This window comes from Streptomyces sp. NPDC058092 (assembly GCF_042884935.1).
In the GTDB taxonomy this organism is placed as follows: domain Bacteria; phylum Actinomycetota; class Actinomycetes; order Streptomycetales; family Streptomycetaceae; genus Streptomyces.
Window position 1 is genome coordinate 56,348 of record NZ_JBHVSY010000008.1, and the last position, 89,984, is coordinate 146,331.

90 protein-coding genes, 1 tRNA gene and 9 pseudogenes (1 of these 100 cut by a window edge) are annotated in these 89,984 nt (G+C 69.9%); 42 read left to right on the plus strand and 58 right to left on the minus strand.

Annotated elements, in window-relative coordinates; translation table 11 throughout:
- Positions 1-1,707, plus strand: the 3' portion of a protein-coding gene (locus tag ACFVV1_RS15285) for a beta-glucosidase (RefSeq protein ID WP_389989693.1). It extends 780 nt beyond the left edge of the window; only the last 1,707 of its 2,487 coding nucleotides appear in the window; its start codon lies off the left edge, out of view; it ends in the stop codon at positions 1,705-1,707.
- Positions 1,708-1,788: 81 nt separating this feature from the next.
- Here the strand turns inward: ACFVV1_RS15285 and ACFVV1_RS15290 are convergent, their stop codons facing one another.
- Positions 1,789-2,787 (minus strand): aldose epimerase family protein, encoded by a 999-nt coding sequence (locus tag ACFVV1_RS15290; protein WP_389989694.1) that lies wholly within the window; start codon positions 2,785-2,787, stop codon positions 1,789-1,791.
- A gap of 11 nt (positions 2,788-2,798) precedes the next feature.
- The gene (locus ACFVV1_RS15295) at positions 2,799-3,716 is read right to left on the minus strand and encodes an SGNH/GDSL hydrolase family protein (protein WP_389989695.1); all 918 of its coding nucleotides are present in this window, start codon (positions 3,714-3,716) and stop codon (positions 2,799-2,801) included.
- 350 nt (positions 3,717-4,066) lie between these two features.
- On the opposite strand from ACFVV1_RS15295, the gene ACFVV1_RS15300 reads away from it, so the two are divergent.
- On the plus strand, positions 4,067-4,561 hold the full coding sequence (locus ACFVV1_RS15300; protein WP_389989696.1) for a DUF3145 domain-containing protein: 495 nt from the start codon (positions 4,067-4,069) through the stop codon (positions 4,559-4,561).
- Positions 4,562-4,693: 132 nt separating this feature from the next.
- On the opposite strand, the gene fabF is transcribed toward ACFVV1_RS15300, so the two are convergent.
- From fabF to ACFVV1_RS15325, 5 genes are all read right to left on the minus strand, one after another.
- A complete protein-coding gene (gene fabF, locus ACFVV1_RS15305; protein WP_389989697.1) occupies positions 4,694-5,956 on the minus strand; it encodes a beta-ketoacyl-ACP synthase II in 1,263 nt (420 codons plus the stop codon).
- A 77-nt stretch (positions 5,957-6,033) separates the two neighbouring features.
- The gene (locus tag ACFVV1_RS15310) at positions 6,034-6,282 is read right to left on the minus strand and encodes an acyl carrier protein (protein WP_014045780.1); all 249 of its coding nucleotides are present in this window, start codon (positions 6,280-6,282) and stop codon (positions 6,034-6,036) included.
- A 63-nt stretch (positions 6,283-6,345) separates the two neighbouring features.
- Positions 6,346-7,347, minus strand: a complete 1,002-nt coding sequence (locus ACFVV1_RS15315; protein WP_389989698.1) for a ketoacyl-ACP synthase III — start codon at positions 7,345-7,347, stop codon at positions 6,346-6,348.
- A 13-nt stretch (positions 7,348-7,360) separates the two neighbouring features.
- Positions 7,361-8,275 (minus strand): ACP S-malonyltransferase, encoded by a 915-nt coding sequence (locus ACFVV1_RS15320; RefSeq protein ID WP_389989910.1) that lies wholly within the window; start codon positions 8,273-8,275, stop codon positions 7,361-7,363.
- A gap of 89 nt (positions 8,276-8,364) precedes the next feature.
- The gene (locus tag ACFVV1_RS15325) at positions 8,365-9,564 is read right to left on the minus strand and encodes a PucR family transcriptional regulator (RefSeq protein WP_389989699.1); all 1,200 of its coding nucleotides are present in this window, start codon (positions 9,562-9,564) and stop codon (positions 8,365-8,367) included.
- Positions 9,565-9,689: 125 nt separating this feature from the next.
- Between ACFVV1_RS15325 and ACFVV1_RS15330 the strand changes: the two genes are divergently transcribed.
- Together ACFVV1_RS15330 and ACFVV1_RS15335 are read left to right on the plus strand one after the other, a co-directional pair.
- A complete protein-coding gene (locus tag ACFVV1_RS15330) occupies positions 9,690-10,355 on the plus strand; it encodes a pirin family protein (protein WP_389989700.1) in 666 nt (221 codons plus the stop codon).
- A 107-nt stretch (positions 10,356-10,462) separates the two neighbouring features.
- Positions 10,463-11,107: a dihydrofolate reductase family protein gene (locus ACFVV1_RS15335; RefSeq protein ID WP_389989701.1), complete on the plus strand. Its 645-nt coding sequence runs from the start codon at positions 10,463-10,465 to the stop codon at positions 11,105-11,107.
- A gap of 159 nt (positions 11,108-11,266) precedes the next feature.
- On the opposite strand, the gene ACFVV1_RS15340 is transcribed toward ACFVV1_RS15335, so the two are convergent.
- Complete coding sequence (locus ACFVV1_RS15340; protein WP_389989702.1) at positions 11,267-11,857, minus strand: GNAT family N-acetyltransferase; 591 nt, start codon at positions 11,855-11,857, stop codon at positions 11,267-11,269.
- 327 nt (positions 11,858-12,184) lie between these two features.
- Between ACFVV1_RS15340 and ACFVV1_RS15345 the strand changes: the two are divergent.
- Positions 12,185-12,466, plus strand: a pseudogene (locus tag ACFVV1_RS15345) (transposase family protein); the annotation flags it as partial.
- Positions 12,467-12,497: 31 nt separating this feature from the next.
- Here ACFVV1_RS15345 and ACFVV1_RS15350 read toward each other — a convergent pair.
- The 4 genes from ACFVV1_RS15350 to ACFVV1_RS15365 all read right to left on the minus strand — a co-directional run bounded on the left by ACFVV1_RS15350 (position 12,498) and on the right by ACFVV1_RS15365 (position 15,399).
- Positions 12,498-13,142, minus strand: coding sequence for a hypothetical protein (locus tag ACFVV1_RS15350; RefSeq protein ID WP_389989703.1), 645 nt, complete (start codon positions 13,140-13,142; stop codon positions 12,498-12,500).
- Positions 13,143-13,445: 303 nt separating this feature from the next.
- Positions 13,446-13,661, minus strand: a complete 216-nt coding sequence (locus ACFVV1_RS15355; RefSeq protein WP_389989704.1) for a DUF6243 family protein — start codon at positions 13,659-13,661, stop codon at positions 13,446-13,448.
- A gap of 663 nt (positions 13,662-14,324) precedes the next feature.
- Positions 14,325-14,591, minus strand: a complete 267-nt coding sequence (locus tag ACFVV1_RS15360; protein WP_389989705.1) for a DUF397 domain-containing protein — start codon at positions 14,589-14,591, stop codon at positions 14,325-14,327.
- Positions 14,575-15,399 (minus strand): helix-turn-helix domain-containing protein, encoded by an 825-nt coding sequence (locus ACFVV1_RS15365; protein ID WP_389989706.1) that lies wholly within the window; start codon positions 15,397-15,399, stop codon positions 14,575-14,577. Before ACFVV1_RS15365 ends, ACFVV1_RS15360 begins: the two co-directional genes overlap by 17 nt.
- 84 nt (positions 15,400-15,483) lie before the next feature.
- Between ACFVV1_RS15365 and ACFVV1_RS15370 the strand changes: the two are divergent.
- Positions 15,484-15,900, plus strand: a pseudogene (locus tag ACFVV1_RS15370) (ATP-binding protein); the annotation flags it as partial.
- Entirely contained in the window at positions 15,824-16,069 is a 246-nt protein-coding gene (locus ACFVV1_RS15375; RefSeq protein WP_389989911.1) for a hypothetical protein, read from the plus strand. The pseudogene ACFVV1_RS15370 and the gene ACFVV1_RS15375, both read left to right, overlap by 77 nt.
- A 160-nt stretch (positions 16,070-16,229) precedes the next feature.
- On the opposite strand, the gene ACFVV1_RS15380 is transcribed toward ACFVV1_RS15375, so the two are convergent.
- The 7 genes from ACFVV1_RS15380 to ACFVV1_RS15410 form a co-directional block, all read right to left on the minus strand.
- Entirely contained in the window at positions 16,230-16,805 is a 576-nt protein-coding gene (locus tag ACFVV1_RS15380) for a hypothetical protein (protein ID WP_389989707.1), read from the minus strand.
- The gene (locus tag ACFVV1_RS15385) at positions 16,802-18,055 is read right to left on the minus strand and encodes a hypothetical protein (RefSeq protein WP_389989708.1); all 1,254 of its coding nucleotides are present in this window, start codon (positions 18,053-18,055) and stop codon (positions 16,802-16,804) included. The genes ACFVV1_RS15380 and ACFVV1_RS15385 overlap by 4 nt, the downstream gene beginning before the upstream one ends.
- Positions 18,052-18,798: an ABC transporter ATP-binding protein gene (locus tag ACFVV1_RS15390; RefSeq protein WP_389989709.1), complete on the minus strand. Its 747-nt coding sequence runs from the start codon at positions 18,796-18,798 to the stop codon at positions 18,052-18,054. Before ACFVV1_RS15390 ends, ACFVV1_RS15385 begins: the two co-directional genes overlap by 4 nt.
- A gap of 83 nt (positions 18,799-18,881) precedes the next feature.
- Positions 18,882-19,313: a hypothetical protein gene (locus ACFVV1_RS15395; RefSeq protein ID WP_389989710.1), complete on the minus strand. Its 432-nt coding sequence runs from the start codon at positions 19,311-19,313 to the stop codon at positions 18,882-18,884.
- Positions 19,314-19,632: 319 nt separating this feature from the next.
- A complete protein-coding gene (locus ACFVV1_RS15400) occupies positions 19,633-21,021 on the minus strand; it encodes an IS1380 family transposase (protein ID WP_389989711.1) in 1,389 nt (462 codons plus the stop codon).
- 496 nt (positions 21,022-21,517) lie between these two features.
- Positions 21,518-21,781, minus strand: coding sequence for a DUF397 domain-containing protein (locus ACFVV1_RS15405; RefSeq protein WP_389989712.1), 264 nt, complete (start codon positions 21,779-21,781; stop codon positions 21,518-21,520).
- A complete protein-coding gene (locus ACFVV1_RS15410; protein ID WP_389989713.1) occupies positions 21,741-22,589 on the minus strand; it encodes a helix-turn-helix domain-containing protein in 849 nt (282 codons plus the stop codon). The genes ACFVV1_RS15405 and ACFVV1_RS15410 overlap by 41 nt, the downstream gene beginning before the upstream one ends.
- Positions 22,590-22,675: 86 nt before the next feature.
- Here ACFVV1_RS15410 and ACFVV1_RS15415 point away from each other — a divergent pair, with 86 nt between their 5' ends.
- Complete coding sequence (locus tag ACFVV1_RS15415) at positions 22,676-23,167, plus strand: ATP-binding protein (RefSeq protein ID WP_389989714.1); 492 nt, start codon at positions 22,676-22,678, stop codon at positions 23,165-23,167.
- On the opposite strand, the gene ACFVV1_RS15420 is transcribed toward ACFVV1_RS15415, so the two are convergent.
- Complete coding sequence (locus ACFVV1_RS15420; RefSeq protein ID WP_389989715.1) at positions 23,127-23,948, minus strand: serine hydrolase domain-containing protein; 822 nt, start codon at positions 23,946-23,948, stop codon at positions 23,127-23,129. The genes ACFVV1_RS15415 and ACFVV1_RS15420 overlap by 41 nt on opposite strands.
- A 137-nt stretch (positions 23,949-24,085) precedes the next feature.
- Here ACFVV1_RS15420 and ACFVV1_RS15425 point away from each other — a divergent pair, with 137 nt between their 5' ends.
- The 5 genes from ACFVV1_RS15425 to ACFVV1_RS15445 all read left to right on the plus strand — a co-directional run bounded on the left by ACFVV1_RS15425 (position 24,086) and on the right by ACFVV1_RS15445 (position 29,292).
- A complete protein-coding gene (locus ACFVV1_RS15425) occupies positions 24,086-25,252 on the plus strand; it encodes a helix-turn-helix domain-containing protein (RefSeq protein WP_389989716.1) in 1,167 nt (388 codons plus the stop codon).
- Positions 25,249-25,881, plus strand: coding sequence for a transcriptional regulator (locus ACFVV1_RS15430; protein WP_389989717.1), 633 nt, complete (start codon positions 25,249-25,251; stop codon positions 25,879-25,881). Before ACFVV1_RS15425 ends, ACFVV1_RS15430 begins: the two co-directional genes overlap by 4 nt.
- A 77-nt stretch (positions 25,882-25,958) precedes the next feature.
- Positions 25,959-27,605 carry a pyruvate, phosphate dikinase gene (locus ACFVV1_RS15435; protein ID WP_389989718.1) on the plus strand — a complete coding sequence of 549 codons (1,647 nt, stop codon included), beginning with the start codon at positions 25,959-25,961 and terminating at the stop codon, positions 27,603-27,605.
- Positions 27,606-27,802: 197 nt separating this feature from the next.
- Positions 27,803-28,276: a MerR family transcriptional regulator gene (locus ACFVV1_RS15440; RefSeq protein WP_389989912.1), complete on the plus strand. Its 474-nt coding sequence runs from the start codon at positions 27,803-27,805 to the stop codon at positions 28,274-28,276.
- The gene (locus ACFVV1_RS15445; protein WP_389989719.1) at positions 28,276-29,292 is read left to right on the plus strand and encodes an aldo/keto reductase; all 1,017 of its coding nucleotides are present in this window, start codon (positions 28,276-28,278) and stop codon (positions 29,290-29,292) included. The genes ACFVV1_RS15440 and ACFVV1_RS15445 overlap by 1 nt, the downstream gene beginning before the upstream one ends.
- Positions 29,293-29,646: 354 nt before the next feature.
- On the opposite strand, the gene ACFVV1_RS15450 is transcribed toward ACFVV1_RS15445, so the two are convergent.
- Together ACFVV1_RS15450 and ACFVV1_RS15455 are read right to left on the minus strand one after the other, a co-directional pair.
- Entirely contained in the window at positions 29,647-30,864 is a 1,218-nt protein-coding gene (locus tag ACFVV1_RS15450; RefSeq protein ID WP_389989720.1) for an acyltransferase, read from the minus strand.
- Positions 30,861-31,907, minus strand: a complete 1,047-nt coding sequence (locus ACFVV1_RS15455; RefSeq protein WP_389989721.1) for an alpha/beta hydrolase — start codon at positions 31,905-31,907, stop codon at positions 30,861-30,863. The genes ACFVV1_RS15450 and ACFVV1_RS15455 overlap by 4 nt, the downstream gene beginning before the upstream one ends.
- Positions 31,908-32,219: 312 nt before the next feature.
- Here ACFVV1_RS15455 and ACFVV1_RS15460 point away from each other — a divergent pair, with 312 nt between their 5' ends.
- Positions 32,220-33,719, plus strand: a complete 1,500-nt coding sequence (locus ACFVV1_RS15460; protein ID WP_389989722.1) for a helix-turn-helix domain-containing protein — start codon at positions 32,220-32,222, stop codon at positions 33,717-33,719.
- A gap of 212 nt (positions 33,720-33,931) precedes the next feature.
- Positions 33,932-34,423, plus strand: a complete 492-nt coding sequence (locus ACFVV1_RS15465) for a hypothetical protein (protein ID WP_389989723.1) — start codon at positions 33,932-33,934, stop codon at positions 34,421-34,423.
- Positions 34,424-34,523: 100 nt separating this feature from the next.
- Here ACFVV1_RS15465 and ACFVV1_RS15470 read toward each other — a convergent pair whose 3' ends face one another.
- The 5 genes from ACFVV1_RS15470 to ACFVV1_RS15490 all read right to left on the minus strand — a co-directional run bounded on the left by ACFVV1_RS15470 (position 34,524) and on the right by ACFVV1_RS15490 (position 40,031).
- A complete protein-coding gene (locus ACFVV1_RS15470; RefSeq protein ID WP_389989724.1) occupies positions 34,524-35,207 on the minus strand; it encodes a response regulator in 684 nt (227 codons plus the stop codon).
- A complete protein-coding gene (locus ACFVV1_RS15475; protein ID WP_389989725.1) occupies positions 35,204-36,583 on the minus strand; it encodes a sensor histidine kinase in 1,380 nt (459 codons plus the stop codon). The genes ACFVV1_RS15470 and ACFVV1_RS15475 overlap by 4 nt, the downstream gene beginning before the upstream one ends.
- Positions 36,584-36,756: 173 nt before the next feature.
- Positions 36,757-37,779: a DUF4429 domain-containing protein gene (locus tag ACFVV1_RS15480; protein WP_389989726.1), complete on the minus strand. Its 1,023-nt coding sequence runs from the start codon at positions 37,777-37,779 to the stop codon at positions 36,757-36,759.
- 84 nt (positions 37,780-37,863) lie between these two features.
- A complete protein-coding gene (locus tag ACFVV1_RS15485) occupies positions 37,864-39,084 on the minus strand; it encodes an alpha/beta hydrolase (RefSeq protein WP_389989727.1) in 1,221 nt (406 codons plus the stop codon).
- 311 nt (positions 39,085-39,395) lie between these two features.
- Positions 39,396-40,031, minus strand: a complete 636-nt coding sequence (locus tag ACFVV1_RS15490; RefSeq protein WP_389989913.1) for a TetR family transcriptional regulator — start codon at positions 40,029-40,031, stop codon at positions 39,396-39,398.
- A 195-nt stretch (positions 40,032-40,226) separates the two neighbouring features.
- Between ACFVV1_RS15490 and ACFVV1_RS15495 the strand changes: the two genes are divergently transcribed.
- Together ACFVV1_RS15495 and ACFVV1_RS15500 are read left to right on the plus strand one after the other, a co-directional pair.
- Positions 40,227-41,837, plus strand: coding sequence for an MFS transporter (locus ACFVV1_RS15495; RefSeq protein WP_389989728.1), 1,611 nt, complete (start codon positions 40,227-40,229; stop codon positions 41,835-41,837).
- A 175-nt stretch (positions 41,838-42,012) separates the two neighbouring features.
- Complete coding sequence (locus tag ACFVV1_RS15500; protein WP_389989729.1) at positions 42,013-42,432, plus strand: peptidase inhibitor family I36 protein; 420 nt, start codon at positions 42,013-42,015, stop codon at positions 42,430-42,432.
- 135 nt (positions 42,433-42,567) lie between these two features.
- Here ACFVV1_RS15500 and aceE read toward each other — a convergent pair whose 3' ends face one another.
- Positions 42,568-45,300, minus strand: a complete 2,733-nt coding sequence (gene aceE, locus ACFVV1_RS15505; protein ID WP_389989730.1) for a pyruvate dehydrogenase (acetyl-transferring), homodimeric type — start codon at positions 45,298-45,300, stop codon at positions 42,568-42,570.
- 467 nt (positions 45,301-45,767) lie between these two features.
- Here aceE and ACFVV1_RS15510 point away from each other — a divergent pair, with 467 nt between their 5' ends.
- The 6 genes from ACFVV1_RS15510 (at position 45,768) to ACFVV1_RS15535 (ending at position 50,535) form a co-directional block, all read left to right on the plus strand.
- Positions 45,768-46,205, plus strand: coding sequence for a DUF3052 domain-containing protein (locus ACFVV1_RS15510; RefSeq protein WP_093895494.1), 438 nt, complete (start codon positions 45,768-45,770; stop codon positions 46,203-46,205).
- A gap of 221 nt (positions 46,206-46,426) precedes the next feature.
- Positions 46,427-46,885, plus strand: coding sequence for a peroxiredoxin (locus ACFVV1_RS15515; protein ID WP_389989731.1), 459 nt, complete (start codon positions 46,427-46,429; stop codon positions 46,883-46,885).
- A 174-nt stretch (positions 46,886-47,059) separates the two neighbouring features.
- Complete coding sequence (locus ACFVV1_RS15520) at positions 47,060-47,635, plus strand: TerD family protein (RefSeq protein WP_072483704.1); 576 nt, start codon at positions 47,060-47,062, stop codon at positions 47,633-47,635.
- Positions 47,636-47,830: 195 nt separating this feature from the next.
- Positions 47,831-48,406: a TerD family protein gene (locus ACFVV1_RS15525; RefSeq protein WP_384460342.1), complete on the plus strand. Its 576-nt coding sequence runs from the start codon at positions 47,831-47,833 to the stop codon at positions 48,404-48,406.
- A 71-nt stretch (positions 48,407-48,477) separates the two neighbouring features.
- Complete coding sequence (locus ACFVV1_RS15530) at positions 48,478-49,623, plus strand: DUF475 domain-containing protein (RefSeq protein ID WP_389989732.1); 1,146 nt, start codon at positions 48,478-48,480, stop codon at positions 49,621-49,623.
- Between the two features lie 177 nt (positions 49,624-49,800).
- Positions 49,801-50,535: a Tellurium resistance gene (locus ACFVV1_RS15535; protein WP_389989733.1), complete on the plus strand. Its 735-nt coding sequence runs from the start codon at positions 49,801-49,803 to the stop codon at positions 50,533-50,535.
- Positions 50,536-50,599: 64 nt separating this feature from the next.
- Here the strand turns inward: ACFVV1_RS15535 and ACFVV1_RS15540 are convergent, their stop codons facing one another.
- A complete protein-coding gene (locus tag ACFVV1_RS15540) occupies positions 50,600-51,502 on the minus strand; it encodes a TerD family protein (RefSeq protein ID WP_389989734.1) in 903 nt (300 codons plus the stop codon).
- Between the two features lie 221 nt (positions 51,503-51,723).
- On the opposite strand from ACFVV1_RS15540, the gene ACFVV1_RS15545 reads away from it, so the two are divergent.
- The 4 genes from ACFVV1_RS15545 to ACFVV1_RS15560 all read left to right on the plus strand — a co-directional run bounded on the left by ACFVV1_RS15545 (position 51,724) and on the right by ACFVV1_RS15560 (position 57,314).
- Entirely contained in the window at positions 51,724-52,887 is a 1,164-nt protein-coding gene (locus tag ACFVV1_RS15545) for an HpcH/HpaI aldolase/citrate lyase family protein (RefSeq protein WP_389989735.1), read from the plus strand.
- 136 nt (positions 52,888-53,023) lie between these two features.
- Positions 53,024-55,609 (plus strand): phosphoribosyltransferase, encoded by a 2,586-nt coding sequence (locus ACFVV1_RS15550; RefSeq protein ID WP_389989736.1) that lies wholly within the window; start codon positions 53,024-53,026, stop codon positions 55,607-55,609.
- A 134-nt stretch (positions 55,610-55,743) separates the two neighbouring features.
- Positions 55,744-56,574 carry an HAD family hydrolase gene (locus tag ACFVV1_RS15555; RefSeq protein WP_389989914.1) on the plus strand — a complete coding sequence of 277 codons (831 nt, stop codon included), beginning with the start codon at positions 55,744-55,746 and terminating at the stop codon, positions 56,572-56,574.
- Between the two features lie 80 nt (positions 56,575-56,654).
- A complete protein-coding gene (locus ACFVV1_RS15560; RefSeq protein WP_389989737.1) occupies positions 56,655-57,314 on the plus strand; it encodes an O-methyltransferase in 660 nt (219 codons plus the stop codon).
- Positions 57,315-57,341: 27 nt separating this feature from the next.
- On the opposite strand, the gene ACFVV1_RS15565 is transcribed toward ACFVV1_RS15560, so the two are convergent.
- From ACFVV1_RS15565 to ACFVV1_RS15580, 4 genes are all read right to left on the minus strand, one after another.
- Positions 57,342-57,566 (minus strand): zinc ribbon domain-containing protein, encoded by a 225-nt coding sequence (locus tag ACFVV1_RS15565; RefSeq protein WP_093895504.1) that lies wholly within the window; start codon positions 57,564-57,566, stop codon positions 57,342-57,344.
- A gap of 99 nt (positions 57,567-57,665) precedes the next feature.
- Positions 57,666-58,265: a DUF4383 domain-containing protein gene (locus ACFVV1_RS15570; RefSeq protein ID WP_389989738.1), complete on the minus strand. Its 600-nt coding sequence runs from the start codon at positions 58,263-58,265 to the stop codon at positions 57,666-57,668.
- 117 nt (positions 58,266-58,382) lie between these two features.
- Entirely contained in the window at positions 58,383-59,822 is a 1,440-nt protein-coding gene (locus ACFVV1_RS15575) for a hypothetical protein (RefSeq protein WP_389989739.1), read from the minus strand.
- 71 nt (positions 59,823-59,893) lie between these two features.
- Positions 59,894-60,658 (minus strand): DUF4097 family beta strand repeat-containing protein, encoded by a 765-nt coding sequence (locus tag ACFVV1_RS15580; protein ID WP_389989740.1) that lies wholly within the window; start codon positions 60,656-60,658, stop codon positions 59,894-59,896.
- 243 nt (positions 60,659-60,901) lie between these two features.
- On the opposite strand from ACFVV1_RS15580, the gene ACFVV1_RS15585 reads away from it, so the two are divergent.
- Positions 60,902-60,976, plus strand: a tRNA-Val gene (locus tag ACFVV1_RS15585).
- Between the two features lie 86 nt (positions 60,977-61,062).
- Here the strand turns inward: ACFVV1_RS15585 and ACFVV1_RS15590 are convergent.
- Positions 61,063-61,143: pseudogene (locus ACFVV1_RS15590) on the minus strand (integrase); the annotation flags it as partial.
- 2 nt (positions 61,144-61,145) lie between these two features.
- The gene (locus tag ACFVV1_RS15595) at positions 61,146-61,442 is read right to left on the minus strand and encodes a GYD domain-containing protein (RefSeq protein WP_389989741.1); all 297 of its coding nucleotides are present in this window, start codon (positions 61,440-61,442) and stop codon (positions 61,146-61,148) included.
- Positions 61,443-61,633: 191 nt separating this feature from the next.
- Between ACFVV1_RS15595 and ACFVV1_RS15600 the strand changes: the two are divergent.
- Positions 61,634-61,967: pseudogene (locus tag ACFVV1_RS15600) on the plus strand (Tn3 family transposase); the annotation flags it as partial.
- On the opposite strand, the gene ACFVV1_RS15605 reads toward ACFVV1_RS15600, so the two are convergent.
- The gene (locus tag ACFVV1_RS15605) at positions 61,861-62,301 is read right to left on the minus strand and encodes a recombinase family protein (protein ID WP_389989742.1); all 441 of its coding nucleotides are present in this window, start codon (positions 62,299-62,301) and stop codon (positions 61,861-61,863) included. The pseudogene ACFVV1_RS15600 and the gene ACFVV1_RS15605 overlap by 107 nt on opposite strands.
- Before the next feature lie 406 nt (positions 62,302-62,707).
- On the opposite strand from ACFVV1_RS15605, the gene ACFVV1_RS15610 reads away from it, so the two are divergent.
- Entirely contained in the window at positions 62,708-63,256 is a 549-nt protein-coding gene (locus ACFVV1_RS15610; RefSeq protein ID WP_389989743.1) for a GNAT family N-acetyltransferase, read from the plus strand.
- A gap of 53 nt (positions 63,257-63,309) precedes the next feature.
- Here the strand turns inward: ACFVV1_RS15610 and ACFVV1_RS15615 are convergent.
- Positions 63,310-63,651, minus strand: a pseudogene (locus ACFVV1_RS15615) (Tn3 family transposase); the annotation flags it as partial.
- A 4-nt stretch (positions 63,652-63,655) separates the two neighbouring features.
- Here ACFVV1_RS15615 and ACFVV1_RS15620 point away from each other — a divergent pair.
- A pseudogene (locus ACFVV1_RS15620) lies at positions 63,656-63,977 on the plus strand (UTRA domain-containing protein); the annotation flags it as partial.
- A 9-nt stretch (positions 63,978-63,986) separates the two neighbouring features.
- Here ACFVV1_RS15620 and ACFVV1_RS15625 read toward each other — a convergent pair.
- From ACFVV1_RS15625 to ACFVV1_RS15640, 4 genes and pseudogenes are all read right to left on the minus strand, one after another.
- Entirely contained in the window at positions 63,987-64,454 is a 468-nt protein-coding gene (locus ACFVV1_RS15625; RefSeq protein ID WP_389989915.1) for a DUF4240 domain-containing protein, read from the minus strand.
- Positions 64,455-64,547: 93 nt separating this feature from the next.
- Positions 64,548-64,625: pseudogene (locus ACFVV1_RS15630) on the minus strand (integrase); the annotation flags it as partial.
- 45 nt (positions 64,626-64,670) lie between these two features.
- Positions 64,671-65,216: a GNAT family N-acetyltransferase gene (locus tag ACFVV1_RS15635; RefSeq protein WP_389989744.1), complete on the minus strand. Its 546-nt coding sequence runs from the start codon at positions 65,214-65,216 to the stop codon at positions 64,671-64,673.
- 41 nt (positions 65,217-65,257) lie between these two features.
- A complete protein-coding gene (locus ACFVV1_RS15640; protein ID WP_389989745.1) occupies positions 65,258-65,512 on the minus strand; it encodes a hypothetical protein in 255 nt (84 codons plus the stop codon).
- 28 nt (positions 65,513-65,540) lie between these two features.
- Here ACFVV1_RS15640 and ACFVV1_RS15645 point away from each other — a divergent pair, with 28 nt between their 5' ends.
- Positions 65,541-65,879, plus strand: coding sequence for a hypothetical protein (locus tag ACFVV1_RS15645; RefSeq protein ID WP_389989746.1), 339 nt, complete (start codon positions 65,541-65,543; stop codon positions 65,877-65,879).
- Between the two features lie 8 nt (positions 65,880-65,887).
- Here the strand turns inward: ACFVV1_RS15645 and ACFVV1_RS15650 are convergent, their stop codons facing one another.
- The 3 genes from ACFVV1_RS15650 to ACFVV1_RS15660 form a co-directional block, all read right to left on the minus strand.
- On the minus strand, positions 65,888-66,250 hold the full coding sequence (locus tag ACFVV1_RS15650) for a transcriptional regulator (RefSeq protein WP_389989747.1): 363 nt from the start codon (positions 66,248-66,250) through the stop codon (positions 65,888-65,890).
- Positions 66,247-67,077, minus strand: coding sequence for a hypothetical protein (locus ACFVV1_RS15655; protein ID WP_389989748.1), 831 nt, complete (start codon positions 67,075-67,077; stop codon positions 66,247-66,249). Before ACFVV1_RS15655 ends, ACFVV1_RS15650 begins: the two co-directional genes overlap by 4 nt.
- 320 nt (positions 67,078-67,397) lie before the next feature.
- Positions 67,398-67,538, minus strand: a complete 141-nt coding sequence (locus tag ACFVV1_RS15660) for a hypothetical protein (protein ID WP_389989749.1) — start codon at positions 67,536-67,538, stop codon at positions 67,398-67,400.
- Positions 67,539-67,929: 391 nt separating this feature from the next.
- On the opposite strand from ACFVV1_RS15660, the pseudogene ACFVV1_RS15665 reads away from it, so the two are divergent.
- Positions 67,930-68,073, plus strand: a pseudogene (locus tag ACFVV1_RS15665) (cold-shock protein); the annotation flags it as partial.
- A gap of 245 nt (positions 68,074-68,318) precedes the next feature.
- On the opposite strand, the gene ACFVV1_RS15670 reads toward ACFVV1_RS15665, so the two are convergent.
- Both ACFVV1_RS15670 and ACFVV1_RS15675 read right to left on the minus strand, forming a co-directional pair.
- Complete coding sequence (locus ACFVV1_RS15670; RefSeq protein WP_389989750.1) at positions 68,319-70,496, minus strand: FG-GAP repeat domain-containing protein; 2,178 nt, start codon at positions 70,494-70,496, stop codon at positions 68,319-68,321.
- Positions 70,497-70,616: 120 nt separating this feature from the next.
- A complete protein-coding gene (locus tag ACFVV1_RS15675; RefSeq protein ID WP_389989751.1) occupies positions 70,617-70,811 on the minus strand; it encodes a hypothetical protein in 195 nt (64 codons plus the stop codon).
- Between the two features lie 170 nt (positions 70,812-70,981).
- Between ACFVV1_RS15675 and ACFVV1_RS15680 the strand changes: the two genes are divergently transcribed.
- A complete protein-coding gene (locus ACFVV1_RS15680; protein ID WP_389989752.1) occupies positions 70,982-71,701 on the plus strand; it encodes a DinB family protein in 720 nt (239 codons plus the stop codon).
- A 236-nt stretch (positions 71,702-71,937) separates the two neighbouring features.
- Here the strand turns inward: ACFVV1_RS15680 and ACFVV1_RS15685 are convergent, their stop codons facing one another.
- From ACFVV1_RS15685 to ACFVV1_RS15695, 3 genes are all read right to left on the minus strand, one after another.
- Positions 71,938-72,213, minus strand: coding sequence for a hypothetical protein (locus ACFVV1_RS15685; RefSeq protein ID WP_389989753.1), 276 nt, complete (start codon positions 72,211-72,213; stop codon positions 71,938-71,940).
- Positions 72,214-72,468: 255 nt separating this feature from the next.
- Entirely contained in the window at positions 72,469-73,419 is a 951-nt protein-coding gene (locus ACFVV1_RS15690) for an N-acetylmuramoyl-L-alanine amidase (protein ID WP_389989754.1), read from the minus strand.
- A 946-nt stretch (positions 73,420-74,365) separates the two neighbouring features.
- Positions 74,366-74,677 (minus strand): hypothetical protein, encoded by a 312-nt coding sequence (locus ACFVV1_RS15695; RefSeq protein WP_389989925.1) that lies wholly within the window; start codon positions 74,675-74,677, stop codon positions 74,366-74,368.
- On the opposite strand from ACFVV1_RS15695, the pseudogene ACFVV1_RS15700 reads away from it, so the two are divergent.
- Positions 74,586-74,798, plus strand: a pseudogene (locus ACFVV1_RS15700) (phosphatase PAP2 family protein); the annotation flags it as partial. The gene ACFVV1_RS15695 and the pseudogene ACFVV1_RS15700 overlap by 92 nt on opposite strands.
- 93 nt (positions 74,799-74,891) lie before the next feature.
- Here ACFVV1_RS15700 and ACFVV1_RS15705 read toward each other — a convergent pair.
- Positions 74,892-75,740, minus strand: a complete 849-nt coding sequence (locus ACFVV1_RS15705; protein WP_389989755.1) for a response regulator — start codon at positions 75,738-75,740, stop codon at positions 74,892-74,894.
- Positions 75,741-75,862: 122 nt separating this feature from the next.
- Entirely contained in the window at positions 75,863-75,937 is a 75-nt protein-coding gene (locus ACFVV1_RS15710; protein WP_015034725.1) for a 50S ribosomal protein bL37, read from the minus strand.
- Positions 75,938-76,167: 230 nt separating this feature from the next.
- Between ACFVV1_RS15710 and ACFVV1_RS15715 the strand changes: the two genes are divergently transcribed.
- The 4 genes from ACFVV1_RS15715 (at position 76,168) to ACFVV1_RS15730 (ending at position 78,706) form a co-directional block, all read left to right on the plus strand.
- Entirely contained in the window at positions 76,168-76,404 is a 237-nt protein-coding gene (locus ACFVV1_RS15715) for a hypothetical protein (RefSeq protein ID WP_389989756.1), read from the plus strand.
- 118 nt (positions 76,405-76,522) lie between these two features.
- Positions 76,523-76,957 carry a hypothetical protein gene (locus tag ACFVV1_RS15720; RefSeq protein WP_389989757.1) on the plus strand — a complete coding sequence of 145 codons (435 nt, stop codon included), beginning with the start codon at positions 76,523-76,525 and terminating at the stop codon, positions 76,955-76,957.
- Positions 76,958-77,008: 51 nt separating this feature from the next.
- On the plus strand, positions 77,009-78,355 hold the full coding sequence (locus ACFVV1_RS15725; RefSeq protein WP_389989758.1) for a DUF1254 domain-containing protein: 1,347 nt from the start codon (positions 77,009-77,011) through the stop codon (positions 78,353-78,355).
- A gap of 126 nt (positions 78,356-78,481) precedes the next feature.
- The gene (locus ACFVV1_RS15730; protein ID WP_384446434.1) at positions 78,482-78,706 is read left to right on the plus strand and encodes a DUF2277 domain-containing protein; all 225 of its coding nucleotides are present in this window, start codon (positions 78,482-78,484) and stop codon (positions 78,704-78,706) included.
- On the opposite strand, the gene ACFVV1_RS15735 is transcribed toward ACFVV1_RS15730, so the two are convergent.
- From ACFVV1_RS15735 to ACFVV1_RS15745, 3 genes are all read right to left on the minus strand, one after another.
- Positions 78,693-79,376 (minus strand): DedA family protein, encoded by a 684-nt coding sequence (locus tag ACFVV1_RS15735; protein WP_389989759.1) that lies wholly within the window; start codon positions 79,374-79,376, stop codon positions 78,693-78,695. The two genes, ACFVV1_RS15730 and ACFVV1_RS15735, sit on opposite strands and share 14 nt — an antisense overlap.
- 233 nt (positions 79,377-79,609) lie before the next feature.
- Entirely contained in the window at positions 79,610-80,065 is a 456-nt protein-coding gene (locus ACFVV1_RS15740; protein WP_389989760.1) for a DoxX family protein, read from the minus strand.
- A 760-nt stretch (positions 80,066-80,825) separates the two neighbouring features.
- Complete coding sequence (locus ACFVV1_RS15745) at positions 80,826-81,470, minus strand: HNH endonuclease family protein (protein WP_389989761.1); 645 nt, start codon at positions 81,468-81,470, stop codon at positions 80,826-80,828.
- A gap of 267 nt (positions 81,471-81,737) precedes the next feature.
- Here ACFVV1_RS15745 and ACFVV1_RS15750 point away from each other — a divergent pair, with 267 nt between their 5' ends.
- Positions 81,738-82,472 carry an ABC transporter permease gene (locus ACFVV1_RS15750; protein WP_389989762.1) on the plus strand — a complete coding sequence of 245 codons (735 nt, stop codon included), beginning with the start codon at positions 81,738-81,740 and terminating at the stop codon, positions 82,470-82,472.
- 46 nt (positions 82,473-82,518) lie between these two features.
- Here the strand turns inward: ACFVV1_RS15750 and ACFVV1_RS15755 are convergent, their stop codons facing one another.
- On the minus strand, positions 82,519-83,181 hold the full coding sequence (locus ACFVV1_RS15755; RefSeq protein ID WP_389989763.1) for an HAD-IA family hydrolase: 663 nt from the start codon (positions 83,179-83,181) through the stop codon (positions 82,519-82,521).
- Between the two features lie 329 nt (positions 83,182-83,510).
- Between ACFVV1_RS15755 and ACFVV1_RS15760 the strand changes: the two genes are divergently transcribed.
- Positions 83,511-85,568: an MFS transporter gene (locus ACFVV1_RS15760; protein ID WP_389989764.1), complete on the plus strand. Its 2,058-nt coding sequence runs from the start codon at positions 83,511-83,513 to the stop codon at positions 85,566-85,568.
- An 88-nt stretch (positions 85,569-85,656) separates the two neighbouring features.
- On the opposite strand, the gene ACFVV1_RS15765 is transcribed toward ACFVV1_RS15760, so the two are convergent.
- Together ACFVV1_RS15765 and ACFVV1_RS15770 are read right to left on the minus strand one after the other, a co-directional pair.
- Positions 85,657-86,133, minus strand: a complete 477-nt coding sequence (locus tag ACFVV1_RS15765) for a GNAT family N-acetyltransferase (protein ID WP_389989765.1) — start codon at positions 86,131-86,133, stop codon at positions 85,657-85,659.
- Between the two features lie 53 nt (positions 86,134-86,186).
- Positions 86,187-86,444, minus strand: coding sequence for a hypothetical protein (locus tag ACFVV1_RS15770; RefSeq protein WP_389989766.1), 258 nt, complete (start codon positions 86,442-86,444; stop codon positions 86,187-86,189).
- A 203-nt stretch (positions 86,445-86,647) separates the two neighbouring features.
- Here ACFVV1_RS15770 and ACFVV1_RS15775 point away from each other — a divergent pair, with 203 nt between their 5' ends.
- Positions 86,648-88,654, plus strand: a complete 2,007-nt coding sequence (locus tag ACFVV1_RS15775; RefSeq protein WP_389989916.1) for a bifunctional glycosyltransferase 87/phosphatase PAP2 family protein — start codon at positions 86,648-86,650, stop codon at positions 88,652-88,654.
- 142 nt (positions 88,655-88,796) lie between these two features.
- On the opposite strand, the gene ACFVV1_RS15780 is transcribed toward ACFVV1_RS15775, so the two are convergent.
- Positions 88,797-89,813: an AEC family transporter gene (locus ACFVV1_RS15780; protein ID WP_389989767.1), complete on the minus strand. Its 1,017-nt coding sequence runs from the start codon at positions 89,811-89,813 to the stop codon at positions 88,797-88,799.
- Between the last annotated feature and the right edge of the window lie 171 nt (positions 89,814-89,984).

Genomic DNA, 89,984 nt, shown 5'->3' on the forward strand with positions numbered 1-89,984 from the left:
ACGGTGTACGGGAAGGCGCTCGCCGACGCCGTGCGCGCCGGTGACGTCGAGGAGTCCGTCGTCGACGGCGCCGTACGCAACGTGCTGCGGCTGGCCGCCCGCGTCGGCATCCTGGACGGCGCCCCGCCCGCCGTGGACGAGACCGCGTACCCCGAGACGATCGACGGCGACGCACTGGCCCGCGAGGTCGCCCGCCGCTCCTTCGTCCTCGTACGCAACGAACGCGCCGCGCTCCCCATCGACCCGGCTGCCGTCCGCAAGGTCGCGCTCAGCGGGGCGCTCGCCCGGGACGCCCGGGTCCTCGGCGGCGGCTCGGTCCAGGTCTTCCCGCACCACATCGTCTCGCCCCTGGACGGCCTCACCGCCGCCCTCCCCGAGGGCGCCGTCGACTACCGCGTCGGCGCCGACCCGAACGACGACCTCACCCCCGCCGAGCAGGGCTTCGAGCTCAGGGCGGTCTGTCGCGACGCCTCCGGCACCGTCATCGGCACGGCCCCGCTGCACAACGGCACCCTCCAGTGGATCGGCGACGACCTCCCCGAGGGCGTGACCCGCGAGACGCTGCACAGCGTCGAGATCACCGGCACCTTCGTCCCGCGCGACGGCGGCGAGCACGTCTTCGGCACCCGCGGCACCGGAGCGCTCACCCTCACCGTCGCCGGCGAGACCCTGTACGACGAGGTCCACCGGGTCACCGACTCCGCCGACCCCGGCGAGGCGTTCTTCGGCAACCCCCTGGAGCGCGGCCGGATCACCCTCACCGCGGGCGAACCCGTCGAGGTCTCGCTGCGGCAGATCCCCGACACCCTGGACGACGACGAGGCGATCCCCGGCGTCTCGTTCTCCTTCTGTCACCTCGGCCCGCGCCGCGACCCCCGGGAGCTGATCGACGAGGCCGTCGAGTCGGCCCGCGCCGCGGACACCGCGATCGTCGTCGTCGGCACCACCGAAAGCGTCGAGTCCGAGGGCTTCGACCGCACCGATCTGAAGCTCCCCGGCCACCAGGACGACCTCGTCAGGGCCGTCGCCGCCGCCAACCCGAACACCGTCGTGATCGTCAACTCCGGCTCCCCGGTGGAGCTCCCGTGGCGCGACGAGGCCGCCGCGGTCCTGCTCAGCTGGTTCCCCGGCCAGGAGGCCGGCCACGCCCTGGCCGACGTCCTGCTCGGCGCCGAGGAACCGGGCGGCCGCCTCCCCACCACCTGGCCGGTCGCGCTCGCCGACGTCCCGGTCTCGAACACCACCCCCACCGACGGCGAACTCTCCTACGACGAGGGCGTCTTCGTCGGCTACCGCGCCTGGGAGAAGTCGGGCACCGCGCCCGCCTACCCCTTCGGCCACGGACTCGGCTACACGACCTGGGAGTACGAGACCCTGACCGCCGACCCCGACAGCGCCACCGTCCGCGTCCGCAACACCGGCACCCGCCCCGGCGCCGAGACCGTCCAGCTCTACCTCGCGCCCCGGGACGACACCGCCGAACGCCCCGCACGTTGGCTGGCCGGCTTCGCACGGGTCGAGGCGGCGCCCGGCGAGAGCGCCGAGGCGGTGATCGCGCTGGAGCGGCGCGCGTACGAGATCTGGGACGAGGCGGCGTACGACTGGACCCTCGTCCCCGGCACGTACGAGGTGCAGGCGGCCCGCTCGCTCGGCGACGTACGCCTGACGACGGCCGTGGACATCAAGACCGTGGACACCACCGAGTAAGCGGCCCCTGCCCGCGCGAAAGAGCCCCGGAGCGGTACCTGCACCCCGCTCCAGGGCTCTCCCCATGCCGTGGCGACGGCGTCAGCGCACCGAGAATCCGTACACCGTCGACGAGACGTACTCCTCGCCCGGCCGCAGCACCGTGCTCGGGAACCCGGGCCGGTTCGGGGAGTCCGGGAAGTGCTGTGTCTCCAGCGCGATCCCGGCGCACGGCCCGAACGGCCGCCCGTCGAAGTGGTCCGCCGTGTACAGCTGCATCCCCGGCTCCGTCGTGGTGACGGTCAGGACGCGCCCCGACCCCGCGTCGTACAGCTCGGCCACCGGACCCGTCCCCGCCTCGTCCAGCACGAAGTTGTGGTCGTGGTCCGGGCCGACCGGCTGCGGCTCACGGAAGTCGAACCGGGTCCCGTCCACCGGCAGGAACTCGCCCGTCGGCAGCGACTCGTCGTCCGCCGGGGTGATCCGCCCGGCCGCGATCCGCAGCAGCTGCCCGAGGGCGCTGCCGCTGTCGGCGCCCGCGAGGTTCCAGTACGTGTGATTGGTCAGGTTGACCACCGTCGGGGCGTCCGTCGTCGCCCGGTACGCGATCCGCAGCGCCCCGCCCTCGTCCAGCGTGTACGTCGCCGACACCGTCAGACGCCCCGGGAAGCCCTCCTCGCCGTCCTCGGAGACCAGGGACAGCCGGACACCCTCCGCCACCTCCCGCGCCCGCCACACGCGCTTGTCGAAGCCCCGGGCCCCGCCGTGCACATGGTTGCGCCCCTCGTTCCGCGTCACCCGGTGCGTGCGCCCGTCCAGCTTGAAGCAGGCCCCGCCGATCCGGTTCGCGTACCGCCCGACGAGCGCGCCGAAATACGGGCCGGTGAACGTCTCGTACCCGGCGAGGTCCGGCAGCCCGAGCGCGACACCCGCCCGCGCTCCGTCCCGGCCGGGCACCTCGACCGACTGCACGATGCCGCCGTACGTCAGGACGCGCACCCGCGTACCGTCCCGCTCCAGCGTCCAGCGGTGCACGACGGTGCCGTCCGCGAGGGCGCCGAACTCTTCCGCACGTATCACCGCGCTCGAACCCGTGTCCATGATCACAAAGCCTATGCCGGGGGCCTGGCCGAAGTGACATTGCGGTACGCGATCTCCGCCAGCCTCGCCTGCCCGTTGCGCCCCGGGTGGAACCAGTCCCACTGGCTGAGCTGCTTGTCCGTGAACGCGTAGTCGAAGACCGCCCCGCCGTCGTAACGGCAGCGCCGGTCCTTCGCGCACACGTCCCGCAGCACCTCGTTGTACGCCACGACCCGCTCCTGCACCGAGGCGCGCCGGGCCACGGCGCTCGCCCCCATGTCGTCCGCGTCCCCCAGCATCGACCGACAGATCCCCAGCTTCCAGATCTGCTTGCCCAGCGCGTTGCCGCGCCCCGTCGACCAGAGCCGCTTGAGATCCGGCACGCTCGACACATACACCTGCGCCTTCGGTGCCCCGGCGCGCAACTGACGCATCGACACCTCGAACGACGCCCGGAAATCCGCCTCCGGCGTCATCAACCGCACCGAGTCCCGGCAGGCGTCGTTGGCGCCGATCATCACCGTCACCAGATCCGGCTTCTTCTTCGCGGCCAGCGCCATCTGCTCCGGCAACTGCGCGATCCTGGCCCCCGTCTCGGCGTGGTTCCAACTGCGCGCGGCGGCCCCCGACTCACCGAGCAGCCGCACGGCGAGGCTGCGCACCTCCCGGTCCGTGCCGGTCGCCCAGGACGCCTCCGGACAGTCCGCCAGCACCGAACAGGCGTCGAATCCGCGGGTGATGGAGTCACCGACGGCGGCCACCGACCCCGGACTGCGGTCCCAGGCCGGTCCCGGTCTGGCGGACGGCTTCCGCTGCTCGGCCGCCGCCCCCTTCGTCGTTCTGTTCCCATCGGCGTCGCAGCCGGTCAGAGTGGCGGCGCCGAGCAACGAGACCGCCGCCAGGACAGCGGCCGCGGCACGCGAACGGTGACGGGCGGAACGTTCCTGCATCTCTTGCTCCCCTCGGTTATGCCCCCGGCAACCCCCCGCGGCACCGGGCGGCACGCCCGGGTGCCCCGCAGGGTGAAAGCTGAGCGAATGATGTGCCCAGGACCGACCGTACGTCACACCTCGGCCGCCGCCGCGCGGTAGCTTTTCCTCGTCGAACCAGCGGCGCGTTGCCTCGCCCGACTCCACTCGGGTGGCTTTCTGTAAATCACATCACGTCACATACTGTCCCTTTTCAGGAGATTCACCCCGATGCTGTTTACTGACGACAACCTCGGGGGCCGGCTGAGAAGAGACGGTACGGGCGCGAGGCCGCTGGGGAAGGCGAACTTCGTCCCACACTGGAGGTCCCGGTGACGACACGTGGAGTTCTGTACGTTCACTCCGCACCGCGCGCGCTCTGCCCCCATGTCGAATGGGCGGTGGCGGGTGTCCTCGGTGTGCGGGTCCAGCTCGACTGGATCAGACAGCCGGCCTCGCCCGGCACCTGGCGCTCCGAGTTCTCCTGGCAGGCTCGCCCCGGCACGGCGTCGAAGCTGGCCTCCGCGCTGCGCGGCTGGGATCTGCTGCGCTTCGAGGTGACGGCGGAGCCGAGCCCCACGTCGGAGGGCGAGCGCTACAGCTCCACGCCCCGGCTGGGCATCTTCCACGCCGTCACCGGCATGCACGGCGACATCCTGGTGCCCGAGGACCGGCTGCGTGCGGCGCTGGCACGGTCGGTGCGGGGCGAGACCGACCTGGAGGCCGAGATCGCCAAGCTGCTCGGCAAGCCGTGGGACGACGAACTGGAGCCCTTCCGTCACGCGGGCGAGGGCGCACCGGTGCGGTGGCTGCACCAGGTGGTGTGAAAAACCGGCCTCGTCGGCGTTTGAGGCGCGGGGGTCCGGGGGCAGAGCCCCCGAAACACCCCGTGCAACGGACGAAACCCGTCCCCCCAGCTGGGGAGACGGGTTTCGGTGTACCGGCCCGCGGACCGCAGGTCAGACGCTGCGGAACGCCAGAACCACGTTGTGCCCGCCGAACCCGAACGAGTTGTTGATCGCGGCGATCGGACCCTCCGGCAGCGGCCGCGGCTCATCGCGCACGATGTCCGCCTCGACCGCCTCGTCGAGGTTGTCGATGTTGATGGTCGGCGGCGCCATCCGGTGGTGCAGCGCCAGGACCGTCGCGACGGTCTCGATGCCGCCCGCACCACCCAGCAGGTGACCGGTCATCGACTTCGTCGCGGAGATCGCGACGTGGTCGAGGTCGTCGCCCAGCACCTTGCGCAGCGCCTTCAGCTCCGCGACGTCGCCCTGTGGCGTCGACGTGGCATGCGCGTTGAGGTGGACGACCTCGGACGGCTTGAGGTCCGTCTGGTCCAGCAGGTTCTGCATCGCGGCGGCGATGCCGCGGCCGGTCGGTTCGGGCTGCGCGATGTGGTGGGCGTCCGCGGACAGCCCCTGCCCCAGCACCTCGCAGTAGACCTTGGCGCCGCGCGCGGCGGCATGCTCCGCGGACTCCAGGACGACGACTCCGGCGCCCTCGCCGAGTACGAAGCCGTCACGGCCGGTGTCGTACGGACGGGAGGCCTTCTCCGGCTCGTCGTTGCTCTTCGACATCGCCATCATGTTGGCGAACGCCGCGATCGGCAGCGGGTGGATCGCCGCCTCGGTGCCACCGGCGAGGACCACATCGGCACGGCCGGTGCGGATCATCTCGACGGCGTACCCGATCGCCTCGGCGCCCGAGGCGCAGGCGGAGACCGGAGTGTGCACACCGGCCTGGGCGTTGACCTCCAGGCCGACGTTGGCGGCCGGGCCGTTGGGCATGAGCATGGGCACGGTGTGCGGGGAGACGCGGCGTACGCCCTTCTCCTTGAGCACGTCGTACTGGTCGAGCAGGGTGATCACGCCGCCGATACCGGAGGCGATGACCGTACCGAGCCGCTCGGGCCGGATCGCCTCGTCCTCACCGGCCTTGCCGGTGAAACCGGCGTCCGCCCACGCCTCACGGGCCGCGATCAGCGCGAACTGCGCCGAGCGGTCCAGCTTGCGGGCGAGCGGGCGGCGCAGGACGTCGCCCGGGTCGACGGCCGCGAGTGCGGCGATCCGGACGGGCAGTTCGGCGAAACGTTCGCCCTCGAGAGGCTTGACGCCGGACCGGCCGGCCATCAGACCTTCCCAGGTCGACGCCGAGTCGCCACCCAGCGGAGTGGTTGCGCCGATACCGGTGACGACCACGGTGCGATTGGTCGAGTTCACTGGAAAATCTTCTCCACGTGTAGAGGGTCGTGAATCAGCGGCGCCACCGCCGGGTGGCGACACAGGAGCCGGGCTGATCAGCCCTGGTGCTTGAGGATGTAGTCGGCAGCGTCGCCGACCGTCTTGAGGTTCTTGACGTCCTCGTCGGGGATCTTGACGTCGAAGCGCTCCTCGGCGGCGACGACGACCTCGACCATGGACAGCGAGTCGACGTCCAGGTCGTCGGTGAAGGACTTGTCCAGCTGGACGTCCTCGACCGGGATACCGGCGATCTCGTTGACGATCTCGGCGAGACCGGTGACGATCTCTTCCTGAGTGGCGGCCATGTTGGCGCTCCTTCGGTGTTTATCTGCAGGGTTCGGGCGTCCGGGCCGAAAGGCCTGGTGTGCCTAGGGGAGGGTAACGACCGTCGCGGCGTAGACGAGACCCGCCCCGAAGCCGATGACGAGCGCGGTGTCGCCGCTCTTCGCCTGACCGGTCGCCAGAAGCCGCTCCATAGCGAGCGGAATCGAGGCGGCCGAGGTGTTGCCGGTGGTCTCCACGTCACGGGCGACCGTGACGTTCTCCGGCAGCTTCAGGGTCTTCACCATCGAGTCGATGATCCGCATGTTGGCCTGGTGCGGAATGAAGACGTCCAGGTCTTCCGGGGCGATCCCGGCCGCGTCCAGCGCCTGCTGGGCGACCTTCGCCATCTCGAAGACGGCCCAGCGGAAGACCGCCTGGCCCTCCTGCGTGATGGCCGGGAACTTCTCCGGGCGCTCGGTGTGGAACTCGTCCCACGCCACGGTCTGCTTGATGGTCTCGGACTTGTCGCCCTCGGAGCCCCAGACCGTCGGTCCTATCGCCGGCACCTTGGACGGGCCGACGACGACCGCACCGGCGCCGTCACCGAACAGGAAGGCCGTCGCCCGGTCCGTCAGGTCGGTGAGGTCGCTGAGCCGCTCCACGCCGATGACGAGGACGTACTCCGCGGAACCCTCGACGATCATGCCCTTGGCGAGCGTCAGTCCGTAGCCGAAGCCCGCGCAGCCGGCCGAGATGTCGAAGGCGGCGGGCTTGCCCGCACCGACCTTGTGGGCGATCTCGGTCGCGATGGCCGGGGTCTGCTTGAAGTGCGAGACGGTGGAGACGATCACGGCGCCGATCTGCTCGGGCATGATCCCGGCGTCGGCGATGGCCTTCCCGGACGCCTCGACGGACATCGCGGCCACGGTCTCCTCCTCGGAGGCCCAGTGGCGGCTGGCGATGCCGGAGCGCGAGCGGATCCACTCGTCGGACGAGTCGATCGTTTCGAGGATCACCTCGTTCGGCACGACACGGGTCGGCCGGTAGCCGCCGACACCCATGATCCGTGCGTACGGGGCGCCCTGGCTGGGCTTGATCTTCGACATGCTCTCGGGCTCCTTAGGCGCCCGCGTGCTCGGAGATGAGCGCGCGGGCCGCGTCGAGGTCGTCGGGGGTCTTGAGCGCGAGGGTCTGCACACCGGGCAGCGCGCGCTTGGCGAGACCCGTGAGGGTGCCACCGGGGCACACCTCGATGAGCGCCGTGACACCCATCTCCTTGAAGGTCTCCATGCACAGGTCCCAGCGGACCGGATTGGCCACCTGGCCGACCAGCCGCGAGATGACCTCGTCGCCGATGGCCACGGGCTTCCCGTCGGCGTTCGAGACATATGTCACGGTCGGGTCGGCGATTTTCAGCGCCAGGGCGGCCTCGCGCAGCCGGTCGACGGCGGGCGCCATGTGGTGCGTGTGGAAGGCGCCGGCGACCTTGAGGGGCACCACGCGGCGTACGCCCTCCGGCTTGTCCTCGGTCAGCGCGGTGATCTGCGCGGCGGTGCCGGCGGCGACGATCTGGCCGCCACCGTTGACGTTGGCCGGGGTCAGCCCGAGCTTCTCAAGGTGCGGGACCGTCACCTCGGGATCGCCGCCGAGCAGCGCCGCCATGCCGGTCTCGGTGACCGCCGCGGCGTCGGCCATGGCGAGCCCACGGGTACGTACGAGACGGAGAGCCGTCTCGTCGTCGATGACTCCGGCGAGGGCCGCTGCGGTGATCTCACCCACGCTGTGACCTGCGACGATGTCGGGCGACGCGTCGAGCGCGGCGGCCGACAGCAGACCGGCGGCAACCAGCAGCGGCTGCGCCACCGCGGTGTCACGGATCGCCTCAGCGTCGGCCTCGGTGCCGTAGTGGGCGAGGTCGAGCCCGATGGCATCGGACCAGGCCGCGACGCGGTCGGTGGCACCGGGGAGGTCGAGCCAGGGAGTCAGGAAGCCGGGCGTCTGAGCGCCTTGGCCGGGAGCGACGAGTACGAGCACCCTCACACTCTCTCTTGTGAACGGTCCGGAACACCCGTGGGGACAGGGACGAAGAACCGTATGGGGAATTGTTGATGTCCGACAAAAGTCTAGGACTGGGGATCTCTGGCGGCCAAGCGTCCCAGGATCAGGGCGATTCGCAGAGTGAACGCCGAGCGGACATCGGAAGGTGACCAACCGGTGACGTCAGTCACACGTCGGAGCCGGTAGCGCACGGTGTTGGGGTGGACGAAGAGCATCCTGGCCGCGCCCTCCAGGCTGCTCGCCTGCTCCAGATACACGCTCAGCGTCTCCAGGAGCGCGGAACCCGCCTCTTCCAGCGGTCTGTAGATCTCCTCCACCAATTGGTCCCGTGCGGCGGGGTCACCCGCCATCGCGCGCTCCGGCAGCAGATCGTCGGCCAGCACCGGCCGCGGGGCGTCCTGCCACGCGCCGCACGCCTTGAGCCCGGCGGCAGCCGCCTGTGCGGAACGGGTGGCCGCCAGCAGGTCGGGCACCACGGGCCCGGCGACCACGGGACCTGCCGCGTACGGGCCGATCAGCGCCTTCGCGACCTGCAGGGGGTTGTCGCTGCCGCCCGCGATGACGACGAGGCGGCTGCCGAGCACCCCGGTCAGGACCTGGAGCTTCGCGTGCCGGGCGGCCCGCCGGATCGCCTCCACGGTCAGCTCGCTGTCGCCGTCCGGAGCCGTACCGAGCACCACACAGACGTGCTCGGGGGAGTTCCAGCCGAGGGCGGCGGCGCGTGACACGGCGCCCTCGTCGGCCTCGCCGGACAGCACCGCGTTCACCACGAGCGATTCCAGCCGGGCGTCCCAGGCGCCCCGGGCCTCGGCGGCCTGCGCGTACACCTGGGCGGTGGCGAAGGCGATCTCCCGCGCGTAGACGAGCAGCGCCTCCCGCAGCACCGACTCGTCGCCGGGCGCGGCGACCTCCTCGATCGCGGCCTCCATGACCTCGATCGTCGTACGCACCATCTCGACGGTCTGCCGCAGCGTGATCGCCCGGGTCAGCTCGCGCGGAGCCGTGCCGAACACATCGGTGGAGATGGCCTGTGGGGTCTCCGGATGCCGGAACCACTCGGTGAACGCCGCGATCCCGGCCTGGGCCACCAGGCCGATCCAGGACCGGTTCTCCGGTGGCATCGCCCGGTACCACGGCAGCGTCTCGTCCATGCGGGCGATCGCGTTGGCGGCCAGTCGGCCGGAGGACTGTTCCAGCCGTTTCAGGGTCGCGGCATGCAGGTGGGCGGCGTTCGCAGCGGGCTGCTCAGGATCGGATCGGGGCACGGACACAAGACTGCCTTATCCGGCCACGTGAGCGGAGGGCCGGGGCGGTGGCGGGTCGTACCGCCGGGTAGCGACGAGGGGCCCGAGGGGGGCGCGGGTGCGCCGCGCCGGGCTACCGTGGGCAGGTGATTTCCGTACACCGTGCCGAAGACCGCTTCCTGGGCGGGGACCGGGCCGCCGGCATCCTGTCCCGGCACGCCTTCTCCTTCGGCAGCTTCTACGACCCGGACAATCTGCGTTTCGGCGCGATCCTGGCGTGCAACGAGGAGCGGCTCGCCCCTGGCGCGGGCTTCGACGAACACCCTCACAGCCATACGGAGATCGTCACCTGGGTGGTCGAGGGCGAGCTGACCCACCGCGATTCGACCGGTCACGCCACGGTCATACGCGCCGGGGACCTCCAGCACCTCAGTGCCGCCGCCGGGGTGCGCCACATCGAGCGCAACGACGGGGACGGCCCGCTGACCTTCATCCAGATGTGGCTGGCCCCGCTCGAGCCGGGCGGCGAGCCCTCGTACACGATCGTTCCCGGCATCGCCGACTCCACCCCCTACGCCCTCCCGGCGGCCGGCGCGATGCTGCACGTACGCAGACTCGCGCCCGGGGAACGCACGGCGGTGCCGGACTCGGCGCGGGTGTACGTCCATGTGGCGGCCGGGGGCGTACGGCTCGGGGACGAGGAGCTGGAGGCGGGCGACTCGGTGCGGATCACGGGGGAGGCGGGCCTGGAGCTGGTTGCGGCCGAGGCGGCCGGGACGGCCGAGGTGCTGATCTGGGAGCTGTCGGCCTGAGTCGACAGGACCACGGGCGGCCTGAATTCAGGTCGGTCACGGCGCGGCGATGAGTTTTGCCGGCCCGAAGAGTCTGATCACTGTTACCGACGACGCAGGAGGAACGCGTGGCCCAGTTACTGAGAGTCCAGAACTTCAATGTTTCCAGTGACGGAATCGGGGCCGGTGAGGACCAGAGCTTCGAGAGTCCGTTCGGTCATGTCGATCCGGAGAGGCTGTTCTCCTGGGCCGGTGCCACGGCAAGTTGGCCCATGCGCACCGACCCCGGGGGGAGCCGGGGCCTCGACGACTACTTCACGCGGGACTACGCACGCAACATCGGCGCCGAAATCATGGGCCGCAATAAGTTCGGGCCCCAGCGCGGGCCCTGGAACGACCACGAGTGGCGTGGCTGGTGGGGCGACGAGCCCCCGTTCCGCACCCCGGTGTTCGTCATGACCCACCACACACGTCCTTCGTACACACTGTCCGACACCACGTTCCACTTCGTCGACGGGGATCCGGCCACGGTCCTCCAACAGGCGCGGGAGGCGGCCGAGGGTAAGGACGTCCGACTCGGCGGCGGAGCCACCACCATCCGGCAGTTCCTCGACGCGGGCCTCGTCGACACCCTGCATGTGGCGGTCTCGCCGGTGAAGCTCGGATCCGGAGTACGGCTCTGGGAGTCACCCGATGAGTTGCTCGACCGGTACCACCTGGAGGTGGTGCCCAGCCCGAGCGGCGTGACGCACCACCTGTTCTGGCGGAAGTGACGAGGGCCCGCTCGGGGACGCCGGCGCGACCCACGAGGGCGTTCCGGTGAATGATGGTGAATGACTGCGTGGTTGCGGGCGGGACACCGGGACGGGCCGCCGCACTCGTCCGCAACCACCGCACAGCCGTGGGCGGCGGGCCCGCTCGTCGGCGAAGCGCTACTGGTCCGTGTCCCGGCGCCACATCGACCACATCGGCGGCCCTGCCCGAAACGTCATCTCCTCCCGCACGGTGAAGCCGTGCCGCTGGTAGAAGGTCAGGTTGCGGCGGTTGCTCGACTCCAGGAACACCGGCCGCCCGTCCGCGTCCGCCTGTTCCAGCAGCCCGCCCAGCACCTGCGATCCGCGCCCCGTGCCGCGCGCGTCCGCGTGGGTGCCGATGTACTCGACGTACCAGTGCGCGGGCTCGGCCGGGTGGCGGTGCTCCAGCGCGAGCAACCGCATTCCGGTCCGGGGCAGTTGGGCCCGTCCCGCCCGCAGCAGCGTGCCCGCGTTGCGCAGCAGGTAGCTCACCGGCAGCTTCCACTGCCCGGGTTCCGCCCACACCGCCGCCACCGTGCGGTCCGGATCGGTCCACACCCGGCCCGCCGGGACCTGCTGTGCCAGATGCGTGGTGAACAGCAGCCGCAGCCTCCGGTCCCGGTCGTGCGGCATCAGCCAGGACCAGACGGGGTCCTCGGCATAGGCGCTGGCGAGTACGGAAGCGAGCGCCGGGACGTCGGAGGCGGCGGCGCGGACTATGTCGGCCATGGCCGGGGAGCGTAGCGGCTCCTGGGCCACCGAACTCCGTTTCCTTCAGGATGCGTTGAGCGGTTGCGCCCAGGGCCGCCCCTCCATGTGAGTGCCGTCACGCCCGCCCCCGGGAACCGGAAACGGCGAGCGTCCGCTCCCCAACTACGCGGGCATCTCGGCCCATTTGAAGCCGAGACTCCGCGTGAGTTCAAGGAATCGGGGGATTCGGGGGATAACGTGCTGCGTATTCATTTCATGTTCGCCGACCTCGCGAAGGTCAGGGTCGCGTCGGGTCCGGATCCGTTCTGGGAGACGGTCCTCGGGGTGCAACTGTTGTCGAGGCACGGCGCCAAGGCCGCTGTGGGCCACGCGGTCACCATCGCCGACAGCGGCTACCAGGGCACCGGGCTCCTCATCCCTCACCGCCGTGAAAGAGGGAAAGCCGAGCTCGCGGCCTGGAAAGAGGCGCACAACCGCTCGCACAAGCAAGTCCGCGCGCGTGTCGAGCATGTCTTCGCCCGCATGAAGAACTGGAAGATCCTGCGCGACTGCCGCCTCAAAGGCGAAGGCGTCCACCACGCCATCCGCGGTGTTGCCCGCCTGCACAATCTCGCCCTCACCGGGTAGGGCGACGACTGCGTTTAGGCGGACCCGCCGATCACGTCGCCGACGGCGGCGGTGTGTGCCGCGGCCACTGCACGTCGGCGTGTTCTGACGCGGCGGCCCGGAACGCCTCCATCAGCGCGGCCCCCGGATACGTCCCAAACACTTCATATTTCCGACGGTAGTAGCACGACCAGTAGCTCACCACGCGTCGCTCCGTGCGTGCGAAGAAGTCTGGATTGCGCTCGATGAACTCGCCATAGAGCCTGCGGTCAGCCGACGCTGGGGCAGCGAGGCCGGGAACACCCAGGCCGATCGCGTCAAGGATCTCCAGCACGTACTCGCCGGCCAACCGCACCACAAATGGGACCACCCATGGCTCGCTCGACGCCGTGATCTTTTCGAGGTGGCGCTGGCGGACCCTGCCATCACTGTGCCGTGAGTACAGGCAATGCAAGATCACCTGCTGGGTTTCGGTCAGTGGCCGCTCCGAGCCGCCGGTCTCCGGCTCCTCGTTGTAGATCCGGTAGGGGAGGGCGACGGTCTCGCCCTGCACCTCAACAACCTCGAATGACTCCGCCGGCGCGAGCCTGGCGTCCGGCATGACCGCCAAGACACTCTGCACGGCACCGGCAAGACGTGCCGGAAAGGCTGCCACAAGGACATGCGTGACGTTCGACGGATCCCGAGGCAGCTGCATGACACGAGGATAGGCAGCGAGCCCTCGCTCCCTCAGCCGCCCGCCTCAACGTTGCGGGGCAAGCCTTAGCTGCGGTGTCGCCCGGGCTGGGCACGGGGAACGCGCTGAGCTGCTGTTGCAGCTCGGGGTGGTGGCAGTGACGGGGCTGCCGAATCTGCGGCTGCCCCGGGTGGTCAGCTGAGACGCGGGTGGTCGGCCGAGAGCTGAGCGGGACCGGCCGCGCCCGGTACGGCAGCAGGGCCCGGACCGCGCGTCGCGGTCCGAGCCCTGCCCCGTGCGGTGCCGCCCTGCGGCGGCGGTGTGTCAGCTCTGTGCGGTGTCGTCGCCCGACTGCCCGGCTCCCTCAGGTGCGCCTGCCTTCTCGCGCATCTTGCGCACCAGCTCCGCCTTCTGGTCGGCTGCACCCTGGCGGTCGAGGTTGCGGTGCGGACCGTTGTTCTGCCGTTCGGCGCGGGACAGCCTCTTGCGCTGGCCGCCGCCCATGCCCACGGGGTTGTTGATGTTCTTGCTCACGGTCACGGGTTCTCCCGGTAATGATGTGAAGTGATCTACGGATTCGTCGGTGGGGGACGGACGGCGACGTCGAAGGACGTCAGCAGGGGCCCATCACGCTCTCACTCGTAAATCGGCGTCTGGAAGAACATGACAAAGACGTTACCCGGTTCCGTCGGCCCCGCACACCAACCTTTTCGGTTCCCCGGCGTCGGCCGGGCCTTCGGCGAGCGCCCGGGGTCAGCCGTTTCCTTCCGGGAATCTCAGCACCGCCAGCACCCGCCGGTGGTCGCCGCCCGCCCGGGGCAGGTCCAGATGGGCGTTACTGGGCCGCCGCGGGCTCGCGAGCACACTGACGGCATGAGAGATCATCTCACTTGCGCCCCACCGTTACGGGACAACCTTTAGGTGAGTACCCGTTCCGGGGACGTAGATACCTGTGTGGTCGGCTGTGTCGGGGTTCCCGGTGGCCAGGATGACCTTGCCGTCTCCCTTACCCACCGGATCGAAGCCGAGCAGGTACGCCTCGGGCAGCCCATTCACACCGGTTCGGTCAAACCGCCCTTGGACGGCGTTCATGCCGTTTACGCCACTCTGCAGCTGGGCCTTCCGGTCGCCATACAGTCAGGGGCTCGGGACGACCGCCGGTCGTCCCGAGCCCCCTTCGCCGTACGGGCGCCTGCGGCGGCCTCAGCGGAGCCCGTCCACGAACGTCCGCCAGGCATCGGCCCCGACGACCAGGACGGGACCGTCCGGGTTCTTGCTGTCGCGCACGGGCACGGCGCAGGGGAGGCCGTCGGCCACCTCTACGCAGTCGCCGCCATTGGTGCCGCTGTAACTGGACTTGCGCCAGGTCGCACCGCCGGTGACGGTGCACTCTACGCATTCGCCGCCGTTGGTGCCGCTGTACGACGACTTCCGCCACCGAGCTCCGGTCAGGTCATGCCTGGTCTCCATAGCGTTCCTCCATCACACGAGCGATCAGTGTCGCCGAGTCCTCGGGGGAGAGGGCTGTGGCTTGCAAGCGAGCGTAGCCGACCGAACGTTCCTTGATCACCTGGGAATTGGCGGTCATGTGACCCTGGTCGTAGCTCTCCAAGTAGAACAGGTCGGGGTCGTCCTCGAACCTGAGCAAGTTGAACGAGCCCATCATTCCCGTGTGCTGGCCGACGGAGAACGGAAGCACCTGGATCTGTACCCAGGGATCGTCGCGGAAGCCCAACAGATGAGCCAGTTGGGCACGCATGACGTCACGTCCGCCGACCTCCTGGAGCAGTGCCGCCTCGCTCAGGACAACCCACAGAGCGGGCGGATTCTCGCCCCTCAAGATCCGCTGGCGCTCCAGGCGGGCCGCCACCATCTCGTCAACCTTGTTGGGGTGATCGACACCGAGTAGTGCCCGCGCATACTCCTCCGTCTGCAACAGCCCGTATACCAACTGCGCCTGGTACGTGGAGATGTACGCCGCACGGGCCTCCATGTCCGCGTACGGCTGGAACCAGGTCGGCAGCTGGCTGCGCAGGACCAGACCGACGAGCCGCGAGAACACGCCGTCCGTGCCGAGTGCCGCGTCCACCCGCTCGGAGAAGTCGCGGGTGGGTAGCTTCCTCGTGGTCTCGATCTGGCCGATCAGGGAGCCGGTGCAGAAGATGATGTCGCCGAGCTGCGCCTGCTTGAGGTTGCCGGCCTCTCTCTGGCGGCGCAGCTCCCAGCCGTAGTAGTCCAACGGGGAAGCGCTGGGGTCGAGCGACTGGATGTTGGCCACGGCGGGCACCTCCGGCATTCAACGCCTCGCGGCGTTCGGTTCCGTACGTAGCCGAGCGTAATCATGTCGCTGCACTCTGGTGACATGAATCACGTAATTGATCCGCGGGCCGACGACTTGCTGGAGGCGACCTACTGCGCCGACTTCGCGCTGGGCGAGCACTCGGCCCGGCATCTGCGCCGCATCCTGCGCCTCTACCTCACCGGCTGGGGGCTTCTCGACGTGGCCGACGCGGCGGAGCTGGCGCTCACCGAGCTGATCGCCAATGTCGTACGACACGTCCCCGGCCGCCGTTGCCAGACGCTCATCTTCCTGCTCCCGGCCGGGGGCGTGCGGGTCGAGGTCGCGGACGGCTGCCCGGAACTGCCCTGCGCGGTCATGGGTGATGTCCTCGACGAGGGCGGGCGGGGGCTGGTCCTGGTCGATGCCGTCACCGACGGCTGGGGCGTGGAGCCGCGCCGCGACGGCACCGGCAAGACGGTGTGGTTCGAGTGCCTGTCCGGGAAGGCGGCGGACCGGCCGGACGAGGCGTGGCTCAGCGGCCGGGGGCGTACGGCTCGGGGACGAGGAGCTGGAGGCGGGCGACTCGGTGCGGATCACCGGGGAGGAGGGCCTGGAGCTGGTCGCGGGCGGGACGGCCGAGGTGCTGATCTGGGAACTGTCGGCCTGAACGGGGCGGCACGTCCGCCGTCGCTTGAGGGCCGTCACGCCCGCCCGGGGACCGCGAACGGCTGGTCCGAAATCCCCAACTATTGGCAGCCCACTTGGCGGTGCACGCCCCAAGCGGGTTTGCGCCGTGACGGGGGCAATATGACAGCAGGATCGAGGTATCAGCGAGTAGCTGAAGTTCGCGAGAACGCCAACGGGAGTACGAGCGCGAACAGGGCAACCGCCACCAGCCACGCTGTCATGCTGTTCGAAGGGTAGAGGGCAACGGCCCACCAGGTGTGAGCTTTGTGGCCATCGGGGTTGTAGACGCGGCCGAGAACGAGGTTGATGACGAGAAACATCATCCCTGCTCCCGCCGCCGTAGCTTCATTGGCGAGGCGGCGTGTGAGGAGCCCGAGGGCGAGAAGGAGAGTGACGTTGCGGGCGATGTCCATCCCCACCACCACTCCGGCCGCGTGGGCCAGCGCCGCAGTAAGAATGATGGCGCCTTGATCAAACCGGTGGATGGGCTGGACCGCTGTGGTCTCGACATCATGTAGCTGCCGATCCAGGCAGTACATGACGGCGATGACGATCAGGACGGGGGTGAAGTAGGCGAGTTGGGCACTGCCCGTGGCTCCAAACAGGCTTGGGACGGGGACCTCGCTCGCCCCCACCGTCCAGCACGCCACGACGAGCAGGGCGAGCGCCGCAGGACCAGCCCACCAGCGGCGCACAGTGATCGCATAGCGGTTCATGAGATGGCCCCGCTGCAGTGCTTTTGGCCCGCAGCCGCCTTGGTGAACCAGTCGGCCTGCTCGTCAGCGGGAAGCTGGCGAATCTTCTGGAGTGCCGACCATTCCGTAGGGGGCAGTGCTGCCCGTACACCCTGTTCGTCCACTCCAACCACCAGAGCAGCCCAGGCGGCGGCGGGAGAACCTGGCTGTCGGCAGTCATCCACACCAGCGAGCGCCGCTGTTCCGGTTACTGCGGATTCCGCTAGATTTGCGGCGTACTCGGCAGGGTCCTGACTACCCCCGCGCGGGGGCAGCGACCAGTACAACGGCCACGTGCCCGGCGTGAGCGGAACCTTCGCCGAGGTGATACGCAGCTCTTTCGGGACAGCTATTCCGGCACTCTTCAAGCGTGCGATCGGAGCCAGGGCGTCTCGCTGCAACTGTTCGACGTAAGGCTCGTACTCCGGTGGTACACACACCCTCGGCGCTTGCCCGGTACAAGCCATGGCAACGCTGCGTGGGCTGGACGGGTTCTGGTAGCCCCAGTCGATCACCAAAGCGCGGCCGGCGACGAAGGTGACTGCCGCCACGGCAAAGGCAATGGCCACCGCCCAGGCACGTCGGCGCATCCGGGCCAAAACCCAGAAGGCGAGTGCCAAACCAGCAACAACTCCCCATGGCACTACATAAACGGCTGGGGTGACCACATCTGTGACGGTCGACAGCCCGTCGATGAAGCCACCCAGGTGACGCATCCAGGAGTTGGACATCGCGTGCGGCATAGACAGCCACGCCCAGCAGCCGATACCAGCAGCGGGCGCCGCAATACTCCTGGGCATCAAGAGCCCGAGGCACCAGCCGATCACCAACCAGCCGAGGGACAGCACGATCAGATGCGCCACAGCGAGCCACCCGGCCCCACCGGGCAACACGCCTGCCGCATGGTGGGCCACGACGAGCGCGCCGATGACGAGTACGAGCAGAAGGATCAAGACCGGTGCGACAGCCCGCAAGAGCTGCCGTGCCGGGCTGCGTTGGCCGGTGGCACTCAAAGCACCGAGCAGGCGATGACGACCAGCCTCCCACGCGGCAGCTGCGGCCACTGCCGGGGCGATGACCGCGATGGCGTGGGCGGCCAGTTCACCGGACTCAACTCCGTACCTCGACGGTGCGGTGAAGGCGGCGTCGTCGACGTACAGGCCTGCGTATATCAAGATGGGAAGCACCAGCCAGGGTGCGGCCGAGGCGCGGAGATTTGCCCAGGTAATCATTCGGCTGCCTCCAAGAGCGACGCATAGGCGCTCTCCAGGCGTCGACCAGGTGCACAGTCCGGGGCGGCATGGTCAGCGAACTCCTTGACCGTTCCCCTGAACCTCGATCTCCCCGATTCAAGGACTACAACCTCGTCGAAAGCGTCGTCGAGGTCGCCGATGTCGTGAGTGGAGACGATCACATGGACTTTGCCGCGTAGCGAAACCAGCAAGTCGAGGAGCCGGCGCCGCTGATGTGGGTCGAGTCCGACGGTCGGCTCGTCGAGAAGCAGTAGTTCGGCATCATGAACGAGTGCCTGTGCGATAGCGACCCGCTGCTGCTGGCCGCCGGACAACGTCTTGATCTTGCTGTCGATCTTTTCGATGAGGCCGACTCGTTCGATTGCGCCCAGCGCGGCGTGCCAGGCGTCGCGTTCCCGCATGCCCTTGAGCCAGCCCACGTAAGCCACATGCTCTCTGCATGTCAGCCCGGGAAGGAACCCTGGATGCTGCGGTAGCCAGGAGACCTTGTTTCGGTACTCTCGCGTTTGTTTGCGGTTGGCCGGATCAAGGTCCCCGTACCGGATGCGTCCCGAATGTGAGATCAAGGCGCTGGCGCCAAGGGAGAGCAGGGTGCTCTTGCCCGCACCGTTGGGGCCGAGAAGGACGGTGTGGCCGGGCGAGAATGCCAGGTCCAGGCGGTCGAGGATCGGGCGTGACCTGCTGCCGTATCGGAAGGTGCAGGACTGGTAATGCAGGGGCATGGGGTCCCTCGGGGCAGAAAGAGGAGCCATCCTTCGGGGCTGCACTTGCGCAGTGTGGTGCAGCCCCGAAGGAGGGGAGGCGCTTAGTACGTTACGGTCAGCGACTTGACCGTAACGCGCACGCCCACCATGGCGTCGTTGACGACGAAGTAGTACGCGCCGGAGCCGTGGTCGGCCCACGTGCCGGAAGAGGTCGACGTGCCGCTGACGAAGCATTGGGTGAACACCGCGTTCACGTAGGACGGGTCCGGCCCGAAGGTGTCCTTACGGAGCCGGACGGTGACGCTCTTGTCGTTGTAGTCATCCGTGCAGCCGGTGAACTTAATGTTGGTTGTACCGCCGCTGTCGTTCCAGCGGCTGGACTCGAAGCCCGGACCTGCACCTGTCAGATGGCTGGAATAGGTCGATGCCTGGGCCGGCGCGGCGATCAGGCCGAGCACGGCGGCGGCACCAAGCGCAACGGTGGCTATACGACGGCTGGGCTCACGCAGGGCAGTCAGATGTGCAGGTCTCATGTGTCTTCCCTTGAGTTGATGTGAACGAACAGTCGAGTTGTTAGGTACATGATCAATTTTTGATCAAGGATGGCAATGCTTTCGGTCAATTGTTGGCCACTTTCGGCGTGATCGTTTGGCGCCGTGAGGTTCCCCTGCGCGAGAGGTGTTGACTACTGAGCCCGGATCCACCGGCTGATTTCGGGGTGGGCGTTTCGGGGCTGTGCGGGCCGTGCTGGGGTTGAGTCGCGGATTCGGGCATGGGGTGGCCGCTGGTCTGTCCAGCTTTTCCACTTGTCCACGCGTGTCGAACCCTTTCGGGCAGGTCGGTCGGGGAGCGTCAGGAGGCTGGTAGCCCATGCACCGTGCTGAAGAGCTGGGTGAAGTCCGTGCTCCAGGGCCAGAGTTCGGGTAGGTGCAGGGTGAGGCGGCGGGCCGAGCGGGCCAGCCGGGAGGGCACGTTGATCAGGTGGTCACGGATGGTGGCGGTGGTCGCTCTGGCATGGAAAGTTCCGGCCAGGGCGCCGGCGGCGCGGGTCAGGTTGTGCGCCAGCGCCGCCAGGGCGAGCCACGCGGCATTGGCCTGGAAATGGCCGGACGGCGCGTGAGCGAAGGCACTGTTCTTGACATCCGCGATCACCTGCTCGATGACGGCGTGCCGACGGTGGTCACGCTCGGCGTCCTTCAAGGAGAGCGGGGAGTCGGTGAACGCGGCGTGGTAGCGCCAGGTATCGAAGAGCGTGCCCTGCCCGGCGGGAACGGTGCCGGTGCCCAGGCGCTTGACGCGGCGCACGATCAGACGGGCGGTGACCTGCTGTTTTTTCGGCTTGGAAGTGAACGCGGTGTAGGGGACCTCGGCTATCTCGGCGTCCGAGATCCAGCACTGGCCTTCCTCGTCCCAGACCGCCTTGGGGTACTTGATCGGCGTCCAGGCGCCCTCGTCGATGCGGCCGATCGCGGCCTTGACGGAGGCGTTCATCCGCACGGTGATGGAGAAACGCGCGCCCAGTGCCCGGCAGGAGTTCACGACGTCGGCGCCGTAGAACGCGGAGTCCGCCCGCGTCACCAGCAGGCCACTGGCGCCGCAGGCGCGGGCGGTGCGGATGGTCTCGGCGACGAACGCTGCCGCGCCGCGTGCGGAGTTCGATGGTCCTTTGCGCAGCCTGGTGGCGGCGATCACCGGGGCGGACAGGGGCGTGGAGACGATGCCGAGCAATGCGTTCAGGCCCTTGACCTTGCTGTATCCGTAGCCGGCGCCCTGCTTGGCGTAGCCGTAGGTGCGGCGGATGGTGTCGTCGATGTCCACGTAGGTGACCTGGTCCGCGCCGGGCAGCAGCGGGGTATGACGGGCCAGTACGGGCAGGAACCGGCGGGCCACGGCGTGGAGTTGCTTCACATGCCCGTGTGTGAAGGAGCGTAGAAACGATCCCAGCGTGGACGGGGCCCGGACCCCGGCAAACAGGCGGCCCATCGCGCCATGCCGCAGGCGGTCCATGTCATTGATGCTGTCGGCGCCCACGGCCATGCCGCCCACCAGTGACATCAGTTTCGCCGCTGGGAAGGCGCCGGTGCCGTCCTTCGATGCGGGCAGCCTGATGAGCTCGTCGGCCAGAGTTGGCAGACCGCACCGCTCGGCCAGCCGCATCACCGGCTCCAGCCCGCCGTACGCGATCAGGTTCGGGTCATCGAACGCGGATGAGACAGCCGTCGCGGCATGGGAAGATTGCATCTCGGAAGTGCCTTGCCGATCGTGCCTGATGTGGTCCTAGAGAAACCCCATCATCGCAGGTCACAAGGCACTTCTTCGTTTCCGGAAGAACGATCCACAGGCGTCAAGCCGGTGGATCCGGGCTGAGGTTGAACCCGTGGTGTCGTAGAGGCTGACGTTCCTCGATCCGTGCGGTATCTCCGGGGTACGCGGTATCCACAAGGCGGCGGGCTGACCGCTGAACGTCAGGAGTTCCGGGAGCAGTTACGGCTTGAGGTGGCAGAGCGGTTCGACCGAGGCGAGTCGAACGCGGCGATCGCCGTGGAGCTGCGCGTCAGTGTGCGGTCGGTGCAAGGTGGCGCTAGGTCTGGGCCGAGGGTGGTCCGCGGGCTTTGCGTTCGAGTGGCCCCGCGTTGCTTCCGCGTAGCACCGCAGTCGGTCATGGGGGAACGGAGAGGGGGTCGGGACGACCACCGGTCGTTCCGAGCCCCCTCCGTTGTGCGGGTTTCCGACGACCTCAGAGCCCGTCTACGAACGTCCGCCAGGCGTCGGCCCCGACGACCAGGACGGGGCCGTCCGGGTTCTTGCTGTCGCGCACGGGCACGGCGCAGGGGAGGCCGTCGGCCACCTCTACGCAGTCGCCGCCGGTGTTTCCGCTGTAGCTGGACTTGCGCCATGCCGCGCCGCCGGTGACGGTGCACTCGACGCATTCGCCGCCGGTGCTTCCGCTGTAACTCGACTTACGCCACCGCGCGCTCTTCAGGTCGCGACTGGTTTCCATAACGCTCCTCCATCACGCGGGCGATCAATGCCGCCGACGCCTCCACGGAGAGGGCGGCAGCCTGCAAGTGAGCGTAACGGCGTGCGGCGTCCCGGATGGTCTCGGGGTTGGCGGTCATATGACCGGAGACGATGTCCTCCGTGTAGACGATGTCAGGATCGTCGTCGAAGCGCATCGTGGTGAACGCGCCATCCAGGCTCGCGTGTTCACCGGCCTCGAAGGGCAACACCTGGACCCGCATCCAGCGGTGGTCGGCGTAGTCCAACAGGCGGGCGAGTTGGTTCCGCATGACCTCGCGGCCGCCGATCGGCCGGTGTAGCACGGCCTCGTCGAGGATGACCCAGGCGAGCGGCGGCTGTTCCCGCTCCAGAATGCGCTGGCGTTCCATCCGAGCCGCAAGCAGGCCTTCGAGGTCGTCCGGCATGCCGGTGGCCAGTACCGCCCGCGCGTACTCCTCCGTCTGCAACAGCCCGTACACCAACTGCGCCTGGTACGTGGAGATGTACGCCGCACGGGCCTCCATGTCCGCGTACGGCTGGAACCAGGTCGGCAGCTGGCTGCGCAGGACCAGGCCGACGAGGCGCGAGAACATGCCGTCCGTGCCGAGTGCCGCGTCCACCCGCTCGGAGAAGTCGCGGGTGGGTAGCTTCCTCGTGGTCTCGATCTGGCCGATCAGGGAGCCGGTGCAGAAGATGATGTCGCCGAGCTGCGCCTGCTTGAGGTTGCCGGCCTCTCTCTGGCGGCGCAGCTCCCAGCCGTAGTAGTCCAACGGGGAAGCGCTGGGATCGAGAGTCTGGATGTTGGCCACGGCGGGGGCACCTCCGGCATTCAACGCCTCGCGGCGTTCGTTTCCGTACGTAGCCGAGCGTAATCGTGTCGCTGCACTCTGGTGACATGAATCACGTAATTGATCCGCGGGCCGACGACTGGCTGGAGGCGACCTACCGCGCCGACTTCGCGCTGGGCGAGCACTCGGCCCGGCATCTGCGCCGCATCCTGCGCCTCTACCTCACCGGCTGGGGGCTTCTCGACGTGGCCGACGCGGCGGAGCTGGCGCTCACCGAGCTGATCGCCAATGTCGTACGGCATGTCCCCGGCCGCCGCTGCCAGACACTCATCTTCCTGCTCCCGGCCGGGGGCGTGCGCGTCGAGGTCGCGGACGGCTGCGCGGAACTGCCCCGCGCGGTACTGGGTGATGCCTTCGACGAGGGCGGCAGGGGACTGGTGCTGGTCGACGCAGTCACCGACCGCTGGGGCGCGGAACCGCGCCGCGACGGCACCGGCAAGACGGTGTGGTTCGAGTGCCTGTCCGGGAAGGCGGCGGACCGGCCGGACGAGGCGTGGCTCAGCGGCCGGAACGGAGCTCCGCGAGCACCGCGTCCGTGAACGCCGGCCACACCTCGACCGCCCACGGTCCGAAGGCCCGGTCGGTGAGGGCGACGCAGGCCGCCCCCGCGACCGGGTCGATCCACAGGAACGTGCCGGACTGCCCGAAGTGCCCGAAGGTTGCGGGTGACGAGGAACTGCCCGTCCAGTGCGGCGACTTGTGGTCCCGGATCTCGAAGCCGAGCCCCCAGTCGTTGGGGTTCTGGTGGCCGTAGCCCGGCAGCACACCCTTCAGGCCGGGGTGGACGACGGTCTGCGCGGCCAGCACCGTACGCGGGTCGAGCAGTCGCGGCGCCTGTATCTCCGCCGCGAACCGCACCAGGTCGTCGACGGTCGAGACACCGTCCTTGGCGGGCGAGCCGTCCACCGTGGTGGACGTCATCCCGAGCGGCTCCAGGACTGCCTGGTGCACGTACTCCGGGAACGGGATGTCGGTGGCCTTGGCGATGTGGTCGCCGAGCACCTCGAAGCCCGCGTTGGAGTAGAGCCGCCGGGTGCCCGGAGCTGCTGTCACCCGGTGCTCGTCGAAGGCGAGCCCGCTGGTGTGCGCGAGCAGATGCCGGACCGTGGAACCCTCGGGTCCGGCCGGCTCGTCGAGCTCGACCGCGCCCTCCTCGTACGCCACCAGCGCCGCGTAGGCCGCGAGCGGCTTGGTGACGGAGGCGAGCGGGAAACGGTGCGCGGTCGGGCCGTGCGTACCGACGACGGTGCCGTCCGCTCGTACGACGGCCGCAGCCGCGGTGGGGACGGGCCAGTTGTCGATCATCGCCAGGCTCTGCATGCATACGAGCGTATCGGGCAGGGCTGTCGAGCCACCGGCTGCCCGACGAGGGGCAACTCGGATGGTCTCATCATCAGGATGTTCGATGTATCTTCAGCTCTGAACGGCGGCGAACGGACAGGGAGGTGTCGCGGATCGTGCGGTTGACACGGGCTCAGCAGCAGGAGCGCACGCGCGCGGCCGTACTTGCCGCGGCGAAGGCTGAATTCACCGAGCGCGGATACGCGGCGGCGAAGGTGGACGAGATCGCCGAGCGGGCCGAACTGACGCGTGGCGCGGTGTACTCGAACTTCCCGAGCAAACGCGCTCTCTATCTGGCGGTGCTGGTCGACATGGTCGAGCGCAGCGCCACGGCTGAGCACAGCGGCACCGCGGAGCGTGGCGCCACCAGCGCGGTCCCGTCGCCTGCAGCGCCCTCCGCGGCGTCCATCACCGACGCATTGGGCGCGTTCGCCCGGACCTGGCTCGAACGAATGCCCCTGGCCGACGACACCCCCTCCTTCGGCCGGGTGCATCTCCGCTCGCCGGCCGGGGTTTTCGACGACGAACCGATCCGCGACGCGTTCGGACAGGTGACCCGCCTCGAGGCTCTGCTGCTGGCACTCGCGCTCGAGTCTCACGCGCCCGCCAATGCACCGTCCGTGCGGCAAGTCCGGCGGGCCCAGCTGGTCATGAGGCTGCTGGACGGCCCGGGTCCCTCGGCGGATCCGGCGCTCGGCATCGGCGACCCCTTCGACATCGTTCAGGCCTGCGCGCATCTGGGCGGGCTCGCCCTCGCCGACACCTGGAACCCTCCGTACCTGCCCTACGTCCTGCCGGCCCGAGCCTGCCGGGACCGTTGGGCCCCGCCGCAGGAGCTGCAGGATCTCATCACGCACCGCCCCGTCGGCTTCGCCGAGGACGGGGTGATCACGCTCCTCGGCACCAACCGCCTGAAAGCCGCCGAGGAGGCTGTCCGCGCCGCACGGACCGGCGACCGGATCACCGTGGCCGTCACGACGGCGGACCCGGCCGAGACCGGCCGTTTCGTACAGCTGAGGGCCGGTGACTTCGCCCGGTGCCTGCGGCGCGTGTTCGAACCCGGCGCCTGGCCGCGCCTCCGCCTCGTCCTCGACGAGCGCGGTCTGCTGGCGTCGGCCGTCGGCGTACCGGACGCCGACGACGCCACCGAGTACGCGGTACGCGTGCAGCACGGCACGATCGTCACCCGAGCCCAAGGACCCGGTGCCGCCCATGCCGCGGCCACCTTCGATCTCACGACCGCAGATGTCGCCCACACCACACCTGATGGGGCCGCGCCATGACCCAGCCCGTTTCGTCCCACGCGACCAGCACCGACCTGCTGGTGCTTCACACCCTTCGCTGCATCGGCTTCTCCGGCCTCTCCGGGGTGGCCAGGGCGTCAGGACTCCCCGAGTCCGACGTCGAATCGGAACTGATCGACCTCGCCGTGGCCGGACTCGTCACCCATGCCGCGGGCGACTTCGGCGGATGGGGCCTTACGGAGGACGGCCGAGCCGCGGACGCCGAGCGGATCGCCGACGAGTTGGCGGCAGCCGGAGCCCGGGCCCGAGTGACCGCGGCATTCGATCGGTTCCTGATGCTCAACCCCGAGCTGCTCGATCTCTGCACGGCATGGCAGACCCGCACCGTAGACGGCACCATGACGATGAACGACCACAGCGACCCCTCCTACGACGCCCGGGTGCTCGGCCGGTTCACGGAGTTCCACCAGCGTGCCGAGCCCCTCTGCGCCGAGCTGTCCGCGGCGCTGCTCCGCTTCCAGCGCTACCCCGTCCGGCTCGCCGACGCCCTCGCCCGGGCGAGGGCCGGCTCTCTGGAGTACGTGACGGACAGCACCTCCTCGTATCACACCGTGTGGTTCCAGCTGCACGAGGATCTGCTGGCCACCCTCGGCATCCCGCGCCACTGAACCCGCCGCCCGCCATCCCGCGCATTCCGCGAGACCCGCAGCCGAACCAGCAAAGGCGACGCAGAGATGACACCGCGATGACCTGGATTCACCCGCTTTCGGCCGACGTCGAGGAGACGGCGGAAGTCCTCGGTGGCAAGGCACACGGTCTTGTCGTGCTCCGCCGTCTGGGACTGCCCGTGCCGCCAGGCTTTGTCATCAGCACGGAGGCGTGCCGCGCCTTCCTCCGTGCCGGACGGCTGCCCAGCGGCCTCGACGCCCAACTGGCGGCCGCCGTCGCCGGCCTCGAAGCCGCCACGCACCGCAGGCTCGGCGGTCCGGAGCGGCCGCTTGCGGTGTCCGTCCGCTCCGGCGGCAGCGTGTCGATGCCCGGCATGATGAGCACCGTCCTCAACCTCGGGCTCACCACCGAGGCGACCACCGCCCTGGCCGACGAGACGGGCGACCTGCGGTTCGCACTCGACTCGCGGCTGAGGTTTCTGACCAGCTTCGCCTCCGAGGTCGCCGGCGTGGGTCCGGAGAGCCTGGCGGGCATCGACCGTGCGCTCGCCGGACAGGACACCGACACGAGCCGTCTCGCCGAGGCGATCCAGGACGCCGAGCGGCTCATCGGAGAACGCAGCGGCGACACCGTGCCCGAGGACGCCACCCGGCAGTTGGAGCTGGCCGTCGCGGCCGTGTTCTCGTCATGGAACACACCGCGCGCGCAGACCTACCGCGAACTGCACGGCATCCCGCACGACCTCGGCACCGCCGTGACCGTACAGGCGATGGTGTTCGGTAATCGCGACCGGCGCAGCGGGACGGGCGTCGCGTTCAGCCGTCATCCCGACACCGGTGAGCAGGTCCCCTTCGGTGAGGCCCTGTTCGGCCGCCAAGGCGAAGACGTCGTCTCGGGCACATCGCTGACCGAGCCCCTGAGCGAACTGGCCGACCGGGAGCCCGCGGTGTGGACCCGCCTGCTGTCCGCCCTGACCCGGCTCGAGGAGCACTACCGCGACGCGTGCTACGTCGAGTTCACCTTCGAGGCGGGCGAACTGTGGATTCTGCAGGTGCGACCCGGGCGGTTCGTCGGGCGCGCCGCAGTCCGGGTCGCGGTCGACCTCGCCGACGCGGGAACGATCGGGCGCGACGAGGCGCTGCTCCGCGTTTCACCGCAGCATCTCGCCCACGTACGTACGCCTCGGATCACGGCGATCGAACTCCACGACATCTTCACCCGAGGGCTGGGCGCCTCCCCGGGAGTCGCTGTCGGCCAAGTGGCGACCACCGCCGACAGCGCGGCGCGGCTGGCCGCAGGAGGGCCGGTCGTCCTGCTGCGCCCCGAAACCTCCCCGCTCGACATGCACGGCCTGGCCGCTGCCGCCGGGGTCGTCACCGCTCGCGGCGGCCCTGCCAGTCACGCGGCCGTCGTGGCGCGGTCGATGGGGAAACCCGCCGTCGTGGGTGCCGCGAGCCTCACCGTCTACGCCGCCGACGGCTGCGTCCGGGCAGGCGGACGTACTCTGCCCGAAGGCACCCTCATCGCTGTTGACGGGACGGGCGGAGAGGTCGTCGTCGGCGAGCCTCGTATCGCCGCGTCCTCGACCGACCCACAGCTGCACCGGTTGCTCGACTGGGCCGACGACGTCGCGGGCGACGGGACCACGGGCCGCGACGAAACCGAACGCCTCGCCTCGGCACAGGCGGTCCTCCGCCGGACCGGCCACGGACCGGAGAGCTGACCGCGTTCACGCCGGGCGCGCAACACTCAGCCGGCGTGATCCCCCTGTACCACCGGTAGACGAAGAACGTTCTTTGTTCCTGCAATCCAAGGAAGCCTGGTCTTCAGGGAGGGCAGGCCGGCCGCGCGGTACGGGCGATCCAGATCGGGCTTGCTTAGAGTGCACTCCAAGGTTCTAGCGTGGAGGGCATGACGGCGATGGAGAGCACTTTCGTGAAGGTGGAGAGCACTTCCGTGAAGGTGGACGTCTGCGCCTCGGCCCCGCGGCCGCATCCGCGTCCCGAGGGGCAGGACCGCTACACCATCAGTGAGGTCGTCGCCTTCACCGGGCTCACCGCGCACACCTTGCGCTGGTACGAGCGGATCGGGCTGATGCCGCATGTCGACCGGTCGCACACCGGCCAGCGCCGCTTCACCAACCGTGACCTGGACTGGCTGGCCTTCGTCGGCAAGCTGCGGCTGACCGGGATGCCGGTCGCCGACATGGTCCGGTACGCGGAGCTGCTGCGCGAGGGCGAGCACACCTTCGAGGAACGGCAGGAGCTGCTGGAGGCGACCCGCCGCGACGTGAGGACGCGGATCGCGGAGCTCCAGGACACCCTCGCCGTTCTCGACCACAAGATCGACTTCTATGCGAGTGCCCGACGGGCGCCGGAAAGGCCCTGTGCCTGATGACTGACAACAAGATCACCACCGTGGAGCTCGGCAACGGCGGCCCGCAGGTCGGCGTGCAGGGACTCGGCTGCATGGGCATGAGTGAGTTCTACGGGGACACCGATGAGTCCGCCGCCCGCGAGACGCTGGAGACGGCACTGGCGGCGGGCGTCACCCTCTTCGACACCGCGGATGTGTACGGTCTCGGCGCCAACGAGGAGTTCCTCGCCCCGTTCGTCGGGGCGCACCGGGACGAGATCACGCTCGCCACGAAGTTCGCCATCGAGCGCAAGGACGACGACCCGCAGTACCGGGGCGTGCGCAACGACCCCGCGTACATCCGCCGCGCCGTCGAGGACAGCCTGCGCCGGCTGAACACCGACGTCATCGACCTCTACTACATGCACCGCCGCGACCCGGGCGTCCCGCTGGCAGAGTCCGTCGGCGCGATGGCCGAGCTGGTGCAGCAGGGCAAGGTCAAGCAGCTTGGGCTGAGCGAGGTGACCGGCGCGGAGCTGCGCGAGGCGTACGCCGTGCATCCGATCGCCGCCCTCCAGTCGGAGTGGTCGCTCTTCAGCCGGGACGTCGAGCGCAGCGCCGTGCCCGCCGCCGTCGAACTCGGGGTGACCTTCGTGCCGTACTCGCCGCTCGGCCGGGGTTTTCTGACCGGGGCGTTCACGGACGCGGCCAAGGACCTGTCGGACGGCGACTTCCGCAAGTACCAGCCGCGCTTCACCGGCGACAACGCCAGGACGAACGCCGCGCTGCTGGAGCCCGTTCACAAGATCGCGGCGGCGCACGGGGCGTCCGCCGCGCAGGTGGCGCTCGCCTGGGTGCAGCAGCGGGCCCAGGTGCACGGGCTGACCGTGGTGCCGATCCCGGGTACCCGCAGGAGCAGCCGGCTGCTGGAGAACGTGGCCGCCACCCGGCTCACGCTGACCGCCGAGGAGCTGGCGCTGCTGGAGCCGATCGCGGGGCGGGTTGCGGGGGACCGGTATCCGGACATGAGCTTCACGTCCGCCGCGCGCGAGTAGTCGTTTCCGGCGGGCCCGGGCGCCCGGCGATCGTGGTGTCCTCAAGCGCCGGACGGGCTTGAAAGATGCCCTCAATCGCCGGGCGGGCTGGGTTTTGCCGTGCCGGGCTGGGTTTTGCCGTGCGGGGCCAGAGGATGTCCCCGGACGCGGGGCGGGCTGGTTTTTGCCGTGCCGGGCCGAAGATGCCCTCAATCGCCGGGCGGGCTGGGTTTTGCCGTGCCGGGCTGGTATTTGCCGTGCGGGGCCAGAGGATGCTCTCAATCGCGGCCCCGTCTGGTTTTTGCCGTGCCGGGCTGGGTTTTGCCGTGCCGGGCCAGAGGATGTCCCCGGACGCCGGGCGGCCCGGCAACCGCCCTACGCCAGCCCCAGCGCGTACGCCGCGAACGCCGTCGCCAGCAGGCCCGCCACCGCGCGGCGGGCGTTCGCCGCGTGTGTGCCGGTCTTCCATGGGGCCTCGAAGCGTCGGGCGTACCGGGCGATCAGTACCAGCAGCCCTGCGAACACCGGCATCCACGCCATCCGGGCCAGGATCCAGCCGACCGTGTCGGGCCCGGTCGTCAGCCCCGGCACCGCACCGGCGAACGACGCCGGGACCGCCGCGGCCAGCATCGCCGTCTGGTGCCAGCACAGGATCGTCATCGCGGACAGGTTGATGACGACGACCGGCGCCCACGCCAGCGGCCTGCGCAGGAACCGGCCGATCCGGTGCCGCAGCAGGATCGCCGCGCCGCTCTGCGCGGCGGCCAGCGCCAGGACCAGCAGCGACGGCGGATGCGAGTTCGTCCGCGCCTCGCCCGGTACGCCGACCATCGACGCCGGATAGTGGAGGACCAGCAGCAGCGCGGCGAACAGCACGGTTCCGCCGATGAGCAGGACGCGGGCGCCGCGCCTGCCGATGCGGCCCTCGCCCCAGGAGACGCCGAGCTGGTACGCGAAGAGCCAGCCCGGAAGGATGTTCAGCATGCTCAGCCAGGACGGCATGGCGTCCGCGAACGGCCCGTACCGCAGGAAGTCGACGGCGGCGACCGACCCGAGCAGCGGCACGGCGGCCCAGCCGCCCAGCTTCCGTGCGGCCTTGACGCAGTACGGGGTGAGCGCCGTGACCACCGTGTACACCCCGACGAACCACAGTGGCTGGATCACCAGCGTCGACCCGGTCCGCAGGGTGTCACCGGGCACGCCGAGCGCGCTCAGTACCGGGATCATCGCGGCCCAGACGGCCGTCACCCCGATCACCGGCCTGCCCAGGCGGGCGATGCGTCCGCGCAGCCAGGCGGCGGTGGTGGACTTCCTGCGGCGGTACGAGAGCACGGAGGCGTACCCGCCGACCAGGAAGAAGATGCCCAGCATCTGAAGCACCCAGCTCACCGGGGCGAGGCCGCCGAACGTGGACAGCGGGCTGGCGTTGTGCAGCGCGCCGTCGCTGTCGAGGCCGAAACCGCCGAGCAGCCAGTGGCCGGTCGGGACGGCCAGCAGCGCGAGGGCGCGCAGGCCGTCGATGGCGCGGTCGCGATGGGCGGGCGTACGGGCGTCGATGCGCCGCGCCAGGGTGGTGAGGGCGGTGAGGCTCATCGGGCTTCCCCCTGCGCGATCGAGGCGAAGGCGCGGAGCGAGTCCGTACCGGGGGCGAAGTAGCCGGTGTGCCCGTGGGCGTCGTGGGCCGGTACGCGGCGTGCGCCGAACCCCGGGCCGGTCGGATCGGGGCCGTGGCCGAGCCCCGCCACCTCGACGTTCGGCACGTCGTCGATCCAGTCCGTGGCGTCCTTGGCGGCCCACACCCTTGCGGTGGTGTGCAGATCCGCGACGTCGTCGGCGCGCATCCCGGGCGAGCCGAGGACGACCAGGTCCGCGGCGCGCAGCCGGGGTGCGGCGAGTCCGCACACGACGGAGCCGTAGCTGTGGCAGAACACGGCGGGCGCGGGCACACCGTCGGCGGCCAGCCCGGCCGCGAACCGGGTCAACCGGTCGGCCCCGGCTTCGGCGAGCGAGCCGGTCGCGGCATCGAGGCCGACGCCCACGGGAGTGGTGTACCCGGCCCAGGCGATGACGGCGCTGCCGCGTCCGGTCTGCGTGTACAAGGACTTCGCCATGCCGGCCGGAGTGCCGTACACATCGTTCGTACGGTCGAAGGTCCCGGCGTCGATGTCCGAACCCGGCACCACGACCGCCACATGGCGTGCGGCGCTCAAGTCACCGAAGACCTCGGCCACTTGACCGCGTCCGCGCGGATCGAAGGCGAGGATCTGCCGGTGCCCCGGTCCGGCGAGATGCCTGTACCTGGGGTCGTGACCGGCCTGCACGGAACGGGCGTTGGCCCGGTAGCGCAGTTCGACGGGCACGCCGTCCAGATTGCCGACGACGAGTGAATGCCGTACGACCAGGGCCTGTTGCTGCGTGGCGGTCAACCCCCGGAAGAACCGGCTCACTTCGGCGGGTGCGGTCCGCTCCGGGTCGGGCAGCTGCCGCCCCAGCGCGTGATCCGCGCGCCAGGCCGCGGTGCCGGGGGGTGGCCCTGTGAGGGCCTGCTGTGCGTTTCCGGACGCCCAGCCGGCCGTTCCCGCCACCATGGTGGTCGCCAGCGCGACCGCGACCAGAGTCCTTGCGTATCGGCGCATCCCGCCCTCCCTCTCCGGCTGATCCGGCTCCCGCACGCCGTTCGGCGCGACGGAGAGGAAGGTAGGAAGAGGGTGGGTGCGGGGGCGTCGCACTGGGGGGCCAAGTGCGGGGTGATACCTGGGTAGGGGGTGTACGGGGTTCTGCCGGGTGTGTCCGGGGGCCGTGTCCTCGAACGCCGGACGGGCTTCGAGGATGTGCCGGGGCGCTGCCCGCTCCATGACCCGGCGATGAATGGCCCCACGACAAACGGGTACCAAAGATCCGAACGCATGCGAGTTCGGCCCCCAGGACGACATAAGAGGAATCCGAGCATGACGGACCCCAAGACGTGCCGGCCCGCTGAGCGGCTTGACGAGTTCCTGTCCCTGGTCGGGCAGACGGCCTGGAAGCCGGATGCCGATCTCCGGGTGATCGCCGAATGGCTTCCCCGTGAGCTCGGCGCGGAAGTGGCGATCGTCAACGGCTCTCTGAAGACGGTGGAGTTGTCGACGTCCGGATTCTCCGAGCACGTGCTGGAACACCTTGAGCCCATGCTCACACGACTGGCCACCGGGCGAGTGGCCTCAGCGGCCATGGACGTCGGGACGGCGCAGGTACGACTCGAAGCGGTCGGCGCGGAGCTGCCGCGCCGGGTGCTCGTGCTGGTCAGCCCCACCCCGCTGACACGCCAGGCCGCAGCCCTGGCCTCCCACACCGGCGGCATCATCGCGGTCATGCACCGCGCCCGGGAAACCGACCGGGCGATCCGCAGCTACCAGCAGAAGGCGCACCAGCTGCGTGTGGGCGTCATCATGGCCCTCCAGGCAGGGGACCCCCTTCTGGCCCGCCGCATGACGACCGGCTCCGTCCCCGAACTGCTGGACTGCAACCGCCTGCGCGTCCACATTCTGCGATGCGGGAAGGACGACCGCGAGCGGATCGCCCAGGCCTACCAGGACCCGTCGGGATACCACGGCGACGGTCTGATGGTGGCGTGTCCTGTCTATGACGAGCACCTCGTCAGCCTGATCGCCGAGCGCGACGGGAGCGGCGCCGAAGCCGCCGACGGCTTGGCCGCGGTGCTCCGTGACCTTGTCGCGGACAACCCCCGTTACGCGCTGGGTATCAGCAGCACCCACCCGCTCCCCGCGACAGCCGAGGCGTACGAGCAGGCCCGGCACGCCCTGGCCGTCGCGTCCAACACCCCCGGCCGGGTGGCTGGTTACCACGGCCAGGAGCCTCTGGAGCGGCTGCTGCCCCGGGCAGCGGCCATCGAGTGGGCCGGCTTTGTCCTCGGACCGTTGACCGCCTTACCGGAACTCACCACCGAGATCACCCGTCTCGCGATGCACTTTCACCGCTCGGGTGTGGCACGCATGCTGAATGTCAGCCGCAACACGGTCACCGCTCACCTCGGCCGTGCGCAGTCGGCGCTCGGCCTGGACCTCCGCGATGTCCACTGCCGGGCAACTCTGGCTCTGGCCCTGGGTGTTGCCGCCCTCCACCGGGAAGTCGGGTGTACTCCCGCACCGGCGAACCCACCCGCTCTGGAAGAGCTGTTGCACACGCGACCCGCGGCAGAGTGGGGCCGTACGTTCCTGGAGCCTCTTCGAGACGCCCGGTACCACCCCGTGCACCACACCCTGCGCACCTGGATCGATACGAACACCGACGCCCAGCAGGCCGCCCGCCGCCTGGGATGCAGCCGCACCACCGTTGCGGCACATCTCCGCACCGCCGAGCTCCGGCTGACACGGGACCTGCTGAGCTCGGGCTCGGGGGTCCACGACCTCGTCTACGCACTCCATCTCTCGGGCGAGACCCCTCTCTGACCGTGCACCGTGAGCAGTCGGCCGGAACCCGAGGTGTGCACCGCGCCCCGCCTCGGCCCCGGGTTGCGCAGCGTGCACACCACGCGTGCGGAACTTGGGCAGCGTGCACACACATTGGCCCTTCTGGCCCCTTGGACGGCGTGCTCCACTTGTTCTGAACAGCCCGGACTGCACAGCATCGGCCCACGGGGGCAGATGCAGAACGGAGAGAAATGATGTTCAGGACGAAGATTGCCCTCATCGCCATGGGGGCCGCCGCGGCACTCGCCGTCGGGGGCGTCAGCGCCACGGCCGCCCAGGCGGATGCCGATGCCGCGTCGAGCCCACAGATCCTCAGCACCAGCGGCTCGTCGAAGGCCAACGCGGACTTCGGCTACGCACACGCCACGTGGAAGTGGACGGGCGCCGGCAAGACCGGAAAGGTCAAGGTCTACGTCAACGACCAGAGGTGTAGCCGCGGTGAAGACGTGTTCGCGTTCATGCAGTTCAAGGGGGGCAGGTGGGGCAACTCGATCACCACCGGGAAAAGCCGGGCCTGGAACTACAACTCGGACTGCGTCGGTAAGGGCAAGACCTTCACGTTCCCTGGCTACACGGACACATTCAATGTGAAGAAGGCCCGCGTAGTGGTCTGCAAGGACGACTCCCTGTTCGGGAAGGACACCTGCGTCACGGGCGAGTGGCACACCAACCCCAAGGCGTAGACGCATTCCAGTAGCGGAGTGCCCCGGTAGTCCGGGGCGAACGGGTCGGGTCCGCCGTCGGGGGGGCGGACCCTCCGGTTCCGGGCAGAGGGAAAGCACCTCACCCCTCGCCCGGTACCACCACCCCTGCCTCGTACGCGAAGATCACCGCCTGCGCGCGGTCCCGCAGGTCCAGCTTGGCCAGCACCCGCCCGATGTGCGTCTTCACCGTCTGTTCGGCGAGCACCAGCCGTCCCGCGATCTCCTGGTTGGACAGCCCCCGCGCGATCAGCTCCAGCACCTCCCTCTCGCGCGGAGTGAGCCCGTTCAGCCGCAGTGCCTGCCCACTCCGGGCGGCCCCGGACGGCCCCTGCCGGGCGAAGTCCGCGATCAGGCGGCGCGTCACGGACGGCGCGAGCAGCGCCTCGCCCGCCGCGACCACCCGCACCGCCGAGATCAGGTCGGCCGGCGGCGCGTCCTTCAGCAGAAAGCCGGACGCCCCGGCGCGCAGCGCCTCGTACACGTAGTCGTCCACGTCGAACGTGGTGAGCATCAGGACCTTCGGCCGGTGCACCACCCCCACCGGCGGGTTCAGCAGCTCACGGGCCGCCGCCAGCCCGTCCATCTCGGGCATCCGGACATCCATCAGGACCACGTCCGGGTGGACCCGCCGGCTGACGTCGATGCCCTGGCGCCCGTCCGGTGCCTCACCGACCACGTCGATGTCGCTCTGTGCCGCGAGCAGTGCCGCGAACCCCGCCCGCACCATGGCCTGGTCGTCGACGATGATCACGCGAATGGTCAAGAGTCCTCCGAGGCCGGGGGCGGAACGGCGGCGAGCGGCAGCCGCGCGGCGACCCGGAAGCCGCCGTCCGGCAGCGGTCCGGTGTCCAGGGTGCCGCCCGTCAACCGTACGCGTTCCCGCATCCCGACCAGGCCGTGTCCGGTCCCGGTCGTCTCCAGCGGCGAACCGGGCTGCTCCGCCCGGTCGTTGACCACCAGCACGGTCAGGTGCTCACCGTCGGACGTGATCGACACCCGGGTCCGCGCGCCGGGCGCGTGCCGGACCACGTTCGCCAGGGCCTCCTGCACGATCCGGTACGCCGACAGATCCACCGCCTGCGGTACGTCCGGCAGCTCGGCGGCCAGCGACAGCTCGGCGGGCAGCCCCGCCCGCACCGTCGCCTCCACCAGCTGCTGCACCCGGTCGAGCCCCGGCTGCGGCGCCCGCTCGCCCTCCGTGCCCTCGCTGCGCAGCACCGTCAGCAGCCGTCGCATCTCCGTGAGCGACTCCCGCGCGCTCGCCGCGATCGCGCCGAACTCCTCGCGCGCCTCCTCGGGCAGCCCGCTGATCCGGTAGGGCGCCGAATCGGCCTGGACCGTGATCACGGACATGTGGTGCGCGACCACGTCGTGCAGCTCACGGGCGATCCTGGTGCGCTCCTCCAGCAGCGTCCGCTGCGCCCGCTCGGCCTCGCTGATGGTCTCCTGCTCGGCGAGCCGCCGCTGCGCGTCGCCCCGTTCCCGTACCGCCGCGCCGATCACCAGGACCACCGCACCGAGGACCACGAGCAGCAGCGCGCTGCCGTTGCTGCGCTCCGGCGCGATCAGGTGCAGGATCAGGCTCGCCGCGCCCGTCGCCACCCAGACCGCGGTCAGGGTCCGCCGGGTCTCGCGCAGGGCCAGGGCGAGCAGCAGGAAGAGATAGCCGATCAGGGTGGGCGGCGGCCACGGCCAGATGCCGAACGTGCCGACCGGATACCCGAGCAGCGCGGCCGCACCCAGGATGTCGGCGGGGAAGATGATCCACCAGGCCTGCAGCGGCCGGTGCGCCAGCATCAGGAGCGGCGCCGCCTGCGCGACGGCCAGGGCTCCCGCCAGTCCTCCGTTCACGCCGTATCCCTCGGTCAGGACATTGATCGTGACCGGGATGAAGGTGGCGACGAGGGCGAGGACGACGACGTACGGCAGCAGCCGCTGCCACCGCTTCGGCGCGTCCGCCAGGAGCGGCGTCGCGGGATGGGACGGGTGCGAGAGCCCGTGCGCGAACTCGCGCAGATTGCGCCGTACGGCGCTCAGCAGGCCGTCGACGGCGGGCGATGGGGGATATGAGGGCGGTGGGGGAGACGAGGGCGGCGGCGTGGGCGGCGTGGGCGGCTTGCGCGGCGGGGAAGTGGACATGGCTTGATCAGCGTAGGCAGTGGGCCGGTCCGGTGACGTCATACCGGGGTTCCGGTCCACCGCCGCCCTTCTCGTACGGGAGTACTACCGTCGAGTCTGCCCGCCGACCTGGCAAGCCGGAGACACCCGACCCCGGCCGCCGCACGTGCACACCGCACGCGCACGCCGCACACCTATAGCTCGGCGAGCAGCTGCGCCTTCTTCGCGCTGAACTCGTCGTCCGTCACCAGCCCCGCCTCGTGCAGCTCCCCGAGGTGCCGGATCCGCTCCGCGATGTCCGCGGGATCGCGCCGCCCCGCGCCCGCCAGGACGGCGGCCGGCGCGGCGGGCGACGGCTGCTTCCTGCGTACCGATTCCAGTACGGCCGCGGCGAACGGCAGCGACTCGTGCACCGGGCCGTAGCCGAGGCCGAAGACCACCGCGGCCGGGTCCTGATCGGCCCGGTTGGGGCGGGGATCCATCGGCTGCGCGCTCCGCAGCAGTCCGGCGGCGAGCCCCGTACCCAGCTCCGTACCGGTACCGGCACCGGTACCGGCACCGCCGCCCGCACCCGGGCCGGGAGCGGTGCTCATGCCGAGGCCGGCCCCCGCGCCCGGTCCGGGAGCCGCGCCCTCCAGGCCCCTCGGCACCAGCCGCAGATAGCCGTCGAAGGCCTCCGGCGAGCGCCACTCGACCCCGCTCAGCTCCGTCACCCGAAACGTCTGGTCGCCGGCCTTCCACTTCGCCGTGGAGGCACCCGTCCAGAACCAGCGGAAGGAGATCCGGTCACCGTCGAAGCCGGCCCGGCCGTCGTACGCCTTGAACTGCATCGGTGCCTCGGGGGCCGCGACCAGGAACCGCTCGGCGGGCTCCGCGGCGTCGGGACCGAGCCGGGCGCGCAGCTCGTCCGCGTAGTACTCGGCAAGCGTCTCGCGCTCGGCCGGCAGCACCAGCCGGTACGGATCGCAGCCGGTCTTCAGCTGCCCCGCCGCGGCCTCCAGCAACGGGTCGGCACCGGGTCTCGGCACCGCGTGCAGGACCACCGTGCCCCGCTTGCCCGGGGTCAGCGTCACCGACGACAGCGCCGCGTGCGGGACGCGGCGCTCACGCAGGCTCTGGAAGAGCTTCGGTGTGCGTATACCCCGTTCGAAGCGGATGAGCACGGAGTCGGTGTCGAACTCCCAGGTGGCATGAATTCCGGCCAGCACATCACCCATGTGCCTCATCGTATGCGGCACTTGCTCACACGTCCCCCTCGGTGTCGGCCCCGATATGCGGCCGGCTGCGGTTCGTCGCGCCCGTCAGATCCCCGGGCCCCGGCCGCCGGTGGCGACTCCGTCGTGACAGGTGCTGTCGGAGCTCGCACAGCTCACCGAGGCGTAGGCCCCGACGCCGATGGCGGCGAAGTTGCTGAGGCTCTCGGTGCCCGGCTCGAAATAGCCGCTGTGGCCGACCGCTCCGCCCGCCGAGACAATGCGTGCGCCGAAGCCCGGGTCGACCGGGTCGGCGCCGTGGCCCAGCCCGCCGAGCTCCAGGTTCGGCACGTCCGCGATCCAGTCGTCGTGGTCCCGCGTCGCCCACACCCTGGCCTCGGTGTGCAGCTGCCCGGCGTTCTCCACTCGCATGCCGGGGCTGCCGGCGACCGCGATGTCGGTGACCCTGGAGGGCAGTTCATGCGCGGCGACACCGCACAGCACCGAGCCGTAGCTGTGGCAGAACAGCGAGACCGGGGCGTCCCCGGGCAACGTGCCCACCAGGGCGTTCAGCCGCACCGCCCCGCGCTCGGCGAGGTTCCCCAGGGCCGCGTCCACACCGATCCCGGCCGGCGTCGTGTAGTCGGCCCAGGCGATGACGGCGGTACGGGTACCGGGGCGCGCGGCGCGCTCCGCCGCGTACAGCGACTTCGCCATGCCGACCGGGGCGGCGTTCACCATGGGGGCGGTCCGCTCCAGCGTCAGCAGATTCGTGTCGACGCCGGGGACGATCACGGAGACCCGGGCGGCCCGGTCGAGATCACCGAACACCTCGGCCGCTCGACCCTTCCCCGACGGGTCGAAGGCGAGGATGTGCCGGCCGTTCTCCAGCATCGACTGGAAGCGGTTCATCCGCCGGAGCGCCTCGGCGCGGCCGTCGGGGGAGAGCCTCTCGTCGTGCATGCGCTGCCGCTCGACCGCCCGCGCCTGCACCAGGGCCAGCCGGTTGGCGTGGTAGCGCAGGGTGACCGGGGCGCCGTTCAGATTGCCCACGACCAAGGGGTACTTGTCGGCGAGTCCGGTGCGCTGCGCGGCCGTGAGCGTGGCGAAGAACTGCGCCAGCCGGCGCGGCGGAGCGTCGGCGTCCGGCAGTGCATGACCCGCTACGCTGCCGCGCGCCCACGAGGCGAGTGCGAGGGTGCGTGGCTCGTCGGAGGGTTGGTGACGGACGGCGGTCCAGCCCGTGGTCGCCAGCATCACGAACACCACCGCGACGGCGAGCAGCGCGCGCCATGCGGTGAGCGTGGGGGAGGTGTCGAAGGAAGTCACTTCTGCCCACATTAGGAGACGCGGGACGACAGCCGTGAACAGGGTGACGCACATCACCCCGCTGTCGGGAATTCAGGACCGGTCATTTCACGCTGTGTTGGTGCGACGCGCACGTTCAGGCGCGCGGAGTGCCTCCGGAGCGTCGCATATGGCCGCCGGGGCACGGCTGTTGTGAAGTCGGTCATGTCGGGGCAATGAGGCGTACGGCACATCTGCGCGTCGGCGCGTCGGCGCGTCGGTACATCGACACCTCGGCGCACCAGCGCATCCGCGCCGAGGTCTACCGCACATCGGACGGAGTTTCCATGGCGCTACCCGAGCCCCGCGCCGGCCTCCGCCCGCCAGTTCCCGGCCAGCGCCGGGCCGAGCTGGTCCAGGTACGTCTCGGTCAGCGTGCGCAGCGAGTCCACGTCGGCGTCCCGCCCCTGGCCCCAGAGCTGCCCGGTCACCCGCATCACCCCGCAGAACGCGGCCACGGCGACCCTCGGCCGGGGGTCCGTCTCCACGTCGAGCCCCTCGCGCTCGGCGATCAGCAGCGCGATCCGGTTCTCCAGATCGATGTGGCGTCGAAGGTGGGCGGCGAGCAGAGGCGGCGTCGACTCGATCATCTGGTACATACGCATGTGGAGTTCGACCGTGACGATCGCCTCGATCGCCTCACCGATGGTGTTCCAGGCGCAGAGGACCGCGCGGCGCAGTGCCTCGAACGGGGTCTCCGAAGCGGGACGCCGGCGCAGCTCCGAGAGGAAGTGCGACTCCACCATCTCCTGGATGGCGAAGGCGGCCTCCTCCTTGCCGGTGAAGTAGCGGAAGAAGGTGCGCTGGGAGACCTCGACGGTGTCGACGATCTCGTCGACGGTGGTCTCCTCGTACCCCTGGGTGGTGAAAAGATCGAGGGCGGCGTGCAGCAGTGCGTCCCGGGTGTGTCGCTTCTTCCGTTCGCGCAGCCCGGTCGGGCGCTCGCGCGGTCCCGTCGGACGTCCGACCGGTCCGGTCGGATACGCGGCCCGCTGCCCATCGGTCACGGAAATGGTCCTCTTTCTCCTGATATTCCCAGCTCAGCGTACCTGTGAGCTACGTGACAGTTACTGTCTTGTGAAATGGTTTGTCAACTGTCAGCGACTGACACTAATCTCCCCGGCATGACTAGTCAGACCACCGTCGAAAAGGCGTCGCGGGAGCCGCAGGACACCGCCGTGCCAGCACCTGCCAAGGGGCTGCGCGGCCATCCCTGGCTGACGCTCTTCTCCGTGGCCATCGGCGTGATGATGGTCGCGCTCGACGGCACGATCGTCGCGATCGCCAACCCCGCCATCCAGCAGGATCTCGGCGCCTCGCTCGCCGACGTCCAGTGGATCACCAACGGCTACATGCTCGCCCTCGCGGTCTCCCTGATCACCGCGGGCAAGCTCGGTGACCGGTTCGGCCACCGCCAGACCTTCCTCATAGGTGTCGTGGGCTTCGCCGCGGCATCGGGGGCCATCGGCCTCTCGCACAGCGTCGCCCTGGTGATCGTGTTCCGGGTGCTCCAGGGCCTCTTCGGTGCCCTGCTGATGCCCGCCGCGCTCGGCCTGCTGCGCGCCACCTTCCCGGCCGAGAAGCTGAACATGGCGATCGGCATCTGGGGCATGGTGATCGGCGCCTCGACCGCGGGCGGTCCGATCCTCGGTGGCGTGCTCGTCGAGCACGTCAGCTGGCAGTCCGTCTTCTTCATCAATGTGCCGGTCGGTGTGATCGCGCTCCTGCTGGGCCTGGTGATCCTCAAGGACCACCGGGCCGAGAACGCGCCGCGCTCCTTCGACATCGGCGGCATCGTGCTGCTGTCGCAGGCGATGTTCTGCCTGATCTGGGCGCTCATCAAGGGCGCCGAGTGGGGCTGGGGCGACTACAAGACGCTCGGCTTCCTGGGCGCCGCCGTGGCCCTGTTCGTGGTCTTCGCCTTCTCCCAGAAGAACGTCAGGGAGCCGCTGATCCCGCTGGCGATGTTCCGGTCCGTGCCGCTGTCCGCGGGCGCGGTCCTGATGGTGCTGATGGCCTTCGCCTTCATGGGCGGGCTGTTCTTCGTCACCTTCTACCTTCAGAACGTGCACGGCCTGAGCCCCGTCGACAGCGGCCTGCACCTGCTGCCGCTGACCGGGATGATGATCGTCGCCTCGCCGCTCGCGGGCGCCCTGATCACGAAGTTCGGCCCGCGGGTTCCGCTGGTCGGCGGCATGGTGTGCACGGCGGTCGCCATGTTCGGCATGTCCCAGCTGACCATCGGCACCGGCACCCTGACCATGTCGATCTGGTTCGGTCTGCTCGGCCTCGGCCTCGCCCCGGTGATGGTCGGCGCCACGGAGGTCATCGTCGGCAACGCCCCGATGGAGCTGTCCGGCGTCGCGGGTGGTCTGCAGCAGGCCGCCATGCAGGTCGGTGGCAGCCTCGGTACGGCCGTACTGGGCGCCGTCATGGCCTCCCAGGTCGACTCGAAGCTGTCCGACAACTGGACGGCCGCGAAGCTTCCGCCCCTCGCGCCGGAGCAGCTGGACGCGGCGTCCTCGGCCGTCGAGGTCGGCGTACCGCCGGTGGCAGCCAACACTCCGCCGGAGGTCGCGGCGAAGATCGCGGGCGTCGCCCATGACACGTTCGTGTCGGGCATGAGCACGGCGTTCACGGTCGCCGGCATCGTCGCGGTGGTCGCCGCGCTGGTCGCCACGCTCACCAAGCGCGGTGCGAACGCTGAGGCGGGCGCGGGCGCCGGTCACATCTGACGGTTCGTCATGACGCCTGTGCGGCGTCAACACAGTGCGTACGACAGCCCCGCCGGATCGTTCCGGCGGGGCTGTCGCCTATCAGGGTGGTGTGGCCCGCGGCCCCTTCCCCCGGGGTTGCTCCGCAGGTCAGGGTGCAGGCAACTGATTCGCACCACCACGGGGGTTGATTTCCATGCGTACGACCGTTCTTGCCGCCGCCCTGGCCACCACTGCCCTGGCCACCACTGTCCTGGCCGCCACCGCGCCGGCCGCCACCGCCTCGGTCCCGCAGGCCGTGGCCGACTCCGCGGTCCGTTCCGGGTCCGCCCGGCCCGAGGCCTGCGGCAGCGGCCAGCTCTGTCTCTGGGAGAAGCCGGACTTCACGGGCGCCCGGCAGATCCACGAGCTTTCCACGATCGACATCGAGAGCTGCGTCCCGCTGCCGGCCGGCAGCAAGGTCCAGTCGCTCGTCAACCGCACCGGCCGCCCGGTCACCACGTACCAGTCGGCGGAGTGCGCCGAGACCGGCGAATTCGAGACCTATCCGGGCGGCGGCACCTGGGTGCCCCAGTCCCCGTACCAGGTCAGGGCGTTCAAGGTCTGGGAGAACTGACCCGCGGAGTCTGGGAGAACCGACCCGCGGAGTCCGGGAGAACTGACCCGCGGAGTCCGGGAGAACCGACCCGCGGACGCCGAAGGGCGACGGGGCCGGCCGGCCCCGCCGCCCTTCGGCCGTGATGCGCCGTGCCTACGCGTCGCCGCCGGCCGCGCCCGGGTCGGCCGCGGTCACATCCAGCAGCTCGTACCGGTCGATCGCCGTCTTCAGTAGCGAACGGTCGACCCGGCCCTGCTTCGCGAGCTCGGTGAGCACCGCGAGGGCGATCGACTGCGCGTCGATGTGGAAGAACCGGCGGGCCGCGCCACGGGTGTCGGCGAAGCCGAAGCCGTCCGCCCCCAGCGACTGGTACGCACCGGGCACCCAGCGCGCGATCTGGTCCGGTACGGAACGCATCCAGTCCGAGACCGCCACGAACGGGCCCTCGGAGCCGGAGAGCTTCCGCGTGACGTACGGGACGCGCTGCTCCTCCTCCGGGTGCAGCAGGTTGTACCGCTCCACGTCCACGGCCTCGCGGCGCAGCTCGTTCCAGGAGGTCGCCGACCAGACGTCCGCCCTGACGTTCCACTCGTCGGCGAGGATCCGCTGCGCCTCGACCGCCCACGGCACCGCCACACCGGACGCCATGATCTGGGCCGGGATCTCGCCCCGCTCGGCGGCCTTGTAGCGGTACACGCCCTTGAGGATGCCTTCGACATCCACGTTCTCGGGCTCGGCCGGGTGCTGGATCGGCTCGTTGTAGACGGTGAGGTAGTAGAAGACGTCCTCACTGTTCTCGCCGTACATCCGGCGCAGACCGTCCTTGACGATGTGCGCGATCTCGTAGCTGAACGCCGGGTCGTACGCGACACAGCCCGGGTTCGTCGAGGCGAGCAGCTGCGAGTGGCCGTCCGCGTGCTGGAGACCCTCACCGGTCAGCGTCGTACGACCGGCGGTCGCACCCAGCACGAAGCCGCGCGCGAGCTGGTCGGCCATCTGCCAGAACTGGTCGCCAGTGCGCTGGAAACCGAACATCGAGTAGAAGACGTACACCGGGATCAGCGGCTCGCCGTGCGTGGCGTACGCCGAACCGGCGGCGATCAGCGACGCCGTGCAGCCGGCCTCGGAGATGCCGTCGTGCAGCATCTGACCGGTCGGCGACTCCTTGTACGCGAGCAGCAGATCCCGGTCCACCGCCTCGTACTGCTGACCGAGCGGGTTGTAGATCTTCGCGCTCGGGAAGAATGCGTCCATGCCGAAGGTGCGGTACTCGTCGGGCGCGATCAGCACGAAACGCTTGCCGATCTCCTTGTCCCGCATGAGTTCCTTCAGGATGCGGACGAATGCCATGGTCGTGGCGATCGACTGCTGACCCGTGCCCTTCTTCGCGATCGCGTACGTCTTGTCCTCGGGGAGGACCAGCGGCTTCGCGCGCACCACACGGGTCGGGACATAACCGCCCAGACCCTTGCGGCGGTCGTGCATGTACTGGATCTCTTCCGAGTCACGGCCCGGGTGGTAGTAGGGCGGGTAGCCCTCGTCCAGCTGCTTGTCCGTGATCGGGATGTGCAGCCGGTCGCGGAACCGCTTGAGGTCCTCGACGGTGAGCTTCTTCATCTGGTGGGTCGCGTTGCGGCCCTCGAAGTTCGGCCCCAGCGTCCAGCCCTTGACCGTCTGCGCCAGGATCACCGTCGGCTGGCCCTTGTGTGCCTTGGCCGCCGCGTAGGCCGCGTAGACCTTCCGGTGGTCGTGACCGCCGCGGCCCAGGTGCAGGATCTGGTCGTCGGTCATGTCCTTGACCATGTCGCGCAGCCGCGGGTCGTCCCCGAAGAAGTGCTGACGGATGTACGCGCCGGACTCGGTGGCGTACGTCTGGAACTGGCCGTCCGGCGTGGTGTTCAGCTTGTTGACCAGGATGCCTGTGCGGTCCTGCGCCAGCAGCGGGTCCCAGGAGCGGTCCCAGACCAGCTTGATGACGTTCCAGCCGGCGCCGCGGAACTGCGACTCCAGCTCCTGGATGATCTTGCCGTTGCCGCGCACCGGGCCGTCGAGGCGCTGCAGGTTGCAGTTGACCACGAAGGTCAGGTTGTCCAGGCCCTCGCGCGCGGCGATGGAGAGCTGACCGAGCGACTCGGGCTCGTCCATCTCGCCGTCGCCCAGGTATGCCCACACATGCGACCGGGAGGTGTCGGCGATGCCGCGCGCCTCCATGTAGCGGTTCATCCGGGCCTGGTAGATCGCACCGAGCGGGCCGAGGCCCATCGAGACGGTCGGGAACTCCCAGAAGTCCGGCATCAGCCGCGGGTGCGGGTAGCTGGACAGGCCGTTGGGCGCCTTCGACTTCTCCTGGCGGAAGGCGTCGAGCTGCGCCTCGCTCAGCCGGTCGAGCAGGAAGGCGCGGGCGTAGATACCCGGGGACGCATGACCCTGGAAGAAGATCTGGTCGCCGCCCAGGCCGTCGTCCTTGCCCCGGAAGAAGTGGTTGAAGCCCACGTCGTACAGCGAGGCCGAGGAGGCGAAGGTGGCGATGTGGCCGCCGACCCCGATCCCGGGGCGCTGGGCGCGCGACACCATCACAGCCGCGTTCCAGCGGGTCGCGTTGAGGACCTTGCGCTCGATCTCCTCGTCGCCGGGGAAGAACGGCTCGTCCTTCGTGGCGATCGTGTTCACGTAGTCCGTACTGCGCATCTCCGGCACGGCGACGCGCTTCTCGCGCGCACGCTCGATGAGCCGGAGCATCAGGTAACGGGCCCGCTCACGGCCTCGCTCGTCGACGGCTGCGTCGAGCGAGTCGAGCCATTCCTGGGTCTCTTCGGGATCGAAGTCCGGGACCTGGCTCGGCAGGCCGCCAATGATGATCGGGTTGCGATCGGATCCGGAAGCCACGCTGTTCCTTCGCTGTTCGGTGCTGCTCTACGGGGCCTGGTACGGGAGAACATGCCCCCGGGATGTATGCATGTACGCCATCACCATCGTGTACCGCGAGGGCGTAAACGTCACCTCTACCGAGGGGTAACCGCCGTGTTGTGAGGCATCACGTCCGCGGCGCAGGGATGTGCTGGTCCAAACCGCAACCTTACGCCCAACCCGTCCAACCGTTCCCAAAGGATGTTCGACTCCGAATGGCGGACCGAAACGGCATAAGCTGTGGAAGGACGTAAAGGGTGTGGAGGGTGGCGTCGGCCCCGCGAGGGGCTGCCGACCGTACGGCGACGTGGCAGGGAACGTCCCCGTTTAGGCGGTCTCGCATGCTGGGTACTTGCGCGATCCGCCGCTCCCGTGTGGACTACGGCCAACGCCCCGCGCACGCGCGTGGCTGAAGCATTTTCCGAAACATGATCAGGAGGCAACCCGTGAGCGCGACCGCGGACCACGCGGAGGAGCGGACCAACCCGGCAGCACGCCTGGGGTTCGAGCCCGGACAGGTGGTCCAGGAGATCGGCTACGACGACGACGTCGAGCAGGAGCTCCGTGAGGGCATTGAGGCCACAATCGGCCAGGATCTCGTCGATGAGGACTACGACGACGTCGCAGACGTCGTCCTGCTGTGGTTCCGCGACGAGGACGGCGACCTTACGGACGCGCTGGTGGATGCCATTGGTCTGATCGAGGACGGCGGCGCGGTCTGGCTGATGACGCCGAAGACCGGCCGTGACGGATACGTCGAACCGAGCGACATCAACGAGGCTGCACAGACCGCCGGTCTCTCCCAGACCAAGAGCATCAATGCGGGCAAGGACTGGACAGGTAGCCGTCTGGTCACACCGAAGGCGGCCAAAGCCAAGCGCTGAACCGCGTTCGCCACGCACTCGCCCCGAAGACCCCCGACGGCATGGACCGCCGGGGGTCTTCTTTCTCGGTCGACGGGCGACCCGCGTTTCCCGGTCGCCGGGTCCCCCGCGCGGGTGCCGCACGGCCGCTACGGGCGCTGCGCGGCCTGCTGCGGGCTCTGCGTAGGGTGGGAGGCACCCGGACAGCCCAGCCCGGTGAACGTAGCGAAGGGACGCGTTTCATGGCGATCGAGGTCGGCACCCAGGCCCCGGATTTCGAGCTGAAGGACAACCACGGCCGGACCGTGAAGCTCTCCGACTTCCGCGGCGAGAAGAATGTCGTGCTGCTGTTCTACCCGTTCGCCTTCACCGGCGTGTGCACGGGTGAGCTCTGCGCGCTCCGCGACGAGCTGCCGAAGTTCGAGAACGCCGACACGCAGCTGCTCGCCGTCTCCAACGACTCCATCCACACCCTGCGCGTCTTCGCCGAGCAGGAGGGCCTGGAGTATCCGCTGGTGTCGGACTTCTGGCCGCACGGCGAGACCTCGCGGGCCTACGGCGTCTTCGACGAGGAGAAGGGCTGCGCGGTGCGCGGCACCTTCATCATCGACAAGGAGGGCGTGGTGCGCTGGACCGTCGTCAACGGTCTGCCCGACGCGCGCGACCTCAACGACTACATCAAGGCGCTCGACACGCTCTGATCCGGGTTCGCTGATCCGGGGCCCTCGCTCCGGGCCGGTGGATCTGCGGGAGACCCGGCCAAAAGCCTGCTTTGACCGGGAACCGGTCACTAGGATCCGATCGTTGATCGGATGCCAACGCAACGTGGAGGCGCCGGCGCCTGCCGGCCCCCAAGGAAACCAATGGGAGGACTCGTGGGAGTCAGCCTCAGCAAGGGCGGCAACGTCTCGCTGACCAAGGCCGCGCCCAACCTGACCGCGGTCATCGTGGGTCTGGGCTGGGACGCTCGTACCACCACCGGTGGTGACTTCGACCTCGACGCCAGCGCCCTGCTGACGAACGCCGAGGGCAAGGTCGGCAGCGACGGCAATTTCGTCTTCTTCAACAACCTCAAGAGCCCCGACGGCTCCGTGGAGCACACCGGCGACAACCTCACCGGTGAGGGCGAGGGCGACGACGAGGTCATCAAGGTGAACCTGGCCGGCGTTCCGGCCGATGTCGACAAGATCGTCTTCCCGGTCTCGATCTACGAGGCCGAGACCCGGCAGCAGAGCTTCGGCCAGGTGCGCAACGCGTACATCCGCGTGGTCAACCAGGCGGACAACAGCGAGCTGGCGCGCTACGACCTGAGCGAGGACGCCTCGACGGAGACCGCCATGGTCTTCGGCGAGCTGTACCGCAACGGGGCGGAGTGGAAGTTCCGTGCCATCGGTCAGGGTTACGCCTCGGGGCTGCGCGGCATCGCGCAGGACTTCGGCGTCAACGTCTGAGAAGGCGAGGCCGGACAGAGCCGCCGCGGCTCCGTCCGGCCGACGTCAGCACGTATTTCCGTCCGGCGCCGCACGATGTGCGGCGCCGGACGCGCTGGACAGGTCAACGGCTCGAAGGCTCGACAGCGCGAAGGCTCGACGGCTCAACAGCTCGACGGCTCAACAAACGGTTCATCGACTCGGGGAGGACACACCATGGGCGTCACACTCGCCAAGGGAGGCAACGTCTCCCTCTCCAAGGCCGCACCCAACCTCACCCAGGTGCTGGTCGGGCTCGGCTGGGACGCACGATCCACCACGGGCGCCGACTTCGACCTCGACGCCAGCGCGCTGCTGTGCCAGTCGGGCCGGGTGCTCGGCGACGAATGGTTCGTGTTCTACAACAACCTCAAGAGTCCCGACGGCTCCGTGGAGCACACCGGCGACAACCTCACGGGTGAGGGCGAGGGCGACGACGAGTCGGTCATCGTGAATCTCACTCAGGTACCCGCGCACTGCGACAAGATCATTTTTCCGGTTTCGATCCACGAAGCGGACAATCGAGGACAGACCTTCGGTCAGGTCAGCAATGCGTTCATCCGCGTGGTGAACCAGGCGGACGGCCAGGAACTCGCGCGCTACGACCTCACCGAGGACGCCTCGACGGAAACGGCGATGATCTTCGGCGAGCTCTATCGGTACAACGGCGAGTGGAAGTTCCGTGCGGTGGGACAGGGGTACGCGTCCGGACTGCGCGGCATCGCTCTAGACTTCGGGGTCAACGTTTCGTAAAGCCGCGCACAGCGCGGGGGAGCCCCGCACACACCCGGGGGAGACCCGTTACACACACGATGGGGTAGCCAGTGCTTCTGAAAACCTTCGGCTGGTCGTTCGCGATTACCGCGCTCGGCCTGGTCGCAGCGGTGATCTACGGGGGGTGGGAAGCCTTCGGCGTGGTCGCGATTCTTTCCGTCCTGGAGATCTCGCTGTCCTTCGACAATGCGGTGGTCAACGCCGGAATCCTGAAGAAGATGAATGCCTTCTGGCAGAAGATCTTCCTCACGGTCGGTGTGCTCATCGCGGTCTTCGGCATGCGGCTGGTGTTCCCCGTCGTGATCGTGGCCATCACCGCCAAGCTGGGCCCGATCGAAGCGGTCGATCTCTCGTTCAGTCAGCCCGACCGCTATCAGGAACTGGTCACGGACGCCCACCCGGCGATTGCCGCGTTCGGTGGCATGTTCCTGCTGATGATCTTCCTCGACTTCATTTTCGAGGACCGTGACATCCAGTGGCTGCGCTGGATCGAGCGCCCGCTCGCCAAGCTCGGCAAGGTCGACATGCTGTCGGTCTGCATCGCGCTGATCGTGCTGCTGATCTCGTCCATGACCTTCGCGACGAGCGCGCACCAGCACGGCGGCGGCCACGCGGACAAGGCGGAGACCGTCCTGCTCGCCGGAATCGCGGGTCTGATCACCTACCTCATCGTCGGCGGTCTCTCCAGCTTCTTCGAGAACAAGCTGGAGGAAGAGGAGGAGCGGGAGCACGAGGCGGAGGACGAGGCCAGGAAGAGCGGCAAGAGGATCTCCGCGATCGCGCTCTCCGGCAAGGCCGCGTTCTTCATGTTCCTGTACCTGGAAGTGCTCGACGCGTCCTTCTCGTTCGACGGCGTCATCGGTGCCTTCGCCATCACCAACAACATTGTGCTGATGGCCCTCGGCCTCGGTATCGGCGCCATGTACGTCCGTTCGCTCACGGTCTACCTGGTCCGCCAGGGCACCCTCGACGACTACGTCTACCTGGAGCACGGCGCCCACTACGCCATCGGCGCGCTGGCCGTCATCCTCCTCGTCACCATCCAGTACGAGATCAACGAGCTCATCACCGGCTTCGTCGGTGTCGCGCTGATCGGCTGGTCCTTCTGGTCCTCGGTGCGGCGCAACAAGGCGCTGGAGGCCGCGGGCGGGGGCGACGACGCGGGTTCCAAGGCAGAAGTCCCGTCCGGGGTGTGACCCGGTAGGGATTGAGGAACGCTCTCAGCGGGGCGGTCCGTACGGCGACGGTTCTCCGGGAACACCCGGGTCCGGCCCGGCGGCCGCCCCGCAGTGATGTGGGCGCCCGGTGCGACGCACGGGGCGGCCGCAGGGCCGGGTCACTTGTGTTTCTACCGATACGTGTGGGGGTTGGGGATGGCGTTCTGGGACAGCCTGTGGCCACGGAGAGAGGCGCAGTTCGAGTCGGGCAACGCGTCGACCAACTCCATCGTGCTCTCCAAGCGGCACGCCACGGTCTCACTGACCAAACAGGGTGCGCTGACCGGCAATATGCGGGTCAACCTCTCCTGGCGGATGCGTACGTCCGACATCGAGGGCAGGTCGCGGCAGAGCGGCCGGCTGCTGCGGCCCATGAAGCTCTTCAAGCCCGATGTGGTCCAGGCGCACACCCAGGGCGTGGTCAATGTCGACCTGGACCTGGGCTGCATGTACGAGCTGAAGGACGGCACCAAGGGCGTGGTCCAGCCGCTGGGCAACCTCATGGGCGACCTGAACGCACCGCCGTACATCCGGCTCAGCGGGGACGACCGCTTCGGGGCGCCGTCGGGCGAGACCGTCTACGTCAATCTCGACCAGCGCGACCAGATCAAGCGGCTGCTGTTCTTCGTCTACATCTACGACCAGACGCCGGCCTTCGACCGTACGCACGCCAAGGTGACGCTCTACCCGGGCAACGGCCCGCGGATCGAGATCGATCTCGACGAGCACGCCCCGGAGGCCCGCTCCTGCGCCGTGTTCACGGTGGAGAACATCAAGGACGAGCTGATCGTGCGGCGCGAGGTGAAGTTCGTGTACGGGTTCCAGTCGGAGCTGGACCGGCTGTACGGCTGGGGCATGCAGTGGGGACGCGGCTACAAGTCCCGGACCTGAGGCCCCTGGTCCGAGGCCCCGGGTCTGAGCGCCGGGCCTGAGGTCCGAGGGGGCGCAGGCCGTCTCAGGACCGTACGAACTGCGGCCCCTGCGGCGGCAGCACGAAGTTCGGGTCGGGGGCGGGCGCCGCCGCCGCGGCGGGCTGCGGGTAGCCGTAGGCGGGCTGGGCGGTGGCGGGCTGCGGATAGCCGTACGAGGGCTGGGGCACGGCCCGGGGAGCCGGCTGGGCCACCGCGGGCTGCGGGTAGCCGTACGCGGGCTGCTGGTGCTGGACCGTGATCTGCGAGTCCGGACCGGGCGCCGGTGCGGGCGGGAACGTGGGCGCGGGCGGCGGGAAGCCGGGCGCCGTCACGGGGGAGGGCGAGGGGGCCATGGCAGGCGAAGGAGCGCCTACGGGCGAGGGCGCGGGCTCCGCCGCGGCCTCCGTCTCGTCCACCGAGATACCGAAGGCGGTCGCCAGCCCCACCAGACCGGTCGGATAGCCCTGTCCCACGGCCCGGAATTTCCAGCCATCGCCGCGCCGGTAGAGCTCGCCGCAGATGATCGCCGTCTCCTCGCCGGTCTCCGGCCGCACGTCGAAGACGGCGAGCGGGTCCCCGCCTGCCGACGCCGCGTCGTACAGCAGGATGCGCAGATCGCCTACCTGAGCGAATGCGGCTCCGTCGGAGGACGCGGCGACGACCACCTGGTCGACGGAGGGGTCGAGCGCGCCGAGGTCGGCCTCGATGCTGTCCGTGAGCCCTTCGGGGACGCTGCGCTTCGGCAGCCGTCGTACCAGGCCGGAGGGGTGGCGGGGCTGGTTGTAGAAGACGAAGTCCTCGTCCGAGCGCACGCGGCCACCGGCTCCGAGCAGCAGGGCCGAGGCGTCCACATCCGGAACTCCGGCGCCCGGGGTCCAGCACAGCACGGCCCGTACGGCCAAGGCGTCCAGAGGGACGTTCGAGCCTTTCACCATCGCGTGCGTCATGCCCGTCATCCTGCCTGCTGGCTGCCCGTGCGGACAACGTGGGGGTCGCACCGGATGTCTCGGCGGCGCGTCGGAACCACGTCGTCCGCAGGGTTCCGACCCGTCGGGAAATGGACGAGTTACCCGGAATTCATGCACGTGGGGAACTGTCGACACCCGCTCGTACGTACTATTACCGGCCATACGTTTTCCGGTCGACCAGGCAGCTACGGGGGAATCACATGCGTCATTTCGGGCATATTGCGCCCGCTGTGCGAGAGGGTCTGTTCTTCCAGGAGCCGTGCGAGTTCGGCGCGGGCTCGTCGGCCCGCACGCTTTCGGCCGCCCTGGGAGCGACCCTGTACAGCCCTGCCACCAGGCCGAGACTTGCTGACGACGTCGTCAAGCAGGCCGGGCGCGGGGTCGTCTCGATGGTGCTGTGCCTGGAGGATTCGATCGACGACTCCGAGGTCGTCGACGCCGAGGAGAACCTGGTCAGACAGTTCGCCGACCTCGACGCGCGGGGCGCGGAGGCGCCTCTGCTCTTCATCCGGGTCCGGGAACCGGGCCAGATCGCCGATCTGGTGCAGCGGCTCGGCTCCGCGGTCCGTTTGTTGTCTGGTTTTGTACTTCCCAAGTTCACCGAAGAGCGTGGCGTGCCCTTCATGGAAGCGGTCGTCAGCGCCGAAAAGGCGTGTGGGCAGCGGCTGTTCGCGATGCCGGTTCTCGAATCGCCCGAGCTGCTGCATCTGGAGACCCGCGCGGAAACACTCCAGGGAATAGCCCGCACCGTCGACAAGTACCGCGAGCGGGTGCTCGCACTGCGGCTCGGCGTCACCGACTTCTGCTCGGCGTACGGGCTCCGCAGGGCGCCCGACATGACGGCGTACGACGTACAGATCGTCGGTGCCGTCATCGCCGACGTGGTCAATGTGCTGGGCCGCGCGGACGGCACGGGCTTCACGATCACCGGTCCGGTGTGGGAGTACTTCCGGCTCCAGGAGCGCATGTTCAAACCGCAGCTGCGCCGCAGCCCCTTCCTGGAGGGCCGGGCCGAGGAACTGCGTACGGCACTGATCGAGCACGACCTGGACGGGCTGCTGCGCGAGATCGAGCTCGACCGGGCCAACGGCCTGCTGGGCAAGACCTGCATCCACCCGTCGCACGTCGCGCCCGTGCACGCGCTGTCCGTGGTCAGCCACGAGGAATTCAGCGACGCCCAGGACATCCTGCGGCCGGAACGCGGCGGCGGCGGCGTCATGCGCTCCGTGTACACGAACAAGATGAACGAAGTGAAGCCGCACCGCGCCTGGGCCGAGCGGACCCTGCAGCGGGCCGAGGTCTTCGGCGTGGCGAGGGAAGACGTCGGCTTCGTGGATCTGCTGGCCGCGGGCCTCGCGGAATGAGCGGGCGTTTCGGTGCGAGCGGGCCTCTCGGGGGCAACGGGCCCTGTGGGGGCAGCGCGGTTCGTGGATCGTGTGTGCGAGTGCGAGTGCGAGCGCGAGCGCGAGCGCGTGGGCCTCGTGGAACGAGCGTGTCTCGATGAGCGAGCGCGCGGCAAGGAAAGAGACGGCGAACGTGGTGTGGTCGGGCAGCTGGGTGGCGGAGCGACTGGGCGTCGACCTCGTCGGCGACGGAAAGCCCGACGGCGACGGGGAGCTGAGAGAGCTGCTGGGCCTCGCCCTGCGCCGCAACCCCAAGCGGGCCCACCTGCTCGTGTCCAACGTGCTCGGCAAGCACGTGCCGCAGAAGCCTTCCGTGGTGTACGGCGCCGGATTCGAGCTCGGCCGGCGGGTGCACGCACTCCTCGGTGACGCCGAGGCCCGCCGGGCGGTCGTGCTCGGTTACGCGGAGACGGCCACCGGTCTCGGCCACGCGGTCGCCGACGGGCTCGGCGTGGCGCCGTACCTGCACTCGACACGCCGCCCCGTCGACGGCGTGGCGCGGGCAGGCGGCTTCGAGGAATCGCACTCGCACGCCACCTCGCACCTGCTGCTCCCCGAGGACCCGAACCTGCTGGCGGGCGAGTCCGACCCGGCAGGCGCAGGCGCGCCCGTGGCGGACGCGCCCCTGGTGCTGGTGGACGACGAGTTCTCCACGGGCAACACCGTGCTCAACACCATCCGGGCGCTGCATGAGCGGTACCCGCGGAGCCGGTACGTCATCGTCGCCCTGGTGGACATGCGGTCCGCGGCCGACCGGGGACGGCTGACCGAGTTCGCCGCGGAGATCGGCGCGCGTGTCGACCTGGTGGCGAGGAGCTCGGGCACGGTCGCTCTCCCGGAGGGCGTCCTGGAGAAGGGCCGGGCACTGGTCGCCGCGCAGGAGAGCGCCGCCGCCGCGCGCCCGGAAGCGGCCGGTTCCACGGCCCCGGAACCGGCCGCCGGGACTGTTCGCCGGCCGTGCACCCGGGTGGACCTCCAGTGGCCCGCCGGTGTGCCCGACGGCGGACGGCACGGCTTCACCCCCGCCCACCGGGCCGCCCTGGAGCCGGCCCTCCCGGCCATGGCAGCCCGCGTCGCCGCGGCACTGGGCGACGCCCGCCGCGTACTGATCCTCGGCTTCGAGGAGCTCATGTACGCCCCCCTCCGCCTGGGCACGGCCCTGGAGGACCGCATCGACGCGGAGGTGCGCTACTCCACCACCACGCGTTCCCCCGTCCTCGCCGTCGACGACCCCGGCTACGCGATACGCAGCCGGCTGGTCTTCCCGGCCCACGACAACCCGGCCGACGGACCCGGCGACCGGTACGCGTACAACGTCGCGGGCGCCGGTTTCGATGCCGTGGTCGTGGCCGTCGACTCCACCGCCGACACCCCCGAACTCCACGCCCCCGACGGCCTGTTGGCGCAGCTCGCCGCACACGCCGACCACGTCCTGCTCGCGGTCGTCCCGTCGTACGTCCCGTCGGAGGTCCGGTCGGACCGTCCCGCACACCTCGCGTCGGACCTCCCCTCGTACGTCTCCGAACGGCAGGAACCCCCCATGCTGCCCGAGCCCCTCCGTGGCCCCGCCTTCTCCTCCTACGCACCGGACGACGTCGGCTGGCTGCTCCAGGACCTCTCGGAGACCGAGCTGGAGGCGCCCATCGAGGAGCGCGAGGAGGCGATACAGAGCGGTGGCGCGCACTACGCCGAGTCGCTGCCCGTCGAATACCAGCCGTCCGCCCAGTACCAGGGCCTCTTCAAGGCTGCGCTGGAGCTGTCGGCCGCCCGCGTCGCCCGTGCCGTGGGAACCGTCACCGAGACGGTTCTCGCCGAGCGGACGCCGCGCCCCGTCCTGGTTTCGCTCGCCAGGGCCGGCACCCCCGTCGGCGTACTCATGCGCCACTGGGCCCGGCACCGGCACGGGCTCGACCTGCCGCACTACGCCATCTCCATCGTCCGCGGGCGCGGTATCGACGCCACCGCGCTGCGCTGGCTGGCCGCCCACCACGATCCGGCGGATGTCGTCTTCGTCGACGGCTGGACCGGCAAGGGGGCGATCACCCGCGAACTTGCCGTGGCGCTCGCCGAGTTCGACGGCTTCAACCCCGAGATCGCGGTCCTGGCCGACCCGGGCGGCTGCGTCCGCACCTACGGCACCCGCGAGGACTTCCTCATTCCGTCCGCCTGTCTCAACTCAACCGTTTCCGGGCTGATTTCGCGGACCGTCCTGCGCTCCGACCTGGTCGGCCCGGACGACTTCCACGGTGCGAAGTTCTACCGGGAGCTTTCGGACGCCGATGTGTCCGGCCACTTCCTCGACACCGTCGCCGCCCACTTCGACGAGGTCGCCGAGGCGGTGGACGCCGAGGTCAAGGAGCTGCTTGCGGCCGACCGCGCGCCCACCTGGGAAGGCTGGGCCGCGGTGGAACGCATCAGCGAGGAGCACGGCATCCACGATGTGAACCTCGTCAAGCCGGGCGTCGGGGAGACGACCCGCGTACTGCTGCGCCGCGTTCCGTGGAAGATCCTCGCCAAGCGTGGCGCGGGCGCGGACCTGGAGCACATCCGTCTGCTGGCCGAGCAGCGGGGCGTACCGATCGAGGAGGTCGACGAACTCCCGTACACCTGCGTCGGGCTGATCCACCCGAAGTACACCAGGGGCGCGACGGGCGCGGACGGCAGGGCGGTGGAGTCGAAGTGACCACCCCGGCCACCTCTGCCGTCCCGGCCACCTGTGCCGTCCCCGCTACCTGTGCCGTCCCCGCTACCTGTGCCGTCCCCGCCGCCTCGGCCGTCCCCGCCGCCTCGGCCGTTCCAGCCACTTCGGCCGCCCCCGTGACGCTGGTCGCCAGCGACCTCGACCGCACCCTGATCTACTCGGCTGCGGCGCTCCAGCTCCCCATGCCGGACGCCGAGGCCCCCCGGCTGCTCTGCGTAGAGGTGTACGAACACAAGCCGCTCTCCTATCTGACCGAGACGGCCGCGACACTGCTCGGCGAGCTCGCCCGCTCCACGGTCTTCGTCCCCACGACCACCCGCACGCGCGAGCAGTACGGGCGCATCCATCTCCCCGGCCCCGCACCGCGGTTCGCGATCTGCGCCAACGGGGGACACCTCCTGGTCGACGGGGTGTCCGACCCCGACTGGCAGACACGGGTGGCCCGTCGGCTCGCCGACGAATGCGCCTCGCTCGCCGAGGTCCGCGCCCATCTCCTGGCCGCGGCCGACCCCGTCTGGCTGCTCAAGGAACGGGTCGCCGAGGACCTCTTCGCCTACCTCGTCGTCGAACGCTCGCTGCTGCCGGAGGGCTGGGTCAAGGAGTTGGGACAGTGGGCGGAGACCCGCGGCTGGACGGTCTCCCTCCAGGGCCGCAAGATCTACGCCGTGCCGGGCCCGCTCACCAAGAGCGCCGCCATGAACGAGGTCGCCCGACGCACCGGCGCCACGCTCACTCTCGCCGCCGGTGACAGCCTCCTCGACGCCGACCTGCTCCTCGCCGCCGACCACGCCTGGCGCCCGGACCACGGCGAACTCGCCGACACCGGCTGGAGCGCCGCGCACGTCGACGTGACGGCCGAGCGCGGCGTGGCGGCGGGCGAGGAGATCCTGCGGTACTTTCTGCGGGCCTCGGGCCCGGGGCGGACGCCCTCGTCCGGCAGGCAGTAGCAGTATGTGAGGACGGGGCCGGGACGGGAACAGAGAACAGCCCGGGCCCGGCCGCCCGGTACGACCGACGAGGAGCAGCGATGTCCAAGGGCAACGAAACCAAGATCACGGACGAGCTGTACGCGTACATGCTGGCGCACAATCCACCGCTCGACGCGGTGCAGCGCGAGCTCGTCGAGACCACGTACGCCCGCCTGCCCGAGCACGCCGGCATGCAGTCCGCCGAGGAACAGGGGCCGCTGCTCGCCTTCCTCGTCCGGCTGACCGGGGCCCGGCACATCGTGGAGGTCGGGACGTTCACCGGCTTCTCCGCCCTGTCGATGGCACAGGCGCTGCCCGCGGACGGGCGGCTGATCGCCTGTGACATCTCGGAGGAGTGGACCGCGTACGGGCGCGAGGCCTGGGAGAAGGCGGGCGTCGCCGACCGGATCGAGCTCCGTATCGCCCCCGCGCTCGACACACTGCGGGCGATGCCGGCCGAGCCGCACATCGACCTCGCCTATCTCGACGCGGACAAGGGCAACTACATCCCGTACTGGGAAGAACTGGTGCCCCGGATGCGGCAGGGTGGCCTCGTCGTCACGGACAACGTGCTCTTCCACGGCGGGGTGACCGACCCGCAGGCGACCGGCGGAGCGGCGGCGATCAAGGAATTCAATGACCATGTGGCCGCCGATCCGCGGATGGACAGCGTGCTGCTCACGGTGGCCGACGGTCTGACGCTCTCCCGGAAGCGGTAGGAGCCGCCGGCCCGGCCGCCCGCTCTCTCAGCCGCAGCAACCCCCGCCGCAGCAGCCGCCCCCGCCACCGCCGGCCGACGGGGCGGCGGGCGCGGACTTGGCCGACGACCCGCCCACGGCCACGGTGGACAGCAGCTTCACGGTGTCGGCGTGCCCGGCGGGGCAGGAGGCCGGGTCCGAGGACTGGGCCATCGGGCGGCTGAGTTCGAACGTGTCTCCGCAGGAGCGGCAGCGGTACTCGTAACGAGGCATGCGCCCAGGCTATCCGGCACGGACCGGGACGAAGTACGAGTTGCGGGTCCCGGGTCCCGGGTTACGGGTCCCGGGTTTACGGGTGGTCGGGTCCCGGGTTTACGGGTGGTCGGAGCGACGGACGACCGGCATTGCCGCTGTCGTGGCGCGCCGAACCCTCCGCAGTTCCTGCTCGGCCTCCTCGGGGTGGCGGGCCCGCCAGTACGGATTGTCGTGCGGAAGGCCGCCGCTGACCCGCCCGTACATCCCGAAGACCATCAGCATCAGTCCGACCACGAAGCTGAACAGCACGTTCTGGAGGTGGAAGGCGAGGAAGTTGTAGTCGGTATCGAGCAGGGCGAGATTGACGAAGCCGCTGAGGATGAAGGCGATGCCCAGAATCATGTTGAGCGTCGAGGCGATGTTGCCGCCGATCACCATCCCGATGAACAGCAGCAGACCGACACAGATGGACAGAACGCTGAGGGCGCCGTTGGTGTTGAGGCCCGCGACGGTGGCTCCGCCGGTGCTGAAGAAGCCGATCTTGTCGATCAGCCCCAGGATTCCGAAGGCGAGCAGCACCAGTCCCATCAGCCCCGCCCCGACCCGGTAGACGCGGTTGAGCCGGTGATCGACGGGCAGGTGCTTGTCGAGCGGGGTGGTCCTGCGACGGCGGCGCGGGGTGCGCCGTCCGGGGGCGTGCAGTACATGGGTGGCCATGTCGGTCTCCTTCAGGCGTACTACCAGGATCCGCCCACGGTGTTGCTGCCGCACATCAGGAAACCGAAGAGGCCGTTCCTACCCCTCCCTCAGAGCTCGTAACCGAGCCCGTACAGCTCAGGCGCCCGCTCCGCGCTCCTCACGGATCTCGGAGACCACCCGCGCGGCCGTCTGCCGTACGGCTTCGGTCTCGGTCAGGAAGTGCCAGTAGTCCGGGTGGCGTTCCTCCAGTCCGGCGATGGCGCGATCCAGCCGGGCCACGGCATCGTCCAGCGGGCGGGCGTGGCGTGGTTCGGGAGTGTGGCGCCCGGCCATGGCCAGACGCTGGGCGTCCCGGACCGCGAACCGCGTCCGCTGGATCTCCTGCTGCGGATCCTTGGCCACGTCGTTCAGCCGGTGCAGCCGGTCGCCCGCGGCGGACACCGCCTCGTCCGTGGCGTTCAGCAGGGCACGTACCGTGCTCAGCCGGGAGGTCGCGTCGGCCCACCGCTGCTCGTCCCGCGCCGCGGCGGCTTCCTTCAGTTTCTCCTCGGCCTGCCGCACATTGGTCGCCGCCTGCTCCGGCACGGGCTGGAGGTCCTGCCAGCACGCGGCCGAGAACCGCCGCCGCAGCTCGCTCAGCACCGGCTCCACCGAGCCCGCCCGGGTCGTCAGCGCCTGGGCACGCGTACGCAACGACACCAGCCGGTGGTCGATCTCGGCGGCCCGTTCGGGCAGCCGTACCGCCTCCGCCCGTACCGCCTCGGCGTCGCGCAGCACCCGATCGGCACGCTGCAAGGTCTCCGGAACGCCATGCCGGCCGGCGCCCTGGTTGAGCTTGGTCAGCTCGGGCGCGAGGGCGGCCAGTCGCGCGGCGAGATCATCCGCTCGCAGTCCGGACGCCCGCACCGCATCGAGAGCATTGCTCGCGCCGAGGAGCGCCTGCCGGGCCCGCTCCACGGCGGGCGCGAGCCGGGCGAGCTGCGTCTCCGCGTTGCCCAGCAACGGCCCCAGACCCTGCGCGAACCGGTCCAGCTCGCCCTTGACCCGAACCAGCTCGTCCTTGGCGGTGGTCAGCTCGGTCCTGGCACGGGCCGCGACGGCCGGCTCCAGATCGTCCCGGTCCAGGTCGTGTGCGTCGACCGCGGTGATGTACGTATGGCTGGCCTCGTCGATCCGTTGGCCGAGTGCGGCGAAATCGTCCACGGCCTTGCGCGCACCGGGCGAGCTGTCCACCGCGGTGATCGTCTCGACCGAGATCCGCAGATCGCGCTGGGCGGTGTCGAGCTCGTAGAAGGCGGCAGCGGCGGCATCCTTCGCGGCCTGGGCATCGGCCCGCTGACTCTCCCCGCGCCCGCCGAACCAGCGCCGCGTACCGCCACCGGCGAACGCGGCGGGCAGTGCGGCGGCGAGCAGCGGCACAGGCAGCAACATCAGCACGAGGACATCCCCGATACCCCTGAGATTCCTGATGCCCCCGGCGCCCCCGATGCCCCCGGCATCCTTGACACCTTTGACACCCTCGACGGCGGAACTCCCACCCGCTCTCGCCTGCGGCCGCGCGTGTGTCGCCGTCACATCCCTCTCCCGTGCCGTTTCGCCCTGCCCGGTACATTCTCCCACCAGGTAAGGACGAACACACGGGCCGGTTAGTTCACGCTTCGGACGGTGACTTGACCGTTGCCGCTCCGGGCCTTCACCACGTGGCTGCTGTCGTTGCTGCGCGGCGCGTCCACCGAGACGCTTCCGTTGTCGGCCACGGCGTCCACCGCATACCTCACGGAGCCGGCCGGCAGCTCGATGGTGATCCCGCCGTTGTCACTGACGGTGTCCACGAGATCCGGCACGGAGGCGAATCCCAGCCGGACCTTCCCGTTGTCGGACCGCGCCGATACGGACTTGGCCGAAATCCTTTCGGTGACGATGCCACCGTTGTCGCTCTCCAGCCTGAGCGGCCCGCTGGAGTCCCGGACGGTCACCTTCCCGTTGTCGGCGCGGAGGGTGAGCGGAGTGTCGAAGCCGGACGCGACGACCTTCCCGTTGTCCCCCTCGACGACCACTGCCACGCCGCGCGGCACCTTCACCCGGTGCTCCGAGACACAGTCGCTGATCACCGCCCTGCACTTCACCTTGAGCGTGAGCGTGTCGTCCCGCATCTTCCACTGGGGATCGGGCCCGTTCCCGATAACCACCCACCCGTCGACACGACGGGTCACCTCGACCTTCTGCACATCGGCCGGTACGAGCTCCAGCGACGACTGCCCGGAATGGATGGTCAGCGTCTTCCCACTGAGCGCGAACGACTTGTGCTCGGCGGGCGCGTCCCCCGCATCCGCCCCGCCACAGCCGGTGAGGCCGAAACCGAGCAGCACGGCTCCGGCGGACGCGATGAGAGTGCGGGTACGGAGTGCCACGATGAACTTCCCCCAAGTCGTCCGGCGGGTGGTCCCCGACGGTGTGGCCTTCACCGTACGTACGCCGCCCCACCGGCAGAATCCGGACGGCTACCGTATGAGGGGTGGGGATATCCCCCGCACGACGCCACGGCCACGCCACCCCGCGGCCACCCCGGCCACCCCGTCCACTGCCGTCCACTGCCGTCCCGGCACCGTTTGTGACCGTGGGCCGTAGTCCATGTACGCTGTTGCTTCATCCACGGGTGCGTAGCTCAGGGGTAGAGCGCTGCTCTTACAAAGCAGATGTCGGCGGTTCGAAACCGTCCGCGCCCACCAGTGCAAAGGCCCCCAACCGATCATGGTTGGGGGCCTTTGACAGCTACTCCTGACATCAACGGGAGCGGGTCAGGCCATGGGTGTGGTCACTCACGGCCGGGACGCCGCTCGAGCATGCGGTCCAGGTGACTCACGGCCTCGCGCTGGGTGTCCTGGACGACGTGGGTCGTCAGCCGGCCGCCTTGGCGATGATGCGCTCCATCTCCTCTGGGCCGAAGGCCCGCAGAGTCGTGGAACGGACATTGCCCACCCCACCGAGCTGCAGGAGTGCTGCCGTGGCAGTTTCGTCGTCGGGCGCCTCGACGATGGCCACGAGGTCGTACGGACCGACGGTCCAGTAGATGCTCAGGAGCTTCGCCCCGAGCTTCTGTACCGCTGACCCGAAGGCCTCGGCGCGCTTTGCGGTGTCCTTGTAGTTTCGGACCCCTTGATCGGTCCAGCTCAGCAAGGTGACGTACGTCGGCATGTTTTTTCACCTTCACGAGGAGACACATCGTGGGGCCAAGCCTGGACATCTGGGCCAGAACCTGCACGAGATACGCACCCGAACGAGCAATACGAGCGACCACAGGCATCGAGGGGCAGGCTGACATCCACGCCTGACATCAACGACAGCGGACACCAACGGTCGCCGCGGTTCTCTGTGGAGTAGACGGCGAGTCCCTGAAGTGGCTGCGCAAGACCACCGCGATGCTCCCGAAGATCGACCTGCCGGACCTGCTGTTCGAGGTCGACTCCTGGACCGGATTCCTGGACGCCTTCGTACAAACCTGGGCGACGGCCGCACCCGCATGGAGAACCTGAAGACGTCCCTGGTCGCACTGCTGGTGAGCGAGGCGTGCAACATCGGCTACACCCCGTCATCGACCCGGAGGACGAGGCGCTCACCCGGGCCCGGCTGGTGCACGTCGACCAGTACTACCTGCGAGCCGACACCATCGCCGCGGCGAACGCGAAGCTGATCGAGGCCCAGGGGCGGGTGCCGATCGTCGAAGCATATCGCGGGCGGCCCGGATGATCTCGGGGGTGGCGACGGTGGGCCGGCCGCCGACGTTGCCGCGGGCGCGGGCGGCGGCCAGGCCCTCGCGGGTGCCGGAGGCGATGAGCGCGCGGATGAACTCGGCGAGGGCGGCGAAGACGTGGAAGATGAGCCGGCCGCCGGCGGTGGTGGTGTCCAGGCGCTCGTGCAGCGAGGTGAAGCCGACCCCGCGGCCCCTCAGCTCACCGACCACGTTCACCAGGTCCTTGAGGGAGCGGCCGTAGCGGTCGAGTGCGGGGACCACCAGGGTGTCGCCGGGCTGGAGGAAGGCGTGGCACGCCCTCAACTCCGGGCGGAGGTCGTCCTTGCCCTGTCCGCCGGCACCGTCGGTTCGGCGACCAGGAGTTCGAACGAGTCGGGTTCAAGTGGCGTGCTCACGCCGGGAATTCCCTCAGAAAAGGGTGGTCCGGGGTTGTTGAACCACCCTGGTTGTCGAAGGAGTTTTTGAAGGCCCTGGAGGTCTTTTCGATCTTGAATCGGCGATCGTAAACAAGCGAAGGTCTATTGAAGGCTCCCGCACTCAGAAAGTGGCCAGTGCGACGCCGTCATGGCCGCTTGAGGGTCACATACCGAGGGGCCCGGGTGCTTCTTCCTGGCCCCTCGGTATCCCTCATGCCTTGAGGAGCCGTGGCCTTGTTCGTGAGTTGTGAGAGCACGTGCTGCTCGGCGAGCGTGCGATAGGTTCCCCCGCCATGACTGAACTGGGGTCCGTCGCCTGGCCACCTGCCCCGATCAAGACCGAGCGGCTCGTGCTCCGCGAGCCCGAGGCCCGGGACCGTGCGGCGTTCATCGAGCTGTTCTCCTCGCCGGAGGTGGGTACCTACCTGGGCGGCCCTCGGCCGCGTGATGAGTGCGAGCGCGCGTTGCCTGAGACGCCCGAGAGGCGCCCCGGCCTTTTCGTGATCGAGCTCGACGGAGCGTTGATCGGCACCATCGAGCTCAACCGGCGCGACGCGGAGCGTCGGAGTCATGTCCGTCCGGATGCCGGGGAGGCCGAACTCGGCTACCTGCTCCTGCCAGAGGCGTGGGGATGCGGGTACGCCGCCGAGGCGTGCGCGGCGGCGCTCGGCTGGTTCGCCGACGCGCTTCCCGGCGAGCCGGTGGTGCTCTGCACCCAGACCGCCAACGACCGCTCGATGCGCCTCGCGGCGAAGCTGGGGTTCACCGAGGTGCAACGGTACGAGGCGTGGGGCGCCGAACAGTGGATGGGCGTGTGGTCCCCGGTCACGCCGCCCGCTTGAGCTCGTGCCCGGAAGGGGTGGTGTGTCGGCCGTCGGCCTTCGTCGTCTTCGACGGCGTCCGGGTCCCGGAAGGGGCGCAGGCCCTGGCCGGGGCCGCTGGCCTTGATGTTGAACAGGTAGCGGCCCAGGAAGTTGATGTGCCGGTCCTTGAGCGGGGAGAGCCGGGCGACGTCCTCGTCCTTGATGTCGCCGCCCCCGGCGCGGAGCTGGGCGACGGCCGCGTCGAGGTAGCGCGTGTTCCACAGCACCACGGCGTCGAGGACCAGGCCGAGCGTGGCGAGCTGGTCTTCTTGGCCCTCGAGGTACGCCTGGCGGATCTGGCCGCGGCCGCCGTGGCAGATCGCGCGGGCCAGACGATGGCGGGACTCCTGCACGGTGAGCTGTCGGTTCACCGTACTGGTGCAGCTGTCGACGAGTTGGGAGCCGTACGACCTCACCGCAGGCTCACTCGTCGTTCTGCCCGAGAGTGGGCCGCATGCCGGGGCCGGCGTCGTGAACCGTATGGCCGCGGTTGGCATCACGGTCAGCCATGCTGTCGAGCAGCCGGAGCCGCGGCGGGCGACGGCCGAGGAGGCGTCGCATCTCGGCATCCAGCAGGCCGCTCTTGTCACGCACATCTGGCGGACGTACTACAGCGACGCCGGGCGGCCGGTGGAGACGGCGGACATCCATCGTGCCCGCCGCTCTGTGCGAGATCGTCTACGAGATTTCCATCCGGCGACAGCTCGCCTCAGTTCCGCAGGAGCGGCCAGCCGTCCTTGTTGGAGAAGGTCTCGAAGCAGTACCGGGTCGAGCGGCCCCACTCCTCGCCCGTGGCCAGCTCGTATGCCTGATCCGGCACGTACAGCAGCCATTCACCGTCGTACTCGGTCGAGGTGTACGGGGCGAACTTGTCGACGCTGAAAAAGACGCCCTCCCAGACGGCCTGACCCGCGGCGACCACAGCGCAGCGCGTGTACAGGAAATGATCGGCCGATTGCGGGAAGGGGGTGCCGTCTCGGCCTGTCAGGTCCGCGACCGGAATGGTGCCGAACTTCTCCTGGTCCAGGCGGTGGAGCGCCTCGGCATGGCGTTCGGCGAAGCCGATGATGTCAGGGATGGAGCGGCGGCTCAGCTCTTCGGCGAGCCGTTGGCAGCTTGCTTGGGTGGCTTCGCCGTTCAAGGTGTCTATCAGCGCCCAGAAGTCGGCCCATGTCATTCTCACGGGGGCAGGATGCCTCAACCGATCACGATTGGGGGCCTTTGACATCTACTTCCGGCATCAACGGGAGCGGTCAGGTCATGGGTGTGGTCACTCACGGCCGGGACGCCGCTTGAGCATGCGGTCCAGGTGGCTCACGGCCTCGCGCTGGGTGTCCTGGACGACGTGTAGTGGTGACGTCGGGTATGGGAACTGTCTGAAATGCCTCTGTGATCAGAGTGGGGCGAGGATCATGAGGACCTCGTCGCGGGTGTCGTCGGGTGCGAGCCGGAGGGCTCCGGGCCAGCGACCGATCTCGCGCCATCCGAGCCGTCCGTAGAAGTCCTCCAGCCCCTCGCCTCCCCTGGCGGCGAGATGCAGCTGTTCCAGCCCCAGCTCATCTCGGGCGATCTTCCGGAGTTCGTGGACGAGGGCGGCGCCGATGCCTCGTCCGCGCCAGTCGGGGTGGGTCTGGAGGTGGTGAATGGTGCCCCAGTGTCCGACGAGTCGGTAGGGGTCGCGGTTGAGGATGACCCATCCGGCGAGAACGCCGTCGGCCTTGGCAACGAGGAGTCGGCTCTGTTGCGGGTTGAGTCGGCCGACGACTTTGTCCGCGGCAGGCTCGACGTCGTGATCACCGACAGGTGGGAAGGGGAATCCGGCGGCGCCGCCCGCGTTGGTGACAGCGATCCAGCAGTCGATCAGCTCTCGCCGGAGTTCGGGGGTGACGTCGTGTGGGTCGGCGATTTGGACAAGGTCGAGTGCGGGTTCGTGTGGCATGAGAGGGAGCATGTCAGGGGGGTCTGTCATGCTCGCTGTGATCAAGATCCTTTGGTTCGGCAGCCGACTTCGGCGGCGTAGTCGGCCCAGTCGCCGACGGAGAGACGTTGCCAGGCGACGGCGACGTCGGTGCGGATGCCGAGGGTGCGGGCGAGGATTGCGGCGGGGATCTCGGTGGCGCGCTGGAAGAGTGCGGTGCTGCGGGCCTGGTTGGTCGGATTCCGAGCTGGTTCAGGCGCTGGGTCAGCTGTGTGGTGCTGATCGGGCGTCTGGGCCGGCCGCCGGGGAAGAGCCACGGGGACGGGGCCAGGCGCCGATGGTCGCGTGGCCCTTGCGGTTCGCGACGACCACACGGGCCGGTCCGGCGACGGGCTCGGGCAACTGGACGGGTGCACTGCCGAGGTGGAGACGTACTTCCTGAGCGCTGACCTCGACGTCCTCAATGGCCAACCGGTGGATCGCCGATGGCCCTTGTGCGCAGAGGAGAAGGAGCAGTCCTGCGAGGCGGTCTTCGGGTTTGAGAGTGCCGTCGTGCAGGAGCCGGCGTGCGGTGTTCCGTCGGGGACCCACGGGGAACTGCGGATCCCGGCAGGGGCCACCGCCAGCAACACCGAAGTCGGTATCTGGCAGGTCGGCCCCCAACTCGCCCCGCCTCGCTCCTGAAGTGGTGATCACATGTCGGGCGGGCCGGGCACGGGGCGGGGAGTTTCCAGGCGAAGAACGAGTGCACGCAGGGCGCGAAGTTCGGTGTCCAGGGCCTGTGCGCCTTTGCGGCTGAGGGTGATCCATGTTCGGGGGCGCCGACCGGCGTAGCCCTTCTCCATAGTGATCAGGCCCGAGTCCTCAAGCACCTTCAGGTGCCGGGAGAGGTTTCCGTCGGTGACGGCCAGTTGCTTCTTCAGGAAGCCGAACTCGACCCGGTCGGCTTCGTGGGCGACGGTGAGGATGCCGAGCCGCACGCGCTGGTGGACGGTATCGTCCAGCGCCTGAGTCGGATGCAGTCCTTGCTGGTCGTCCGGCGTAGCGGTGCTCACGAGATGACCGTACGCGCACCGGAGGCGTCGGGCGCGGCTCGGCGGTGGGCCGTCGTCCACTCGGACAGACCGGCGAGGAGCAGGACGGCGGCGAGCAGGAGAGCCTTGGCCTGCGGTCCGTCGGTCCAGCCGGGGTGGGCGGGGTGCGTCCAGGGGAGCCACCCAGTGCCCCAGGAGGCTCCCAGGTACCCAGTGAGCAGCAGAGCGTGAGTGGTGCCGGCCGCTGCGGCGATCCAGCTGCGTTCGGCCATGCCGAGGGCCAGGAGTCCGATGCCGACCAGATACCACGGGGAGGCGTAACTGTTCTCCAACAGCGCGGCCTCCCATGGCTGGTTCCTGCCGAACAGCAGCATTACCAGTGCTGCCGCGATCGCCACGGTAGTTGCCGCGGTTGCGCGAATCCACACCCTGCGGCGGGGGACGATGCCCCGGGTCTCGCCACGCAGGCGATACCAACGGGCGAAGACGAACCATGCCAGGGGGAGGAGCGCGAACCACACGCCCCAGGCCGCGAAGCGCAGGACGGCGCCGTCGAACTCGCCCTTCAAGCAGGGAGTGTCCGGCTCATGGACGACGCACAGGCCGGTCAGTTCGGCGTAGGCGAAGGCTGGATAGGACCCGATGCTGCGCCCGTGGGCTCCAAAGTTGAAGGCGTACCTGGCGACCGGCGCGGCCGCCAGCGCGAGGAGGCCGAAGCCGAGGAGGGGGACCCATGAGCCGTTCAGCTGCGTGCGGGTTCCGACCCGCAGGCCTTCCGTCGCTGCCAACAGGCCGGCCGCGTGCGCCCTCGGTTCGGATTCCGCGCCGCTCGGTGCGGGTGTTCCCATGATTTCCCCCTGTGGTCGCGCTTCGGCAACGCTGAGAGGCGGACCACCGGATGACCGTCCGCCGAGCATTAACTTTGCAATGCAAAGTACATGGCAGTCAAGAGCACGCGGCGCGCCGTCCCACCCAAAGCGCCTCCTCCGAACGGCAATGCACGGTCGGAGAGGGCGGCAACCAACCGCTGGGACGTCCCGCGATCACCACGAGACAGGCGGTACAGCAGCGGGGTACAGCGACCATCGCAACCACCCCGACCCTCGGCAGCTCGACCGGTAGGGGGCGGCTTTCACGTGCGTCACACGTGGCTGCTGACGAGGAGGCATCAGAGGGTCTCCGCCGGTGCGAACCAGGTGTGCGCGAAGGGGGCGTGAGGTACAGCCGCCGGGCGCCGCTTCGCCCGTTCCTCGCTGGCCAGCACGTACGGGCGGACGAGCGCGGTCTCCTCGCCCACGAGAACGTCCATGCGGTCTCGACACTGCCCCATGAGCAGCGTCGGCCAGTTACAGAGTCCGAGGTGAACGACCGTCGGTCGGGCGGGTGTTAAGGGGCGGCGGTGCCGGCCCGTGGGAGGTGCCGCTCACTGGTGCGTGAGACGGCACGACGGATACGGTTGAACACGCTGATCAGCTCCTGTCGCTGATGGTCAGGTCCCCGGACATCGTCGTGCCCGCCGCTCTGTGCGAGATCGTCTACGAGATCCCCATCAATCGGCAGCAGGGGTAGCGCGGCTCGGGGTATCGTCCGTGCCGGCTGCAATCCCGGTGCTGCAAAGACGGGCGATCGGGCAACGGATGACCGGGAGTTTCCGTTGCTTGCGCCCGTACCAATGCCAGAACACCCCTAAGGCTTCGCCCATGGTGACTGCGACTGTCCGCGAGTGGCGCGACGAGGAGGGGTGGGGCGTGCTCGACTCCCCGGAGCCCCCCGGCGGGTGCTGGGGGCACTACTCGAACGTCCGGATGGCAGGGTTCCGCACGCTGTGGCCCGGGCAGCAGGTTCGCAAGAAGGTGCCCGTGCCCCGTCCGTTCCAGACTCGGCGGGGAACCACGGTCAACCATGGGCGCCGCGGTGGTCCCGGCCGCCGTGGACGCGGCGGCCGTGGCGGTGTACGTGGAACGGGCCCGGCCGGTCCACCTGCCCTTCCGGGGCGAGGTGGTCCGGGCGGACCCGCCGGAACCGGAACCGGACGCGAAGCCGGCCCCCGGGACCCCCGTGGTCCCGAGTGGCCCCCGGATCCGCGCCGTCAGGAGATGCGGATGGCCGACCAGTTCGTGGCCTTGCCGACCTGCGACCGGTTGTCGAAGCCGCCGTGGCCGTTGCCCCGGTTCAGCCAGGCGCGGCCGTCCTTGTCGAGCGAGATCAGGTCGGCCCGGCCGTCCCCGGACAGGTCGAGCCCGCCGACCACGTCCTTGTAGGAGGTGCCCCAGTCCTTGAAGACCAGCGACCGGGGCGTGAAGGTGCCGGCGCCGGTCCCGCTGAACCGCCACAGCTCGTTCGACGCGTCGAGGGCCAGCAGATCGTTCTTGCCGTCGCCGCCGAGGTCCCCGGCGGCGATCAGCCTCTTGTAGCCGCCGAAGCCGGACCCGGCGAGCGAGCGGGCCTTGAAGCCGCCCGCGCCGTTGTTCGCGTACACGTACAGCTTCCCGGTCGCGGCGGACCGGGTCAGCAGGTCGGCCCGGCCGTCGCCCGTCACGTCGCCGGGCGAGACGACCGCGTCGTACCCGCTCCAGTCCGAGGAGACCTTGACGTGGAACGACTGCTGGTCGGGCAGCCCGCCGCAGATCGTCGGGTAGACGCGGGCCTCGCCCTTCGGGTAGCGGACGAACACGTCGTTGCAGCGGTCGCCGTCGAGGTCGCCGAACGGCAGCACGAGCGTGCCCGTCGGCCAGCTGCTCGCGCGCTGCCCCGCGGACAACTTCGTCGCGTCGCCCGCGTACACCTTCAGCCCGGTGCTGTCCCGGCCGAACAGGTCAGCCTTGCCGTCGTCCGTGTAGTCACGCCACTTGGGCAGCGCGCGGCTGGTGGTGGTGGACTGGTGGACGCCGTCCAGGACGGTGCTGTTCGTCTCGGTCCGCTTGTACTCGTCCCACAGCACGACGGGCCGGCCGAGCGCGTCGGCGGCCACCTGGGGCGCCCCGGTGAACTGGGCACTCGTCGCGCTCAGCCGCCGCGGGGCGGACCAGGTGCCGCCTTTGAAGACGGCGGCCATCGTGTACTCCTCGTACGAGTAGCCCTCCCGCCACGTCACCGTGACCGTGCCGCCCGAGGTGGCGGCCGCGCCGACCGCGCGCACCTTCTTGTGCGTGGAGAAGCGCTGCGTGTACGGCTGCCAGACGCCGGTGGCCGCCGAGCGCACCGCGTACCAGGGGCCGGTCGAGTAGCCGGGCCCGCCGGCGACGAAGAGGTCGCCGTTGGGCAGGTGGACGGGCGCCGTCATCCCGTACGTGCTGCCATAGTCGGCGGCGGACCGCGGGGTGCTCCACTGCGTGGCGCCCGCGGGCCGGCGCGTGTGCATGAGGTGCGCGATGTTGTCGTAGAACACGTCGAAGCCGCCCTGTGGATCGGCGAACACCTTCGGGCGCGCCAGGTCCACGCCCGGGACCGGGAAGCCCTGGACCGCGGTCCAGGAGGACGCGCCGGGGGCCTTCTCCAGGGCGACGACGGCCTTGCTTGCCTGCCACTGCCACACCAGCAGGGCGGTGCCGTCCTTGGCGACCGCCAGGTCCATGCCGGAAATGTCCCGGCTGCCGGACGGCGGCTGCTCGTTGAGGTCGGCCGGAGCGGTCCACGCGGCTTGCGGGCCGGTCTTCGCGGCGGCCTTCACGACGCCGGAGACCGACCACACGGCGACCAGCCGGCCGTCGGGGGCCGCCGCCAGGTGGTGGTAGCCCTTCTGGGGGACCGCGGCGACGTACTCGGGCTCGGAGAAGGCGGTCGCGCCGGGCGTGAGGGTGGCCACCTTCAGCCAGTAGTTGTTGTGGTCGTCGGCGCGCTGGGCCCGCCAGACCAGGCGCACCGAGCCGTCGCCGAGCGAGACAAGCTCGGTGTTGTACCCGCCGGCGTCCGGCCAGGTCTGCGGGGCGAGCCAGCGAGTGCTGCCGGCGGGCCGGATCCGGGTGGAACGGGAGAGCCCGTCGCCGGTGAGGGAGACGAGGGCGCCGTTCCCGGCCGACTCCAGGGCGTTCAGACCGCCCGAGGCGGAGGCGGGGTTGGGGTTCGGGGCGTGCAGGGTGCGGGTGCCCCACGGGCCCGGCGCAGGCGTCCCGACGGCGGCCGAGGCAGTGCCGGCGGCCGTGGCGGTGGTGCCGGTGGCCGCGCCCGCGGCCGTGGCGGTGGTGTGGGCGGCGGCCGGGGCCGCGGCCGCCAGGGCGAGGACGGGAGTGAGCGCGATGCCGAGCACCGCGCGGGACTGCGAAGTCATGGGAATGCCCCCCCGGGCAGGGCGTATCCGGTGGCACGGATTCGCCGAACTGATTCGAGCAAGTCGGGCGCAGCCTATATCAGCCAAGATCGGCCCGAGCAGGGGTTTCCCTCCCCCTGCTCAGAGGAATTCGGCCGGCGCGTCCAGCGCGCGCAGCAGCTCGCCCTCGTCGCCCGACGGCAGCTGCGCCACCACCTCCTCCACGCCCGGCTCCGCGTAGTGGTCGCGCTTGCCGCGCGAGGGGTGGATGGCGTACGAGAAGACCTGGAGCGCCTTGGGATCCCGGCCCGCCTCCTCCCGGGCGGCGCGCAGCACCGGCAGGGTCTCGGTCAGCCCGCGCCGAGGACGGCCTGAACGAGTGAGGTGATGCGAGTGGTGCCGCACCGCTTCGTGGGCGAGGAAATCGGTCGCGCCGCGTGAGGTGAGCCGTTAACTTCCGTCTGAGCCCAGTGAGATATGAGACGTGACGGCGATGGGAGCCATGCATGGAGACCGAGGGCGCGCGGACCGACCGTTTGGGCTTGCTGCTCGGCCAATTCGACCAGGCCAGGGAGATGGCCCAGGTGCGGCTGACGGGGCTCGGTGACGAGGAGTACCTGTGGGAGCCGGTGGCCGGTTGCTGGTCGGTCCGGCGCCGGGGCGAGGCGGCGACGCCCAGGGCGTACGGGCCGGGCGAGTGGGTGCTCGACAAGGGCGCTCCGGACATCCCGGCGAACGAGTACGCCGAGGTCGGCCGGCAGGCCGCCGGCGGCATGACGGTCGCCAAGATCGCCGATGACTGGAGCGTGAGCGTCGAGCGGGTCGAGCAGATCCTCGCCCACACCGGTGAGCCGGAGTCCGACGAAGTGCCGGTCACCACCATCGCGTGGCGACTGGGGCACTTGCACTCCTGCCTGGCGGGCCGATGGGAGTGGACCTTCGGTGAACGGCGGCAGGAGCCGAAGCTGCTGGTCGACTTCACCCCCTCCGCCGCCTTGGCACTTGAGCGGTTCTGGGCGCTGATCGACGGCTGGCGCGACAGTGTCGCAGCTGTTACCGAAGAGCAGCTCGACACGGTCGGCTTCTCGCAGTACCCGTACGGCTCCGACCCGGACGACCCATTCATCGCCGTGCTTGCGGGGGCCAACCTCGAATTCATCCACCACATGGCCGAGATCGCGTTGCTTCGCGACCTGTGGCGGGCCCGCTCCACCACTCCCGGGTAGGCCTGGGCACGCCGCGAGGGTGTTCCACGGCGTTTCCGATCCACACGCCAGGAGCCGGTGGTCACGCGCCTTTCGAGTTGCGGTTGTGGGTACGCCGGTTGCCCATCTTGGCAACAGTCACGCCTTCGGCGCGCAGCGTGGTGAGGGCAGCGGAAGCGGACAGGGCGCTGGGCAGTGAGCCTCCAGGCACGGGGACGCCCCCGTGCTGGTACCCGGGGGCGTCGCTTGGGACGTGGTCAGGCGCTGGTTGTGCCTTCGGGCGTGGGCGCCGGCCAGGTGTCGCCGCGCAGGCGGCACTCGTAGACGCGGCTCGCGTGCACCGGCACTGACGGGTAGGCGGCGGCGATGCTTGCCACGAACGCTTCGGCGGCGGCCTGCGCCGCAGCGTCCTCGTGTGGCATCTGGGACGGGGATGAACTGAACGAAATCTCGATCTTGGTGCTTATTTCCACGTCTTCCGCGGAGGCCCACACGTCGTACTGAACGCTGTATGCGCCATCGGGAGCGGGCATATCTGAGTCTCCTCACAAAGGGGGCCCCAGGCGTATGAACTGGAGCTGTGGCGGCAAGTGATCCTAGAACATGAGGAGTTGGTCTGTAGGCGGAGTGTATGAGCAAGGCCGGCGGGCCTTGCGTCCAGCAACTTCCGGAGCCCGGCCGGCAGCCCGGGGCCGTCCGGCGGTGCGTCGGACGGCCGCTGGGTGAGGTCTCCGCGGGGCTTGCTCACCGCCCGGGGGTGCGTGGTGCCGGGGTGGCGCGGGTCGTGGTCAGGCCTCCTCCGAGTGGATGTCGACGGTGATCACGGCGTTCTTGATGGCGGCCTGGACCGCGGCGACGATGGTCTCGGTGTCCGCACCCGTGCCGACCTGGCCCGCGAGTGCGGTGATCGCGGCGGACTGGGCGGCCAGGGTCTTGTCCATGCGCCGGATGCGGGCCTGCATGTCCTTGAGGATGCTCTGCGGCTGCCACGTCGGATTCGTCTCGTGGTCCGCCGCGTCGGAGGGGCCGCCGATCGCGTCCGTCTTCCATACGGCGTCGAAGATGTCCTTCTTGGTGATCCCCGCCATGGGGTCCTCCTCTTGGTCGGAGCCGGGGTCCCAGCTCGCGGGGTGCTTCAGCCGCTCGGCCACATCGGCCCGGAGCCGGACCATCGTGAAACCGCGGGGGTCGACCTTGTCCGCGCTCCACTCCAGGTGGCCGATCACGCTCTTCGCCGACCAGCCGTGAGCCCGGCACAGCGCGGCCTGGACGCGGACAATCGCCTGGTACTGCGCCTTGGGCCAGGGGTCTTTGCCGTCGCCGAGGTTCTCGCACTCCCAGCCGTAGAAGCGCGCATTGCCGTCGATTCCGTTCGCGTTGCCCTTCGTGGGCGGGGTCGGGCGAGTGCCGTAGGACTCGGCGATGACCTGCTCCAGCACACGCGGGTCGCCGCCGCCGGCGTGGTTGGCGCGGCCCCAGCCGACCATGTGCACCCGGCCGTCCTTCGCGATCATTCCGTGGCACAGAGGACCGGGCAGATCCGCGTAGCCGTCCCGGACGATGCGGACAGTTGAGGCGGTGCCCTTGGTGACCGTGTGGTGCACGATCGACCCGTGGACCGGACCCCACGCCCCCTTCGAGTTCCTGTTGTGCGTACGCCAGTTACCGACTTCGACGATGCGCACGCCTTCCGCTCGCAAAGCGGATATGACCTGTGCGGCAGTCAGGGGCTGTGCCATGTGGTTCTTCCTTTCACCCTGAGGTGTACGCGACGTTCCGGGGCGTGCCCTCAAACTTGTCGGCGACCCCGTCGATCGACTTCACCTTCTCCACCCGGAAGTACGGACCACGCCACGTCGAACCCGCTGCCGTGACCGTGTACTTCGTGCCGTTCGTCAATGCCCGCGTGAACGTCAGCCGTTCCGGAGAAGCGACTGGCCCTCAGGAGTTTCATACCCCTTCCACGATTGCCGGACTCGACCGCGTGGCCGGCGACGTGTACGTCCCGCCTGTTACGAGCACGCCACTCCGATCTCCCCGTTCTGCCGCTGAAATGCCCGGTACACCGTCGGCTCGGCAGCAGGCATCGCGTGATCGGCACAAGTCCGCGGTTCCGTACCAAGTTGCGTCGACGATCTCACGGACACCGATCACATCGTCCCCCGGATGGTGATGCCGATGCGACGGACACCCGTACCCGACGGCACCGGCGTGGTGGTACGTCGAGCGGAACATCGACGAGGTCAACCGTCACGCGTCCTGCATGAGATGCAGCGGCTTCCGGGGTCCGAGGTGCGGGCGGCAGTCCCGACGCGGAACGGCTTTTCGTCCCCGGACGCATGTACGCCCGCGCCCGCGCACAGCGTGGTTCGGCGCTGGTTCACCGGTCCTGACGGGCAGTGGGGCCCGGCCCCACCCGCTCCCGCGGGGACAGGTCACCCCCGACGATCGTCAGGGTAGACACCTGCCGTTCGGCCCGGGTCCCCGGCTTCCCCCGCTTCTAGGTTCGCTTCCCACGAGACGAGAAACCGGAACCGGACCCGGAAGAAACAGGACCCGGAACGGGCGGCCGCTGCTCGCCTGTGGCGCCCTGGGAGCCGGGGCGGCCGCTGTCGTGGGGCTCGCGCCCGGCGGATTGGGCAGGGAGGAAGCCGTGGAGGTGACAGGGGGTGCCTCCGCGTCCGCCTACCACTCGCTGACCGGGGCGGTGGCCGACGGCCCCTCCTGGGCAGGGCCGCTGCTGGAGGCGGCCACCGAGGGCACCCTGGTGGCTCTCGGGATGCTGCTGGTGTGGGTCTGGTGGAGTGGCGTACGGCGCGGGGACACCCGGCTGTCCGCCGGTACCGTGCTCACCGGCGTCGGCACCGTGGTGGCGTACGCCGTCAGCGAGGTGGTGAAGCTGGTGGTGGACGAGGAACGGCCCTGCCGGGTCCTGCACAGTGCCGCGGAAGCGGTCGCGGAATGCCCGCCACCCGGCGACTGGTCCTTCCCGAGCAACCACGCGACCCTGGCCGCCGGTCTCGCGGTGGGCCTGGCCGTGCTGCGGCCCCGGCTCGCCGCCGTCACCCTGCCCCTGGCCGGGGCTGCCGCGATGCTGCGGGTCCTGGTCGGGGTGCACTACCCGCACGACGTACTGGCCGGTGCGGTCCTCGGGGGCTCGGTGGTCGCGGCCGTACTGTTCGCCTTCCTGCCGCTCGCCCGCACGGCGGTGTCAGCGATCGGGCGGCGGCTGCGCAGGCGCGACGATCCCGGCCTCGTGGGCGACGACCGCCGCGGCGGCACGGTTGTCCACGCCCAGTCGGGCCAGGATGGAACTCACATGCGCCTTGACCGTCCCTTCCACCACATGGAGCCGCCGGGCGATCTGCCCGTTGGACAGCCCGCTGCCGAGGAGGGCCAGTACGTCGCGTTCCCGGGCGGTCAGCCCGCGGACCCGTTCCCGGGCGGCGGTACGGCGGCCGGCCAGAGCGCCCGCGCCCGTCGCCGAGAGATGGGCGACGACCCGCGCCGCGACCTTCGGTGACAGATAGGCGGCGCCGTCGGCCACCGCGCGGACACCCGCGATGAGTTCTTCGGGCTCGCCCGACTTGATCAGGAAGCCTGCGGCGCCGCCCCCGAGGGCCTGGAGGATGTAGTCGTCCTCACCGAAGGTCGTCAGCATCACGACCCCGGTCTCCGGCACGGTGCGCCGGATCTCGGCCGCCGCCTCGATGCCGTTCATCCCCGGCATCCGGATGTCGAGCACGGCGACGGCCGGACGGTGGCGGCGGACCAGCTCGACGAACCGCCCCGCCATGAGCAGCCAGGACGGCACCAGGGCCACCGCCACCACCCCGCCCGCGACCACAGCCACGAGCACGAGAACCGTGGGCCCGGTCCTGCCCGGCTCCCGGCCGGCGAAAAAGGCCGCCGTGGCCGCGGGCAGGGCCCACCACATGCTGACGGCACTCAACCCGACACACACCGCTGCGGCGACGGTCAGAAGACCTCCCGGGCCGGCGGCCCGCCGGACCGCACCGCTGATCACCGCTCTGTCCACCCGGCCGACGGTACGCAGCACGGGGGTATCCGGGTACTGCCGAAAGTCACCCTTACGGAATCACTTCCGCGCGGCCATCGGCATGCACCGCATCCTCGGCCGCGGCGGACGCGCGGCCGCCGCGGACTCGGTGATCGGTCGGCTCAGGCGTTGGGGCGCTTGCCGTGATTGGCGTTCTTCTTCTTGCGGGCGCGGCGCTTGTTTCCTCGTTTAGCCATGGTGGATATCTCCCTTATTCGGGACTTTTCGGGCCTTGGTCAGTCTAGGTTCGACCCGGTGCCGCCGCATCAGAGGTGCCGGGCCGCCCGGGCGCGCAACGCCTCGGCGAACCAGGCGAGGGCCGGTGCCGGATCGTCCGGGGGAGGCCAGGCGTTGATCACCGCGAGCAGCTGTACGTATCGCAGGCGGCGTGGGTCGTGTGAGGATCACCGGTTGTGAACTGGACGCGGTGACTCGGTGGCCCGCGGCGGAGGTGGAGATCATCGATCATTCCGGTGCACGGGCCTCCTACATCGTCTCCGTGGAGTTCGTGGACGGGGACGGTACGCGCCACGCCGAAGGGCTCGCGTCGGCGTCCGACCTGGACGCCGGGCAGAAGTCCCTGGAAAAGGCCCAGGGGCTGGGGAAGTTCCCGGGCGAGCTCACGTGCCGGGTCGCGAAGGTGTCGCGGTTCCCGGCACCGTAGCCCGGCCGGCGGCGCCTCTCGGCGCGTCACCCGTTCGGGCGCGTCCGGGTGGTCGCCCGGGAAGGTGCCACGCAGGGTCGGTTCTGTCCTGCAGTCCCGCTCCGGCCCAGGAGTTTCCATGGCACACTCAGCGCCCACGCCAGGCCCGGCCCGTACCGTCGATCAGGGGGAAATGAACCCCTGGGCAGCCGGTGGAGTCATGTTTGCCGGCGTGCTGCTTCTCGTCGACGGCGTCCTCGGAGTGATCAAGGGCATCACCGGTATCGCCACCGACGACGTCTACGCGCACGTCAGGAACTACACGTTCAAGTTCGATGTGGCCACATGGGGATGGATCCACCTCGTCCTCGGCATCGTGCTCGGATGTGTCGGCTGGGGCATTCTCAAGGGCGCCGTCTGGGCTCGTGCCACGGGTGTGGTGCTCGCCTCCGTCAGCCTGATCGTCAACTTCATCTGGCTGCCCTACCAGCCGGTCTGGGCGATCGTCTCCATCGCCATCGACGCGTTCGTGATCTGGGCGCTGTGCACGGCGACCGCGAAGGCGGTCATCTGAGGAAGTGGGTGCGTGCGGGAGCGGGCCGTGGAGGAGAGGGAGAGGGTTGCGGTGCCTGAGGAGAACGCGGAAGAACTCGTCGCTCTTGCCGCCGAGGCGTACGTCTACGGCTGTCCGCTGGTCCACGACCTGTCGACGGTCGAGGACTTCATGCAGACGGGTTTCGGCTCGTTGCCGCCCACTCCCTTCAACCACTTCGCGCATGCCGGTCAGCCGGTGGCCCCCGACGCGCACTTCGCGGCGGTCTGTGATGGCGACACGGTCCTCTCCCTCGCCCATCTCGACCTCTCCGGCGGGCCGGTTCTCCTCCATGTCCCGGACGCGGACGGTGCGTACCACGTGCTGCAGTTCGTGGACGCCTGGACCAACAACTTCGCGTACGTCGGCCGCCGTGCCACCGGTACGGAGGCCGGGGACTGGCTCGTCGTACCGCCCGGCTGGGCGGGCAGTGTGCCGGACGGGGTGCGCGGGGTGATCGACGCGCCGACCTCCGTCGTCACCGTCATCGGACGCGACGCCTGCGACAGTCCGGACGACAGGGAGCGGGTCCGTACGCTTCAGGCAGGGCTCGCCCTCACGCACGTCGAACCCGGGACCCATCGCACGGGCCTGCCCGCGCCCGACCCGGACGTACCGGAGTCGCTGCGCTTCTTCGAGCAGCTCAGGGTGTGGATGGCCGACTTCCCGCCGTCCGCGGCCGACCAGGCGTATCAGGACCGGTTCCAGCCGCTGGGGCTGCTGGAGGAGGGGCCGTCGCCGTACGTGTCCGCCGACCCCGGACTCGTACACGCACTGACCGAGGGCCTGGTACGGGGCCGGGCGCGGGTGGCGGAGGCGAGTCGGTTCCCGGTGGCGGACGGGGGCTGGGAGATGGACCCGCATCTCTTCGACTACAACCTCGACCGGCACGGCGTCGGGACCATCGACTCCCCGCAGTGGCGGATCGCGGACCGGGAGGCCTCCTACCTGACCAGGGCGGTGGCGGCACGGAACGCGCTGTGGGGGAGTCACGGCTACGAGGCGGTGTATGCCCGCGCGTTCCGCGACGCCGACGGTGAGCGGCTGAACGGCGCCCACTCCTACGTACTGCGCTTCGAGCGGCAGCCGCCGGTAGGGGCGTTCTGGTCCATGGCCGCGTACGGCACGCAGGGCCACCGCCTCGCCGGGAACCCGGCCGAGCGGTCCTCGATCGGTGATCGCACCCCGGGTCTCGTGTACGACGAGGACGGGTCGCTGACGCTTCACATCGGGAGGGAGCGCCCGGCCGGCCCGGCCGCGGCGGCGAACTGGCTGCCCTCGCCCGGCGGGGAGTTCCGGATGGTGCTCAGGCTCTACGTACCGGGGCAGGAGATCCTCGACGGTACGTACGAGATCCCCGCCGTCGAACGGACCGGGTGAGGCTGAGGGGTGAGGTGAGGGGCCGGGTGATTTGCGTGAAGGGCTGACGTGGTGCGGTGCTAGTGGTGCCCGGCGGGCTGAAGTGCCTCACCGGCCGTTGTCAGTGGGGCGGGTCACACTGGAGTCATGTGCCGCAGCATCAAGACCCTTCGACCGCCCGCCCTCCCCGAAGAGGCCACCGAGGAGGAGATCCGGGCCGCCGCCCTGCAGTTCGTACGCAAGGTGTCCGGCTTCCGTGCCCCGGCCGCGCACAATCAGGAAGTGTTCGACCGGGCGGTCGACGAGATCGCCGAGGCGACCGCCAGACTGCTCGACGGCCTGGAGATACGGGGTGCGGTCAGGACGCCGTAGTGGCCGTCGCGGGCGTCGCCGTCCGGGCAGCCGCCTCGGCTGCCGGGCGGCGCATGACGTACGCGGCGAGGGCGCCCGCCACGAACAGGGCGAGGACCGAGACGGCCGTGCCCAGCCAGGTAGCGCCGAGCCACTGGCCGCCGAAGTAGCCGAGGCCCACGCTGTAACCGGCCCAGGCCACGCCCGCCAGCGCCGACCAGGGCAGGAATTCCTTCACCTTGCGATGCGCGGCGCCCGCGCCCAGGGAGACGACCGAGCGGCCGGCCGGGGCGAAGCGGGCAATGATGACGAGGATGCCGCCGCCCCGGGCGAGGGCGGTGCCGAGGTGTTCCTGTGCCGAGGTGAGGCGGCGGGAGCGGGCGATGGCCCGGTCCAGCCGTTCGCCGCCGCGCCAGGCCAGCCGGTACGCGACGAGATCGCCGAGGACCGAGGCGGTGGCGGCGCACAGGATCAGCGCGAGGAGCGAGGGCGCCTGGGACACCTGCTCGGCGGCGTTCGTCGCGGAAGCGGTGCCCGCGACCGTCGTCGAACCGGCGGCGACTCCCGTGGCAGCCGCGATCACCAGGACTCCGCTGGGCAGCACGGGCAGAAAGACGTCCAGGAGCACCGAGAGGGCGACCACGGCATAGATCCATGGGCTGCCGGTCAGCGCACCCATACTCTCAAGCACCTACTACTCCCCGATCCGGAACAACGCCGCGACGTCGCAGGGGAGCGGCAGGAGCGGCAGGGCCAGCTGTACAGCGTACGCCTGACGCTCTTCCGTTGATCTATAAATACGGATGATGTTGGGAAGCTCACGTACGCCCGCAAATGGGAAGCCCGGGTTCCGGGTGTAGGCGGTGTGCGGACCGGCCCGCGGGCGGACGGGCCGGTCCTGTGCGGGTCAGGCCATTGCGGCCGTCAGACCGTCACGGCCGGTGCCTGCTCGCGTGCGCGGTCCCCGGCGCGCTCCGCGCCGCCCCGGCTGAACAGCCGGTCCAGGGCCGGTGCGCCGGGGCCGGTGAAGACCAGCAGAAGGAACGCCCAGCAGAAGACGGCCGAGGGCTCGCCGCCGTTCTGCAGCGGGAAGAGCGCCTCGGGCTGGTGGACCTTGAAGTACGCGTACGCCATGGAGCCGGAGGAGACGAGGGCGGCGAGACGGGTGCCCAGACCGAGCACCACCAGGCTGCCGCCGACGAGCTGGATGACCGCCGCGTACCAGCCGGGCCAGGTGCCGGCGGGTATCGAGCCGCCGCCCATCGCGCCGCCGAGGACGCCGAAGAGCGAGGCGGCGCCGTGGCAGGCGAAGAGCAGGCCCACGACGATCCGGAACAGGGCGAGGACATAGGGCTGAGCCTGATTCAAACGTGCGTGCATGGGGGGAGGGCTCCTTCGGTCTGGTGGGGACGTGAACCGATTGAGCGCCCAAGGTTAGGGAAACCTCACCAATGCTTGCAAGTTCAACATTCTGTCGACTGGCTGGAAATCGCCCTGTGTTCGTCGGTCAGGGTTCGGCTCGGCACCGCCTCCAACTGCGCACCTTCCTTCGCCGCTGTGGCCTGAACCAATGGCAGCGCAGCTTTCCGGCCATGCCAGGTGGGTGTCATGGGCTGGGTGTCATGGGCTGGGTGTCGCGGCGGAAGCCGGCCCCGAGTGTTTCCGGAGGCTGCCTCGTGAACCCGGAGGCTGCCTCGTGAACCCGGGGGCGGCCTCGTGAACGGGTGCGCAGGGGGCGCAGGTCAGCTGAAGGATGCGGGCGGATTCGCCGCCCTCCCGCGACGCGGTGCCGCGTGCCTCCGCTCCGGGCTGGGGGTGAACGGCGACGGGAGCCGCGGCGGAGGAACGCCGGTCAGGGGAGGGATCGTACGGCCCGGGGCCGGGTGAGGGCCTCCCCGCGCACCCCGTGCGCCTCACCGGCGCCAAGCCCCGACCGCCGCTGCTCCTCGGGCTCGCGGGCCGCGCGGGTCTTCATCATCAGTGGCCGTACTCGGCCGAAAACGCGCCGGTGGCTCCCCGCCGGCGCCGTCCTCGCGCCCTTCCGGGGCGCGCGTACGGAGCCGTGCGGCGTGCACGGCTCCGTACGGTGTGGGGCGACGGGGGAGGAGATGGTGGGTTCAGCAGCCGTTGAGGGCGGGGTTCAGCAGCCGTTGAGGACGGACTGCAGGGCGCTCTTCTCGGCCGAGTCGACCGCGAGGTTGTAGTAGTGCTTCACGTGCACCCAGGCGCGCACGTACGTGCAGCGGTACGCGGTGCGCGGGGGCAGCCAGGCGGCCGGGTCCTTGTCACCCTTGGACTGGTTGACATTGTCCGTGACCGCAATGAGCTGAGGACGCGTCAAGTCGTTTGCGTACGCCTGTCGTTGGGTGGTGGTCCAGTTGCTGGCGCCCGATCGCCAGGCCTCGGCGAGCGGGACCATGTGGTCGATGTCCACATCGGAGGCGGCGGTCCAGGTGGCGCCGTCGTACTCCGAGTACCAACTGCCGCTGACGGCCGCGCAGCTGGAGTCCTGCTGCACATTCGTACCGTCGCGCTTGAGGACGACCTCGCGGGTGTTGCAGGTGCCCGACTGGGTGATCCAGTGCGGGAACTTGTCGCGGCTGTAGCCGGTCGACGAGCCCTCCGCGGAGACGGTCAGCTCGCTCAGATAGGTACGGGCGGTCGATGCCGACACCGGGGTGGGCATGGCTGCCTGGGCGGTGGGGGCGGTGAGCAGTCCGGTGGTTGCGGCGAGGGCGGCGGATGCGACGACGACAGCGATGCGACGCGCGTAGACACCTGACATGTGAACTCCCTGGAAGTGGGGGGACCTTGGACGGGTGACCTGTGGGGCCCGGCCATCGTGACGGCGCCAGGTTTCCGCGGGGTGGGCGCCAGGTAACAGAGTGGCGACATGGGCACGTCACATCAAGGGTTCTGACCGACAGGGCTGGAGCATGGGGGCGTACGTCCGCATCTGCGCGGGCGGATGTGCTGACGCGACGACAATCCGGCTGTGGGCCGGGTCGGTTCGTGCCCGTGGTCCGGGTCGGGTCGGCCGTAGAGTTACGGCGTGCTGCTTCCGGTCGACATCACGCTCGGGGTTGTCCTCGCCGTGCTGCTCGCGGCGGCGGCGGCCGTCGCCGCGCTGGCCTCGCTCGGACGGTCGCGCGAGATCCTGCTGGCCGGGCTGCGGGCCGCGGTCCAGCTCGCCGCGGTCTCCCTGCTCATCGGCTGGGTGGTCCGTTCGCTGCCGCCGCTGCTCGGGTTCGTGGCGCTGATGTACGCCGTCGCGGTGCGGACCGCGGGCCGCCGGATCACCCGTAATCGCACCTGGTGGTGGGCGGCCGTGCCGATCGGGGCGGGGGTCGTGCCGGTGATCGTCCTGCTGCTGCTCACCGGACTCGTCCAGGTCCGGGGCATCGCGCTGATCCCGGTGGCGGGCATCCTCATCGGCGGTGCGCTGACCGCGACCGTGCTCGGTGGGCGGCGGGCGCTGGACGAGTTGACGACCCGGCGGGGGGAGGTGGAGGCGGGTATGGCGCTCGGGCTGCTCGACCGTGACGCGAGGCTGGAGATCGCCCGGCCCGCGGCGGCGGACGCGCTGTTGCCGGGGCTCGATCAGACACGGACGGTGGGACTCGTCGCCCTGCCGGGCGCCTTCGTGGGCATGCTGCTCGGCGGCGCCTCACCGGTGCAGGCGGGGGCCGTGCAGCTGTTCGTACTGGTGGCGCTGATGGCCGTACAGGCGGTGGCCGTCGCCGTCATGCTCGAACTGGTGGCACGGGGGCGGCTGCACCGGGACTGAGGCCCGCGGGGCCGGCCGCGCCGAGGCCGGGGCCACCGAAGGGGGGCTATCGCGCGCTGATGTGCAGCCGGATCGAACCGTCGGCCGCCGCTTCCACCCGGAGTTGCGTCAGGTCCTCGACGTGCGCGTCGGGGGAGAGCGCTGCGGCCCGCGGGCCGACACCCACGACGCGCATGCCCGCCGCCCGGCCGGCCGTGATCCCCGCCTCCGAGTCCTCGAAGACGACGCAGTCCGCCGGGGCGAAGCCCAGCTCGGCGGCTCCCTTGAGGAAGCCCTCGGGGTCCGGCTTGCTGGCGCCGACGTTCTCGGCGGTGACGCGGGTGGCGGGCATCCGCAGCCCGGACGCGGTCATCCGGGTCCGGGCCAGCGCGGCGTCGGCCGAGGTGACCAGGGCGTGCGGGAGCGCCGCGATCGCGTCCATGAAAGCGGGCGCACCGGCGACCGGCACGACGCCGTCGGTGTCGGCGGTCTCCTCGGCGAGCATCACCCGGTTGTCCGCGTAGTTCTGCTCCATCGGACGGTCCGGGAGGAGCACCGCCATCGTGGCGTACCCCTGCCGCCCGTGAACCACCTTGAGCGCGGCCTCCGGGTCCAGCCCCTCCCGCAGCGCCCAGCGCCGCCAGCAGCGCTCCACGACGGCGTCGGAGTTCACGAGGGTGCCATCCATGTCCAGAAGGAGGGCGCGAGCTGCGAGGACGGTGGCCGGCATGGGCGGGCTCCAGAGCGGGGGGAGAGAGGCACAGAAAAGGGGAAGAGCTCGAGGGAAGTCGAGCGAAGGGGGATATGTCGCAGGAAAGAGAAACAAGCAGCCTCGCCCGCCGGTCAGGGGGTGGCGGGCGGAGGCTACTTTGTTCCATCACGATACAAAAACCTGTCCGGGAAAGCCAATCCGGGTAGGTCGCGGTCGTCGGGCCGGGTGTCCCCGCAGGTCGCCGCAGCCCCCGGGATCCCGGGCCGGTACCCGCCGGGCCCGTTCGGCAGGCCATAACCGTGCGGAACGGCCAGGATGGGGATGTAGCGGACCCGAGGAGATGTTCCATGGCCCAGCATCCGAGCCCCCCGGCCCCGGCCCTCGCCCCCGGTGAGGACCGCTCCACGCGGTCGGTCATGGTGGCCATCGGTGCGCTGCTCCTCGGCATGCTTCTGGCCGCACTCGACCAGACCATCGTCTCCACCGCGCTGCCGACCATCGTCAGCGACCTCGGCGGTCTGGAACACCTCTCCTGGGTGGTCACGGCCTACCTGCTGGCGTCGACCGCCGCGACCCCGCTCTGGGGCAAGCTCGGCGACCAGTACGGGCGCAAGAAGCTCTTCCAGACCGCCATCGTCATCTTCCTCATCGGCTCGGCGCTCTGCGGCGTTGCCCAGAACATGCCGCAGCTCATCGGCTTCCGCGCTCTTCAGGGCCTCGGCGGCGGCGGCCTCATCGTGCTCTCGATGGCGATCGTCGGCGATATCGTCGCGCCGCGCGAACGAGGCAAGTACCAGGGCCTGTTCGGTGCGGTCTTCGGTGCGACGAGCGTCCTCGGACCGCTCCTCGGCGGCTTCTTCACCCAACACCTCAGCTGGCGCTGGGTCTTCTACATCAACCTGCCGGTCGGCGTCGTCGCGCTCCTCGTGATCGCCGCCGTCCTGCACATCCCGGTCCACCGTACGAAGCACACCATCGACTACCTCGGCACCTTCCTCATCGCCTCCGTCGCCACCTGCCTCGTCCTCGCCGCCTCGCTCGGCGGCACCACCTGGGCCTGGGGCTCGGCGCAGATCATCGGTCTCGCCGTGCTGAGCGTGCTGCTGCTGATCGCCTTCGTGCAGGTGGAGCGCCGCGCCGCGGAGCCCGTCATTCCGTTGAAGCTGTTCCGGATCAGGACCTTCAGCCTCGTCGCCGTCATCAGCTTCGTGGTCGGTTTCGCGATGTTCGGCGCGATGACCTATCTGCCGACCTTCCTGCAAGTGGTGCACGGCATCACGCCGACGATGTCCGGTGTGCACATGCTCCCGATGGTGGCCGGTCTGCTCCTCACCTCGACCGTGTCCGGGCAGATCGTCAGCCGCACCGGCCGCTGGAAGGTCTTCCCGATCGCGGGCACCGGTATCACCGCGATCGGACTGCAGCTCCTGCACCGGCTCACGGAGACCAGCAGCACCCTGGAGATGAGCGTCTACTTCTTCGTCTTCGGGGCCGGGCTCGGTCTGGTGATGCAGGTCCTGGTGCTGGTCGTGCAGAACGCCGTCACGTACGAGGATCTCGGCGTCGCCACCTCCGGAGCCACCTTCTTCCGCTCCATCGGCGCCTCGTTCGGTGTCGCCGTCTTCGGCACGATCTTCACCAACCGGCTCATCGACAAGCTGACCGCGGTGCTGGCCGGCCGCACCCTGCCTCCCGGGGCCGGCGCCGAGGGGCTGGCCGCGGACCCACGCGCCATCGGCAAACTGCCGCCCGTGCTACGGCCGTTGGTGCTCCACGCATTCTCGACCTCGATCACCGACGTGTTCCTGTACGCGGCCCCCGTCGTGGTGGTCGCCTTCGCCTTCGCCTGGTTCCTCAAGGAGGACAAGCTGCGCGGCTCGGTGACCGCCCCGGAGCCCACCGAGACCCTGGCGACGAACCCGGTCGAGCGGTCCTCGTACGACGAATGCGCCCGGGCACTCTCGGTGCTCGCCACCCGAGAGGGCCGCCGCAAGGTCTACGTGAAGATCACCAAGAGGGCGGGGTACGACCTGCTGCCCGCGGCGAGCTGGATGCTGCTGCGCATCAGGCGGCACGGCACGGTGGAACCGGCCATGCTCGCCGACGTCACCCCGGTTCCGCTGCGGGTGATCAGCGAGGCGGCGCGTCAGCTGGAGGAGCGCGGACTGGTCCGGCGCGAGGGGATACAGCTGGTGCTCACCGAGACCGGTGAGGAAGCCGTGGTGAAGCTGGCGAAGGCCCGTGAGGATTCGATGGCGGAGCTGCTGGGCGACTGGTGGGGTCCGGAACGGCCGACCGACCTGGTCCGCCTCGTGGCGGAGCTGACCGCCGAGACGAGCGGGTCGACCAAGGAACGGCCCCACTGCCCCGAGCCGAAGCGGGACCACGCGGCCGGCCCCGCGTGAGCCGATCGGTGGACGGCGCCCGGGGCTGCTGGGGTTTCCTGGGGTTCTGGAGCTGCCGCGGATTTCCAGTGCTCCCGGAGCAGTACACCTAGAGCTCCTTGGCGAACCAGTGCTCCGCGTACTGCCGCCGGTGGAACGCCGGGACCTCCCGATAACCGTGCTTGGCGTACAGCCCCCGTGCCTCGACGAGGTCATTGCGGGTGTCGAGCCTGACCGTGCGTACGCCGAAGGCGCGCGCCGCGGTCTCGACGGCTGTCAGGAGCAGCCCGCCGCCGCCCGTACCGCGGTATTCGGGGCGTACGAACACCCGGGTCAGTTCCGCGATGTCCGCGTCCACCACCAGCAGCCCGGCGCAGGCCGCCGGTTTCCCCTCGAACCGGCCGACGACGAACTGGCCGGAGGGCGGAACGAGCCGGTCGGCGTCGTCGCCGGTGAGCCCCTCGTCGATCTCCTCGGCGGTCGCGGGCCGCCCCCAGTAGCGGCCGGCGACCTCGGCGTAGTAGTCCCGACGCAGCAGCGCCGCATCGGGGGAGTCGAAGGGTTCGGGGGTCACGGTCCAGGTCATGCCGGTCATTCTGACTTGAGCATGATCGGAGGAGCGCACACATCAGTGTGCGGTCACCACCGGCCGGTGCCGTCGGATCCGCAGCACCACACCAGCACCACCGCAGCCGCCAGGAACACGGCGCCGGCGCCTTCGGGGGCGTCCCCGTGGACCGTGAGCCGCATGACGATCTGCTCGGTACGGCCGTCCCACCACCGATCCGGTTCCGGTTCCGGTCCCGGCCGGGCGTGTGGGCCGGACCGGCCCGGACCGCGGCCCGGACCGGCCCGGACCGGCCCGGACCGGCCCGGTACGAGCGGGCTTTCGGTCATTCTTTCGAGAAAAGGAGGATGACAGTCAGGCGAAGAGGGGGTTGATTGTGTCTACCCCATAGCGCAATGCGAAGGTTTCACAGCACGCCCAGGTCGAGGGACGGGCACAGGAACGGCGGGAGGGTCGGCGCAGCGTGGCGAATGCGGAGCACAGTGTGCGCGGAGACGCGGCGACGGGGGCGAGGACCGGGGCTGCCCGAGCCGTGCTCTGGCTGGTTGTGGCCGCACTGGCCGTACGGCAGATGGCGGTGGTGCTGCGGCAGCCGCCGGGGGAACGGCTTACCGATCTGGAGACCTGGATCGGTGAGAACGGTGTTCTGCATGTGACGGGCTCGCTGTACGACAGCGACCGGTTCACCGGCACCCCGTTCGCCGGGCTCGTGCTGAAGCCACTGACCCGGATGGCGGAACAGAGCCTGGGCGTCGCCTGGACCTTCGGGTCGCTGCTGCTCGTCGCCGCACTGGGCATCGTCGCCGCCCGCGCGCTGCCGGGCCCGGTCACCCGCCGCACCTCACTGCTGGCCGCCCCGGTCGCGATCAGCCTGCTGATGCTGTCCCTGCCGGTCCGTAACGCGTTCCACCTGGGGCAGACCAGCATCCTGCCGGTCCTGCTGGTGCTGCTGGCCTGTTTCGCGGTCCGCGGGGAACGCGCCTCGGGCCTCCTGATCGGGATCGCGGCCGCGCTGCAGCCGACCGTGCTGCTCTTCGCGGTTCTGCTCTGGCTCACCGGCCGCCGGCGGGCCGCGGTGACCGGCGGCACCGCGTTCGCCGCCTGTACCGCGCTGGCCTGGGCCGCGATGCCGAGCGACTCGTGGACCTACTGGGTGCACCATGTCGCGGGCGCCGGGCTCGGTGACAATCCGGACAGCCTGGCCAACCAGTCCCTGCACGGCGCGCTGCTCCGGTTCGGTCTGGCGGGCCCGCTCGAAATCGTGCTGTTCGCGGTGCTGGCGGCCGCCGTCTGCTATCTCGGGCTGCGCCGCGCCGTACGGTACGCCCGCGACGGGCAGTTGCTGCTCGCCGTCGCCGTGACCGGCTGCGTCGCCGTCGCCGTCTCGCCGACCGCCTGGCAGCACCAACTGCTGTGGGTGCTGCTCGCCGTGGCCGGCCGGGTCGGCAAGGGGGCCTCCGACCGGCTGGTGTGGCCGGCGGTCGTGGTGCTCGTGATCACGCTGCCGGGGAAGATGCTGCTGCCGAACATCGCGGCGGTCTTCCCCCTGCGCGACAACGTGCTGCTGATCGCGGCACTCGGCGCGGCCTGCGCGGCACCGTTCCTGCCGCGCACCTCGCCGTACTGGCAGCGGCCGATCCCGACCGACTACGCGGTCCCGGTTCCGGCCCGCTGGAGCCGCGTTCCCCTGCTGCCGTTCTGGCGGCGGGTGCTCAGCCGGCCCAACCTGCTGCTGGAACTGCTCCTGATCAGGGTCGTGTACTCCGCGTACGCGCATGTCAGGCTCGCGGCGACGGCGGGCCGCGCCACCGCCGAACACCACGGCCGTCAGATCCACTCCCTCGAACAGTGGCTGCACATCGACATCGAGCACTGGGTCAACCACGCGGTCGTCAAGGTCGCCTGGCTGAAGGACTTCTTCGACTACTACTACTCGACGTTCCACTTCATCGTGCCGCTGGCGATCCTCGGTGTGCTGTACGTACGACGCCCCGCCGACTACCGCTGGGTCCGCAGCTCCATCGGCTTCGCCACGCTTCTCGCGCTGGTCGGCTTCTGGCTCTACCCGCTGGCCCCGCCGCGGTTGATGCCGGGGCTCGGTTTCATCGACACGGTCCATGGCGTCCAGGACTTCGCGAAGCCGGACTACGGAACGCTGACCGCGATGACCAATCAGTACGCGGCCATGCCTTCGCTGCATTTCGGCTGGTCGCTCTGGTGCGGTGTGGTCATCGTCATGCTGGCCCCGAAGCTGTGGATGAAGGCGCTGGGGCTGCTGCACCCGCTGTTCACGGTCTCCGCGATCGTCGCCACGGCCAATCACTGGGTGCTGGACGCGGTGGGTGGTGCGGCTGTCGTCGCGCTCGGCTTCGGGTTGACCCACGTACTGTCGGGGCCTCGGAGACTGCGATTGCCGGCCGTGCCGGCGGCGGCGAAACCGCAGGACGACCTGGCCGTTTCGGTGCCCGTGCCCGTGCCCGTGCCGGTGCCGAGACCGACCGGCGAAGCGGTGGGCAGCAAACAGCATCAGGGCCTGTAGGACGCACGAAGCCCGCAGGCGCCGAAGGGGTGCCGGGACGAAACCGCCGTTCCGTCACCCCTTCGGTATGGATCGCCGCCCGACCAGCATCCGCCCATCGGCCCGGGTCCGCCACTCGAACGGCTCAGTGGGGCCGAACGGCTCAGGAGGACGTCCCCAGGGACCAGGTGGCGAGGGACAGTGTCGCCATGGACACCACCGTCGAGGCCACCACGGAGTTGCGGGCCAGGCGGGTGTCCAGGCCGTACTGCTGGGCGTAGATGAAAGCGTTCTGAGCGGTCGGCAGCGCGGAGCAGAGCACGACGGCCAGCAGCTGATGGTCCGGCAGACTCAGCAGCGGACCGCCGACGACGAAGGCGATCAGGGGCTGGACCAGCGTCTTGAGCGCGACGGCCACAACGACCTCCGCACGTTTCGTACGCACCCCCGCCCCGTCGGGCTCCGCGCGCTCACCGCCCTCCGCGCGCTGCATCGTCGGAACACCGGTCGCCGGGCGGACGTTCAAGGACAGACCCAGCGTGATCAGGGCCGTCGGCACGGCTGCGGCGCCGAGAACGTCACAGGAGTGGGCGAGGGCGTGCGGCAGTCGCAGTCCGAGCGCGGAGACGACGACACCCAGCAGCGAGGCCATGATGACGGGGTTGCGCACCGGCATGGTCAGCATCCGCCGGAACACCAAGCCCTTTCCGGAGACCGCCCCCGACCCCGACGCCGCGCCCGATTCCGTGTCCAGCAGCGTCAGGATCACCGGGGAGACCAACAGCACCTGGAACAGGATGATCTGAGCGACGAACGACGCGTCGCCGAGCACCTGGACCGCCACCGGAATGCCGAGGTTGGCGGAGTTGACGTAGCCGGACGCCATACTGCCGATCGCCCGGTCGGCCGTGCCCCGGCCGAACAGCCGGCCCGAGGCCACGAAGCCGAGACCGCAGACCAGCGCGGTGCCTGCCGCGAAGGCCACCATCGAGGAATTGGCGAAGGCATCGAGACGCGCCCCGGAGACCATGGTGAACAGGGCGGCGGGCATGGCCACATGGAAGACGAACCGGCCGAGCACGGCCTCCGCCTGCTCCCCGAGGAGACCGCTGCGACCGACCGCGTAGCCGATCGCGGTGAGCATCCAGATGGGGGTGAAGGCGGAGAGCAGGGCGTGCATGCCCGCCATGATCCTCGCGCTGTTGTGCGCTTCCCCGACCGGGGGCTCGGACGGGGTGCGGGGTGTGTGCCGGTACGGACGGCGGAGGCCGGGGCGTGGGGGGGGGGGCCCCCCCGCCCCCCCCCCGCCCACCCCCCCCGGGGGGTAATAAAAAAAAACAACCCCCCCCAA

Bases quoted from the DNA above. Each gene is read 5' to 3' on its own strand.
- ACFVV1_RS15290 (WP_389989694.1), bottom strand. From the start codon at position 2,787: ATGGACACGGGTTCGAGCGCGGTGATACGTGCGGAAGAGTTCGGCGCC.
- ACFVV1_RS15295 (WP_389989695.1), bottom strand. From the start codon at position 3,716: ATGCAGGAACGTTCCGCCCGTCACCGTTCGCGTGCCGCGGCCGCTGTC.
- ACFVV1_RS15310 (WP_014045780.1), bottom strand. From the start codon at position 6,282: ATGGCCGCCACTCAGGAAGAGATCGTCACCGGTCTCGCCGAGATCGTC.
- ACFVV1_RS15315 (WP_389989698.1), bottom strand. From the start codon at position 7,347: ATGTCGAAGATCAAGCCCAGCCAGGGCGCCCCGTACGCACGGATCATG.
- ACFVV1_RS15340 (WP_389989702.1), bottom strand. From the start codon at position 11,857: ATGGCCGACATAGTCCGCGCCGCCGCCTCCGACGTCCCGGCGCTCGCT.
- ACFVV1_RS15350 (WP_389989703.1), bottom strand. From the start codon at position 13,142: ATGCAGCTGCCTCGGGATCCGTCGAACGTCACGCATGTCCTTGTGGCA.
- ACFVV1_RS15360 (WP_389989705.1), bottom strand. From the start codon at position 14,591: ATGGAGACCAGGCATGACCTGACCGGAGCTCGGTGGCGGAAGTCGTCG.
- ACFVV1_RS15375 (WP_389989911.1), top strand. From the start codon at position 15,824: ATGCCGTCACCGACGGCTGGGGCGTGGAGCCGCGCCGCGACGGCACCG.
- ACFVV1_RS15380 (WP_389989707.1), bottom strand. From the start codon at position 16,805: ATGAACCGCTATGCGATCACTGTGCGCCGCTGGTGGGCTGGTCCTGCG.
- ACFVV1_RS15385 (WP_389989708.1), bottom strand. From the start codon at position 18,055: ATGATTACCTGGGCAAATCTCCGCGCCTCGGCCGCACCCTGGCTGGTG.
- ACFVV1_RS15390 (WP_389989709.1), bottom strand. From the start codon at position 18,798: ATGCCCCTGCATTACCAGTCCTGCACCTTCCGATACGGCAGCAGGTCA.
- ACFVV1_RS15395 (WP_389989710.1), bottom strand. From the start codon at position 19,313: ATGAGACCTGCACATCTGACTGCCCTGCGTGAGCCCAGCCGTCGTATA.
- ACFVV1_RS15400 (WP_389989711.1), bottom strand. From the start codon at position 21,021: ATGCAATCTTCCCATGCCGCGACGGCTGTCTCATCCGCGTTCGATGAC.
- ACFVV1_RS15405 (WP_389989712.1), bottom strand. From the start codon at position 21,781: ATGGAAACCAGTCGCGACCTGAAGAGCGCGCGGTGGCGTAAGTCGAGT.
- ACFVV1_RS15415 (WP_389989714.1), top strand. From the start codon at position 22,676: ATGAATCACGTAATTGATCCGCGGGCCGACGACTGGCTGGAGGCGACC.
- ACFVV1_RS15420 (WP_389989715.1), bottom strand. From the start codon at position 23,948: ATGCAGAGCCTGGCGATGATCGACAACTGGCCCGTCCCCACCGCGGCT.
- ACFVV1_RS15430 (WP_389989717.1), top strand. From the start codon at position 25,249: ATGACCCAGCCCGTTTCGTCCCACGCGACCAGCACCGACCTGCTGGTG.
- ACFVV1_RS15435 (WP_389989718.1), top strand. From the start codon at position 25,959: ATGACCTGGATTCACCCGCTTTCGGCCGACGTCGAGGAGACGGCGGAA.
- ACFVV1_RS15440 (WP_389989912.1), top strand. From the start codon at position 27,803: ATGGAGAGCACTTTCGTGAAGGTGGAGAGCACTTCCGTGAAGGTGGAC.
- ACFVV1_RS15445 (WP_389989719.1), top strand. From the start codon at position 28,276: ATGACTGACAACAAGATCACCACCGTGGAGCTCGGCAACGGCGGCCCG.
- ACFVV1_RS15450 (WP_389989720.1), bottom strand. From the start codon at position 30,864: ATGAGCCTCACCGCCCTCACCACCCTGGCGCGGCGCATCGACGCCCGT.
- ACFVV1_RS15455 (WP_389989721.1), bottom strand. From the start codon at position 31,907: ATGCGCCGATACGCAAGGACTCTGGTCGCGGTCGCGCTGGCGACCACC.
- ACFVV1_RS15460 (WP_389989722.1), top strand. From the start codon at position 32,220: ATGACGGACCCCAAGACGTGCCGGCCCGCTGAGCGGCTTGACGAGTTC.
- ACFVV1_RS15465 (WP_389989723.1), top strand. From the start codon at position 33,932: ATGATGTTCAGGACGAAGATTGCCCTCATCGCCATGGGGGCCGCCGCG.
- ACFVV1_RS15475 (WP_389989725.1), bottom strand. From the start codon at position 36,583: ATGTCCACTTCCCCGCCGCGCAAGCCGCCCACGCCGCCCACGCCGCCG.
- ACFVV1_RS15480 (WP_389989726.1), bottom strand. From the start codon at position 37,779: ATGGGTGATGTGCTGGCCGGAATTCATGCCACCTGGGAGTTCGACACC.
- ACFVV1_RS15495 (WP_389989728.1), top strand. From the start codon at position 40,227: ATGACTAGTCAGACCACCGTCGAAAAGGCGTCGCGGGAGCCGCAGGAC.
- ACFVV1_RS15500 (WP_389989729.1), top strand. From the start codon at position 42,013: ATGCGTACGACCGTTCTTGCCGCCGCCCTGGCCACCACTGCCCTGGCC.
- ACFVV1_RS15515 (WP_389989731.1), top strand. From the start codon at position 46,427: ATGGCGATCGAGGTCGGCACCCAGGCCCCGGATTTCGAGCTGAAGGAC.
- ACFVV1_RS15525 (WP_384460342.1), top strand. From the start codon at position 47,831: ATGGGCGTCACACTCGCCAAGGGAGGCAACGTCTCCCTCTCCAAGGCC.
- ACFVV1_RS15535 (WP_389989733.1), top strand. From the start codon at position 49,801: ATGGCGTTCTGGGACAGCCTGTGGCCACGGAGAGAGGCGCAGTTCGAG.
- ACFVV1_RS15540 (WP_389989734.1), bottom strand. From the start codon at position 51,502: ATGACGCACGCGATGGTGAAAGGCTCGAACGTCCCTCTGGACGCCTTG.
- ACFVV1_RS15545 (WP_389989735.1), top strand. From the start codon at position 51,724: ATGCGTCATTTCGGGCATATTGCGCCCGCTGTGCGAGAGGGTCTGTTC.
- ACFVV1_RS15550 (WP_389989736.1), top strand. From the start codon at position 53,024: ATGAGCGAGCGCGCGGCAAGGAAAGAGACGGCGAACGTGGTGTGGTCG.
- ACFVV1_RS15560 (WP_389989737.1), top strand. From the start codon at position 56,655: ATGTCCAAGGGCAACGAAACCAAGATCACGGACGAGCTGTACGCGTAC.
- ACFVV1_RS15565 (WP_093895504.1), bottom strand. From the start codon at position 57,566: ATGCCTCGTTACGAGTACCGCTGCCGCTCCTGCGGAGACACGTTCGAA.
- ACFVV1_RS15570 (WP_389989738.1), bottom strand. From the start codon at position 58,265: ATGGCCACCCATGTACTGCACGCCCCCGGACGGCGCACCCCGCGCCGC.
- ACFVV1_RS15595 (WP_389989741.1), bottom strand. From the start codon at position 61,442: ATGCCGACGTACGTCACCTTGCTGAGCTGGACCGATCAAGGGGTCCGA.
- ACFVV1_RS15610 (WP_389989743.1), top strand. From the start codon at position 62,708: ATGACTGAACTGGGGTCCGTCGCCTGGCCACCTGCCCCGATCAAGACC.
- ACFVV1_RS15625 (WP_389989915.1), bottom strand. From the start codon at position 64,454: ATGACATGGGCCGACTTCTGGGCGCTGATAGACACCTTGAACGGCGAA.
- ACFVV1_RS15635 (WP_389989744.1), bottom strand. From the start codon at position 65,216: ATGCCACACGAACCCGCACTCGACCTTGTCCAAATCGCCGACCCACAC.
- ACFVV1_RS15655 (WP_389989748.1), bottom strand. From the start codon at position 67,077: ATGGGAACACCCGCACCGAGCGGCGCGGAATCCGAACCGAGGGCGCAC.
- ACFVV1_RS15660 (WP_389989749.1), bottom strand. From the start codon at position 67,538: ATGGACGTTCTCGTGGGCGAGGAGACCGCGCTCGTCCGCCCGTACGTG.
- ACFVV1_RS15670 (WP_389989750.1), bottom strand. From the start codon at position 70,496: ATGACTTCGCAGTCCCGCGCGGTGCTCGGCATCGCGCTCACTCCCGTC.
- ACFVV1_RS15680 (WP_389989752.1), top strand. From the start codon at position 70,982: ATGGAGACCGAGGGCGCGCGGACCGACCGTTTGGGCTTGCTGCTCGGC.
- ACFVV1_RS15685 (WP_389989753.1), bottom strand. From the start codon at position 72,213: ATGCCCGCTCCCGATGGCGCATACAGCGTTCAGTACGACGTGTGGGCC.
- ACFVV1_RS15690 (WP_389989754.1), bottom strand. From the start codon at position 73,419: ATGGCACAGCCCCTGACTGCCGCACAGGTCATATCCGCTTTGCGAGCG.
- ACFVV1_RS15720 (WP_389989757.1), top strand. From the start codon at position 76,523: ATGGCACACTCAGCGCCCACGCCAGGCCCGGCCCGTACCGTCGATCAG.
- ACFVV1_RS15730 (WP_384446434.1), top strand. From the start codon at position 78,482: ATGTGCCGCAGCATCAAGACCCTTCGACCGCCCGCCCTCCCCGAAGAG.
- ACFVV1_RS15740 (WP_389989760.1), bottom strand. From the start codon at position 80,065: ATGCACGCACGTTTGAATCAGGCTCAGCCCTATGTCCTCGCCCTGTTC.
- ACFVV1_RS15745 (WP_389989761.1), bottom strand. From the start codon at position 81,470: ATGTCAGGTGTCTACGCGCGTCGCATCGCTGTCGTCGTCGCATCCGCC.
- ACFVV1_RS15755 (WP_389989763.1), bottom strand. From the start codon at position 83,181: ATGCCGGCCACCGTCCTCGCAGCTCGCGCCCTCCTTCTGGACATGGAT.
- ACFVV1_RS15760 (WP_389989764.1), top strand. From the start codon at position 83,511: ATGGCCCAGCATCCGAGCCCCCCGGCCCCGGCCCTCGCCCCCGGTGAG.
- ACFVV1_RS15765 (WP_389989765.1), bottom strand. From the start codon at position 86,133: ATGACCTGGACCGTGACCCCCGAACCCTTCGACTCCCCCGATGCGGCG.
- ACFVV1_RS15770 (WP_389989766.1), bottom strand. From the start codon at position 86,444: ATGACCGAAAGCCCGCTCGTACCGGGCCGGTCCGGGCCGGTCCGGGCC.
- ACFVV1_RS15780 (WP_389989767.1), bottom strand. From the start codon at position 89,813: ATGCACGCCCTGCTCTCCGCCTTCACCCCCATCTGGATGCTCACCGCG.